Consider the following 109,802-nt stretch of genomic DNA (forward strand, 5'->3'; position numbering starts at 1 on the left):
CGTCATCATCACCACAAACCTCAGCTTCAGCGAGTGGGCGAGTGTCTTCGGCGATGCCAAGATGACGACCGCGCTTCTCGACAGGCTGACGCATCATTGCCACATCCTTGAAACCGGAAATGACAGCTTCCGCTTCAAGAACAGCTCTGCCCACGAACCCAAAAAAGCGAAGGAGAAAACCAGAACCTTGACCCTCAACCCCGAACCGAAACATACATGAAAGGCGGGTCAAATCTCGGTGGAAATGCCGGGTCAGTTCTCAGCGAAAATCAACAGACGGCGGTATCACTCCGCTCGACGTGCCCCAGGGTGTCCGCTAGAGCAATTCCAGAAAAAGTGTGAACGGTTTTCCGGGAAAAGCGCGTAGCGCTCTCCCTTGGGAATTGCGTCAAAACAAGGAGTTAGAGCGGGTCCTTAAAACGGTGACCCGCTCTAGGGTGAATGCACTTCGAGTGCTTGCCGGGTATTCGCGCGGCCCGCTTACCCCCGCTTCTCAATCACGGCGTACAGCACGTTGCGGTTCTCACCGAAAAACACCTGCGCTTCAACCGCGTTGCGGTCGACGCTGGCGTTGATGATGTTCCACATGTCGACTTCCGTGCGCAGCAGCAGCACCCAGTCCATGAAGGTTTCGCGGTAGCCGGCGTCGGGCGTGCCTTCGGCGTAGTTGGCAAACAGGAATTTGCCGTTCGGCTTCAGCATCTGCAGGCAGGTCTTGGTCAGCTTCACGGCGACGTTGTGCTGGAGGTAGTCGTAGAGGCCGGAGGCGTAGATGAGGTCGAACTTGCCGAGCTTGTGGCCTCGTGTCAGCACGGTGCGCACCGAGCCGTCGATGGCCTCGACCGCGGTGCCCTGGAAGTCGCGCGCGATCAGTCCCACACTTTGCGGGTCCTGGTCGAGCGCGACCCAGCGCTTGAGGCCGCCTTCGGCCAGCGCGACGGAGCGGTTGGCTTCGCGCAGATGGCCGGCGGCGATTGCCAGCACTTCCGTGTCGGGGCCGTTCTTGGCTGCTGCCTCGTCGACATAGCGGGTCAGGAGATCGCGGCGTTCGCGGGCCGCCACGCAGGACGGAACGTTCTGGGTGTGGCTGTAGAGCGCCTTGCCGATCTCGGAGGCGCTGGCCACGCTCTCGGCCACGTGCGGGTCGCAATAGATGTAGTCGAGCAGCTCGGCGTCGCCCGAATAGCCCCTCGGCTTGGTGAACGACCAGTGGGTCAGCGGATCCTCGAGGAAGTACTTCTGCAGCGGGTGGTTCTGCGCCACCGGTATCAGGGCCTGCCAGACATCGGGGTGAACCTTGTCACGCAGCGCGTTGAGCATCGACAGCAGGCGGCGAACGATCTCGGCGGGGAATTTCTGCTGTTCGACCTGTTGCTGGGTCGCATGCAGGATCAGCGCCAGCTCGGCGCGGGCGATCTCGAACGCTTCGCCATGAGATTCGGGCTTTCGATGGAGGCTGCCGGCGATCATTTCGGCCGTGATCAGACTTTTGCCATCAAAGACAGTTTGCACCACATCGCTCCATAGTTAACAAGCGGTTAACTTATTGCGTAGAATGCACGGTTTGCCAATGCGGGTTCCACTGCAATTTAGCGGTATGATTAATTTCTGGTTAACCATCTCGGCTCATTAGAGATCTTGCAGATAAGATTCGGGGGTCGAGTTAACGCAAACTTGTATTGCGCCATTGCATTTTACTGCGCGGCAAATCGTGCCTTGACCCAAGGAGTCGGCCTGCGTTGGGGGCAGAATCTGGAAAAGAGTTTGAAGCGCAAAATCCCCTGCAGCCGGGGTTCATCGTGAACGGACGCGCGTCATCCAGATTGGCCGACACTGCGCCTGTGGAATCGTTTGATCCGCGCCAGGAATTGGGGGCCGACGAGCTCCGCATCCTTTACCACACGGAAGCCCAGGCAAAGCGAAGGAAAGACGCCAGGCCCGGGCTCTGGATCGCCGTTGCCATCTATGTGCTGTTTTCCGTGTCGGACCTGATGCTGATACCCGACGTGGCGGCCTATACGATCACGGCGCGCTTCGCGGTCGGACTGACCGCATTGCTGGTGCTGGAAGCACAGCTTCGCCGTGGCGCCGCCACCAAATGGCTCGACCTGACCTGTGCCGCGGCCATCATCTTTGGCTATATCGGCTGGTTGTACCCGGCCTCCATGGGCGCGGACAGGGAAAGCGTCGCTTACTACATGGTTTTCGGCACCATCTTCATGATGAGCGCCAATCTCTTTTTCACGTTCAGTTTCAAAGTGTCGATCATTACGTCGACGATCATCCTGTGCATCCTGTATGTCGTGAATTATTTCGTGCCGGCGTCGATGACGTACAAGATGGTGTTTGGCACGTTCTACGTTTCATGCTTCACCTTCACCTCCTATGTGAACTGGAAGCTGAACGAAGAGCGCTACAACGTCTTCCTCAACGCGCTCGAAGCCAAGATCCAGCACAAGGAGGCCACCGAACGCGGCAAGGCCCTTTTGAGACTGTCGCGCACGGATCCGCTGACAGGCCTGGAGAACAGGCGCGCGATCGACGAGAAGCTGCGCGATTACTGGAGCGACTGGCAAAAGCTGGGCAACGGTTTCGCGGCGATCCTCATCGACGTGGATTTCTTCAAGAAGTTCAACGACTGCTACGGACATCAGGAAGGCGACCGTTGCCTGATCCATGTCGCCAATGCGCTGAGCGACCTGATCAAGAACTACAATGGCTCGATCGGGCGCTATGGCGGTGAAGAGTTCATCGTGCTGGCGCGTATGGACAAGAAGGACCAGGTCGCGGAGCTCGCCGAAGCCATTTGCCGCACGGTGGAGAACCTGGCGCTGACGCACGAGCTGCGACGCGACGGTATCTCGATCGTGACGGCGAGCGTCGGCGCCGCATTCACCAGGAAGCAGACCGGCGCAAAGCTGGAGAAGATCATCCACGAGGCCGACCGCGCGCTCTATCTGGCCAAGGCCAGCGGCCGCAATTGCGCCCGCCTGTTCGATCCGACCGATCCGCAGAGCAGCGACGAGAGCGAGAACCTTGCAGCCTTGCTGAAGATCGCCATCGCGCAGGACCTGGTTTCACTCGTCTATCAGCCGATCCAAGATGTCGCCTCGGGCCGATTCGAGGCCGTGGAGGCGCTGATGCGCCTCAAGATGCTGGACGGCACACTGGTTCCGCCGAGCCTGTTCATTCCCGTCGCGGAACGAACCGGCGCGATCCTGGAGCTCGGGCGCTGGGCCATACGCACCGTGTGCGCCGAGCTCTTGGTGGACGATCACGTCCGTACCGTCAGCGTCAACGTCTCGCCGATCCAGCTCAAGACGCCGGGCTTCGCGGCATCGGTCGCCACCATTCTGGGCGAGACCGGCGTGACCGGCAACCGGCTGGCCTTCGAAATCACCGAAGGCCTGGAGATGGAGATGCACTCGGACATTCTGCGCTGCATCAGCGACCTGAAGCTTTTAGGCATCAGGATATGGCTCGACGATTTCGGCACCGGCTTTGCCGGCCTGTCGTGGCTGCGCCTGATCGATTTCGATACGGTGAAGATCGACCGCTCGTTCCTGCACGATTGCGGCACCCCGAAGGGGATGGCAATGCTGCAGGACATCATTGCGCTGGTGCGCAATCGCGGCCACAAGATCCTGGTCGAAGGGGTGGAAACCGACGAGCAGATCGCGCTCATGCGCACCTTTGGCATCGACAAGATCCAGGGCTTTCGCGTCGGCCGTCCGGTTCCCGCCGCGAATTACCAGGCCAAACGGGGCGTGCAAAAGCGCCCCTTCCTCAGATCCGTGGGCTGACGCGGTTTCGGGGTGCGAGGCAGCCTCCGGCGGCCGGCGAATTCACCCCAGCAGATTGCGTGCCGTGCGCATGAAGATCTTCGAGCCGATCGGGATCAGATCGTCGGGAAAATCATAGTCCGGATTGTGCAGCGCTGGGTGCCGCTCGCCAGCACCGAGGAAGAACATCGCCGACTTCGCACTGTGGCCGAACAGGCCGAAATCTTCCGAGGCGCGCATCGGCAAGGCTTCCTCGCCATGCACGACGCCTTCTTCCTCCAGCGCACGCTGCAGATGCTCCACCGCATCCGGCGCGTTGACGCTGGCGACGAAGATCTCGTGGTAGTCCCAGCGGGCGGAGAGGCGATGCCGGCCGGCAATCTCGGTGACGAGTGCTTCGGCCCGAGCGCAGAGATCGGCCATGTTCTCGTCACGGCGCGTGCGCAGCGTCGCCCAGACTTGCGCATGCGCGGGCGCGATGCCGAACACGGCCTCGCCCATTTCGGCATGGGTGACGGTGACCATGGAAAAATCGTCATCGGCGAAGGTGGCGCGGCCGAGCGCGGGCAAAGCCGGCATCAGCTCTGAGATCGCCAGCATTGGCGAGACGCCGGTCTCGGGCATGGAGGAATGGGCGGTCTTGCCCTCCAGCACGATGCGCAGGCCACGCGAGGCGCAGTTGACGACGCCGGGCTTGAGCCGCACCTCGCCGAACGGCACGCCGGGCAGATTGTGCAGCGAGAAGGCGAAATCCGGCGCGATCTCGCCAAAGCGCGGATCGGCGACAACGCCGGCCGCGCCATTGCCGGTTTCTTCCGCCGGCTGGAACATCAGCACGACGCGGCCGCTGGCCGGCCGCTCGCGGCCAAGCTGGCGGCCAAGAGCGGCCAGGATCGCGGTGTGCCCGTCATGGCCGCACATATGCGACTTGCCCGGCACTTGCGAGGCATGCGGCACGCCTGACAGTTCCTCGATCGGCAGCGCATCGAGTTCGGAGCGGAACAGCACGGTCGGTCCGGCCTTGCCGCTGTCGTAGATGGCCGCGACGCCATGCCCGCCGAGGCCGGTCAGCACTCTGTCCGGGCCGGTGTCGGCGAGGAAGGAGACGACTTCTCCAGCCGTCTTCTCCTCCTCATTGGAGATTTCCGGCTGCCGGTGCAGCTTGCGCCGCCATTCGGTGATCTCGACGATATCCCGGTTGGTGAGGGTCACGCGTTTGCGTCTCCGTTGCTCCGATCGTTGCAGTGTCGCAAACGCTTCTAGCGTACGCGATTGGGGCAGAGCGCTTTGAACTGGTCCAGCGTCACATCGTATGACGAGGCGCCGGAACCATCGAGCACGATTTTCTCATCGGTATCGGTAATCAGATAGTCGGTCGTTACATCCGTGCCCTTGTTGCGGCCCTGGAACAGCATGTTGGCGCCATAGAAATTGGTGAATGTGCCGGTCTTGCAGTTGGCCCTGATCTCGAAATGCAGCGGCGCCTTCATTTCCGCGTCAATGCACGCCTGCGAGAAATCATGGCCATATTCGCGGCAGTAGATCCTCGCCTTCTGCCTGTCGTGTTTGGCCAGGATGCTGGCGTGGGTGGAGCCGATGCCGGTCTTTTTGACGATGGTCAGTTCCATTCCCACCTTGTTGCCGTAGTAGATGGTCTTGGCGCCGGCCGGCGAGACCATCATCAAAGTGGAAAGCGCAATCAGCAAACGTCGCATGGAACTTCTCCCTTTGGCCGGACGAGGATTCACGCGCGGCGTTGCCCAGTCAAGCGTCCCGCTGCTGGACCAGCGTGCGCGCAGCATCTTTGCCGGCCTCGAGGATGCGATCCGATAATTCCGTTCCGTTCACCGCGCGGGCCAGCTGAAGCGCGCCGATGAGCGTCGCAAAGACACCCATGGCAACGCCTTCCGGATCCCTGCCCGGAGGAAGCGCCGCGGACAACTGGTGCACCAAAACCAGCAAGCGCTCAGTGTAGACTTCGCGCGTTTCGGGCGGCTGACGCGCGAGTTCAGGCAGCAGCGCGGCGTTGGCGCAGCCCGTTCCCGGATTATCCCGGTGCTCTGCCGACAGATACGTCGCTATACCCATCTCCGGGCCACCAGCGGCCAATACCTCCTGCAGTTGCTGCGCCTGGTTCTCCAAGGCCGCCACCAGGCTTTCACGCACGAGCTCCGCCTTGGATTCGAAATGCGGATAGAAGGCTCCGTTCGTCAGCCCGGCGTCGCTCATGATTTTTGCAAGCCCGGACGCGGCAATTCCGTCGGTTCGAAAGCGGTCGGCGGCGACTTCCATGATCCGGCCTCGCGAGGCGTCCTTCCGGCCCTTTTCGTAGCGCATGGCTGCCATTCCCTTTCGTCATTGCATTATGGTCATAATTTGATATTATATATGTAATTCAACGGGCGCAAAAAAGCCAGCCCTCATGATTTTGGAGCACGAAATGAAGATGAATTCCACCAAGACCGCTGTCGTAACCGGTGCTTCCGGGGGCATCGGCCGCGCCAGCGCCGAGGCGCTGGCGCGGGCAGGGTTCACCGTCTTCGGCACGAGCCGCAAGGCCAGCAACGGGCCGGACGGAGTGACCATGCTGGTCTGCGACGTGACCGACGGTGAGGCCGTCGCCGCATTGGTTTCGACGGTGCTCTCAAAGACCGGCCGGATCGATCTCCTGGTCAACAATGCCGGCATCGGCATGCTCGGGGGCGCCGAGGAGTTCTCGATGGCACAGGTGCAGGCCCTGTTCGACGTCAATCTGTTTGGCGTCATCCGCATGACCAATGCGGTGCTGCCGTCAATGCGGCAGCAAGGCGAAGGGCGCATTGTCAACATCGGCTCGATTCTGGGATTGGTACCGGCGCCATACTCAGCCCATTACTCGGCGGTCAAGCACGCGCTCGAGGGCTATTCGGAATCGCTCGATCACGAGGTTCGTGCCTTCAACATTCGCGTCTCGGTCATCGAGCCGGGATTTGTGCGTACAGTCTTCGACCAGAACGGCATCGAGCCGGATTCTCTGTTGAAGGAGTACGATCAGGCGCGAGCCGGGTTCAAGGCGCTGCTTGCCGATGTGATGCCCAAGGCCGATCGGCCGGAAATGGTGGCGGATGCGGTCGTCAAGGCGGCGACCGATGCTCGTCCGCGACGGCGCTATACCGTCGGCAAGGCAGCGCGCCAGGTCAGCCTGCTGCGCCGCTTCGCCCCCGCGGAGCTATTCGACAAGACCTTGCGCAAGCAGTTTCGCCTGCCGGTCTGAACAACGATGAGGAGATTTCACGCTCATGCGATACATCAAAATCACTTTTGGAAAGACACGGCCATGAAGGCATTCGTCGTCGACAAATACAACAAGAAGGGCGTTCTGCGGCTGGCCGAGATGCCTGTGCCGGAGCTGGGCGACAGCGATGTCCTGGTCGAGGTCCATGCAGCAGGGGTGAACCTGCTCGATTCCAAGGTCAGGACCGGAGAGTTCAAGCTCATCTTGCCCTATCGCCGGCCCTTCATCCTGGGTCACGACGTGGCCGGGACGGTTGTCCGCGTCGGACCGAAGGTCCGCAAGTTCAAACCCGGCGACGATGTATATGCGCGGCCGCGTGACGGTCGGATCGGGGCGTTCGCGGAATTCATCGCCATGGATGAAGCCGACGTGGCCCCGAAGCCCAAAAACCTCAGCATGGAAGAAGCGGCTTCCATTCCCCTGGTCGGTCTGACCGCCTGGCAAGCGCTTATCGAGGGGGCGAACCTGAAGAAGGGCCAAAAAGTCTTCATCCAGGCCGGCTCCGGTGGGGTGGGGACATTCGCCATCCAGCTGGCAAAGCACGTCGGTGCGACCGTTGCGACAACGGTGAGCGCGGCGAGTGCCGATCTGGTCAGGGGACTCGGCGCCGATGTCGTCGTCGACTACAGGAAAGACGATTTCGAGAAAGTCCTGTCCGGCTACGACGTCGTCTTGAACAGCCAGGACGCCAAGACACTTGAGAAATCCCTGAAAGTGCTGAAGCCGGGCGGCAAGCTCATCTCCATCTCCGGGCCGCCGGATCCCGAGTTTGCCAGGGAAAAAGGGCTGAACCCGATGCTGAGGCTGGTTCTGCGCTTCTTGAGCCGCGCCATTCGGGCCAAAGCCAGGCGCCGTGGCGTGAGCTTCTCGTTCCTTTTCATGTGGGCGCAAGGTGATCAGCTGAGCAAGATCACCTCGCTTGTCGAAGCCGGAACGATCCGGCCGGTTGTCGATCGGGTCTTTCCCTTCGAAGCGACCAACGAGGCCCTGGCTTATGTCGAAACAGGGCGCGCCAAGGGCAAGGTCGTCATCAAGGTCAGATAGCGGTTCTGTCTTGGGGTAGGGCGCCTATTGATTGATCTCGGGCTCGACGAGCTTTGCCAGGTTCCGGAGCGATTCCTGCCAGCCGAGATAGCAGGCCTCGACCGGGATGGCGTCCGGAATGCCGGCCTGGGTGATGTCGATTTCGGTGCCGACCAGGACTTTTTTCAAGATCACCGTCACCTGGATCTCGCCGGGCAGATTGGGGTCGTCGAACCTGTCGGTGTAGCGCAGGCGCTCGCCGGGCACGAGTTCGAGATATTCGCCGCCGAAGGCATGGCTGCCGCCGGTGGTGAAGTTGCGGAACGACATCTTGAAGGTGCCGCCGACCTTGGCCTCGAACTGATGGACCGTGCAGGTAAAGCCGTTCGGCGGCAGCCACTTGGCCAGCGCATCGGCTTCGACGAAGGCGCGATAGGCTTTTTCCGGGCTGGTGGTGAGAACGCGGTGCAGACGTACGGTGCCGGGCATGTTCTGTATCCTCTCAAAATGCCTGTTCGATGTTCCAAGGACGAACGGGGTTTGGCCAGTCCGACATGGGCTCGCGAATTTTTTGAGAACCCGGCCGGCTGGCCCCCCGCTGACGTAACCCGCTTCAACTTGTTTTGGGACTCGATTTTTTGCTGCTGGCCCAATCGCCTCGGCCCAGCAAGCGGGTGGCCTTTATGAGGTGATTGTTTATAACGGTCGGCGAAATCGCTACGACCTAAAGGGGAGACGATGCGTTACATACGTCCGCTTTCAATCGAAGATGCCGTTGGCCAACTGGCCGGATCGGCCGGCATATCAGCCATTCTGGCCGGAGGCAGTGACCTGCTGGTGAGGATGAAGGGTGGCTTCATCGAACCCGACCTGATCATCGACATCAAGTCGATCGCCGGTCTGAGCGAAATCCGCGAAACAGCTGACGGCTTCAGCATTGGTGCTGCCGTGCCTTGCGCGGTGCTGGGCGAGCAGGCGGCGCTGAAGAAGGCATGGCCTGGGGTCGTCGAGGCGGCGAAGCTGATCGGCTCGAAGCAGGTGCAGGGACGCTGCACCATTGTGGGCAATCTCTGCAATGCTTCGCCTGCGGCGGACAGCGTGCCGGCGCTGGTCGCTGCAGGCGCCAGGGCGGTGATTGCCGGGCCGGCGGGCAAGCGCACTGTTGCCGTCGAGGCCGTGCCGATCGCGCCGGGCAAGACGTCCTTGGCCAAGGGCGAGATCATCGAGGCGATCCTGCTCGACAGCCAGGCGCCGCGTTCGGGCGATGCCTATCTGCGGTTTATTCCACGCACAGAGATGGACATTGCGGTGGTCAGCGCCGGCGTGAACCTGACGATCGACGCGCATGGTGTCGTCACAGCGGCCCGCGTGGCGCTGGGCGCGGCGGCACCGACGGTGCTGCTGGTCGAAGAAGCGGCCGAGGCGCTCATCGGCAGGAAGCTGGATGAAGCCGCACTCGAGCGGCTGGCCAAGGTCTGCGCGGGCGCGTGCCGCCCCATCGACGACAAGCGCGGTACGATCGATTTCAGACGCAAGGTTGCGGGTGTGCTGGCCAGGCGTGCCGCATTGACCGCCTACGCACGTGCAGGAGGCAAATGATGGCCGGTATAGCGGTTTCAACCACAATCAACGGCGACCATGTCGAGTATCTCTGCCAGCCCGACGAGCCGTTGCTCGACGTGCTGCGCGACCGGCTCGGCCTGACCGGCGCCAAGGAAGGCTGCGGCACCGGCGATTGCGGCGCCTGCTCGATCATCCTCGACGACCGGCTGGTCTGCTCGTGCCTGGTGCTGGGCGCCGAAGCCGAGGGACGGCGCATCGAGACCATCGAAGGCATGGCGCATGGCGACCAGTTGCATCCGCTGCAGCAGAAATTCCTCGAGCATGCAGCTCTCCAATGCGGCATCTGCACGCCGGGTTTCCTGATCGCGGCCAAGGACCTTTTGGCGAAAAACCCCGACCCGACCGAGGAGGAAATCCGCTTCGGCCTCGCCGGGAATCTGTGCCGCTGCACCGGCTATGACAAGATCGTGCGCGCCGTCCAGGACGCCGTACATGTGATGAAGGGAGCCTGAAGATGAATTTCGATCCGCGTTTTTCCGGGCGTAAATTCACATCCGTCGGCACACGCCCCGTCCGTCCCGACGGCGTCGACAAGGTGACCGGCCGCGCCCGCTACGGCGCCGACTTCAACATGGCCGGCCAGTTGGTCGGCCGCGTGCTGCGCAGCCCGCACGCGCACGCCATCATCAGGAAGATCGACACCTCGAAGGCGGAAAAGCTGCCGGGCGTGAAGGCGGTGATCACGGCGAAAGACTTGCCCGATCTCACCGATGGCGATGCAGGGATGTACGACATCCTCGACAATTGCATGGCGCGCACCAAGGCGCTCTATGACGGCCATGCTGTGGCCGCTGTCGCGGCTGTCGATGCCCGCACGGCCAGGCAGGCGCTGAAGCTGATCGAGGTCGACTACGAGATCCTGCCGCATGTCACCGATGTCGACCTGGCGATGGAGCATCGCGCGCCGCTGATCAACGACGCCATCTTCACCGAGGGCCTCGAGGAAAAGCCGGTAAAGCCCTCCAACGTCACCAAGCGCAGCCAGTTTGGCCATGGCGATGTCCATCAGGGCTTTGGCCACGCCGACTTCATCGTCGAGCGCTCGTTCAAGACCGAGCAGACGCATCAGGGCTATATTGAACCGCATGCCTGCGTGGCAAACGTCTCGTCCGACGGCACCGCCGACCTCTGGGTCTGCACGCAGGGCCATTTCGTCTACCGCCAGCATTGCGCGCAATTGCTGGGCATGGAAGCCTCGAAGCTGCGCGTCACCTCGTCGGAGATCGGCGGCGGTTTCGGCGGCAAGACCCATGTCTGGGCCGAGCCGGTGGCGCTGGCCCTGTCACGCAAGGCCGGACGCCCGGTGAAGCTGGTGATGACCCGCGACGAGGTGTTCCGCGCCTCGGGCCCGACCAGCGCCACCTCGATCGACGTCAAGATCGGCGCCCGCAAGGACGGCACGATCACCGCCGCGCAAGCGACGCTGCGCTACAGCGCCGGCCCCTATGCCGGCTCCTGGGCCGAGATCGGCGCGATGACGGCGTTCGCCTGCTACAAGCTCGATAATGTCGAGACGGTCGGCTACGAAGTGCTGGTCAACCGGCCGAAGACCGCGGCCTATCGCGCGCCCTCGGCACCGATGGCGGCGTTCGCGGTGGAAAGTGCCGTCGACGAACTCGCCAAGCAGATCGGCATCGACCCGGTCGATTTCCGCATCAAGAACGCCGCGCAGGAAGGCACGCGCTCGTCCTACGGCCCGGTCTATGGCCCGATCGGCATCGGCCCGACGCTGGAGGCGGCGAAGAACCATCCGCACATGAAGGCCAAGCTCGGCAAGAACCAGGGCAGGGGCATGGCCTGCGGCTTCTGGTTCAACTTCGGCGGCCAGACCTGCGTGGACCTCAACATCGGCATGGACGGCTCGGTGTCGCTGGCCGTCGGCACGGTGGACGTGGGCGGTTCCCGCGCCTCGCTGTCGCTGGTGGCGGCGGAGGAGCTCGGCATCGACTATTCCCAGCTCAAGGCCATCGTCGCCGACACGTCCAGCCTCGGCTACAACGACATGACCGACGGCAGCCGTGGCACCTTCTCCTCCTCCATGGCGACCATCTCGGCCGCCCGCAACGCGATCAAGATCCTGCGCGAGCGCGCAGCGCAGATGTGGGACATTGCTGTTGACGACGTGGTCTGGGAACAGGGCCACGCGGTCGCCAAGGGCGATAAGCACGGCAATCTGGGCAAGCTGTCGCTGAAGGAGATCGCGCTGCAGTCCGGCAAGACCGGCGGGCCGATCGCCGGACACAGCGAGCTGGTCGCCGACGGCGCCGGCGTCTCCTTCGCCACCCATATCTGCGACATCGAGGTCGACCCCGAGACCGGCTCGACCCGGGTGATCCGCTACACGGTGGTGCAGGATGCCGGCAAGGCGGTGCACCCGACCTATGTCGAGGGCCAATACCAGGGCGGTGCCGCGCAAGGCATCGGCTGGGCGCTCAACGAGGAGTATATCTACGGCAAGGATGGCCGGCTGCAGAACGCCGGCTTCCTCGACTACCGCATCCCGGTCTGCTCCGACCTGCCGATGATCGACACGCAGATCCTCGAAATCCCCAACCCCAACCACCCCTATGGCGTGCGCGGCGTTGGCGAAACCTCGATCGTGCCGCCGCTGGCGGCGATCGCCAACGCGGTGTCGAACGCGGCTGGCGTGCGCATGACCCACATCCCGATGTCGCCACCACGCATCCTGGCGGCGATCGAGGCGGAACGGGGAGAGTAGGTCTGGTCGAAGTCACCCTCTGGGGCGCGCTCGGCCAGCTCGCCGGCGGCAAGAGCAAGGTCGAGGTCGAAGCCAAGGACATCAGGGAGCTGTTCAGGAAACTGGCTGAACAGTATCCCGCCTTCGAGCCATGGGTCGAGAAGGGCATCGCTGTGGCGATCGACGGGACGATTTATCGCGATACGTGGTCGAAGGAGTTGCCGCAAGGGGCGGAGATTTTTCTGCTGCCGCGGCTGGCTGGGGGGTGAGGGGGCAAGCACCTCGCTGCTATCGGTTGGCATCAGGGTCTCGAATGTCCTGGTAGGGGCCGATAGCAGACCGTAAGGTTCTGGAACCAACTAGCCGGAAAACGTGCCAATCCGTCGGCCGAACCGCCTCTGGGCCGTCGCAAGTCTTGAATAGATTAGAGAAGTCTGGGCGCGCTTGGCGTTGAGCCAGAAAAGGAAGCGCACCAGTCGTGCGGACCTTCCACTGTCAGCGTACTGACAGGTCGCCTGATGCAGTCAGGCTGTCTCGCTGTCAGACGGGGACCCTGCGCTTATGGCGGGGGGACTTCTTCATCGCCGCAGATGGAACAAAAATCTCGATGACTGGAACGTACGAATGAATCCCAACTATGCCAGTTCCCAGAAAGCTATTCACTGGGTCGTCTTTTTGCTGGTCATCGGCCTTTATGGACTTACTTACGTCGCCGACATCTTCCCCCACGGTGATCCCGGTCGCGCCTTCGTCTGGTGGCTTCACATTTCATTTGGGCTGCTGCTGTTCACACTGGTTGTCATTCGCATCGGCCTTCGGCTGGCGCTTGGAACGCCGGGCCTGCCAGTGGAAATGTCACGGCTTGAAAGAGCGGTCGCCAAGGTCGCGCATCTTCTGCTCTACGCACTGCTCGTGGCTATACCCGTTCTCGGCATCATACTGACCTGGTATCGGGGCGACGCCTTGAGCTTCTTCGGGCTTTTCACCATTCCGTCTCCAGTTTCCGCCGACCGCGCCACGGCCGGTTTTATCAGGGAACTGCACAGCCTCTGCGCCAATCTCATCCTTATCCTAGCAGGATTGCATGCGGCTGCCGCGCTTTGGCATCATTATGTCTGGAAGGACGACGTGCTCAAGCGAATGCTTCCGGGGAGAAGTGGTTCCTGATCGCGGTTCGGACTAAACCAGTCAAATGCTAGCTGCCTTACGCTCTAGCCTTGGAATATATGGCCCCTGGATGAAATCGACCCTGAAGTGTCTGGCGATGGCGGCTCTGTACGGGCTCGCTCTTGCCGGCGCGTCCGCAGCGCGCGCGCAGGTCGATGATGACGGCGATCATGATCGGGCGCGCGATCTTTACGAACGTGGAGAAATAAAAGGACTGTCCAGTATCCTGGGCGTGGTTCATGCCGCTGCTCCCGGCGACATTGTGGCCGTGGATTTCATCCGGCTCGCCAACCGGTGGATCTATCGGTTCCAGGTCGTTGCCGCCGACGGGCACCGCAGGATCGTCGATGTGGATGCGGGTGCCGGAGTCCTGGTGCGAGGAAGGGGAGGCGACTGATGAAGGTTCTCCTCGCCGAGGATGAGCCCCGTATCGCCGGCGACATCGCTGCCGTGCTCAAGGCGGCAGGAATGGCTGTCGACATTGTTCGCGACGGCGAAGCCGCCTGGTTCGCGGGCGACGTGGAAAACTACGACGCCGCGATCCTGGATCTGGGGTTGCCCAAACTCGACGGCCTGACTGTGCTGAAGCGCTGGCGGGCCAATGGACGCCGCTTTCCGGTCCTGATCCTGACGGCGCGAGGTCTCTGGACCGAACGCGTCGAGGGCATCAATGCAGGCGCCGACGACTATCTACCCAAGCCATTCGAGATGGAAGAATTGCTGGCGCGGTTGCGCGCGATCTTGCGCCGCTCGACGGGTCAGGCGGCGCCAGTGCTGAAATCCGGACCCTTGGTGCTGGACACGCGCCAGATGCGCATTTCGGTGCGCGGCATTCCTGTCGCGTTGTCGCCGCTGGAATACCGGCTGATGGCGTTCCTGATGCACCATGCCGGTCGCGTGGTCGCGCCGACCGAGCTTGCCGAACATCTGTATGATTCCGGCAATGATCGCGATCCCAATGCAATCGAGGTCATCGTCGGGCGCCTGCGCCGCAAGCTTGGCAACGATGCCATCGAGACGCGGCGCGGATTCGGATACTTCGTGCCGGACGGGCCGTCATAATGGGCAACTCCATCCGGTTCAGGCTATGGTCGGCCGCAACCATCTCGATCCTGATCGCCCTTGCCGTCGCCGGCGTCGGGCTGCGCTATTTGTTCGAACTGAATGTCGAGCGCCGCATCGTCGGCGAACTGACTGTCGATCTCAACGAAATGATCGCCGCAACCAGCTTCGCGGCCGACGGCCGGCTTTCCGTCACAGCGGAACTGACCGACCCCCGCTTCACCGATCCGCTCTCGGGCCACTATTGGCAGGTGGAAGATATGGCCAGCCACAGTCTGGTCCGTTCGCGTTCATTGTGGGACGGGACGCTGACATTGCCGGAGCTGGTTGACAGCGGCGAATTGAGAAAGATTGAGGAGCTCAAAGGTCCGGGTGGCGAACGCACCATTGCCGTCGAACGAATCATCACCGATGCCGATGGCCGGTCCTTTCGCGCCATCGTGGCTGAAGATCATCGCAGCGTGGAACTGTCGGTGAATGAATATGTCCGCGATCTCACGCCGGCGCTTATCTTGCTCGCCGCTGTGCTCATGGCGGCTTTCTTCATCCAGATCACCGTTGGCCTGGCGCCGCTGGAAAACCTAAGGATCGCCGTCCGGCACGTGATCGCGCAGCGGGCGGCGCGGCTTGACGTGGCGGCCCCGAGCGAGGTGCAGCCGCTCGCCGACGAAATAAACCGCCTGCTCGATGCACAGGAAAAGGCCCTCGCACGAGCAAGATCGCGTGCCACCGATCTGGCGCATGGCCTGAAGACGCCGTTGCAGGTGCTGTCGGCCGACATCCGCGCTCTACGCAAGAAGGGCGAAGCCCAGCTCGCCGACGAGATCGAGAAAAGTGTGGGGGCGATCCGTCGTCACGTCGAGCGGGAACTGGCCCGGGCTCGTCTGGCGCCCGGCGTATCCAGCAAGGCATCGTGCCGGGTCAGGGAAGCCGCCGCGGGCGTCATCTCCGTCGTCAAACGCACCCCAGCCGGCAAACAGCTCGCATTCGTCATCGACGTTGCGGACGATTTCCTGGCGCCTGTCGATGAGGGCGATCTATCCGAGATCCTGGGCAATCTGCTGGAGAACGCGGCCCGCTTCGCAAGATTCTCGGTTCGGGTCAATGCGTGGGCAACAGACGGCGCGGTATCCATCGCCGTCACCGATGATGGGCCGGGCATTCAGGATGCGGATCGGGAAGCTGTATTATCGCGCGGCGTGCAACTGGACAGCAACGGGGGCAGCAGCGGGCTCGGCCTCGCCATCGTTTCAGACATTGTCGAGGCCTATGGCGGACGCCTGACAATCACCAGTGCCGATCCTGGCCTGGTCGTGACCATAGCCTTGCCCCGGCACGGCTAGAGCGTTTCACCGTTTCACGGAAACGGCGAACCACTCTATCTCTTTGTTTTTACGCAATTCCTGGCGGAAAACCGCCCACACTTTTCCTGGAATTGCTATATAAGCCGCGCTCAGGCAAATCCCGGAAAATAATCCACCTTTATCTTCGAGCGGTGTACGCCCATCGCCAGCAGCTTGCCACGCAGTGCCTTGACCATGGCTTGTGGGCCGGAAATGTAGAACATCCGCTCCAGGTAATCCGGGATGGCGAGCCGCACGAGACGCGCGTCGATGTAGCCAGGATACTGGCCGCGTTCGGCGCCATTGGCAACGGCGAGGACAGTCTTCACGCCAAGTTCTCTTTTTGCCCTGTCGAGGACGTCGCGATAGGCAATATCTTGTTGGGTCTCGACCCCGTAAAGGACGGTGATCGGCCGCTTTTCGTGGATATCGACCAGATATTGCAGCATCGAGCGAAACGGGGTGATGCCAATGCCGCCAGCCAGGAAAGCGATCTTGGTCTCGGGATCGGCCGGCAGGGTGAACTCGCCAGCGAGCTGTGAGGCATGAATAGTGCTGCCCGGCTTCATAGCGCCCAGCGTCTGCTTGAAGGCACTCGATCTCGGATAGAATTTGACGCCAAGCCGTACAGATTGCTCCGTGGGGGCCGATGCGACCGTGAAATAGCGACGGTTGCCGCGATTGTCCGATCGGTCGAGACCAAGTGTCCATTCAAGATACTGGCCTGCCTCGAAGGCGACCTTCCTCGGTGAGCTGAAGACAAAGTCGTAGCTATCGACGGCCGATTGTTCGATGCGTTCCAGCGTTAGCACCAGGCGCCCCTTCGGGCTCACGACGTATGCAAAGAGATTGCCCACCAGAAGCGCCAGTTCAGGCGTGAAGTAGAACGACCCGACATGGATGTTGGGCGCAAAAAGGAAACCGACGATCGCGGCGAATGCGATGCGCGACAGGCGCATCGTCGGCGCCGTCAGCGGCTCGGTCAGCATCACGAAGGCGAAAAAGAACAGCGGCGACGAGCCTAGTGTTTCAATCAGTGCTGTTGAATATTGCGACGGCTCGGTTGTCGACAGGGTTACTGCCAGCGCAACGATGATGAAGGTGGCGACGAGATCAAGCCGGCGCAGCTTGCGCACGATGAGCAGGCCGCCAGCAAGCACGACAGGAAGCAATGGCAAATTGCCTCCGACCCACCAGGTGGCCGGATGGTCGAGCAGCAAGGCACTCAGCGCCACGCCCAATGCCGCCGGATTGAACAGGTGCTTCCTGCCAATGGCGAGGATGAACTTGGAGGACATCGCCCAGACGCAGGCGCACACCACGGCGCCGATGCCCTTGAGGTCCGAGATCGCCACCGGGTCGAGAATAAGCGCCAGGATGAGGGCGGTGATGTAGACGGACTCGCTGTTGGCCGGGACCTGAAACACAACGGCGAAGGCCTTGTTCGTGATCCAGCAGGCAACCAGCATCAAGCCCGTGGTGAAGGCGAGCGCCACCGGATCATGCGGCGCGAGCTTGAAGAAGCCGAGCACAAGGGCCGTGCCGAGCAATGCGATCAGATAGTAGAGGACCAGCCGGTACATGGTTTGGTGGTCGAGAAATCGGTCGAGGGTACTGATCATGGCTGGCAAAAGGCTCCGAAACCGCTTGTCGGCGTGGCGCGCCCGTTGCTGCCGACAACGTAGCCCTCCAGGCCTGGTGTCTGCTCGAGAAAGACAATGCCATCCCGGCCCATGGCAAAGGCGGCGGTGGCGAAGCGGTCGGCTTCGAGCACATCCGACCCGATGACGGTCAGACTGACGATGTCGATGATCGGATCGTCGGACCCAAGTGGATTGTAAATGTGTTGCCCGCGCACATAGGTGCCGGAGGTGGCGACGCCATGCCCGCGCGGATAGACGATCTTGATGATCTCGTCGGCATTGAAAGGGTTGCGGATGCCGACCTTCCAGTCGGTGCCCGACGAATTCCTGCCACAGGACTGGATGTCGCCGCCTGCCTCGATGAAGAAGTCGCCGACGCCTGACCGCCTCACGATCCCGGCGGCATTGCGGATTGCCCAACCCTTGACGATGCCGGACGGGTCCAGCGAACCGTCGGGCTTGCGGATGTCGAAATATCCATCCGTTTCGTTCTTTGTCTGTGCGGCGAGTGCCATCACTTCCATCATCTCCGCGCTCCAGTCGCGGACAGGAAGATCGCCACGGTTGATGGCCGAGATCTCGCTGTCGGCCCTGTAAGTGCTGAAGCGTCGGTCGATGTGTTCGAAGTAATCGAAGACCGTGTCGACAAGTGCCCCACCGGAGGCGCCGCCGATGTCAACGGTGATGGGCATGCCCATCAAGATCCTTGTGTCTTGCATGAAACTAGGACGATGCCTGCTTCAATGCGCCAGCGAGCGATTGCCGGAAGGCCCTGCTGGTCAATGTCGCGCCCGAGATGATGTCGACATTGGCATTCTGCGCGGCAATCGCTTCGTCACGCAGCATTGGCAGCGCCTGCCGATTGATTCTGACCGAGGTGCTGCGGTCATTCGGGTATCTCAGCACTTTCAGGGACGTGAGACGGCCGCCCTGGATGGAGGCCTGAATCTGGACGAGACCGTAATAGGCATCCGTGACTGGACCAACATAGGTGCCATCGGCAAAAGCGTGCCCGGCGGCCTTCGAATTCAAGGACGGCTTCATGCCGACCTTGATGACGCGGGCCGGGGTTTCCGGATAATCCGGCCTCGGCTGGGGAATTGGGATGTAGACCGCAGGGGTTACAGCAAACGATGCCGACTGAGGCGCGGCGTCTGCGATGAACTCAGTCGGGAGCCGGTTCGCCGGTGGAGGAGGCGCCAGCGAGGCCCGCGGCTGGCCCAACGCAAGGGGCGACTTTTCGGTTGCCGTCGCCTTTGCAGCTTGCTCCCCAGAGGCGGGTGCGGAGATCGCGGATGTGGTTTCATTGCCCAGCGTGGCCGGTGGCGTCTCTGGCGCCTCGATCCGCACGCTCTGATGGTCAGTCGTCGGCGCCAGCAGGGGATGTGGTGCGACGGCGGTGGCCGGAGCAAGCGTCATACCGGCCGGCTCCTGCACACTCTTCTGAGCGGCGGAAGGATCCGCTGTATCCAAGATGTCGAGGGTGGGGGCCGTGGCCGCCTGATCCCAGACATACGCGCCCGACGACGCGAGCACGAAAAATGACAAGGCAATTTTTTTCATCGAGATCTGAAGTCCGCGTTGAAGACCGCGAGCATGAAGGCGCCGCAGGCCGTTTCAAACGCAATATCTCATGACGAAGCTGACAACTGGCTGTCATTCCGTGGGCTTCCTTGATTCTGGAACCTGGTGTGCGGAATTGGCAATGGGATAGGCTACTGCTTTCCTGACTTGGGGGCCGTCTGAAATTCTGCTGCAGGAGATTGAGATTGGATCCGCATTACTGGCGCATCCGATGCGGCTGGTGCTGGTCTGTTCTATATAGGACTATCGGCCAGCTCGCCGGCGGTAAGAGCAAGGTCGAGGTCAAGGCTAGGGATATCAGGGAGCTGTTCAGGAAGCTGGCTGAACGGTATCCGGCTTCGAGCCGTGGATCGAGAACGGGATTGCTGTGGCGATCGACGGGGTGATTTATCGGGATACCTGACCCACATCCCGATACCGCCGCCGCGGATTGACGCGGCGATCGAGGCGCAATGGGGAGGCTGCAACTCGCGAATGATTGAGGTCACGAATCGGGAGGCGACTCCGTCGCCCTCCCTCGCTGAGCTGGGCAAGGCCTCGGGGCTTGAGGTTGGTTGCGCATTTTCAGGCTGCGTCGATACGCGTTATCGATGTTTGATTGCTCATCATTGCCGGTTGGTCGTGCCGGAATGGCAACTGAAACCACGATTTCTGCGACCGCGCCGAAACTCGGCCTACAATTTCGAACCCTGCGATGCGATCGCAGGCTTTGCAGCTTCGAACGGCATGGCATTCCACGGTCATACGCTGTTCTGGCACGAGGACCCAATTCCCTGGGCGCAAGGCAAAAGCTTTGAGCGTGTGAAGCGCGACTATGGAGGCTTCATAAGTGATGTCATGAACCATTATCCACAGGCCGCGTCCTGGGATGTGTTCAACGAGATCGTCGGAGAAGCCGAGCCATTGCGAGACGAATTCCTGATCCGGAACTTCGGACTGCAGTTCGTCGACTACTGCTTGCACCTCGCCAGGGAGAATGCGCCCTCGGCGCGTCTCGTCATCAACGACTATAATCTGGAATGCGGCACCGACTGGTCACTGGCCAAGCAAGATCACATGCTGCGGCTGCTTGATGGACTGCGGGCGATGGGCAGCCCGCTCGATTCTATCGGGATCCAGGGCCATCTCTCGTCGGTGCATAAGGCCTCCCCCAAGTCCACGATCCGCTTCATCGACCGGCTGGCCGATCTCGGCTTCGACGTCTTCATTTCAGAGCTCGACGTGAACGATTCAACCATGCCTGCCAACATTGCGGTTCGCGATCGTGAAGTTGCTGCCTATTATGAGGAATTCCTGACGGCCGTTTTGGACCGGCGATCGGTCAAGCGGATCGTGTTCTGGGGCATCTCGGACTTCGACAATTGGATCGTCCGCCGCCAGACTCGCGAAAAGCGACGGTCAGGAAAGGCGCGTCCTGCCCTTTTTGACGATCAGCTTCAGCCGAAACCGGCCTTCGACGCGGTGGTGCGGACACTGGAAAGTGCCCCGCCGCGCTGAATGCATTTCACGCTTTGACCACCCGGTCGCAGACAATGCCATTGCGCTGCATTGCATTGCGCGTGTCGATGATGAGCCGGGAATGGTTGGCCAGCAGACCGTAATCGATGTCGTCATGGTCGGTCACGATGACGATGGCATCGTAGGCGCCGATCGAATCGCGGCTGAGCTTTATGCAGTCCTTGCCCGCAAGCGTGGGGTGCTTGCGCGTCTTGGGAATGCGCGCCACGTGCGGATCGTGATAAGCGATGTCGGCAGCTCGCGTTTCCAGCAATTCGATGAGCTTCAGGGCGGGGCTTTCGCGGACGTCGGAAACGTTCTTCTTATAGGCGACGCCGACTATGAGAATTGAAGCCTGACTAAGCGGCAGGCCCAATTGTGTGTCGAGCGCTTCAGACAGTTTCGACATGACATAATGCGGCATCGAAACGTTGATCTCGCCGGCAAGCTCGATGAATTTCGTCGACACCTCGAACTCGCGTGATTTCCACGTGAGATAGAACGGGTCGATCGGAATGCAGTGGCCGCCAAGTCCGGGACCCGGATAAAAAGGCATATAGCCGAAGGGTTTGGTCTTGGCTGCCTCGATCACTTCCCAGATATCGATGCCCATGGCGGCGTAAATGACCTTGAGCTCGTTGACCAGCGCGATGTTCACCGCGCGGAAAATGTTCTCGGTGAGCTTGACCACCTCCGCGACCTTGATGCTCGAAACAGGGACAACCTTATCCACGATCGACCCATAGAACCGTGCGACAAGCCTGGCCGCGACCGCGCCATCGCCTGCCACGACCTTGGGGATTGTCGCGGTGTCGAAGCCGGCGCTGCCGGGATCTTCGCGCTCGGGTGAGTAACCAAGGAAAAAGTCGCGCCCGGAGCGCAAGCCGCCGGCTTCCAGGATGGGTTTCATCACCTCGTCGGTGGTGCCGGGATAGGTCGTTGATTCCAGCACAATCAACTGGTCCCTGCGCAGATAGGCAGCGATGGCGCGCGTTGTATTCTCGACAAAGGAAAGGTCGGGCTCGCGTTGCTTGGTAAGCGGCGTCGGAACGCATATTGAAATGACATCACACTCGGCAAAACGGGCGAAGTCAGATGTCGGCATGAAAGATCCCGCCGACACGATCGCCTGAAGCGCTTCGTCGCTGACCGCATCGATGTAGGATCGACCAGTCTTCAATTTCTCGACCTTGCTGCGGTCCACATCGAATCCGATCACCCTGAAGCCGGCATGCGCCGTGGCGGCGACCAGCGGCAGGCCGACATAGCCAAGGCCGACGACCCCGATTGTGGCCGATCGATTTTCCAGCCTTGAAAGAAGCAACGCGCCGCGCGTCTGGTCCGTGTGAACGTTCACTATGCGCCTCCCGCGATGCAGACGAGGCCATTCTCGCTGCAAACACAACAACTTGAGAGCAGCAGAATCGCCTCTCCCACGCTGAGACATCCGCAAATTTTGTGCCAGTTCGGATTTGCCCGGCAAATTCCGCACTGAACCGCAGGGAAGGTGCGAAATACCGGATTCCGGCTGCTATGGCCGGATAGAGATGTCAAGCAAAGGAAATGTGCCAAAATCATACAGCTTTGTTGCGCTATGGCTCATATAACAAATGACATACGAAAAAAATCAATGATTACAACGCAGTAATTAACCACCCCCGTTAGCCATATCGTTAACGAACAGTTGCTTTGGCTGTGGAAAAGCTATTTTCAATCGGTGAAGCGCACTGAGGGGGTGCGGCTTTCCTCGTACTCAATGCAGGATTGTCGCTTTATGTTTACACACTCTAGGAAGCTCAGATACCTGATTGCAGGGGGGGCCGGGTTCGTTGGAACGAACCTTGCACGCCGGCTGCTTGAAACTGGTGCCATGGTGGATTGCGTCGACAATCTGTCGACGGGTCGCAAGGCCAATGTCGCGGATCTCGCTCGATATCCGAATTTCAACTTCATCAAACTCGACATCGCGGATACGGCATCTTGCAACCGCTTGCTGCGCCGACGCTACAGCCACATCTACAACCTTGCCTGCCCGACCGGCGTTCCCAACATTGCGTTGCTCGGTGAGGAAATGCTCATGGTGTCGTCGGTCGGTACGCTGAACCTGCTCAAGGTCGCACGTCGTTCAAAGGCCAGCTACCTCTTCGCCAGCACCGCGGAAGTATATGGCGACCCCGAAGTCTTTCCCCAGCCGGAGAGCTATGTCGGCAAGGTCGACCCGGTCGGCCCGCGCAGCCCCTATGAGGAGGGTAAGCGCTTCGGCGAAGCGCTTACCCGTTTCTGGGGCCGCAAGCACAATGTCGATGTTCGCATCGTGCGCATTTTCAACACCTACGGCCCGGCCATGTCCCCTGACGATCAGCGTGTCATCCCCCAGATGTTGTCGCGGCTGATTGCCGGCAAGCCGGTGCCGATCTATGGCGATGGTGCTCAGACCCGCACCTTCCTCCATGTCGACGATCTGGTCGATGGCCTGATGACCGTCATGGAAAACGGCGCGAATGCCGAGGTCTACAACATCGGCGGCGACACGCAGATCAGCATCTGCGAATTGTTTGATCTGGCGAAGATGGCAACCGGCCTTGCAGGCAGGGCCGAGTTCGCCAACCACTTCATTGCCGATCATCGGGGCCGCTGCCCCGACACGACCAAGGTTAGGGAGTTGGGGTGGCGTCCATGCGTGTCGCTGGTAGACGGCATTCGCCAAAGCCATAGAGATCTGGTGGCATCGATCCAGGCGCGTGCAATGGCCGCTAGCGGCAGACCAGCCAAGCGGCTTGCAGAACCACATCATGCCTCAAAAAGCCGCGCCGCTGAAGGGTTCCCGGCTCTGACATGAACGAGATCGCCGTGGTCAACGTCGTCATGGTCGTGCTCAGCGCATCACTTGGCGTCAACATCCTGTTCTGGTGCGCCGTGGGCATCATCAGGTTTGTGAGCGAAATCGGATCACGAGAAGCGTCGGGTGGACCGTCCGCTATACGCCTGGCTGATGTTGCGGTGGTCATCCCTGCGCATAACGAGGCCGTCGCCTTGCCGAAATGCATCGCGGCATTGAAAGAGATCATTCCAGCCAGGCAAATCTATGTTGCCAGCGATGGATCGCGAGACGCCACGGTCGCCATTGCCCGGGCGGCGGGCTGCAGGGCGCTCGATATCCAGCCCAATGGCGGCAAGGCGAAAGCCATCGATCGCGCGATACGGCATTACCGCCTTTGCGATCGATACAAGGCCGTGCTTATCCAGGACGCGGATTCGGAGATAGACCGGCATTATTTCCGGCACGCGCTGCCATTGTTCGACGACCCATCGGTTGCCGCGGTTGCGGGCCACGTCCTGTCACGCTGGCGCAAACAACGCTGGCTGAATCCCGATATGATTTTTGCTGCGTACCGGACGCGGCTCTACAGGATTCTGCAGACGGCCTTCCAATATGGGCAGTCCTGGAAATGGGCGAATGTGAGCTACATCGCGCCCGGCTTTGCCAGCATTTACCGCACCAGCGCCTTGCGCCTTATCGACATCACCGCGCCCGGCCTGGTCATCGAAGATTTCAACATGACCTTCGAGGTCCAGCGCAAGCAACTGGGCCGGGTCGCGTACTCACCCAAGGCGCGGTGCTCGTCCGAAGATCCATTCAATCTCAACGATTATCGCAAGCAGGTTCAGCGCTGGTACCTTGGGTTCTGGCAAACGGTGCGACGCCACGGCGTCTGGCCGGGCCGGTTCTGGCTATCGCTGGGCGGGTTGCTGACAGAGTTGATGCTCATCTCGCTGTTTGCGCTGGCGCTGCCGTTCGCTGCCATCCTTTACCTCGCAACCGGTATCCAGACACCAGCCATATCGCTTGGCGAACTGGCAGTGCATCCGGTCTCTCCGCTTGGGCTGCTGGTTTTGTTTCTCGCTGTCGACTACGCGCTTACGTTCATCGTCGCCATCATCGAGTGCCGCCCAAGCCTGCTGGTCTATGGGCTGGCATTTCCATTCATCCGGCTTCTCGACGCCGCTCTTTTCTTGCGTGCGCTCGTGAAATCGTTCTCGGCAAAATCCGACGGTCGCTGGATCAGTCCTGAAAGATATGCGGCTGTCGTTGCTGACGGGAGGCAAATATGAACATTACCCGGCGCACCGCGCTTCTCGGTGGCCTGGCGATGCCCCTGGTCGTGCTTGCGAGCAAAGGCATTTCCGATGCGTCCGCCGCTGCCAAATTGCCTAACCCCTTGGTGCTGGTCATCAGTGGCGTCGACAACAGCGCAACATCGGCAAGGCTCACCGCGCTGACAGATCCATTCGTCAGTCGTAAACTGCCGTTTCTGGTCTCGATTGCACCGATCGATGGCGTCGGCAAGAAACTGGACTATGGTTCAGATCTCGCTGTCTGGCTGCGCAAAACACTTTTGCAAAACCCCGAAGACATCGAATTCGGCGCTCATACCAACACAATTGCGTCGCCAGACCCGTATTTCCAGGCCAGACAGGCCAGCGAGATCCAAGCGGCGTTCAGCTACATCGCCAACGAATACCAGAGATACAAGTCGACTGCCGTCATCATGGCACTGACGCTGACGACAAATTCGCCGCTCGCTTCGCACCAGGACGCATCGGCGATGCGAAGCGCCGGTGTCAGGTCGATTCTTCGACTGCGGGGCGGCGTTGAAGACGATATCCGCCTGCAACCCGATGAAGGTGGCTACTGGAGCACGGACACCAGCCTGGTGAACGTCTTTGCTTCGCCGCTCACCGCGGTCAAACCGAAGTCGGCCGGCGCCAGACCGATGGATGCCGTCGAGCTTGCCTCCAACATTTCGGGCCTCGCTGCCGCCGACAATCCGATCCTTGTCGATATCCCCTACGCGGCCCTCGCAGCCCTTGGTGACAGCGAACTGGCCAGCTATGCGGCCATCGTCGCCCAAGCTTTGCAAGGCGTCATCTCGACCGGCAAGGTTCGAGGGATTTTGCCCAAGAAGCTCTATGCGCAGAGCAAGCAGACCAATCGCCTGATCGTCGTTCGCGTCGACGACCTCAGGATCGACAGCGACACCGATCCGAACCACATGGCTTTCATCTATGGATTGATCGAAGCCGGTTATCCCGTCACCGACGCCATCATCCCGGCGACCCACAGCGGCCTCCTGTCCGACGACGACAAGGTCAAGGCTTTTCTACGCGCGATGTTGGCAGAGAAGCACTACGACATCGCCACGCATGGCTGGAATCATACCCCGCAGGAACTGCTCGGCAACTCGCCGCAAAAGGACTTTGAATTGCTCAGGTCGGGCATAAGCGAGGTCTATCGGTCGACCGGAAAATTCCCGACTTCCTACATCCCGCCCAACGATGCCTTCGACGACAACACGCTGGATGCGCTGGTAGCGACAGGCACGCCCGTATTCAGCGCGGAGAAAGGCAACATGCGGTGGTTCACCGGCATCGACAGGCGCGGTATATTGCATGTTTCGAATACGATGAAATTCGAGAAGGACTGGTCTGGCGACATTCCCTATTTCACCAAGCAGCAGGTGCTGGACTATTTCGGAACCGAGAATGATGCGGTGTTCTGCATTCATCCCGACACGGCCAAAACGCCCGAAAAGCGCGCGCTGGTGCTCGACATGCTCGCCCATCTCTCAAGTCAGCGTGGCACCAAGCTCGTCAACTTTGCAGAATACTACCGGTCGGTCGCCCCACCGCTGCCGAAGGCTGACCTGATCCAAAGTGCCCGGGCCGATGTTTCCGTGCGCGATTGGAAATCGCCCGCGCGATATCCGCTGGATGACGGCAAGCTCAAGGCGGATGCGGAATTGGCCTGGACCTATTTCGATTGGGGCGCGAAAAACTTCAACGGCATGGTTCCGGGCACCTCCTGGATGGAATACGGCAAGCAGGCAGGCTACCCGTTCACGACGATGTGGGATGTGGGTACGCACATTCTGGCGACCTTGTCGGCACAGCGTCTCGGCATCATTGAGCAGCCGGAATTCGAAACGACCATCAGCCGCATCATAAGTTTCCTTGGCCAGACGAGCTTCCGCTATGCTGGCGCGCTGTTGCCGCACGCCCAGCGAGCCCTAAGGGAGCAAGGCGACGAGCGTGACGGGTTCGACAGCGCTGACACGGGGCGTCTGCTGGTGGCGCTCAAAATACTGGATAACGCGACCTCGGGCGCCTTCCCGATTTTCGACCTGGTGTCCAAATGGTCTTTCAAGCCAGTCCTGAAAGACGGCGAAATGCATGTTGTGAGCGAGAAAGGCCTGATCTCGTCAGCGCATACCACCAGCTACGCCGGCTATGCCGGCCGTGGCTACAGCCTGTGGGGCGAACAGATCAAGCCGGTCTTTGCCACTGTTGATCCGGAAAAAAGCATGGACGATGCGATCCCCGCGCTGGCCGAAATCCAGCGTCGCGGGCGCATCGCAACCGAACCCCATGTCACGGAAGAAATCGAATTGGGCGGTTCGCCGCATGGGCGCCTCGTGGCCGACATTCTCTTTGCCGCCCAGCTCAAACGCTACCGTGAAACCGGCATTCCCACATGCGTCTCGGAATGCGCCATGGCCGGCCCACCATATTTCACCTACCAGGGGTATCAACTGACCGACGAAGGCGGCGATTTCGCTGTCGACACACTCAAAACGTCAGCACCGGAGAAGGCAGCCAAGTTGGCCAGCTCACTGCGCCTGGTCAGCGCCAAGGGCGCCTATCTATGGCTTGCCTCTCGCCCCGGCGATTACTCGAATATGCTCGTAGACCTTGTCAGGGACAAAGCCATGATGCCTGGCATGGGTTTCTCCTCAGGCGTTTCGGAAAAGACAGGCAAGCAGATCGCGGTCACCGACGTGAACACCAACGGTGTTATCCTGGAGTCCGTCGCCTATATTCTCGGAGGCCGAAAGCCACTGATGGATTCCGGAGAGGCGTGAGACGGGATTCTTGCCCGACAACATGACCTCGATGTCGCCGCCGCGGAAGTGACCTTCCGGGGCGCGCTCGGCCAGCTCGCCGGTGGCAAGAGCAAGGTCGAAGCCAGGGACATCAGGGAGCTGTTCAGGAAACTGGCTGAACAGTATCCCGGCTTCGAGCCGTGGATCGAGAAGGGGATCGCGGTGGCGATCGACGGGGTGATCTATCGCGATACCTGGGGGAAGAAGCTGCCGGAAGGGGCGGAGATTTTTTTGCTGCGGTTGGCTGGGGGGTGAGGGAGCGCGCTGCGCGCCGCCTCGCGTCGCATCAAGGTATTGAACGTTTTGCCGTTCGTAGACCGTCTGCTTTCGGAAACAAGGTTAGGGATTTGGATATGCCTTGGGTCGCCAAAATCGAAAACGCTAGGATTTATTCTTCTGGGCGGCAACACTTATTAGCTAAAAAATCTGGCAGGATCATAGAACAAGTCTTGTTACGATTGCTTGGGCCGTGCATAGTTCTCACGGGGTAGGATTGGCGGTAAGCCAGCCGAGGGAACACATGTACGAAAAGTTCAAGTATGAGCGGGTCGCATTGTCGCTGATTCGCTTGGACGATCGCAATCCACGCATTGTTAGCCAGGAGAAGCTGGGCTCGGAAGACGCTATATTAAATTACCTGTTTGAACACGAGGATCTCGCATCATTTTTGAAGGTCATCGCTATCGAGGGGCGCAATCCTGGAGCTGAACGGCCTTATGTCGTAAAGGAAGGCAAGGGTTATGTCGTAATCGAAGGCAACACCCGGGTCGCGACTTACAAACTCTTAACGGGCCAACTGATAGCACCAGCTCAGTTCGCGGCTTCAGTACCCTTGGTCCCCCAGTCCGTCCGGGACGAGCTAGTCAGCGTTGATGTGACCATCGCTCCCAATCGTGATGCCCTTATGACTATCATGGCGCGAGCACATTTTGGTCGTGGCGACAAAACGCGATGGGGTTATCTTGGCAGCCGCAAGGCGGTTTATGACGATTGGGATGGCGGAAAGAGCATAAGTCAGTTGTCGAGCGTATTTGGTCGACCGCAAGGTATCATCCGGGACCTTTTGCTCGAGTATATGCTTTACCTCGAATCCCTGAAGCTGGACTGGACACTCGGTGAAAAGGATGTGCTCCTAAAGCCGTCAATCGAGTTCAACCCTCCGGTTCGCTTTCTTCAATCAACCGGCCACAAACAAATGATTGGAATCGAACTCGACAAGGTGAACCTAGAGATCAAGTTCACGGCGACCGATGGCAAGGCCAAACTGAAGCATCTGGTTAAGCGGACGGTGATCGATGATAACGGTCCGAGTGCCATTGCCTCTTATGGCGAGGTCTTTGCAGGCTATAGCGCCCCCGGTAGCCAAGCCGGCGGACAAGCAGGCGCCGGGACCGATAAAAGCAGTAGTGGAGCCGGCGGAGCGGGAGCGGCCGGTACCGGGGCATCCGGCGACCAAGGCAACGCTTCAGGCGGGACTAACGCAAGCAATACAGATACGAATGAGGCTGGTAGTGGCCTAAAGACCAATGCGCTATTTGCCTATCCTGTGAAACGCCATGATCTCACGCTGGCCCAATTGATGAAAGAGGCGAAGGGGCTTAATACGAAGAACTACCCAGCTGCTGGTTCGGCGCTGTTACGGAGCATAATCGAGGTCCTTTTGAAGCTTATCATCGAGGAGAAAGCCCTCAATCAGCAAGGCAAACTTCTAGATCTGGAAGGTGCCCTGAATGTGGTGATCGGCAACGGTAAGCTGAGTCAGGATGACGTAAAGGTGCTTCAGGAATTCAAGAAAACTCATCTATCTTATATGAATCTAAGCACCCATGCGACCGTTGTGCCAAATTTTAATAAATTGATGATGGCGCGCGATACTATTGACGCGTTCATCAAGCGTAATATCTGATGCTTGCGTCACCGCTCCGATATCCAGGAGGAAAGGCTAAGCTTTTCAATTTATTTGCGAATCTACTTCAACACAATAGGATTGTAGATTGTCACTATTGTGAACCATATGCCGGCGGTGCTGGCTTGGCACTCAAGTTGCTATCGACCGGCCTGGTTGAACGCATTTCTCTGAACGATGTGGATGATTCCATCTGGGCATTCTGGGTCAGTGCACTTACATATAATCGAGAGATGTGCCGCCTAACCGAGACGGCAACATTGACCATCGATGAATGGCATCGCCAACGTGAGATATGGCGCACTAAGGATACGAGCGATCCTCTCGCCCTGGGGTTTGCCACCTTCTACCTTAATCGAACAAATCGATCGGGCATTATTGAAGGGGCTGGTCCTGTTGGCGGATATGCTCAAGCGGGCATTTGGCGGTTGGACGCGCGATTCGACCGCGACAAACAATCGGCCTCGATTCGCGCTTTAGCGCCATTTCAATCTCGGATCGCTGTGAGCCGGCTCGATGCGCTTGACTTCCTGGCAACTTCGCTCACTGATCCTGCCGCACTCACGTACCTTGACCCTCCCTACTATGTTAAGGGCAGCAAACTCTATCGTAATGCTTATGTGCATAACGATCATGTGGCGGTGAAGAATGCTGTCGATAATTATAGGGAAAGTCGGTGGATTGTTTCGTATGATGCGGTGACGCCTATTCTCGATATCTATTCGGGGTTCGAGCCGATTTTTTATTCGTTGCACTACAGTGCCGGATCGGTAGGGGTCGGCAAGGAAGTGATTTATCTGAGTGACTCCCTTTCGATGCCCGTGGTCGCAGGTTTTACCCGTCGCGCGGCCTGAACCGCTTCATCAGATGCTGCTACAGTTTAGTTATTGGTCGAACGGGCAAGCGACCTGAGCGGCGGGCGGTAGGGCGTGGGAGTGTTAAATGAGCCGCGCTGAGAAGATAGACATTGCGGTGGCGCTGGTGTTCACAGTGACCGTCGTCGGGGTCAGTTAGGCATCTAATATAAGGGGCGAGCTGATGGAAGCCCTCATAGGCGTAGTGTTCATCGTCGCCATCACCCGTGTTGTGTCTGGTACATTCTGAACAAGCAACTGTAACCGTCCAAGCATTGCAGCCCGTAGGACAGACTGATACTTCATTGTCTGGGGGATTTCATATGAGTGGCTGGGTCATTTTTTTGTTGGCAATAACGGCCTTTGTCGCTCTCATGTGGGCAAATACTCGAGGCGCTCAACGATGGCCGGGCTTCGACTGGTTTGAAGGGATCATTGCTCCGAAGCTCGGTGATTCCGCCCACGGCTTCTACAAAGTCCTCGTCGTCTCGGTGCTTATCGTCGCCGGGGTTTTTATTTTCGGCTATGCCAAGGTGGACAAAGCGGAATCCTTAGCATGGTTCGGCGACTTCGTCGGCGGCGTCATCGGTCCCGTTCTCACCTTTCTGACGTTCGTTGGCCTGCTGGTCACCATCATCCTTCAGCAGAATGCAAACAGAGAAGCGAGAACTGAAGCGGCGAAGGCAGAGTTGGCGTTCGAGAAGCAGCTTTCATCGCAGAAACGCGAAAGCTTTGAATCGACGTTTTTCCAGATGCTCACCCTACACAATACCATCGTTAATTCGATGGATATCCGCCGCTTCAAAAGAAGCGACGGCACGACTCCAGGTACGATCACAGGCAGGGATTGTTTCAAGTTCTTTTGGGACGATCTGAAAAAAAACTACGACTTTTTGTACAGCCGCCCGCCAGAATTACGAATCTCAATGGCCTATGAGGCCTTCTGGGTCGAGTGGAAGCAGGATCTCGGGCATTATTTCCGTTACCTCTACAACGTTGTGCGGTTCATCGACGACAGCAATGTCGGGCATAATCGATACATGAAGTTGCTGCGCGCCCAGCTGTCAGATTACGAGTTGGCGATGTTGTTTTACAATTGCCTTACGATCAAGGGCGAGAAATTCAAGCATTACGTCGAGTCTTATTCGCTACTTGACAATCTGCCGACCGAGCTGCTGTTCGATCCCAGCCATGAGGCATTGTTCGCCGCGTCGGCCCGCTCGGACAAGCTTTCGAAGATGGCGGTGGGAGATACTGTGTCCAGCACCGCCACCATAGGCCCGGCAGTCAGGGACTGAAGATTGGCAAAGAGAACATTTTCGCCAGCGGAGCGATGGGCCGTTTATTCGGCTCACGGCGAGCGCTGCTATCTTTGCACACGCCCGATTGACCTGAAGTCAATGCAGGTGGATCACATCATTCCTGAGGACATGCTGTCGAAACCGGTAGAATTCGCCAAGCTTCGCGAGTTGTGCGGGCTGGCGTAGATACGAAGCACCTGGGCTGGCTCAGCTGTCCGCTTTGGGTGGCTCTGGGACTGGTTCCATCTAGCTGAGCGTCCGCCCCTAAGCCCCATCGTCGGCTCCGTATTCACCTCCAGCGCATCTTCCTCCTCGTCCTCCTCGCCCAGCACCTTGCCGTGCATGCCCAGCGGGCGGCCCATCGAGATCGGGTCGACCAGATGGTCGCGCTTGGGGTTGGTGGTGTTGGGTGGATGAGGATGCTTAAGCATCTCCTCCTCTACGGCGCGGAAATATCTGTTGCCAACGAAGTGAATGACTTGAATCAGCGAACCGTAAAATCCTAGTGTGAGGCATATAAGGGGCGAGAGGCAATGGCACGCGAGAAAATGAAAATCAGGAGCGGGAAGACTTTTGAACAACGGTTCTTAGACGAGTTGGCTCGACAATGTGCGGGGAACGACGTCGCAATTTTAAATAGGACACTGCGTGAACAGCTCGGATGGATGGACGAACGGTTTGATAAAGTACGGGCAGGTTTAATAAAAAAGGGAACCATAAAGGCGGCGCCCGGCCATGGTGGAAAAACTAAATTTTCCGACTTCCATTTTCAAAAGCCGACAAGAAATTCATTAAAGGCATTTGTCTCATATTGCCATTCTGATGAGGCGCTCAAAAACTCTTTCCTGCAGCATCTGAAGCCACTCGAGCGGCTTGGCCTGATCGATAGCTGGCATGATCGAATGATAAAGCCGGGCGAATCATTTGCTAACGTTATAACAAACGAACTTGACGGCGCTGATCTGATATTCCTGCTGGTTAGTATTGATTTCGTCAACTCGAAGTACTGCTATGAGATAGAACTGACAAAGGCAATCGAAAGAAACAACAAGGGCGAAGCAAAAGTGATTCCGATCATACTTCGAAACTGCCTTTGGACCCACTCGCCCTTCGGAGGATTGCTGGCTCTTCCCCAGGATGGGAAGGCCATTACGTCATGGCCCGATCGGGACGAAGCGTTCACTAGCATTGCGAAAGCTGTTCACGAACTGGCAACTGACCTACTGGCTGCGGCTTAGCGATGTCGCGCACCGCGATCTCGTTGCCGTTGCCTATCCGAGCGGCTTAACCTCAAAGTAAAAACGTCTGCCGCTTCCGCAACGTCGCCGTGATCGCGTCAATCCCCACCTCGATTTCGCGCCTGCCCGTCACCATCGCATCCCCCGTCACACCTTCCAGCATCGAGCGCAACAGCTCCGCCTGGCCGACCAGCACCGCATCCTTCTCCGCCAAGGCCACGAGCGTGCGTGCTTCTAGGCGTAGCGTTGGGCCATGCGGTCATTTTCCGGCTGGTGGCGGATCAGCCGGTCCCGACCTTAGCTACGCCCCAAACACCCCCGCCGCCTGCGCGCGCATATACGCCAGCCCGGCCACCGCGAGATCCCCCACAGCCATGCCCCGAAACACGAACGCCACGGCCTCGCCTGGGTCCTGCCGCCCCGCAAAATCGCCGCAGACCAGGCCCGTCAGGTCGCCGGCGACCAGCGTTGCGTTGACCATGGGTTTGGGCATCTGCTTTTCCTGCTCCAGATCGTCGATGACGATGCGATCGAAGCGGCGCATCGTTGCGGGCAGCCAGGGCAGTGCGAGGTCGGTGATGGCGGTGAAGCTGCCCGGTTTCAGCCAGTTGGCGTCGAGGAACGGTTCGGGTTCGGGCACCAGTGTCACGGTCGTCACCACGATGTCGGCGCCCTCGACGGCGGCTCGTGCAGTGTCGCAGGGGATGGCTTGGAGGCCACGCGACCGTGCCATCTCGCAAAGCGCGTCGCGATTGGTTTGGCCGCGCCCGAAGGCGCGGATTTCGCGCAAGGGAAAGAGGTCGGCGAAGGCTTCGAGGTGGCCGCGTGCTTGCACCCCGCAGCCGATGAAGGCGACGGAGGACGTGTCGCCCCGCGCCATGCGCCTGGCGGCGACGGCGCTCAAGCCCGCCGTGCGCTTGGCCGTCACCCAATTGCCGTCGATCAGGGCCAGCGGCAGGCCCGTCTCGGCGTCGAGCAGGGTGATCAGCGAATTGATTGTGGCCAGTCCGCGCTGGGCGTTGCGCGGGTTCACCACCAGCGACTTGGTGGCCAGCACGGATGGCACCGAGGCGACGCCGAGCGTCGCCATGAAGTAGCGGTCGTCGCCCGGCCACACGGCGGCCTTTGGCGCGCACCAGACTTCGCCCCGCCGCTGGCCGACGATCTGGCGTTCGATCTCGTCGACGATGTCAGGCGTGGAGATCGCCAGGCGATCGAGAACCGCCGACGACAGATAGGGCAGGGTCTCGACGGCAGGGGACTGGGTGTTCATCTTGTCACGTTCCCTAAGAGGCGGTCAGACTACACGATGTACGCCGGGCCGGAAGCCTGGGCGATGCCGGCGAGTGGATCGGCGAAACGGCTCGTCCTGGCGGGCCGTCGAATTGTTGCAGCTTTATCGTCGCCCATGGGTTATCCCCTGACCAACACCATTCGACACGGAGTTGCGACCATTGAGCGTAGCCTTTGCCAAGGAGGAAAGTGCGGAGGCGGCATCGGAAACCATCCTGCCGGCTCGGCCTATCTCCGATCGGATCAACCTCGTCACCGAGGTGGGTCTCGAGATGCTGCACGATGAATTGGCGCGCGCCCGGCAGGCGCTCGAGGCCGCCAGCGTGCTGGAGGATGTCAACGAGAGGCGGCGGCAGTCGGCGGTTCCGGTTCGCGATGTCAGCTATTATGCCGAACGCGTCCGCACGGCTCAGCTCATGTCGGTGCCGACGTCTCATGACGTGATCGCCTTCGGGCACACCGTTACCTTCGCGCGTGATGATGGCCGCACCCAGACCTTCCGCATCGTCGGGGAGGATGAGGCCAACCCGGCGCAAGCGTCCATATCGCATGGTTCACCGGTAGCCATCGCGCTGATCGGCAAAAGCGTTGGCGATGTTGTCCGGCTGGGGCCGCGCGAACTCGAGATTCTGTCCATTTCCTAGCGGAGGATCGGTGTCAGTGAGCCGCGCTACCTGACGTCAAAACCCGGAACAGGCCGGGTCTTTCCGCTCAATCGAGCGCCAAGCGTCAAGGCCGCCGGGAAAGTCCTGATCACGGCGCGCATCACCGCCCTGCTGCCGGGCCGGAGCGCTATGCGGGCAATCAAGGCCGAGGCACGCAAACGGGTCGCGAATTGCCGGCGCCATTGCCTTTCGTAGCGGCGTCCGGCCTCGTCGTGGCCCTCGGGGCCTTTACCCGATGCGATCAGTTCCCGCGCAAGCAGCCAGCCGGATTGCAGCGCCATCGAAATCCCTTCGGCGATGACGGGATGCGACTCGCCCGCGATGTTGCCGACGCGGAAGATGCCCTGGTCATAGCCAGATCGAATGCCGGGATGGATCGGTCCGGCGGCGAGCCACGGGCCATCCAGTTCGGCACCGGCCAGCACCGTTGCCACGCCTCGGCACGAGGCCAGGACGTGGCGCGACACTGCATCGGCGGCCGCGATATTTCCCCAGCGCTGGCGCAGTCCGGACAGAACATCCCGGCGGATGCAGCAGGAGATGGAAACCCGGCCACGGTCCGCCGTCACCATCCCACCATAGCCGCCCGGGAATACCAGCAGCGGCATCAGGTCGGGCGCTAGTGCCGCGCCGGTAAAATGCGCCTTGAAACCGAAGAGGTCGGAAGGTTGGCTCGCTCTTTCAAGCTGGCTTGGCAGTTTGCCGGCTTCCCAGGATCCGTGCGCGGCAATGATGACAGGTGCGCTCAAAACCTGTTGTTGTTGGCCCGCCTCCACGGTCACGGACTGCAAATCACCCTGCCGGCGAATGGCGACAGCCTTGCAAGGCTGGAGAATTTCTACACCGGCGCGTTCGGCGGCCTGCAATAGGACGGTGTCCAGACGATCGCGGCCGAGAGCGCGGCCGAGACCCGTCCCGGCGCTCGGCATTGGCGCCTGCGCCGAGACATCGCCCGAAAAGAACCCGACGCGCCGTATTTCGGGGCCGGCTTCCGCGCGCCAAATCTCGCCGACGCCCAACCGGTCCAGCAAGGCAAGACTGGTGCCCGACATGAATTCGCCGCAGACCTTTCGGCGCGGAAAAGCGACCTTCTCAACCATCGCAACCGACCAGCCATGCTGGGCCAGCGCAATGGCGGTGGAACTGCCGGCGGGGCCGGCACCGATGATGATTGCGTCGTGCGTCATCTGGCGCCGGGCATGCTTGCGCCAACGAAACCTTGCGTAAACAGGCCTTTGCGGGCCTCCATCACCGGCGTTCCCCCTGACGCTTGCCATAATTGCGAGAGTTCCGTGCCGCGAAAACCGGAGCGGACACTTTGCGTCGCGTCGTTCAGCGTCACCGCCCCGGCGCCGATCACTCGCAGGCACCGGGTCGCGACAAGTGGCCCCCTGGCCCTGAGCGGCTCGGTCGCGACAAGAAGCGGGGCCATCGTCATGATCCTGGCAAACAGCTCCTTGAGGCGCGTGTCGTCGAAGTGATGGAGGATCAGGTTGGCGCAGACCAGATCGAAGGGCCTGTCTGTCGTCCAGTCGAATATATCGGCGGTCACGGGTTGCGCCCGCCAACCCAATTCAGCGAAAGCGTTGCACACATCCTTGCCGATCAGGCCGATCCTGTCGACCATGACGATCTCCACATCGGGCCAGCGCCGCGCCATCAGCCGCGCCACTCCCAGCATGAACTTTCCGTCACCGGCGCCCAGTTCGAGGATGCGCAGCGGCGGCGTTTGCAAATTGGCTCGCATCAGCGAGGCCATGAACCTGGCCTGGAACATCAAGGCATTGATCCAGACGAGATCACGACGGGATGCGATCGCACCGGGATCATCGGCCGGGAGGCCGTCGAGGAGCTCTGGCTCCAGATGCCGGATGTTCATGTCGGTCATGCGATGGATCGGAATTTTGGGGCTTCAGCCGGCAATCCGGCACATGGAATTCGGTCGTACCTTATGGCCGCGCGCTGTTCATTTGGGAATTCGCCGTGTGAACTCGATCCGGATGGCGAAGCCGAATTTCGGTCCCTTTCATACAGGATCGGAGGCTGGTATCACAGTTTGCTATTAAGAAATATCGGCGCCACGCAATAAAATACTCTATGTCGGCGTTTGCCTTAGGAAACGCTTCCCAATTCCTAGACCTCTTGTGAGACCCGATTGGGCTCATTGTCGGAGCAATTTTGTCCCCACAAGCGTATCTGAACCGCATCGCTACGTGTGTCCCCGAACACGACGTGCATCAGTTCTACCTCCGCTATGGAGCTTTGCTGCTTGAAGACGATGCCCAGCGCCTTCCCCTCTTCGAGCGAATGGTCGCTCTTGCCGGGATCGAACATCGCTATTCCTGCTTTGCGCCTGCCGACGATCCGCGCGGCGGGGCAATCGACCGCGACGGCACCTCGGTCAAGGGTTCGTTCGCCAGCACCGCGATCCGCATGGAGATGTACGAAGCCGCGGCACCTGAACTCGCGCAACAAACGGTCGACAAGCTTCTGGCCGGCGAAGACCGCTCTGCGATCACGCATTTGATCGTGACGAGTTGCACCGGCTTTTCGGCGCCCGGCATCGACCTCGAGCTGGTGGCGCGATGCGGCCTGCCAAATTCGGTCGAGCGCACCATCGTCGGCTTCATGGGATGCTACGCCGCCATCAACGCCTTGAAGCTGGCACGCCATATCGTGCGCTCCGATCCGAAAGCCCGCGTGCTGACCGTCAACATCGAATTGTGCACGCTGCATTTCAGGGAAGCCGCCGAACTCGAGAAGCTGATCTCGTTTTGCCTGTGGGGAGACGGTTGCGCGGCCTCGCTGGTAACGGCCGAACCGCACGGCATCCTGCTCGAAAGCTTCCACGCCATTGTCGCCGCGGAGCGCAAGGAGCTGATGAGCTGGCATATCCGCGACGACGGCTTCGAGATGGTGCTGTCCGGCCAGGTTCCCGGCGCGGTCCGCGAGACGCTGCGCAACGAGCATGCGGCCATCCTCGGCGGCAGGCCCGCAAGCGAGATCGATTTGTGGGCGGTCCATCCCGGCGGCCGCTCCGTGCTCGACGCGGTCGAGCGGGCCCTCAAACTGGAGCCGAGCGCGCTCGCCGTATCGCGTGAAGTGCTGCGGCAATACGGCAACATGTCATCGGCAACCGTGATGTTCGTGATGGCCGAAATGCTGAAGGAGCCGCCGGGCTTGCTCGGCTGCGGCATGGCGTTCGGGCCGGGATTGACCACCGAGACCATGATGTTCCGGACTGCCTGATGAAGGCCCTGCACGAAAACATCTCGCTCGCGGCCCGTCGGCTGGCGCCCTATCTGCCGTATCCGCACTTCATGAGCGTGGCGCCTCTCGACGCCGTGCTGCGGGTCCTGTGGCGCGCGCAAGGCGATATCCCGCCTGCCTACTGGCCGCGCCTGGTGCTCCTGCTGCTACTTTCGCTGATCAACACGGTCGCCTCCCTGCCGGAGCGCTTGATCGTTGCGGCATGGCTGCGGCAGCGACCGCCCCGGATGGGACGCGACAACGCCCCCGTGTTCGTCCTCGGCTACTTCCGATCTGGAACGACGTTTTTGCAGAACCTGCTGGCAGCCGACCCGGACCTGAGATCGCCGAGTTGGCCGCAGGTTCTGGCCCCTCAGGCATTCGTCCCTGGCTGGTTTCTGCTGCGCTATTTTTTCGTGCCCTTGCTGCCGTTGACGCGCCTCGGCGCGGTCGTGCCGGTGGGCGCCACGCTGCCGGGCGAGGACGACTTCGCCTTGAACAATCTGGGCGGGATGTCCGTGCTTGCAGGACGCGCCATACTTCCCCGCCGGCAAGCCTTCTTCAATCGATTTCACGATCTCGACGCGCTTTCGAAGGCGGAGTTGAGCCGCTGGCGCTCGCATCAGCTGGGTTTCGTGCAGAAGCTTGCTCTCGTTGCGGGCGGGCGGCGGCTTCTGCTCAAATCGCCGAGCCATACGGCGCGCGTGCGCTACCTCCAGGAAATGTTTCCGGGCGCCAAGTTTGTCCACATCTCCCGTTCGCCGGAAGTCGTGTTCCGGTCCAACCTGCTTCTGGCGCGCGAATTGCAACGTGCATTCGCCCTGCAGCCGCCATTGCCCGAGGATGAGCAGGAGGAGATCATCACCCGCGAATATCTCGCGACAGAGATGCACTATCTGGCCGATAGAGCCCGGATTCCAGCTGGCGATCTCGCCGAAGTGCGGCTGCAGGATCTCACCGCCGACCCCGTGGGCGAGATGAAGCGGATCTACAGTGAACTGGGCCTGCCATTTTCGCGCGACGGCGAAGGGCGGGTGCTGCAGGTCGCCGCGACGTTCGGCAAACAGGTGCGCAGCAACCATCCCGACCTGAGCGAAAGGCAGAAGGCGCGGGTCGCTCGCCTCGAACCGCTGGCCGCCGCTTTTGGGCATGCGCCTCCACAGGCTCCCAGGACGCTCGATGTTGACAGCCAACAGCGCATTGGATGACATAGGATCATGACAGCACGCCTATGGTCGCACGCACGCTGGGCAGCCTTGGCCCGGCTGTTGCTTGTCCCTGTGCTGCTCGCGATCTGCGCCCCATCGCTTCCGGCGGCGGCCGATGAGCAGAGTGACGCGGTCAAGCTGGTTGAGACCGTGCGACAGGCGGCGATTACGCTTGGGCACGGTGGATCCACCGAGGGGCAGCTCCGCTCGATCTCCGCGGCATTCGACGGCAGGGGGATCGCGCAAGCCGTGCTCGGGACGTATTGGCGCCGGGCGAGCGCGGACGACCGCGCCTCGGTGGTCGATGCGCTGCTCTATGCGATTGCACACAGGCTGGCCGACAGACTAGAGCGGACGCAGGACAAGACTTTCACCGTGCTCGGAACGAAGGCTCTGGCCAATGGCGACATCCTGGTGCGCAGCGAATTCCGCCGGCCGCTCCACGGCCCGACATCCGTGGACTGGCGTGTCCGCCACTGCCGCGGACAACTCTGCATCGGCGATGTCCTTGTCGACGGCGGCTCCGTGACCGTGCAGCAGCGGGACCGCGTTGCCCAGCTGCTCGCCGGCAATGGCGGCTCGATCCCGGCACTTGTCGCCGATCTCAGGAAAGGCCGGGTATGACGCCTCGCTTGTGCTCATGTCCCTCCTCGTCGAATTGAGCAATGTCGGTCGCGACTTTGACGGCGGCCGCATTGTCGCCGTCGACGGTGTGTCGCTGGCGATCGAGGATGATGAGACCGTCGCCATTGTCGGCCGCAGCGGGAGCGGCAAGTCCACGATCCTGAACCTGGTCTGTGGGCTCGACCGGCCGACGCGCGGCGAAGTTCGGTTCGAAGGAAGGGCCGTCAACGGGAGGGCCGCATGGGCAGCCGTGCGGGCCAGCAGGATCGGTATCGTTTTCCAGAACTTCTTCCTGCTGCAGTCCTTGTCGGCGCGCGAGAACATCGAGGTGGCTTTGCTGGGAAACCTTGGCGGAGCACGGCAGCGTCGCGTTCGCGCGCTCGAACTTCTGGCCCATTTCGGTCTTGCCGAACGCGCTACGCTCTTGCCGGCGGAGCTTTCGGGCGGCGAACGCCAGCGGCTTGCCATTGCGCGCGCGCTTGCCAACCGTCCGAAGCTTCTCGTTGCGGACGAGCCGACAGGAAGTCTCGACGTGCAGACGAGCCAGTCCGTGATGGGCATCATTGGCAACGCGCATCGCGAGTTTGGTACGGCGGTGATCGTGGTCACCCATGACGAGGACGTGGCCGCGCTGTGTGGCCGGCGCGTCGAGATCTCCGACGGCCGCATCCGTTCGGACAGCCGGACGGCGGCGATGCCGAAGCCATCCGCTAACCCATGACAGAGCTGACCCTTCCCTTGCGCGGTCTCCTTGCGCGTCCGCTTCGCACCCTGCTCACGGTTCTCGGCATCGCGCTGGCGGTCGCGGGGTTTGTGGCGCTTACCGGCCTGACCGCCGGTGTTCAGCACTCGTTTGCGTCGGGAATCGATGAGAACGGTGCGGATCTGGTGGTGAGCCAGCGTGCCGCATTCAACCTGGTGAGCAGCACCGTGCCCAAGGCCCTGGGCTCCGGGCTTTCCGCCGTGCCAAACGTCGAGGCCGTGTCGGGCGTTCTCCTGAACATCACTACGGCCGACGACAACGCAAACATTGTCATGGCCGGCTGGCCGAGCGACAGCTTCCTGTGGAAAGACATGCACCTTGTGGCGGGGCGGATCCCTGCGCCGGGGGACCAGTGGCCCGTGATCCTCGGCGAGTCGATCGCCACCGCATTGGACAAGCGGGTCGGCGATACCGTCGAGCTACAGTTCCAGCCCTACCAGATTGTCGGCATCGCGTCGTTCTCGTCCGTGCTGAACCAGAACAGTGCGATCGTTCCGCTCGAAGGGCTGCAGCAACTCCTGTCGCGCGAGGACGTGTTTACCTTGTATGAGGTGAGGTTGAAGCGCCCGCTCGAGAAGAACGACATCGCTGTTGCCCGAACCCGGCTCATTGCCGCCGCACCGGGATTCGCGGTGGGCGACACCGAGCAGTTTGCCAACAGCATCCGCATCTTCGATCTGCTGAAGGCGATTGCCCAGACCATTTCACTGGTTGTCATGGCGATGGCCTCCGTCGCCGTTGCCAACACACTCCTGATGGCCGTCAACGAACGGACGTTCGAGATTGGCGTTCTCGCGGCACTTGGCTGGTCACCGCGGCGGATCCTTCGGCTCATTCTCATCGAAGGCGTGATCATGAGCGCAGCCGGCGGGGTTATCGGGATTGTTCTCGGCGTCCTCACGATGCAGATGGCGGCGAAGACAAACTTCGCGGCGGGCTTGATCGTGCCTTATCTGTCAGGCTGGTCGATCGCGCAGGCGCTGATCTTCGTCTTCATTGCTGGGCCGCTTGGCGCGCTCTACCCGGCCTGGCGCGCCACCCGCCTTCTGCCCGCTGACGCGCTCCGCAGGATCTGACGCCGGCTCGCTGGGGCGCCTCACAACAAGAACGTTTGCCGCTCCCGCAACGTCGCCGTGATAGCGGCAATCCCCACCTCGATCTCGCGCTTGGCCGACAGCATTGCATCCCCCGCGACGCCTTCGAGCATCGAGCGCAGCAGCTCCGCCTGGCCGACCAGAACCGCGTCCTTTTCGGCCAGGGCGGCCAGCGTGCCCGCTTCCTGCCGATAGCGTTGGGTCATGCGGTCGTTTTCCGGCACCGGCTGGTGGCGGATCTGGCCTTCCAGCGCGCCGACCTCGCGGCCCAGGCGCTCGAGCGCCTGGGCGTTGGCGACGATTGCCGCGTCGGGGAAGGGGTTGGCCCGCGTCGGCGGCTGGATGTTGTCGCGGCGGTAGCGGGCCTCGGCCTCGTCGATGCCAGCCCGGGCGCGGGCGAGCAGCGAGCAGGCCATCTGGCGCACGCGCTGGTCGTCGGCGCGCAGCTGGTTTTCCTGGCGGTAGAAATTGTAGCCGTAGCCGTAGAACAGGTTGATCCCGACCTTGGCGAGCGGCCCGGCCTCGTAGAAGCGGCTCATCTTGTCGCGCCCACCTCATCGCCCAGCGGATAGAAGCCTGTCGGCTGGCCGCCAATGTTGAAGGGCAGGCCGGCGGCTGCGTTGGGCGCCGAAACCAGGCCCTTGTCGGCCATGCGCAGCGCCAGATAATAGCGAACCGCCTCGATGGGGCTCAGCCCAATCGCCTGCAGCGAGATCAGTTCGCGCATGCGCTCGTCGCGCGGCGTGATCAGCACCTTGAGGTCGTTCAGCATGATGCCGTAGACCTTGAGGAAATCGGTGAGGTGCAGCTTCACCGCCTCGCGCACATCGCTGATGCGCTCGTTGATGTTTTCCATCTTGGTGACCTGAATGATCTGGTTGATCGCCTGCTCGATGGCCGGTCCGGCATAGTCGGCGATTTCCTTGGTGTCGATCACGGCACCCGCGAACGGCATGTGGGTGATGAGATCGAGCGCCTCTTCCTTGCTGTCGATGTGGATGTAGTAGTCGACGACATAGGACATCTCGGCCATCTCGGCCGAGGTGGCGATGCCCTCATTGCGCACCAGAAGCTTGGAACGATTGATATAGATGACCTCGTAGACCCAGGGCGAGGATCCGCCGAAGAAGCCCTGGACGATCGACCCGACCAGCGGCTTGTCCGGCGTCTGCAGCGCGTATTGACCGGTCTCGTAGACGTTGAGCACCGCGCCGCGCGACTTCAGGATGCAGAAATGGTTGCTTTCCACCGTCAGCAGCGAGCCCGAGACGATGCTCTCGTCGACGATCTTCATCGCCACGGTCCTGGTGCCGAGCGCGTCCGTGCCGTCGCGCTGCAGCGACGTGATGACCTGTCTGGTGATTGCCATTTCGAATTCCCCTCCTGATGGTGCGGCACGCCCAGCGCGTGCCATTCCTGTTTGAACTGCTGCCGAGCAGAGCTGGTTGGCTCCGGCTCAGCGATTTGTTTGCCGCGCTTTCGCGGGCGCTGAATGCCGTGGTGAACAGAGGCCCTTGCCGCCGAATTGTTGCTGCAGCCGGGCGGTGCGGTCGGTGCGCTGTCGGTAGCCGGCGTCGCCGTCGAGCAAATATCTTGCCCGCTGCTTTTCGCGCGGCCGCGATCGCTTCGCCTGGATTGCTTGCTCGATAGGCTCTATCGCCACGGCGAGCCTGCGGCCGGCTCCGGTCCTGGACTCGTCGATGGCCCGGTTGACAGCCTGCTTGATCAAATCCCCGCTGTTCTGGCCGAGGAAGTTCGAGACCAGCCCGGCGACATCGGCGGCGATGTCTTCGACCTTGTCGTCGTCGGTGAATGCGGCCAGCGGCGAAGCGGGCCGACCGGCGTCTGATTGGACAATTGTTGCAGGGCGGCGGTTCTTGCCCAGCCGCTGCCAGAGAATGAATGCGAAGATCAGTGCAAAGACAAAAAACGACATTCGACCAGCCCCGTTCAGTGGTCCGCGTTGATTGCAGGATGTGATGGAAGCTCTCGTCCTCGGGCACAAATGGCCACCGCTGCTCGGCGGATCAATGGCGGCCGGAGTATCTGTGGACCCCCCAATTCCCTCCCGGTTAACACGTCAGACACAGTCTTGCCGGACGGGGCTGTCCGGGGCAAAAGCTGCGTTGTTGATAGGGGATGTCCGGGGTGGCGGCCATACACAATGTCGAGAGCTGTTGCGGCGGGCGGATTCTTCCCGGCAGCGGACACGAACCGTCCAAGGCGGGAAGGTGACCTTGCTTAAAACCGCGTTCTTGGGCTCAATGGCTGGATAGTCGCCACGCTGCGGGGAGAGGGCATCGAGATGAGCGAAGACAATCCAAGGCCGCTGGCGGAGATCGCCAGCTATCACGCTCACATCTACTTCGACGGGCAAACGCAGCGGCAGCATGCCGAATGGCTGCGGCTTCGTATCGGCGAGCGTTTCCGCGTGCGCCTGGGCAATTGGCACGACCGGCAAGTCGGCCCGCATGACCAGCCCATGTACCAGGTCTCCTTCGCCAACGAGATTTTCGGCGCGCTCGTGCCGTGGCTGATGCTGAACCATCGTGGCCTGAGCATCCTCATCCATCCGAACACGACCAACCCCAAGCGCGACCATCTGGTCGATCCGGTCTGGATCGGCCGGCCGCTTGATGTGCACGGCGACACGCTTCCGGACGATGATGAGGCGGAAGAGGCGCTGGAGATCAATACCGAGCCGACGCTGCCGGCGTAGCGGCCCTCTAATGCACTACGGCCCTTAACCGCTCGCGCAGTTCCCTTGGCGCCACATCATACCGGCTCTTGAAGGCGCGGGAGAAATGCGCGCTGGAATTGAAGCCGCAGGCGAAGGCGATTTCGGAGATCGAGGCCGAGGCGCGGGTGGGGGAGAGTAGTTCCTCCTTGCTGCGCTCCAGCCGGCGGTCCCAGACGAAGCGTTCGAGTGTCGCGCCTTCGCCTTCGAAGGCGCGGTGCAGATAGCGGCGCGAGCAGCCCATGTGGCGGGCAATGTCTTGCGCCGACAGGCGGCTGCGCGCAAGGTTGGCGTCGATATAGGCGACGATGCGCTCGCGCAGCGCCTCCAGCGGCGAGCGGCGGAATTCGGGCGCCATGGGCTTGGCCTGGATAAGGCCGTTGACCAGCTGGACCAGGCTGTCGCCGACGCGCCGGCTGCCGGCCTCGTCGAGCTTGTGTGCCTCGCCGATCGCCATCTGCATCAGGCCCGAGACGATGTGGGTCAGGCTGTCACCGTTGCCGGGCAGCGGCAGGGGTGCGGAGAGGCGGGCGAGCGTGTCGTCGCCGAAGGTCGAGCGCGGCACCTGCAGGATCAACTGGTCGACGTCACTGAGGTTCTGCAGGGAGTAGCTGCGCACGGGATCATAGATGATCGCCGATTGCGGGCCGAGGTCGACGGCCACCTGCTGCTGCTCGAAACGGCTGCGGCCTGAAAGCTGCATCAGGATTTTGATCGCGTCGGGGTCGAAGCTGCGCCAGAACAGCCGGTCGTTGAGCACCAGATGCGAATTGGCCTTGATCTCGGACAGCCGGCAGGCGCCGAGATTGACCGACACGAGCTGCGGGATCGACGGCACCGTGCCACGCGGGAAGCGTTGGGTGATCGGGCCGAACAAAAGGCGTGATGTCGACAGGAAAGCCTCGCCGTCGGCGATGCTGACATGGTGGGCGGCAGCGTGCATGTGTTTCCTCCTCCAAAGAAACCTCCCGTCTTGTCGCGGGCTTGCGGCTGACAGGAACTTAACATGATAATTATCTCTGCCGCAACGGCAGAGAAGTATGCCATTGTTCGCCGGTGAGGTGGGCTGAAATCTTCGCACCTGCCTCGCGCGCGGCCTCTCCCTGGCGCTCGGCAATGGCGTCGTCGATGCGCGATAGCGGCGAGGCCACGGCCAGCGTGCCGACAGGAAAACCGTCCGAACCGAGGATGGGAGCGGCGACCGAGTGCACGCCTTCCTCATAGCCTTGGGCGCTGCGCGAATAGCCGCGTGCCGCCGCCAGCCGCACCGCCCCCATCACCGCGTCGCGGCTGGTCACGGTGTGGGCGTTGAAGGCGGTGAGCGGCTTGCCGAAATACGCCTCGATGGTTTCCGGGCGCGAGAAGGCGAGGAAGGCGATGCCCGACGCGGTGCCATGCAGCGGCAGGATCTGGCCGACATCGACGCTGACGCGATTGGCCCTTGCCGAGAGCTCGACATGCACGGTGAGCAGCGCGCCGGCGCTGAACTCGGAGAGATGCACGGTCTCGCCGGTCTCCAGCGCCAGCTCGCGCACGATGGGAGCCGCAACGCGCACGAAAGGCAGATGCGCGTCGCGCATGCGGGCCAGCCGCGACAGGCCGGCGCCGAGGCGGTAGCGGCGGCTCAGCGGCTCCTGCTCGATCAGCCGGCGCTCGGCCAGCGCCACCAGCAGGCGGCGGGCAGTGGCTTTGTCGAGGCCCGACTTGCGGGCAATGTCGGAGAGGCCGATTTCCGGCTCCTTCAAGGTGAAAAGCTCGAGCAGCGAAACCGCCTTGCCGACCGTGCTCATTGCAGAAATCTCCGAGATACTTAGCGTGTGAATTAACTTGACAGCGGCCGTCGTGGCTTGCAGTCTGTCTATAACATACAAAACGTCGGTTCATATGATGAACCGATATGGGAACGTAAAAAACAAGGGCAAAAGCGGTTTCGCGGCAGCGCCAGAGGCGGTGCAGCACGCAATGCCGAAATAGCTGGAGCGGCCCACGCGGCACGCAACCGGCGGTGAGGAGAGAGACGAAATGCCTGACGCCGACCTGGTTCTGACCAATGGCCGCATCTACACGCTTGATCGCAAGCGGCCATGGGCGTCGTCGGTGGCCGTCAAAAGCGGGCGCATCGTGGCGGTCGGTGAGGCGGATGCCGTCGCTGATCTGAGCGGACCAGACACACGCGTCGTCGACCTCGGTGGCGCCATGCTGATGCCGGGCATTGTCGACGTGCACGCGCATCTGATGATGGGCGGCCAGGCCGAACTGTTCGAACTGCGCTTTGCGCCGACCTCGAGCTTCGAGACGCTGATCGCGCGTGTTGCCGAGGCGGCGGCCAAGGCGCCGGAGGGATCCTGGATCATCGGCGGCCAGTGGGGCAGCGATCTCCTGCCGAAGCTGAACACGCTTGCAGCGCTGGCCGCACTCGACAAAGCCAGCCAGGGCCGGCCGGTGATGCTGCGCGACGACACCTACCACAACAGGTGGATCAACTCGCAAGCGCTGCGCCTGGCGGGCGTATCCGCCGCGACGCCGGACCCGGAAAAGGGCTCGATCGGCCGTGACCCGGCCTCGGGCGCGCCGACCGGCATGATGATCGAATCCGCCGCCGGCATTGTCGAAAGCACGATAGCCCGGTCGGGCCACTACACCGAAGAGATGGACCGCGCGGCGATGGCGCAATCGATCGCCACGCTCAACTCCTACGGCGTCACCGCTTTCCTCGACGCCGCCGCCATGCAGCCGATCCTGGCGGCGCTGAAAGGCCTCGATGATCGCGGCGAACTCACCGCTTGGTCGGTGTCGGCCATGCCCGCGGTCGAGCCGTCCTTCATGTTCGGCATTGCCGGCGACGAGCTGATCGCGCTGCGCGAGAATTATCGCGGCGTTCATGCGAGGCCCGACTTCGTCAAGGTGTTCCTCGACGGCGTGCCGGGCGCGCGCACCGCCGCCTTCCACGAGCCCTATACGGATGACCCGATCCTCGGCTGCTGCTTTCGCGGCTCGACCATCGTCACCGTGCCCGACCTGATCCGCTGGGTCGGCAAGTGCGAAAAGCTCGGGCTCGGCGTGAAAATCCATTGCGCCGGTGATGCCGCCGTCAGCCAGGCGCTCGACGCCATCGATGTCGTGCGTTCCTTCAACGGCCCGACCAAGCTGATCCATCACATCGCGCATGCCAGCTACATCGCGCCTGATGATATTGCCCGCTTCGCCGCGCTTGGTGTGGCCGCCGACCTGTCGCCCTTCCTGTGGTATCCGACCAGCTTCCTCGAAGGCCACAAGCAGACGATGGGCGAGGCGCGGGCCCAACGCTTCTGGCCGAACAAGGATCTGTTGGAGGCCGGTGCGCTGCTCGCCGGCGGGTCCGACTGGCCAGTCATGCCCAACCCCGATCCGTGGGACGGCATCGAAGGGCTAGTGACGCGGCGCAACCCGAGCGGCGACTTCAAGGGCGCGGCCCTGTGGCCGGAGCAGGCGCTAGATGTCGCCACCGCGCTCGAGATATTCACCATCAACTCGGCCCGCGCCATCGGCCTCGCGGATACGGTCGGTTCGATCGAGATCGGCAAGTCGGCCGACTTCATCAAGCTCGACCGCAACGTGCTGGACATACCGGCCGACGAGATCGCCGGCACCAAGGTGCTGACCACCTGGTTCGAGGGGAGGGTCGTCTATGAGCGGAGCTGACCGCCCCATCCCGGTGACGGTGCTGACCGGCTTCCTCGGTTCGGGCAAGACCACGGTGCTGAACCGCCTCCTGCGCCGGCCGTCGTTGGCTGGGGCTGCCGTCATCATCAACGAGTTCGGCGCCATCGGGCTGGATCATCTGCTGATCGAGGCGAGCGAAGAACAGTTCACGCTGCTCGACAATGGCTGCGTCTGCTGCACGGTCCGCGGCGACCTGGTGGCGACGCTGAAGGCGCTCGACCAGCGCAGCCGTGCCGGCGAGGTGCCTGAGCTGACCCATGTCATCATCGAGACGACGGGGCTCGCCGATCCCGCACCGATCCTGCACACGCTGATGGCCGAGCCGGAACTCGCCGGCCGCTATGTCATCGCCGGCGTGGTCACCACGGTCGATGCGGTCAATGGCTTGATGACGCTCGACCGTCATGCCGAAGCAGCCAAGCAGGTCGCGGTCGCCGACCAGCTGCTGGTGACCAAGACCGATCTGGTTTCAGCGGAAGCGCTGAGCGAGTTGCAGCGCCGGCTGAAGGCCTTGGCGCCGACGGCGCGGCAAAGCCTGGCGCACGATGGCGAGGCCGATTTCGACATACTGGATAGTCAGCATCTTGGCGCCGCTGGTGACCTTGACCGCATTGCTGCCTGGCTGGAGATGGCCGAGCCCGATTGTGGCCCCGACTGCGCGCACGATCATGCGCATCACAATGGCCACGCGCACCACGGCATCCAGTCCTACAGTTTCGTCATCGACGAGCCTGTCGAGTGGGCAGCCTTCGCGCGCTGGCTCGACTACGTGGCGGCGCTGAAGGGCGAGGATCTGCTGCGGCTCAAGGGCCTCGTGCACGTCACCGAGCAGCCGGAGCGGCCGCTGGTGCTGCACGGCGTGCAGCATGTCTTCCACCCGCCGGTGCGGCTCGATGCCTGGCCGTCGGCCGACCGGCGCACGCGGCTGGTATTCATCGTGCGCGACATCCCACGCGAAACCATCGCACGCACGCTGACCAAATTCGCCGCCATCGATGCCGCCAGCATCAGGGCGCCGGATCGCACTGCTGCTTGATCAGAAAATGAATCAGAAAAAACAGGGGAGTGACTGACATGCAATGGAAATCCAGCCTGGTGGCAGTGGCCTTCGCCGGCCTCGGCTTTGCCGCAACAGCTGCTACGGCATCCGCCGCCGGCCCGACCTGCAAGGACGGCACGATCAAGGTCGGCGCGGTGTCGACCATCACCGGTCCGGCCGATTTCAGCGAGGTGCCCAAGGCGACGCAGGCGGCATTCGATGCCGTCAACGCCGCCGGCGGCATCAATGGCTGCAAGATCGATTACACTATCGCCGACGACAAGGCGGATCCCGCAGTCGCAGCCCAGGCCGCGCGCGACTTGATCGACAACAAGGAAGCGGTGGCGCTGGTCGGCTCGGGCAGCCTGCTCGATTGCGCGGTCAATTCCGCCACCTATAGCCGCAAGAAGATCCTGTCCGTGCAAGGCCTCGGCGTCGATGCCGCCTGCTTCTCCTCGCCCAATGTGGCGCCGGTGAATGTCGGGCCCTACACGCTCTCCACCGCGATGGCGTACTACGCCACCAACCAGCTGAAGAGCGAGAAACTGTGCGCCTTCTTCATCATCATCGGCGGCACCCAGGAAGCCTACAAGAAGGCGATCGAGAACTGGGAAAAGATCTCGGGCAAGACAATCCATCTCATCGACCTGACGCTACCGTTCCAGGGCGACCTCACGCCCTATGTCATCAAGGCGCGCGATGCCGGCTGCGACGCGGTGCTGACCAACCAGGTCGAGCCGCAAGTGGTGCAGCTGATCAAGACCGTCGATGCGCAGAAGATCACGGGCATCAACTGGCTGTTCCTGGCGCCCGGCTACACCGAGCAAGTCGCCTCGGCATTGGCCGACACCAAGCAGCCGATCTATGTCGGCACCGAATGGGAGCCCTTCACCGAGAAGAGCTCGCCCGCCAACGCGCAATGGGCGGCCGACATGCAGAAGGCCGGCCGGCCGCTGACCGCCTTCTCGCAAGGCGGCTATCTCGCCGCCCAGATGTTCGTGAAAGTCGTGTCGTCGATCGATGGCGAGGTGACGCGCGAGAGCGTGACCAAGGCGCTGCACGAGATGCAGCCGATCACCAATCCGCTTTCCGGCAGCCCCTACGTCTTCGGCACCGCCAAGGTCCATTCGCCAATGCAGGCGACCAAGGTCATGAAGCTGGAAAAGGGCGCCTGGACGGTCGAGACGCCGGACTGGGTCGTGCTGCCGCAGGCCAAGTAAGTCCTCCCGGGGCGTTGGCGCCGCTCCTCATTTGCCTGCCGGCATTCAGCTCTTTCTCCCCGTTCACGGGGAGAAATGTCCGGCAGGACAATGAGGGGCGGCGCCGACCTCGGGCAAGAGTTCGGGCCAAGGCCCGCGCACGTCTCCGAATTGGGAATCCGATGAACGCATTGCTTACATCCGCCGTGGCGGGACTGACAGCCGGAGGCACCTATGCCTTGCTCGGCGTATGTGCCGTCTTCACCTACCGGCTGGTCGCCGTGGTCAATTTCACCGGCGCGGCGATCGGCACGGCGGGGACCTTCGTGCTGATCGCGCTTTATGAAGCCGGTTTCCCGCTCTGGCCCTCGGTGCTGGCCGGCATCGCGGCCGGCACGGTGGTGGGCGTCGCCATCGGCTTTATCATGACGCGGTGGTTCGGCGAGGCCAGCGCCTCGACCAAGGCTGCGGTCACCGTGGCGCTGCTGGTCGGCATCATTGCCATCGGGCTGCGGCTCACCGGCGGCCAGCATCCGCACAACATGCCGGAGCTGTTTCCCGGTTCCGCCTTCCGCATGGCCGGTGTCGAGGTGACGATCGCCTCGGTGCTGACCATTGGGCTGGCGGCTCTGTTCACCATCCTCGCCGATCTGTTCCTCAACAACACCAAGGTCGGGCTCAATCTGCGCGCGCTGGCCGACCGGCCGATGGCCGCCGAACTGCTCGGCATCCGGGTGCAGATGCTCTCGCTGCTGGTCTGGGGCATGACCGGCGCCTTCACCACCTTCGCGTTGATGATCATCGCGCCGCAGCGCTCGCCGAATTTCATGACGCTCAGCCTGCTGGTCGTGCCGGCCCTTGCGGCAGCCCTTGTCGGCCTGTTCCGCAGCTTCTGGCGCACGCTGGCCGGCGGCATCGGGCTTGGCCTGGTCGAAGGCATGGCAAGCTCGGTCGACAGCGTCAGCCAGTATCGCAGCGCCATCCCGTTCCTGGTCGTGCTTGCCGTTCTCTTGTGGTCGCAGCGGGAGGCCCGTTGGGATGAAGCGCGCTAGTCTGAAAGCCTCGCTGGTCGTCGTCATCGCGGCGATCGTCCTTGGCGGGGTCATTGCCGGCCTGCTGCCGTCCTATTGGGTGTTTTTGTCCACTTCGGTGCTGATCACCGGCGTCGCGTTGCAGAGCCTCGGCCTCGTCGCCGGGCGCACCGGCATGATCGCGCTTTGCCAGATGTCGTTTGCCGGCGTCGGCGCCTGGACGGTCGGCTATCTCAACCTCGCCGAGGCGCCGGGTGGCCTGGCCGTGTGGATCCTCATCGGCGGGCTGGCGGCGGTGCCGCTCGGCGTCGCCATCGGCCTGCCGGCGCTAAGACTGCGCGGCATCAACCTTGCCATCGTCACGCTGTCCTTCGCCACCGCCTTCGACACCATCCTGGCGACCATGACCTATCCCGGCCAGACCGATTTCCTGCAGGTGCCGCGGCCGGAACTGTTCGACAGCGACGAGGGCTATTTTGTCTTTGTGCTGCTGTTCTATGTCGTGATCGCGGTCGCGCTCGAAGTGCTCAGCCGTTCGCGGCTCGGCGCGTCCTGGCTGGCGGTGCGCCATTCCGAACGCGCGGCGGCAGCGCATGGCGTCAGCATCGCTACCGCCAAGCTGTCGGCCTTCGCCATCTCGGCGTTCGTCGCGGGCATTTCGGGCGGCCTGCTTGCCGGCTATCTCGGCACGCTGGTGTCGGAGAATTTCAGCATGATGCAGTCGTTGTCGCTCTACGCGGTGGCGGTCATGACCGGCGCGCATTTCGCCGAGGGCGCGATCATCGGCGGGTTGCTGGTGGTGATGTTCCCGGAAATCCTGCGCCGGCTCGACCTACCGCAGGATATCGGCAATGTGCTGTTCGCCATCGGCGCCACCCAGGCGCTGTCGACGGGCGAGACGATGAGCGAGACCTTTCGCCGGCAAGTGCGCAAGCTGATGCCGGCCCGTGTGAAGGCGGCTGCATCGGCACTGGCAAGCGATCTACCGGCTCCCGTCAGCCGCGCCGCTGGCCCCGCGCTCAGCATCGAAAACCTCACCGTGCGCTATGGCAGCGTGGTGGCGCTCGATGGCGTCAGCCTCACGGTTGCGGCCGGCACTGTCGCCGGGCTGATCGGCCCCAATGGCGCCGGCAAATCGACCTTCATCGACGCCGTCGCCGGCTTCCTGTCGAGTTACGAGGGCAGCATCAGCTTGGGCGGCAAGCCGCTCGAAGGCATGCCGGCGCATCAGCGCGCCCGCGCCGGTTTGCGCCGCACCTGGCAGACCAACCGCATCGCGCCGGAGCTGACCGTCGGCGGCTATCTGGCGCTTGCCGCCAAGGGCCTGTCGGCGAGCGAAACCAAGGCGATCCTCGGCTGGCTCGATTGTCCCGATCCAGACACGCTGGTGGTCTCGGTCGATGCCGGTACAAGGCGACTGCTCGATGTTGCCGGCGTGGTGGCGGCGCGGCCGGCGGTGGTGCTGCTCGATGAGCCTGCCGCCGGCCAGTCACATGAGGAGAGCGTGCGGTTGGGGCAGCGCATCGCGGAAATCCCAAAACTGTTCGGCTCGGCGGTGCTGCTGGTGGAGCACGACATGGACCTGGTGCGGGCGGTCTGCTCGGAGGTCACCGTGCTCGATTTCGGTCGTGTCATTGCCTCCGGGCCGCCGGCCAAGGTGCTCGACCAGGGATCGGTGAAGAAGGCCTATCTCGGCATCGAGGAAGAGAGCGTGGCGGCATGAGCAAGCTCGTCGTTTCGAACCTGTCGATCAACCGCGCCGAATTGCCTGTGGTGTCGTCGCTCGACATAGCGGTCGAGAGCGGCGCCATCAGCGTTGTGCTTGGTTCCAATGGTGCGGGCAAGACGACGCTGCTCGAAGGCCTGTCGGGCATCATTCCGGTCGCCAGCGGCTCGATCGCCATCGATGGCCGCGAGATCCAGAAGGCGCGACCGGGCGTGCGCTCGCGCGAAGGCCTTGCCCATGTCGAGCAAGGCCGCACCGTTTTCCGCCAGCTCACCACCGAGGAGAACCTTCGGGTGAGCCTGCATTCGGGCTCCGATTTGGCCGAGGCGTATGCACTGTTTCCCGAACTGGTGCAGCGCCGCACGGTGAAGGCCAGCCTGCTGTCAGGTGGCGAGCAGCAGATGCTGGTCATTGCGCGCGCTCTGCTGACGCGGCCCAAGGTGCTTTTGATTGACGAAATGTCGGCGGGCCTGGCGCCGGTCATCGTGACACGTCTGATGAGCGCGGTGCGCAAGCTCGCCGACAATGGCCTGGCGGTGCTGCTGGTCGAGCAGTTCGCCGCACTCGCGCTCTCGATCGGCAACCGCGCCTATGTCATGCGGCGCGGCCGCGTCGTCCATGATGGCGACTGCATGAAGCTGTTGAAATCGCCCGACGAGCTGCACCGGCTTTATCTCGGGGGATAGGCACTGGATGGCGACGCTCGGCCTCGGCATCCAGCCGCCATCGGCCGACTAGGGTCTGGCGATCGCCGACGGCTAGGGCTTCCTCACCGGCGGCAAATGGTGGGTGGTGGTGTTCAATTCCGCCGCGATCATCTCGCTGGTCATGGCCACCAACCTCATCGCGCAAGGCATCGGCGCGTTTGAGAACAGCGACACAAGGGGCCAGGCCGAGATCTAGCCGAGCAGCCCCTGGATCGTCGCCGCCACCGCTTCCGGGGCATACGGCTTGGGCAGGAAGACGCCGCCGCTTGGCATCGCGTCCGCCGCCGGTTGGCGCTTGCCCGAGGTGATTATGATCTTGACCGGTGGCCACCGGTCGCGCACGGCGGCCGACAGGCGCAATCCATCCATCGAACCCGGCATGTCGATGTCGGTGAACAGGATGCTGATGTCCTGACGGGTCTCCAGAATACGGATCGCCTGGTCGGCATTGCTGGCCTCCAACACGTCGTATCCCGCCTCGCGCAGTTCGTCGGCGATGGCGAACAGCAGAAAGGCTTCGTCTTCGACGACAAGGACGGTGGCGAGACTCTGATTGTTCATGGCACGCCCTATGTAGTCAGTACGGTGCTGTCGGCAATTGGGGTGCCGGTGCGTTCAACAAACACTCAACGCCGTCGGGGTGGTAATCGATCCGGACCGTGCCGCCGAAATCGGTGCCGAGCACGCGTTCGATCAGGAAGCGGCCGAAGCCGCGCCTGGTAGGCGGGCTGACCGGCGGGCCGCCGCTTTCGCGCCAGCGCCAGGTCAGCCGCTTTTCGCCCGGTGCCTCGGCCGATGGCTGCAGCGACCATTCGATCGATACCTTGCCCTCAGGGGTCGACAGCGCGCCGTATTTCAGCGCGTTGGTTGCCAGTTCATTGACGGCGAGCGCCAGCGTCAGCGCCATCTTCGGGTTGATCGGCAGCGCCGGGCCGGAAATCGAAATCTGCTCGAGCGGGAAGGTGGCGATGGTGTTGTCGACCACCTCGCGGATCGAGGCGCTGGTCCAGCGTGTCTTGTTGAGGATGTCATGCGCGTTGGCGAGCGCCCGCAGACGCTCGTTGAAGGTGGCGCTCGCGGTGGCGATGTCGGTGTTGCGCAGCGTCTGCGAAGCGATGGCCGCGACCATCGCCAGGATGTTCTTGATGCGGTGCTCGAGCTCGTGGGTGAGCAGTTCCTGCCGCGCCTGTGCCTCGCGCCGGTCGGTGACATCCTGCATGACGCCGAACATCTTGACCGGCTTGCCGGTCTCGTCATGGACGAAGTCGATGTGGCGCGACAGCCAGCGCAACTCGCCGGTGTCGGGCCGCCGGATGCGGTATTCCACGGCGGGCACGGCGGTGCCTTGCGCACGCGTTTGCGGGTTGGAGCGGACGTCCTTGTCATCGGGAATGACGATGTTTTCCAGCACGGAGATGTGAACGCTGTCGCGCGGCGACAGGCCCCAGAGACCCCAAAAGCCTTCGGAGCCGACCACGATTCCCGTGGCGATGTCGAGTTCGAGGGCGGCAATGCCGGCCGCATTCTGCGACAGCTGCAAGCGGCGCTCGCTCTGCAGCAGGGCCTGTGCGACCTGCTTGTGGTCGTCGATATCTGTGTTGGTGCCGATCCAGCGCAGGATGGCGCCGTCGCTGTCGCGGATCGGAACCGCACGCGCGATGAACCAGCGGTAGATGCCGTCATGCCGGCGCAGGCGGAACTCGGTCTCGTAGAAGGTGCCGGCGGCCAGCACCTCTTGCCATTTTCCCACGGCCGCATCGATGTCGTCGGGGTGCACGATTGCACCCCATGCCTGGCCGTCGAGCGCGCCCGGCTTCGCACCCGAATAGTCGTAGACGCGCGGGTTGAACCAGTCGAGCAGCCCCTCCGGCGTCGCCGTCCAGACGTGGTTTGGCATCGCCTCGGCGAAGGTGCGGAACTGCATCTCGCTTTGGCGCAGCGCCTGTTCGGCGATCAACCGGTCGGTGACGTCGATGCCTTGCACGAAGATGCCGATCACCTCGCCTGAGGGATTGCGCACCGGCTGATAGACGAGGTCGATGAAGTGGTCTTCGGTCGCGGCACCGGGCGTGCGCTGCAGCTCGGCCTTCAAGGCGTAGCCGATGAACGCCTCGCCGGAGGTGAACACCTGATCGAGCAGTTCGAAGAAGCCTTGACCTTCGACCTCGGGCAAGGCCTGGCGGACGGGCAGGCCGATCACGTCGCGGTGGCCGACCAGTTGCATGTAGGCGGCATTGGTCAGTTCAAACACATGTTGAGGGCCCGACAGCATGGCCATGAAGCCGGGCGCCTGTTCGAACATCTGGCGCTGGCGATCGCGCTCGCTTGTGCGCCAGCGCTCGGCGGCGACCTTGGCGGTGGTTTCGATCACAATGGCGATCACGCCGGCCGGTTCACCGCTCTCGTCGAGCACCGGCGAATAGTCGAGATCGAGCCAGACCTGTTCCGGCTTGCCGGTGCGGTTGAGCGTCAGCACCTGCTCGCGGTAGGCGAGCGTTCCGCCGCCCAGGCACACCTTCATGATGTTGTCGTTGAAGTCGGCCACTTCAGGCCAGCCTTCGCGGACCTTGGAGCCGAGCAATTGCGGATGGCGGCCGCCGGCGAATTCCGAATAGCCGTCATTGTAGATCATGACGCCGTCCTGCCCCCACAGCATGACGATGGGCACATTCGAGCGCAGGATCAGCGACACCGCCGTCTTCAGGCTCTGCGGCCAGTCCTCGATCGGCCCGATCGAGGTCGAGGCCCAGTCGAACGTGGCGATCAGGCAGCCGAGCTCGCCGCCGCCCGACAGGAATGCAAGGTGACGGTTGTCTGCGGTCATGGTGCTGGTTTGCGGCATGGAGTCTCGCGGATCGGTCGGCATCTGTTCGGGAGTCGATTGGTGCTGGCTAACATGTCAGCCTTGGGTCGCGAGCGATTGATGTAGAACCGCCCGGCATCGCGGGCGTGACTGTGTGCGATGACAGATTGCCGTGTTGCCGGCTTGTTGACGATACGGTGACCAAGCATTGCTCCCCCGAGCGGCTCAACACCGGACAAGCCATTCGGTTCCCGGCGCCTGCCGATTTTCCTTCGGTGCAGTATCGTACTGAGACTGTGGAAGTCGGCTATTCGATCGAATTTCTTTGCAAACCGTTAATGCGGCCATGTTGTAAATCAGCGAGCGCTAATTAAGTGATCGACCAGGGGTGAGCATGACCAAGAATCTCGGCAATGCACGCTACGTGCCGCCAAAGGACACAACAACTTCCTTCTTCAGCAAGGCGGCACCGGCGTTGTTCCCGCTGGTCGTGGCGGCGCTGGGCTACATGATCGGACGGCAGTTCTTCGGTATCTAGGTGCGCTGAGGAATCTCTGCGCCGCGCGGCGGTGCAAGACGTTCAAGCCGGAGGGACAACATCCCCTCTGTCCTGCCGGACATCTCCCCTCAAAGGGGGGAGATTGGCTGTCGCACCTGCCTTCGCCAATCGCAAGCGTTGAGAAGAATTCGGCGGCGTTGCCGTTGCTAATCCCCCTCAACGGGGAGATGGCCGGCAGGCCAGATGGGGGTGCCGTCCCGCCAAAGTCCCGCAAGGTTCCGCACCGTACCGCCGCTTAAAGTCTCGGCGGCGCCTTGGAACTCCGCGACATCCCTTGGCTCCTTGCTACGTTGCGCTTACGGCGATGCCTTCACGGTGACCGGCGTGCCGATCGCCAGGGATGCGCTGGCGCTGCAGGCCGGCGTCGATCTCGCCATCGGCCAGGCAAGCCGGCTCGGCTTCACCTATGATGGCCAGTTCGCCTCGGGCGCCATGGGAACGCGTTCAAGGCAAGCTTCTCGACGCGGTTTTGAGGGTGAAAAGATATTGCCTCGGGTGGCGACAGGCGGCGCCGTTTGCTTGGCGGGAGACCGGCTATTCGTCTCGGAAGGCAGTTCAGCAAGATTCCCCTCCGGTTCTATTCCAGTGGAATTTTCCGCCGGCCAAGTCAAAGCGGCGATTTTACTATCTCAACTTGCGCGCCGCCTCTGGTTGTTGGATAGTGAGCCAACGAACTGGGGGGTTCGAATGAAAATCATGGATCGTCAGGAGCCTGCTGGCCCTGACTGCCAGGGCCATCGTCGTTTGCCTCGGTTGCAGCGCCTCATGTCGCCGTCCACATGCATTCGATCGGCCGGGCAGCACGCGCGCAGAACCTTTGTTGCCCTTTGCAGGATCAGGGATGAGTTGTGCCGGCCGGCACTGCGCCGGCTGGGGATTCAATGATGCGGTAAGCAGGAGCGGCGCGTAGCGGCGCGCCGTGATGAACAAGGCAGGAGTGGTACGCGGCGAAGGCTGTTGAGAGGAGGAGGACATGGGCAGGAACATCGTTGTCTTTGCCGACGGCACCGGCAACAGCGCGGCCAAGGCGTTCAAGACCAACGTGTGGCGCCTCTACCAGGCACTGGACCTGACCGGCGGCGACCAGCTTGCGGTGTTCAGCGACGGTGTAGGCACCTCACAGTTCAAGCCTTTCGAGATCATCGGCCTGGCGCTCGGCTTCGGCGTCAAGCGCCGCGTGCTGGCGCTCTACAAGTTTCTCTGTCTCAATTATGAGAAGGATGACAAAATCTTCGCCTTCGGCTTCAGCCGCGGCGCCTTCACCATCCGCGTGCTGGTCGGCATGATCGCCAGGGAAGGATTGGTCGACTTCAAGTCGGAAGAGGACCTCGACCGCAATGCGCGCGCCGCCTACCGGGCGTATCGGCCAAAGGCCTTTCCAGCACGGCGGCTGCCCTGGGTCGTGTTGGCGCGCTACGTCGCCGCGCAATGGTTTGCGCTATGGAACCAGATAACCGGGAGCCGCGACTACAACAAGGTCAAACCACGCACGCCCGATCCCCGGTCAGCCCATGATATCCGGATCGCCTTCGTCGGCGTCTGGGATACGGTCGCCGCCTACGGCCTGCCTGTCGATGAGTTGACCAGAGCGGTCGACAAATGGGTCTGGCCGATCACCTTCGAGAGGCCGGTCCTGCTTGAACCCGTTCAATGCGCAAGGCAGGCCTTCAGCATCGACGACGAACGGCGCACGTTTTTCCCGATCCCTTGGGAAGAGATGATCCCGGCAAAGAAAGCTGATGTCGAGGGCGGCGATGAGCCAGTGGCCGCCGGAGTTAAAAAAGTCCGCGATCCCCGCGTGAAGCAGGTCTGGTTCGCCGGCAGCCATTCCAATGTCGGCGGCGGCTATGCGGATGACAGGCTTGCTCACATTCCGCTGTGCTGGATGATCGGCGAGGCGGCCGAACAGGGCCTGAATTTCAAGAAAGAGGTCGTCGCCGACTATTGGGATTATGCCACGGAGGCCGGACGCATCTACGATTCCCGTTCCGGTTTCAACGTCTTCTACCGCTACCATCCGCGTGACGCCCAGGATCTGATGCGGGGCAAAGGGCGGAACAAGAGTCCGGGCGTTAAGCCGCTGGTCGATGCCAGCGTCATCGCTCGCATTGCAAAGGGCAGTGACGACTATGCTCCGATCTCGCTGCCGGAAGACTTCGATGTCCTGACGCCGCTCGGTTTCAAGGTGCCCTTGGCCACGCTGCTGGGCGGCGGGCCGGTGCCGACGGATCCTGATATCGTCGACAAACTGCCGCTTCCAGATGAGCGCCGGCGCGACCTTGCCGACATCAACACCAAATTCGATCGGGCGCTTGGGGCGTTTAGTCCGCAAAGCGCCAAGAGCCGCACGGAACGCTTTCAACTGATGGAGGATACGGTCTGGTGGCGGCGCGGGCTCTATTACGTGCTGCTGTCGATTGCCGTGCTGTTCGCGGCGTTTCCGCTGCTTGCCGGATATGTAACGCTCGATGCCACTGGCCAGCTGGAACAGGCCGCGGGCGGTCTCATCGGGCCGGTCATCGGTCTGATAAGCGGCTTCCTGCCCGGTATCGCCGCGCCTTGGGTGGATGCGGTGACAAAACATTCCGCGCCGGCCGCGATCCTCATCGTGGCGCTTGGCATCCTGCTGTGGGTCAACGGCGTCTTGCGCACACGCATAGACGACCGGGCGCGGTTGGCCTGGAATGTTGACAGGGGGCAAGGTGCAAGGGTGCCGCTGTCGGACAGAAACGATGCGCACAGGCGCAGTGCATTGATCGGCGCGGTCATCCTTGGCTTCTGTGCCCTGGCAGCAGGACGACCTTGGGAGCACCACTTCCTATTCGATTGGAAAAGCATTGCGGACACAGACTGGATAGCCTGGGTGGGCTTGGGTCTCGCCATTGCGTCGCTTGGCTGCCTGGCTACGTACCTCTTCCTGTGCGCGCGCGGGCCTCGTGCGGCGTCGACACCTGTTTCCCTGGTTTTCGCCCGCACCATTCGTAACAACCACGGCGCCCAGCAGCTCTACAAACTGCTCCGGGAGAAATGGCTTCCGGCGGCCTTTCTGGCTCTGTCCGCCTATCTTGTCGGGAGCGCTCTCAACAAGACGGCGTTCGAAGTTGCCGATTCAATGGGTGCTTTCTGCGAGGATCCCAAGCTTGAAAATTCAACGGGGGTTGAAAGGCTGAGGGCAACCCCCTCCGGGTTCAAGACGAACGAAATGTGCAATGACACCGGCAATTGGCTGCAGGAAGGGGTTCGCTATGAAGTCATTGTCACTATTGATCCCAAGGACCCCTGGATCGACGGAGTCAAAGACCCGGACAAAATCCGAGACAGGGGCTGTGCCGATACGCTGGGCGTCGCTGATGGCAGCTTCCGCCGCTACCTGACCACGCTGGCCAAGCGCTGGTGGGCCGAGCCTTACTTCAAGCCGATCGCGCGCGTCGGCCGGTTCGGCAATGATGAATACGCGCTCGATCCCGTCGGACCGACAACCCTCGGAAAATGTCTCAACATGAGGCTGACCGCCGAAATCAAGCCCAAGGCGTCGGGCGAACTCTATTTCTACGTCAATGATGCCGTGATCGCCCTGCCTGGCGTCTCCAACTTTTTCTATTGGCACGACAACCTCGGATCGGCGGAGGTGAGTGTCAAGAAGGTGAACGTCTTCCCTTGAGCCGGCTGGCCGTTATTGCGGCCCGCCGATCCAGTCGACCAGCAAGGCGGCGACGCCAAAGACTGCGCCGATGGCGCAGACATAAGGCCAGCCGCCCCAGGTCCAGGCAACACCGGCCAGCAATGAGCCGATGGCGCCGCCGATGAAGAAGATGCCGACGAACAGGCCGTTGAGGCGGCCGCGTGCCTCGGGCTGCAAGAGGTTGACGGCACGGCGGCCGAGCGTCTGGTCGCCGGTGACGCAGATGTCGAGCAGCACGGCGCTTAAGCCCATCAGCACCAGCGGCAGCCATGACGCTCCTGTGTGAAAGGAACCGGCCCAGGCGGTGAGCGCCATGGCGCCGATCAGCACGACATGGCAGAAGATGGTGACGGACCGTGTCCAGCCATGGTCGCCGGCGCGGCCGAACAATGGCGTGACCATGGCGCCACCGGCGCCGACCAGCGCGAACAGCGCGATGCCACGCTGGCCAAGGCTGAAAGGCGGCTCCGCGAGGCGCAAGGCCACCGCTGTCCAGAACAGGCTGAACGCCGCCATCACCATCGCCGCCGTCAGCGCGCGACGCCGCAGCACGGACTCGTCGCGCAGCAGGCCGAACAAGGAGGCGATCAGCGCGCCGTAAGACGATTTCGCCTCCGGCCGCCGCCGCGGCAAGGTGAAGCCGAGAACGCAGGCAAGCAGGATGAGGGTTGCGGCGCTGAGGCCGTAGAAGGCGCGCCAGCCCCAGGCGTCGGCGATAAAGCTGGCCAGAGGCCGGGCGAGCAGGATGCCGATCATCAGCCCGCTCATCACATCGCCAATGACGCGGCCGGCCTCACCGGGCGGCGCCATCGAGGCGGCGATCGGCACCAGGATCTGGATCGCCGAACAGGCAGCACCCAGGACGAACAGGACGATCAGCAGCGAGGCGATTGTGGGCGCGAAGGTCGCGACGCCAGCCGCAAGGGCGGCCGTCAGCAGCATGCGCAGGATCAAGGCGCGGTTTTCGGCAAGGTCGGCCATCGGCACCAGGAAGAACAGGCCGGCGGCATAGCCGAGCAGCGTGGCCATGGCGACCAGGCCGACGCTGGCAGTGCCGGCGCCGAGCGATGGGCCGATCAGCCCGACCAGCGTCTGCGGCGCGAACAGATTGGTGACGATGATGCCGGTGGAGGTAGCAAACAGCAGCGTCTGCGGGCCGGTGATGGTTGCAGCCGGCAGCCGCTCGCACAATTGACCGTCATTGGTATCGGGCATGGAATCCTCAAGATATCGCATATTGTGTGGTGACTTTATGCCAAACTTGTATCATGCTACAATTCAATCTATTCAATAATGATTATGCGAGGTACGCATGAACATCCATGATCTCGAAGCCTTCATCGCCGTGGTGGAAACCGGCTCGATCGTCGGCGCCTCGGCCAGGCTCAACCTGACCCAGCCGGGCGTCACGCGCCGCATCCAGAACCTTGAGGATGGGCTGGCGACGGCACTTCTCGATCGCCAGTCGAAGCCGCTGAAGCCGACCGCTTCGGGCCGCGAGGCCTATGAGCATGGCAGGCGCGTGCTGCGCTCGCTGGAGGATTTGAAGGCCGGCGTGTCGCCGCAAGGCGAGGTCAAGGGCGAATTCCGGCTCGGCATAATGCCCTATCTCTCCGACGCCGCACTGGCGCTGCCGCTCGACAGCCTGCGCGCCACCTTTCCGCAGCTGACGCTGCGCATCACCTCCGGCTGGTCGCCAAGGCTGGTCGAGCAGGTGGCGCGCAGCGAGCTCGACGCGGTGGCGGTGTGCCTTGCCGAAGGCCTGGCGCCGCCGGACGAACTGATCTGTGACGACCTCGGCGCGCAATCGGTGCTGCTGGTCGCGTCGCCCAGCCTCGGCGTGCCGAGGCAAGCTGATCTAGCCTCGCTGTCGCGCTTTGCCTGGGTGATGAACGAGAACGGCTGTGGGTTCCGCGCCTTCATCCGCCAGAGTTTCGAGGCGGCAAGGCTGCCCTTCCAGGTGGGCGTGGAGGCGCTCAGCGTCGACCTCAGAATGTCGCTGGTGGCGCGCGGCCATGGCATCGGCATCGTCACGCCGGGCGCCTTCGCCGACAGCCGCTGGCGCGACGCGGTGGAGGTGATCGACTGCCCCGATTTCAAGCCGCAAGTCCGCGCCTGGCTGCTGCACCGCCCGCCGGCCGGACGGCTTAGCCAGCCGATCGCGCTGTTTCGCGATGCGCTGATCGATGGGCTGAAGGTGCCGATGCCGCTGGTGTCGTGATTTTGGCGGCCCGGATGAACGAGCGGAGTTGGTACACAGTACAGTTCAGGCCAAGTCGGAAGGCCGTAAGCGACCGCCGCAGTTTTGCTTAATCAAATCAGGCGGTTGGCCGCTGTAATTCCCGTTACGAAAGTTAAATTTTAGGAAAACATCGGGAAAATTATCAGCTTATCCTGGAAATCGAAACGCATAGCGTCCAATGGTTCCTTGCTCGATTCATTCAACGTGATACCGAATCAATTCTTGACATCGGGCCATATCAAAGAGCTATGATGAATTTCGATCGCAATTCTTTGCGCGGAGGGAATCTGTACATGGATTTCATCGAGAGGTGGTTTGGTATTTCACCTGACGGCGGCGACGGATCGACCGAGACTCTCTATCTGCTTGCCGTTGTCGCAATATTGGCGCTCGTGTTCCACAAGCGCATCATACAGTTCGCGCGGGGCTTTTTCGCGCGGAAGTAGCCAGACAGGGTTCCAGCGGCGCCGGTTGTCGATCAGTCCAGGGCGCTGTTGCCGCGCGAATCCTATGTTAATCAGGTCCTCGCCTGCGTTAGCTTCAGAGGGGGAGTCGATGCGCGGATTAGTGGCAATCCTGCAAGCACTGTTCTCCGCCTGGATTCCGGCGCTGATCGAGATGGCTCAGCGTTTCTGCCGCCGCTGGCGGTTGGGTGGCGACCGCCGGGTCGACCAGAAAGGTTCCCGGGCGCATTGCGTGCCGATCGACCACCCTGCATTCTGCCGGCCCGACCCGCTGATCTACGACCAGTACTATCTGATCGGCCTTGGCCTCGCCGTCACCTGGGACAATCCCGACATCGAAGTGCTCAGGGGTGGCGTGCCCGTGCCCGCCGGCAAGTTGCAGGCGGACACCGACTACGAGGTGCGCGTCCGCGTCTGGAATGCCTCCATGGATGCCGTCGTCGTCAAGATGCCGGTTCACCTGTCCTATCTGTCGTTCGGCATGGGAACCGTATCGCATCCGATCGACACTAGGCCGGTCTCGGTCGGGGTGATCGGATCCGCCAGCCAGCCCGGGTTCGTCTCCTTCGACTGGCATACGCCTCAGGAAGCAGGCCACTATTGCCTGCAGGCTTTGCTCGATCCGGCCGACGATGCCAACTTCGCCAACAATCTCGGGCAGAAGAACACCGATGTCGGGCTGGCGCAGTCGCCGGCGACATTCCAGTTCGAACTGCGCAACGCGACCCGCCGGCCGCATCGGTATCGGTTCACCGTCGACGCTTACACCATTCCGCCGCTCAGCCCCTGCCGCGACGAGCGGCGACCGACCGAGGAGGCCGCCAAGGCGGAGCAAAAGCGGCGGCTTTCCGCGCATTTGCCGGCCGCGCATCCGCTGCCGCCGGGCTGGACGATGGCGATTTCGCCTGACCAGCCGTCGCTGACACCGGGCGAACAGGTGACGATCACGGCGATCGCCACGCCGCCGGCCGGCTGGACCGGCCGGCAAGCTCTCAATCTGAATGCGTTCGACGAGGGTGATCACGTCAGCGGCGGCGTCACCCTGACCGTCATAAGCAGCGTGGAGGCGTGATGGCCACCGACGACAAATCCTGGACCAAATGTACGACCGCGGACAAGGTCATCTCGGTCAACCAGTATATCAGCGCGGCGATCACCAGCGGTATATTCGCGGCCGTGATGGTCGTGGTGGTGGTCGCCATGGGCGAGCCATGGTGCCTGCCGATCGCCCTGGTGGTGACCGGGATCGTCTGGATCCTCGCCTATTGCGACTGGTGGCTTAACAACCGGCTGGTGTGTCTCGGCGACCAGAGCCCGGTTAGCATCGTCGGCATGGTCATCAGCATCGAGCCCCCTTCGGAAAAGACCTGGCCCGGAAGCCTGGACTCCGACTACAGCCTAAACCTCTTGCTGCCGCACAACTCGGTGGGCGTCAGCCAGGCCGATGCGGACGCCAGCGCTCCGTTCGGCTACCTCATGGCCGAAACCACCACCACCTCCTCGAAAGGGTTGCTGTTCACCGGCAACCAGGCGGTGGACAAGACGACCGGGGTAAAGTCCGAGGCACTGCATGTGGAATTCGAGGGCGCGTCGATCCACGACCTGCAGACTGTCAACATCCTCGCGCTGATCGCGGCGCTGGCGGCACTGGCGATATGCATGTCGGGCGTCGGCGTGGTCGTTGCCTACATCCTGGCATTTCTGGCCTTGCTTGCGGCGCTGTTTGGCGCGGCTTTCAGCAGTTCGGACACGGCCAGTCCGAGCGACGCCGGACTGCCCAGCATCGAAACCAACAAGGGCGATGGAACCGGAGCGACGATCCTGGGCGTGACCGGCCGCTGGGTTTATGATGCTGGCCATATCCACGACAGTTTCAATGAAGCCCACAACGAACTGCATCCTGTCCAGCAGGCGCAGATTCTGGGAGGGCCGTGGGACGGCGACTGGCCTCCCGATATCGATGGGATCATTCGCGGCTATCAGGACGGCTACGCGCAATCCCAGGATCCGCTCACCAAGGAGCAGCAGGCCAAGCCCGGTTCCCGGTGGTCGGTTCACCCTTATATCGACGGCTGCGACGACGCGGTCTGGCGTCCTCCGCACTAGGACGTCAGGAAGACGAATTCGGGTCGAAATATCGATGACGATGCCGTCCGGGTGGCGAACGGTCATATTGCGGCCGATGGGCTGAAGGTGCCGATGCCGCTGGTGTCGTGATTGGTGGTGTCGGCCAGACTGCAGCATGGCCGTAAAAATGCCGCGCCTTCAGTTCGATGAAAACGCCTTGTGCGCTGGCGTGGGATCGCTGAGATTGCCGCGGGGTTTTGGAGCGGCATATGCGGACGGCGGCAGGGCAGGACTTTCTCGAATTTTGCGCGGCGACAAGCGACGTCAGCAAGGTCATCGAGCGCTTCATCGCGGCGATCGGGGTTTTCGGCTTCACGGCCAGTGCCGGCGGTGCCTGGGCGGGCGCCGGCGGCTCGCGGTCCTATCGCTTCTATTTCAACGATTGGCCAAAGGACTGGTTCGAGTCCTACATGGCGAACGGGTACATGGAGATCGACCCCATGATCCTTGAGGCGCGCCGTCGCATGATGCCGTTTCTGTGGACCGAAATGGGGGATGCACGAACGTTTACGGTCGAAGGTGCGGCGGTCACCGCAGGCGCCATAGAATATGGCTGGGCCGAGGTCATGGCCATACCGATCCATGGCCCTTCCAGCTACCAGGGGCTGGTCTCGGTCGCCGCCTTGAAGCCGGTGACGATGAATGCGGTGGAGAGAGCCACCATACGCTCCATGGCGCTCGCGGTGCACGACAAGGCCTATGAAGCGGTGGGGTTCGGTTTCAGCAACCGCGCGCCGATCCTGCTGACGCCCCGGGAAGCGGATTGCATGCGTTGGGTCGCGGCGGGCAAGACCGATGCGGAAATCGCCATCATCCTGGGCATCTCGCCGGCGACGGTCCATTACCATATCGAGAATGTGAAAAAGAAGGCCGGCACGCGCAGCCGCAGCGAAGCCGTGGCGCTGCTGGTGCTGGCCGGAGCCGTCTAGGCGCTCAAGCCTTTGTTATGATTTGTTCCTGATGCGCGGCGAGCGGCCGTGACCGCGCTGGCGCGCGCCACGCATCCCTCTCCGCTTTTCAGCTAGGATGCGCCCGCATTCGAACTGCCTTAGTCATTCCCACATCAGCACATGAATCGCAGGGATGCCTGCGTTGGCGGGAAGCGGGGCGGTCGTCGATGGACGAAAGCAGGACTGTTTTTGTCTGTCGCAATGCGGCGGCGGGCGGCTGGCCATGGGTGCCGGCTGGGCCGCGAGCCGCCGACATCTCCAGCGATATCAGCACCCGGGCCATGCTCCAGGAGCCGTGCGTAACCAAACCTGCACTGGGGGAGCCAGTGTTTTTGTCGGGAGCCTTGCAATGAAAATCTTCTATGCCGTTGTCATAGCAGCGGCCGCGCTTGTGAGTTCAAACGAGGCGTTCGCCCGCTACACCACCACGAAGGGTCCTTGCGCGGTGGATGCCAATCGCTTCTGCGGCGGCGGCGTCTTGACGACGGGCGCCGCGCCCAAGTGCCTGGCCGAACACAAGGACCAGCTGTCGGCATCGTGCAAGGCACGCCTGTTCAAGCACAAGAAGTAACCGGCCGGTCGGCTACGATAGCGGAATGTGCGCCTTCAGGTGGGGCCGGGCGCTGCTTCATGGACGGTTCGTCGGGTCTCGATACCACCGGTCGGCGCATGTGGCGCCGATCCCCGAGCGGGGGATCGGCGCTCTCTTGTTGACGCAGTGCCTCAACAGACGCAACATCAAATTGGGACGGGGGTTCAGCATGACATCGTTTTTGACCGGGTTGCGCCTTTGCGCTTGCGCCCTTGCTGGCATGGCGGCGAGCGGACTGTTCGTCACTTCAGCCCTTGCCCAATCCGCGCCGGCGCCGGTCGGCGTATGGTACAGCGATGCGGGCGAGACGATGGTTATCGGGCAGACCTGCCAGATCGAGGCCAACGGCACCGTTGGCGCGATCGGACAATGCAGCTGGGAGCCGTCGTCCAATGGCGGCATCCTGACCATCATGAACGTCAACGCCTACCAGCCGGCGCCGGTCTATTTCAACATAGTCTGGATCGACGATTCCAGCTTCTCGATCTCTGGCGATGTTTTTCATCGCAGGGGGTGATGTCCCGTTGACAACCGGCTCAGGGGCTCAGCACCATTAGCGGATGCATTTGACCTGGCCTGAAATTGTCTACTCCATTCGCGACAAGCGTTTGGCTGATGCAAACGACCCGTTTGCCTCCGCATTTGCCAGCGTTGAAGAACTGGCGTCTTTCATCGCGGCCGGACCTTTGAACCCGGTTCTGTTCGGATGGACGTCGATGTTCGACCTGTGCGTTCAGCAGACCGCCGTCGAGCCCGGTTCAGGACCCTATCTACGGGTCGGCCCGCTTCATTCCGGACAGGTCGGATTCCGCTATGTCGACACCCTCATACCCGCGAAGCAGTGGCAAAGGGAGGTGGCGCCGGATGCCGTTGTGGAGCGGCTTATGCGCTTCATGGATCAACTTGGATGGGCGCGATCTTGAAAAGGACGTCATCCAGCGTTTCAGCGCGCGCCATCCGCAAGGCGCCGATGGCGCTGACCGAGGCGCTGGTGGCGCGCACCATGCGTGTGGTCGCGGACGCCGGGCCGGTGCCGGGCATGGTTGCCATGACCGATGCCGACTATGCGGGCGTCCGTGATGAGTTGCTGGCCAGCGCTTCGCCCGGGCCGCTGAAGCTGTTCGCCTATGGTTCGCTGTTATGGAATCCGGTTGGCGAAGTCCATGGCGGCCAAAGAGCGGTGGCGCGAGGTTGGCACCGGTCTTTCTGCTTCACCGTCAAGCGCTTTCGCGGCACGCTAGATCAGCCCGGCCTGATGATGGCGCTCGACCGCGGCGGCCAATGCCAGGGCATGGTGTTCGAGATCGCCGAGCCGGTTGGCGAAAATCTGGAAGCGCTGCTGCGCCGCGAGATGACCATCTTGCCCGCCGTCAACGTGCCGCGCTGGCTGCAGGTGAGGACCGAAGGCGCAGTAAGCCAGGCGCTCGGCTTCGTCGTCGATCCCGCCAATCCGCGCTATGCCGGCAAGCTCGACAAGCCAGCGGTGGCGGCGACGCTCGCCAGGGCCGTCGGCCATTGGGGCTCAGGCGCGCAATATCTGTTCGAGACGATCCGCCATCTCGACGCCTGCGGCATCCGCGACCGTAATCTGTGGCAATTGCAGGAACTGGTGGCGCAGGAGATCGGGCGCACCCATCCCGCCATCTAGTCGTCCGAAGGCCTTCCGGGGATCGTACGAACCAGGAAATCTCGAAAGCTTTCCGGCTGCTTATCCGTAAGCGCGGTGAAATCGCTGGAGGTCGAGGCATAACGGCCCTCGGTGATCGAGGCGCACAGAGTGGTGAAGGCCTGTGGCCAGGGATCGTCGAGACGCGCCGTGGCCGAGGCCAGATAGTCGCCGAGCGAAGAGGGACGATAGCGTAGGGGCTGTGCTGTCGTCTTAGCATAGCAGGCGACGATCTCGTCGAAGTCCAGCGGCCGGTTTCCGGTGATCGTGTAGAGGGCGCCGGATGTGTCGGCCCTCGCTGCCGCCGCGGCGACTGCCACTGCCACGTCGTCGCGCGAGACTGGTGTCATCATCCCCTGTCCGGCAGGCAAAGCGAGTTCTCCCGAGGCAGGCGCAAGCCAGGTGTCGAGGATGAAGTCGCTGTAGAGGCCGCAGCGCAGGATGGTCGAAGGCACGCCGCAGGCGGCCAGCCGGCGCTCCGCGTCGCGGTAGACAGATGCATAGTAGAAGGGTGAGGATTCGCCGATGTCGACAATGCTGGTGAAGGTGATATGGCCGACACCGGCCGCCGTTGCGGCCTCGATGGCGTTGGCATGATGGCGCATGACCGCATCTGCATCGCCATCGCTTGAGATCAGCACCAGCCTGTCGATGCCAGCGAAGGCGGCCTTCAGCGCGGGTATATCCTCGTAGTCACCGACGCGCAGCGCTGTTTCCCGGGGCAGGCGCTTTTGCGCGGCCTCAGGCCTGTGGACCAGTGCTGCCACCTCATGGCCTGATGACACCAGCCTCGAGACGACCGCGTTCCCGACTTGGCCGGTGGCTCCGGTGACGAGGATCATCAGCACGCGCTCCAATCTTCCGCTTGACGAACATATATCCCTGTGGTTATACGTCAACCAATAGCCAGCGGGTTATCGATCTGACATGCAAGACGCCCACGACATGCTCTTCAGGACGCTCGCCGACCCGACCAGGCGGGCGATCTTCGAACGGTTGTGCCGGCAGGGGGAGCAGACGGTTGGGGCGCTGACGAGCCAGTCCGGCGTCTCGCAGCCGGCGGTGTCGAAGCATCTCGGACTGCTCAAGCAGGCCGGGCTGGTGCGCGACCGCCACGAAGGCCGCCAGACGCATTACAGCGCGCAGCTCGGCGCGCTGGCGCCGCTGATGGACTGGACACGCGAGATGGCGGGGTTTTGGGAGGCCCGGTTCGATGATCTCGAGGATTTACTCAAGAGGATGGACCAGTGAACGATAGTGCCCAGCAGAACCGCACTGTCGTCGTCGAGCGGCAGATTTCCCATCCGCCGGAAAAACTCTGGCGCGCGCTGACGCAACCGCATCTGATGCAGGAGTGGCTGATGAAGAACGATTTCGCTCCTGTTATCGGCCACCGCTTCAACATCAGCGCCGATTGGGGCGGCGTGCTCGACTGCGAGGTGCTGGCCGTCGAGCCCAACAAGACGCTGTCCTACACGTGGAACCTAGCGCACCAGGATCCGGCCTTCGATCTCAGGAGCGTGGTGACCTTCACGCTGACCCCGACATCGACCGGAACGCATCTGCGCATGGAGCAATCCGGCTTCCGGCCTGATCAGAGGCGGGCCTATGGCGGCGCCAAGATGGGTTGGCCGCAATTCCTGGAGAAGCTGGAAGAGCTTCTGGCGCGAACGGACTGAAGTCCGCCGGCCGATAGAACCCAACACCTAACTTCACCCGAGCGGCTTGCCGCCAGCAAAACCTATGGAGAAAGACGATGAAGATCAAACTGACCACCATCCATGTCGATGACCAGGACAAGGCGCTTGCCTTCTACACCGATGTGCTCGGCCTGACCAAGAAAGCCGATTTCAGCAACGGGCCCTTCCGCTGGCTGACGGTCGCTTCGCCTGATGAGCCCGAGGGCACAGAGCTGCAGCTGGCACTCAACAACATGCCGGCGGCCAGGGCCTACCAGCAGGCGATGTTCGCGCAGGGCCAGCCGGCGGTGATGTTCTTCACCGACGACGTCAAGGGCGACCATCAGCGCATCACGGCCAATGGCGGCACGTTCACCATGGCGCCGACCGAGGTGACCGGCTCGACCATCGCCAAGCTCAACGATGGCTGCGGCAATCTCATCCAGATCACACAGCTGGCGCGCTGGTAGCAGCGCCCGGTTTCACGCGTTTTTCACGGGAGGTCATCTTGGACTGGAGCAAATGGATCAGGCAGGCGCATCGCTGGCTATCGATCGTCTTCACGGCAACCGTCGTCGCCAATTTCGCCACCATGGCCTTCGGGCAGCCGCCTGCCTGGGTGGTCTATTCGCCACTGCCGCCACTTTTCCTGCTATTGTTCAGCGGCCTTTACATGTTCGTATTGCCCTACGTCGCGAAGAAGGAAACAGCATGACGACCACCGGATCGCAGGAGAGCAAATCTCCCTCGGAACTGATCGACGGCAGGATCAAGGAACTCGGCGACTGGCGCGGCGAGATGCTCGGCCGGTTGCGCGCGCTTATTCATCAAGCCGATCCCGACGTGGTCGAAACCTGGAAGTGGCGCGGGGTTCCGGTGTGGGAACATGACGGCATGATCTGCACGGGCGAAACCTACAAGAGCGTCGTCAAGCTGACCTTCGCCAAGGGGGCGGCACTGCCCGATCCCTCGAAGCTGTTCAACTCCAGCCTCGAAGGCAATACGCGGCGGGCGATCGATTTTCAGCAGGGGGTTGAGGTGAACGAGGCGGCATTGAAGGAACTGGTGCGCGCTGCGGTGGCTTTGAATAAGTCGAAGGGCCGAAAGTAGTTGCGTCATGGCCTGTTATCTAATGGTCAAAGTCTGCGCTGCCCCTCACTGTCCTGCCGGACATCTCTCCCCGTAAACGGGGCGAGAGGGGCTGGCGGCGCCGTCGGCGCCTTTCTTGCAACGCTGGAGATTGGCGAAAGCGGCGACGATAGCACCGTTCGCCCCGTTTACGGGGAGAAGATGCCGGCAGGCAGATGAGGGGCAGCGCTGACGGCAGAAGGTTGCCAATGGCCTCGACACGCAAGTCAGCAGCCATAGCGACCCGCAGCCTTTGCCACCCCACAACGACACCCGCGTTTACGATCTGGGAAGCTTGATGGTGCTAAATATCGCCGGATGATGGCTGGCCACCTTGGCCGGCTCCGGATGGATTTGCCATGAACAGCCCGATGCGCATGCCGTGGGTGGACACGGCCAAAGGTCTCTCGATCATCCTCGTGGTCATGATGTACTCGGCCTACAACACCGGCGAGTACACGGGCGGCGTCGGTTTTCTCCACTATGTCATCGGCTTCGCGACACCGTTCCGCATGCCGGAATTCTTCCTGATCTCGGGCCTGTTCCTGTCGCAGGTGATCGACCGGCCGTGGCGGCGCTATATCGACCGCCGCGTCGTCCACTATCTCTATTTCTACGTGCTGTGGGCGATCATCTCGATCGGGCTGAAGATCGGCATCTTCAGCCGGGATCCCGGCGGCATGCTGCACGATCTCGCAATGGCCGTCGTGCAGCCCTATGGCGTGCTGTGGTTCATCTACATGCTGGCGGTGTTCGGCCTTGCCGCCAAGCTTTTGCGGCAGTTCCGCGTGCCCGCCTGGATCGTCATTGCGCCCGCTGCGGCCCTGCAGATGTGGGCGCCGCATCCCGACAGTTATGCGCTTGAACAATTCGCAGCCTATTTCGTGTTCTTCTATCTCGGCTTCGTGCTGGCGCCGTTGATTTTCCGGCTCGTCGAATGGACGCAACCCCGCCCGATGCTGGCCGTCGCCGGCCTGGCTTTGTGGGCTGTGGTCAACGGCCTGCTCGTCTATTCGCCGGGCTATGCCATGCATCCGGTCGGCATGCAGATGGGCCTGGCGGCATGGCCGCCGCTGCATCTCACCTTGGCCGTCGCAGGCGCGGTAGCGCTTTGCGTGCTTGGCGGCTTCCTGTCGGCATTCCCTGTCATGGAATGGCTGCGCTGGCTCGGCGAACATTCGCTGGTCGTCTATGTCGCCTTCACCATCCCGATGTCGCTGTTCCGTGGTGCTGCGCTGGCAAGCGGCCTGCTGACCGACACCGGCATGCTCAGCCTGGCGGTGCTGCTGGTCTCGACCATCAGCCCTGTTGTGCTCTACCTCATCATCCAACGCGTGGGCTTCGGCATGTTCCTGTTCGAGCGGCCGGCCTGGGCGCATATCGACAACAGCGCGCCGCAAGTGGCACCGAGCGCGGCGCTGCAATCAAGCCGGACATAGTCGAGCCGCAAGGCCCGAAGTCGAGCGGCCAGCATCAGCCGTCCCGCAGCCACACCAGCATCTCGCCGGGCTCGCGATTGTCCCAGGCGAAATAGGGGATGGCGGTCAGGCGCGTCTCGACGCTGGCCGGCGGCTCGGAGCGGTAGAGCCCGTCCTGCCAGCCGTCGCCGGCATCGGCCCGCGCCGTGGCCGACAACGTCACCACGCCGCCCAGCAGTTCCGGCTCGTCATGCGCCTCTATGCCCGCCGTGCGCGGCAGTGTCAGCCGATGCAGCCGGCTGTCATTGTCCGATGCCTCGACGCAGTAGATCAGCGGACCGCGCGACAGCGCGACGCGGCCGGCATCCTGCCGGACCTCGGGGTTGGCGTAGAGCCGCTCGATCGGCATTTCGAGGTCGAGCCGGACACGGTCGCCTTTCTGCCAGAGGCGCCGGATCGCGGCATAGCCGTCGCTGGTCACGTCATCGAGGTCGACCGCTTCGCCGTTGATTTCCAGCTTGGCACCGGAACTCCAGCCCGGGATGCGCAGATGCAGCGTGAAGTCCACCGGCGCCTGTGGTTCGACCGTGATCTCGACGGCGCCATCCCAGGGATAGTGGCTCGCTTGAGAAAGGCTGACGGCGGTGCCGCCAATATCGAAGCGGGCGGTGGAGTCGCCGTAGAGGTGAACGGCCAGCGCATCGTCCGCCAGGCTGTAGAAATAGCTGCCGATGGAGGCAACCATGCGCCCGACATTGGGGGGGCAGCAGGGGCAGCGGTGCCATTTCCATCTGTTGTGCCGGCCCCGGCTTTCCAAGGGGTTTTCATAGAAAAACAGCGAGCCGTCGAGCGACAGTCCGGAGATCGAGCCATTGTAGAGCGCGCGCTCCATCATGTCGGCATAGCGGGCGTTCGGCCCCATGCCGAGCATGCGGCTCGCCCAGAACACCAGGCCGACGGCGGCACAGGTCTCGGCATAGGCGCTCTCATTGGGCAGGTCGTAGTCGCTGGTGAAGCCCTCATTGTGCGCCGACGGCCCAAGCCCGCCGGTGATGTAGAGGTTTTTCGTGGTGAGATCGTCCCACAGCCGGTCGAGCGCGACGCGCAGCGTGTCGTCGCCATATTCGGTGGCGATGTCGGCCATGCCTGAATAGAGATACATGGCCCGCACCGCATGGCCGACGACCTTGTCATGCTCGCGCACCGGCCTGTGCGACTGATTGTATTCGTAGGTCTTGAAATGATAGGCCTTCGGGTCGGCGCCACGGGCGCGCGCTTCCTCGTCGAAATAATGTGGTTGTTGGCCGCGCTGGTCGATAAAGTATTTCGCCAGCTCCATGTATTTCGTCTCGCCGGTCACTCGCGCCAGCTTGACCAGCGCCAGCTCGATCTCCTCATGGCCGCAATAGCCCTTCTTCTTGCCGGGCTCGGGCCCCAGCACCGAGGCGATGTGGTCGGCATAGCGGCACATGATATCCAGCAGCTTGCGCTTGCCCGTCGCCTGGTAGTAGGCAACCGCGCCTTCGATCAGGTGGCCGGCGCAATAGAGCTCGTGGCAGTCGCGCAGATTGGTCCAGCGCTTGCCGGGCTGGATGCGCTGGTACCAGCTGGACAGATAGCCGTCTTCCTGCTGGAGCTTGCCGTACATGTCGATGACGGCGTCGATCTTCTTCTCCAGTTCCGGGTTCTTGCGCCGATAGAGCGAATAGGCCGCGGTCTCGATCGTCTTGCCGAGATCGGAATCCCAGAACATCTGCGTCGTCACCGTCGAGCCGGTGAATTCCGCGCCCTGGCGGTCGGCTTCGTCGGGCGAGGGCGAGTGGAAGGGAATGACAACGCCGGGCGAGGGGCAGTCCGGGTCGATCTGCTCCAGCATGCGTGCCTCGACGCAGCGCTCGTAGAGGATGTCGGCGGTGCGCGTGGCGACCGCGTCGGCGCGGTCGCCCCAGAAGCCGTGCACGTCGACCTGCGGCACCGGCAGCGGCCGGAAGGCGAGCTTGGGTTTTCCGGGTTTTGCGGATGCGGTCATGAACTTACTCCATTTGGTCGATTACTTGACGGCCCCGGCCATCAGGCCGCGGATGTAGAAGCGCTGCAAAGCCAGGAACAGGATCAGGCACGGCACCATCATCACTGTGACGCCTGCCTGCACGGCGCCCCAGTCGATGGCGCCGAAGCGGCCTGACTGAAGTGCCGTCATCATCACCGGCAGCGTGAATTTCGACTGGTCGGTCATCAGCACGAGGGCGGCGAGGAACTCGTTCCAGGCGCCGAGGAAGGCAAACAGCGCAATTGTGACGACGCCCGGCCAGACCAGCGGCAGCATCACCTTCAAAAGCATGGTGAGATTGCTGGCGCCGTCCATGCGGGCGGCCTCCTCGATCTCGCGCGGCACCGCGTCGAAGGCGTTGCGCATCATGAAGATCGAGAACGGCAATTGCAGCGTCACATAGACGCCAACCAGGCCGGTCAGCGTGTTGTGCAGGCCAAGCTTGGTCAGCACCAGGAAGATCGGCGTCAGGATCGACTGGAACGGGATCATGATCGTCGACAGGATGAGGACGAAGAACAGGTCCTTGAACGGAAACCGGAACCGCGAGAAGCCATAGCCGGCCAGCACGCTGACGATGACCGACAGAATGACGGTCATCACCGAGACATAGATGCTGTTTTGCGCCGAGGCCCACAGCCCGTCGCCGAAGGAGTTGAGCGTGGCATAGTTTTCGAGCGAGAACCCCGTCGTCGGCCATGGCGGCAGCGGCGGCAGGCGTGCTTCGGCAGCCGGCTTGAAGGCCGACAGCACCGTCCACACGATCGGCGCCACGAACAATATCGAGGCGATTATGCCGGTGGAGTGCCTGGCGAAGCGGGCGGCGAGCTTGCCTCTGGCTGATATCGCCTGCGCCATCAGTCGACGCCCTCGGGCTTGCGCAGCAGCCATAGCTGGACGAGGCTGAGCGCCACCAGGATGACCAGCAGCACCATCGAGAGTGCCGCGCCATAGCCGAGCTTGAACGACACGAAGGACTGGTTGAAGATCCAGTAGACCGCCGTCAGCGTCTGGTTGCGTGGGCCGCCGCGCAGGATGATGTAGAACTGGTCGAAGGCGAGGATCGAGCCGGCCACCGACAGGATCAGTGCCAGCGCCAGCGTGCGGCGCATCAGCGGCAGCGTGATCGCCCGGAAGCGCGCCAACGGCCCGGCGCCGTCGATGACGGCGGCCTCCTGCAAATCCTGCGGGATCGATTGCAGGCCGGTCATAAGGATGATCATGGTGAAGCCGGCGACCTTCCACACCACCATGGCGATGATCGACCAGAAGGCCGGCTGGAAGGTGGCGAGCAGGTTGAACTTCTTGTCGATCAGGCCAAGCTCGTAGGCGGCCGGGCTGAACAGGCCGGAATCGACGTTCAAGAGCCATGACCAGAGCAGGCTGGCCGAGGCGAAGCCGACCACCGCCGGCATGAAGAAGAAGGTGCGGTAAAGGTTGGTCAGCGGACGCGGTTTTTCGATGAAGATCGCCAGGGGGAAGGCGACGGCGAAGATCGCGATGGTGACGATCACGGTGTAGTAGCCGGTGAATTTGAGCGCGTTCCAGAACCTGGTGTCACGCAGGATGGCGACGTAATTGTCGAAGCCGATATAGAAGTGCTCGCCCATCAGCGGCCAGTTGTGCAGCGACATCCACGCCGTCATGCCGAGCGGGATGACGAAGAACACAATGACCAGCGCCACCGCCGGCGCGACATAGAGCAGGCCGATCCACTGCCGGCGCCCGGCGCCGACCAGTCTTCTGGCGCGGGGTGGGGCGGTGGTGGTTGCGATGGTGGTCATGGCTGGATGGCCGATGCTGTTGGGGCGTTGGCCAAGCACCCCCTCACCCGGATTGCCAACCGAATTGCGAAGGGCAATTCGGGGCAATCCGGCCTCTCCCCGAGGGGAGAGGAGGGAGCCGGCACGAGCGCCAGTCTCTTCTCCCCAGCGGGGAGAAGGTGTCCGCGTGGCGGCCGGATGAGGGGGTCTTGTGTCAACGCGATAGCCCTGCCGTTGGCGATGCGAATTTCCGGCCACCCGCCCAGGGAGACGGGCGGGCGGCCGGCAGGCGGCCGCTTATTTCTGCGGCGCCTGGTCGATGATCGACTGCATGGTCTCCTGCGCGTTGGCGATGGCGCCATCGACGTCGTCGCCGAAGAAGACCTCGTTGATCATCTGCGTCCACGGGCCGTTGGCGGAGTTGATCAGGTCGTTGAACACCACCGAATAGGGCGTCTTGCCCTTGGCCATGGCCTCGGCGGCGATCTGGTAGCGCGGGTCGAGGTCCTTCAGCGCGTCCTTGGCGATGTCGCCGCGCACCGGCAGGCTGCCGTATTTGGCGAGGATCGTCTGGCCTTCGAGCGAATAGGCGAAATCGAGAAATTCCTTCACCACGGCGAGCTTCTTGGTGCCCTTGGTGACGACGAAATTGTCGCCGCCGGCAAAGGACGACCAGCCGCCATCCTTGCCTGGCAGGAAGGTGACGCCGTAGTCGATATTGGGATACTGGGTGTTGAGCGCGCCGATGGCGAAGGCGCCGGACGGCGAGATGCCGATGTTGCCGGCGGCAAACGCGGCAAAGAAGTTGGCGCCGGTGTCGGTCTGGGCGCCTGCCGGCACCAGATCCTTCTTGACCATCGAGCGGTAGAGATCGATGGCGCCGCGCAGTTGCGGGCTGTCCAGCGTCGCCTTCGAGCCATCCGCGCTCAGGATGTCGCCGCCCGAGGCCCAGATCAGCGGCGTGAAGGTGAAGATGTTGCAGCCGCCGCAATTGCCGGAGAAGTAGAAGCCCTTGATGTTGCCGCCGAGCGCGTTGACCTTTTCGGCGTCGGCGGCGATCTCGGCCCAGTTGGTGGGGCCTTTTTCAGGGTCGAGGCCGGCCTGCTTGAACAGCTTCTTGTTCCAGATCAGCACCGAGGCGTCCGCCGAGAAGGGCAGGCCATAGATGTGGTCCTTGTAGGTGCCGGTCTTGACATGCGCCGGCGACAGGCTGGCGAAATAGGGCAGGGACTTCGCCCAGTCGGTGATGTCCTCCAACTGGCCAGAGGCGGCGAAGGACGGCGTGTAGATCAGGTCGAGCGACAGCGCGTCGGGCGCCGTGCCGCCGGCGGCGGCCGCGCCATATTTCGGGATGATCTCGGCATTGGGGATGATGTCGAGCTTGATCTGGTCCTTGTGCGCCTTGTTGTAGGCGTCGACGATCCTCGGCATGAAATTCGAGCCGTCGGCGCGCACCCAGATGTTGGCGGTGTCGGCGGCGGCCGCACCCAGACCGCTGCCCAGCACGGCAGCGGTCAGGGCCAGTTTGGCAATCAGGTTCCTCATCTTCTCCTCCTCCAGGGTTGGCCGCTATTCGCGGCTTGGCGCCGATCACGCGGCGCTTTCGTTTCAGCCATCCAGCGGATGGCCGCAGGAATGCCGCACCACCAGCCGGCACGGCAGTTTTCGAATGCCTGGCGCGGCGGGCTGGCCACCGACCAGTGAAAGCAGGGTCAGGCCTGCCTCGCGCCCGAGGGCGACAAGGTTCATGTCGACCGAGGTCAGTGGTGGGCGCGTCGCTTCGGCGACAATCTCCCAATTGTCGAAGCCGATAACGCCGACATCACCGGGAACGCTCAAACCGCGCTCGCGCAACGCGTCGATGACGCCGCGCGCGATCTGGTCGTTGCCGCAGAAGACAGCGTCCGGCCTTTCGCTTTTCCCATCGAAAAGGATCGTCACCGCCTCATGGCCCCAGGCTTCCGACCAGGAGCCGAGCAGCGGCTCGGTGACCGGCAGGCCGTTTTCCGCGAGCACGTCGCGATAAGCCTGGGCGCGGGCATGAACCACGGCAAAGCTCGCCGGTCCGCTGACATGGGCGATGCGCCGCCGGCCAAGCCGGCAGAAATGTTCGACCGCCAGGCGCGCGCCGCCGGCATCGTCGGAGACGAAGGCGACGGCGTCGGGATCGGGCTGGGTGAAGGCATAGATCACCGGGATGCGCAGATTGGCGAGATCGACCGGCAGATGGCGGTCGATGCGCTTGCCGGTGGCGATGATGCCGTCGACGCGCTTGTCGAGCATGGCCTCGACATGCAACTGGCCGAGACGCGGGTCCTCCTCGACATTGCACAGGAACACCGAGACGCCATTGTCGACCAGCGCGTCCGAAATACCCGACATCAGCGGCAGCGAGAAGCGGCCATAGGTATCGTTGGTGAGCAGGCCGACGGTGAAGGAGCGGCTCCTGAGCAGGCTCTGCGCCAGGCTGTTGGGGCGGAAGCCGAGGCTGCGCGCCGTCTCGCGGATGCGCTCGCGGGTCTCGGCGGTCATGCGCCCCTGGTCGTTGAGCGCCTTCGAGGCGGTGGCCACGCTGACGCCGGCCTGCGCCGCCACGTCACGCAAGGTGACGGGCTTGGGGAAAACCGAAACAGGCTGATCGTCCGATGCCATCGCGCCGAGGAATCCTGAGTTGGGAAAAGGTTTTCTCTTAGCGGCCGGAATAAGGCCCGGCCATTGGCCGAACCCGATCGAAACTGTTTGGAAAAACCTTTTCTCAACTCAAGGCTAGGCCAGATCAGGCGAGTGTTCAAGGGGAAAGTGGCAGTGGTCCCGTCGGTGGGAAGAGAAAGGGCCGAGGCTCGCGCCGCTGGATCGTCGCTTCGATCCATGCGGTGACCGCCGCGATGCGAGCGAGGTGGCGCAGGTCGGGATGCGTCAGCAGCCATAGTTCGCGCGCGGGGAATGGATGGCCGTCCTCCGGCATACGCGCAAGTCCCGCGATACGGTCGGCAACAATGCAGGGCAGCAGCGAGCGGCCAAGGCCTGCGAGGATCGCCTGCAGCAGCGGTTCGGCATCGTTGACGACGAGCTGGGCATAACGATCCTTGCGGGCGACGCCGGCAATCCAGCGCGGCTGCGGCAGAGACGCCATGCCGTCCTCATAGGTCAGCCAGGGCAGATCCGTGATCTGCCGGGGCAAATCGGGCGCCGACAGGTGGCTCGCGGCATAGGCGGCATAGGCGAGCGTGCCGATGCGCCGGGCGATGATCCGGCTGCCGGTTTCGGGTCCGGGCCGAGCGAGCCGCAGCGCGATATCAGCCTCGCGGCGGGTCAGGCTGACATCATGGGGGTCGGCGACCAGTTCCAGCCGCAATCCCGGATGGCGCACGACAAGATCGGCAACAGCGGGGATCAGCACCCGGTTGATCAGGACGGGCACGGCGGTGACCCGCACCGTGCCGCTGATCTCGCTGTCGGCGCCCTTGACCGCGAGCGTCAGGCCACCGATCTCGGCCTCCACGGCTTCCGCACGGTCTGCAGCGATCTCGCCGGCCTGCGTCGGTCGCATCTCGCCCGCTGCAGCGCGCTCGAACAGCCGCGCGCCGAGCGTGCGTTCGATCGCCCGCAGGCGCCGTGCCACCGTCGTTGGATCAAGGCCGAGCCGGCGGCCGGCCGCGGCGAAGGAGCCGTCGCGCTTCAGTGCCAGGACGTAGCGCAGGTCGTTCCAGTCAATGTCGTGCATTTTTGCAGCTCTATCAGGTGATCTTTCAGCATGAAGCTGCGAGAATGCTGCGCTAAGGTTGCCGTGTCCATCGCTGGAGAGACACCGTGATCCATGCCGAAGACCTCGCCCCTGAATTCCATCTCAGGACCGCGCCGAAGAACCCAGCCGGCACCGGCCGGATATGAGCATGGCCGATCTGTCGATCGCCGGCCACTCCGGCGGCGAGGTGCTGTTCCTGCTGGCTGCCGCCTTCATCGCCGGCTTCGCCCGCGGCTTTTCCGGTTTCGGCGCGGCGCTGATCTTCATGCCGCTGGCAAGCTCGGTCATCGGGCCGCAATCGTCAGCGCCGCTGCTGCTGATCATCGATGCGGTCGCCGCGCTCGGACTGCTGCCGCGTGGCTGGCTGCTGGCGGACCGGCCCAGCGTCGGCACGATGACGCTGGGCGCGCTGGTCGGCGTGCCGCTCGGCACCTATGCGCTGGCGCGGATGGATCCATTGACGCTGCGCTGGAGTATCGTGCTGTTGGTGGTGCTGCTGCTTGGCCTTTTGATGTCGGGCTGGCGTTACCATGGTCGTCCCGCCACGCCGCTGACGATCGGCGTCGGTGGGCTTGCCGGCTTCTTCTCCGGCGCCGCCCAGGTCGGCGGCCCGCCGGTGGTGGCGTATTGGCTTGGCGGGGGTGGCAATGGCGTGGTGGTGCGCGCCAACATCGTGCTCTATTTCGCCATATCGAGTGCGCTGACCGGGGCAAGCTATCTGGCGGGAGGATTGATCACCCGGCCGGTTCTTGTCCTGGCGCTGGTGACGGGCCCGTTCTACGGGTTCGGCCTCTATCTCGGCTCGCTTGTGTTTGGCCAGACAAGTGAGCGCGGTTATCGCTGGGCCTGCTATGGCCTCATTGCCATGGCGTCGATCGTCAGCCTCCCCGTGCTGGATCCGATCCTGGGTCGGTGAGTGGCGCCTGCCGAAAAAGCGATGCCGCAACGATGCTCACAGCATTTTTCAACGTGCCGACAGAACCCGCTTTGCGTTTAACTTTTCCGCAAGCATTTGCCCGTTAGGTCGACGGCAATGGCCTCGTGGCGGAGCGGCTACGCTGGAGACTGCAAATCTCTGAAGCCTCGGTTCGATCCCGAGGCGAGGCCTCCAAAAATACCATAGCGAAGAAGCCGCGCCGGGTGCGTGAAAGCTGCCTTACTTGCATTTGGCATGCAGGGCGCCCGCGAAAAGAGTGCTATGGAAAGGGGCGTGAGCACGCTCGCTCCGACTTTCCCCGACATTCGAGGTCATTTTCGTGCGTGAACCGTCGCTGCTGCCCGTCTTTGGAAAACTTGGCGCCAAGGCACGCGCTGCCGTCGCGGTGGCACAGGTCCGGCCGGTGGGCATTGCCTTGCGCCTGCGGGGGCTTCTCACCGCGCATGGCGGCATGGCGCTGAAAATTTCGGTTGTCGCCTGGACGGTGTCGGTCCTTGGCGTGGTCTTCTTCATGATGCAGGGCTGAGACGCATGGCCAACCGCTACGCACTGCGCATGGATCTGCCCCAGAGCTTTGCCATCATCGATGTCTTCACCGGCCAGCCAGCGGTGGTCCGGCAAAAAGTGATGGTCGGCATGAGCCCGCGCGAAGCCAATGCCATGCTCGATCAGATGAATGTCCGCGACGTCAGGCGCCGGGAGAGGGCGGAGCGCAAGGATTGAAACGCTGCGGCTGTCAGTTCAAAGGGGGGCCAAGACCCCGCCGAACCAAAACCGGAGAATTCCTGTGAGAGCGAGCCTGAGGCGAAAGATACTGGAGGTCTGCGACCGCAAGATCTCCGAGAAGGGGCCTACCGTCGGCGTGTCGTTCTACGCGTTTTTCGCCAACAGGAATGACGACCCCGAACTGCTGATGGAAGCAGCGGAATGGTGGATCAGAACCCACCGCCTCGATCATTTCGAAAAGGCCGCGAAGATACGGACGATGGTCGAGAACATGGACCTCGGCTGATCAGCCGAAGTCGGCGGCCGTTAGCACATACATGCTCTTGCGGGTGCGGTCATAGGCCTTGGACGCCACGTCGCGGATGGCGCTGCTCTGCGTGTCGAATGTGGCGAGGTAGCCTGCCTCATTGGCAGCGGTTGCGGGCTGCATCCTGGTCATGGCATCGGCGGCAACCGAGAAGGAAATCTGGAACATGCCGTCATGGCCGACGAAACGGATGCGCTTGCCGGCTTCGTCATAGCTGCGGCTGCGGTTGGGGAAGGTCAGGCTCATGTCTTGGCCCCCGTCTTGGCCTCTGTCGCGGCAGCCTTCTTGGTCACCCGCTTCTTCTTCGGCGTCGGGTTCAGGGCTTCAGCGATACGGTCGGCCTCTTCCTTGGCCAGCCGCAAACCCCTGAGCTTTGCCGTCTTGATCTCCCTTGCCTTCGCCTCGGACATGTATTCGGCGGTTGCCTTGTTTTTCTCCGCTGTCTTTTTCTGCTTGTCGACAAAGCGGGCTTCAGCTTTTTCCATGATCGTCTGATTGCCTTCGGCCATCGAACAAATCTCCCTTGGGTTTGAAATCGTGAAAGTGAACTTGTCCGATAAATAGGCACTCGACCGGCAAAATTCAATTTTTTGAATTATTTAGTCCCATGGCGATATCACGAAACCGCCGCCCGAAATAATACTTTTGAATATTTAACGGCCTGCCTGAATAATTTTTGGCACTCCTATCTATCGAGTGCCAATGCGCCTATATGGTGGGCATGGGCCGCCTATGCTGGCCCCAGAAGGAAGTTCCCATGAAGTTTCGGCCACTCCACGACCGCGTCGTCATCCGGCGCGCCGAAGGCGACACCAAATCCAAGGGCGGCATCATCATACCCGACAATGCCAAGGAAAAGCCGCAAGAAGGCGAAGTCATCGCTGTCGGCCCCGGCGCACGCGACGAAAGCGGCGCGCTTGTTCCGCTCGACGTCAAGGCAGGCGACTTCATCCTGTTCGGCAAATGGTCGGGCACCGAGGTCAAGATCGACGGCGAGGACCTTCTGATCATGAAGGAAGCCGACATTATGGGCGTGGTCGATAAGAGCGAGACGGCCGCCACCGAGAGGACCGGTGCTGCCAAGACCGTGCCCGCCAAGAAGGCCGCCTGATCAGTGCATCGCGTGTCCTTCGGGACGCTGCAAGACTTAGAGACGACAGCGCTGCGCGTTCCGCGTGGCGACTGATCCACTCCAAATACGAACTGGATAAAAATCATGTCTGCCAAGGAAATCAAATTCGCCACCGATGCGCGTGACCGCATGCTGCGCGGCGTCGAGATCCTCACCAATGCGGTGAAGGTCACGCTCGGCCCCAAGGGCCGCAACGTCATCATCGACAAGGCCTATGGCGCGCCGCGCATCACCAAGGACGGCGTCACCGTCGCCAAGGAAATCGAGCTCGCCGACAAGTTCGAGAACATGGGCGCGCAGATGGTGCGCGAAGTCGCCTCGAAGACCAACGACCTCGCCGGTGACGGCACCACCACGGCAACCGTGCTGGCCGCCTCGATCCTGCGCGAAGGCGCCAAGCTGGTTGCCGCCGGCATGAACCCGATGGACCTCAAGCGCGGCATCGACCAGGCCGTCGCTGCCGTCGTCGTCGACATCAAGGCGAAGGCCAAGAAGGTCAAGTCGTCGGCAGAGATTGCCCAGGTCGGCACCATCGCCGCCAATGGCGACGCCACCGTCGGCGAGATGATCGCCAAGGCGATGGACAAGGTCGGCAATGACGGCGTCATCACCGTCGAGGAAGCCAAGACCGCCGAAACCGAACTCGACGTCGTCGAAGGCATGCAGTTCGACCGCGGCTATCTCTCACCCTATTTCGTCACCAACGCCGACAAGATGCGCGTCGAGTTGGAAGAGCCCTACATCCTCATCCACGAGAAGAAGCTCGGCAATCTGCAGGCGATGCTGCCGATCCTCGAAGCGGTGGTGCAGGGCGGCCGGCCGCTGCTGATCATCTCCGAGGACGTCGAAGGCGAGGCTCTGGCGACGCTGGTCGTCAACAAGCTGCGCGGCGGCCTCAAGGTCGCGGCCGTCAAGGCGCCAGGCTTCGGCGATCGCCGCAAGGCGATGCTGGAAGACATCGCGGTGCTGACATCGGGCCAGATGATATCAGAGGATCTCGGCATCAAGCTCGAGAACGTCACCATCGAGATGCTTGGCCGCGCCAAGCGCGTGCTGATCGAGAAGGACACCACGACGATCATCGACGGCGCTGGCACCAAGGCGACCATCCAGGCGCGCGTTGCCCAGATCAAGGGCCAGATCGAGGAGACGACTTCCGACTACGACAAGGAAAAGCTGCAGGAGCGGCTGGCCAAGCTGTCGGGCGGCGTTGCCGTCATTCGTGTCGGCGGCGTCACCGAGTCGGAAGTGAAGGAAAAGAAGGACCGGATCGACGACGCGCTGAACGCAACGCGCGCGGCGGTTGAAGAAGGCATCGTGCCCGGCGGCGGCGTCGCTCTGCTGCGTGCCCGCTCCGTGCTTGCCGGCCTGACCGGCGCCAATGCCGATGTCACCGCCGGCATCTCCATCGTGCTTCGCGCGCTGGAAGCGCCGATCCGCCAGATCGCCGAGAATTCCGGCGTCGAAGGCTCGATCGTTGTCGGCAAGCTCACCGACAGCAAGGACCACAATCAAGGCTTCGACGCCCAGAACGAGGTCTATGTCGACATGATCAAGGCCGGCATCGTCGACCCGGCGAAAGTGGTGCGCACCGCGCTGCAGGACGCCGGCTCGATCGCTGCCTTGCTGATCACCGCTGAAGCGATGATCACCGACATCCCGGCCAAGGATGCGGCACCGGCTGGTGGTGGCGGCGGCGGCATGGGCGGCTATTAACGATTCAGGTGAGGCCGGCCTGCAAACGGCGGTTTCCTGCGCTTCCAGTGCTCACGTACCCAAAGTACGCTCCGCTCCGGTTCTCGGAAACCACCGTTTTCGACTCGGCCTGACCTGAATCCTCTACGCCGGCTCTAAGTGCCGGGACTACCGCCGGGGGATTCTCTCCCGGCGCGCAAGGCCTCTAGCCCAGGAGACGGATCCATGATCACGTTCGTGCGGAAGCCAGAGACGGTCGTCACGACCGAAAAGACCGAGGAAAGCCGCTTCGACCGCATCCGCAGGATTGCCGCCGACAAGCACAAGAAATCCGATTCCGACACGGCAACGCCACCAAAGGGCGAGCCCAAGCGCCCGATGTAAGACGCGGCAGCACTGCGATCAGAGCGCGACTTGCGATCGCCGGAAGCAGCCGGCCGCGTGGTCGTTGACGATGCCGACTGCCTGGATCCACCCTGATCCCGTCACCCGATACTGTGGCGAACCGGCGCCACGGTCCAGTCCACACCGCGCTGGTCGATCATGGCATGCACCGGCGAATGGTCCATCTCGGTCATGATGCCGCCTGCCGCCGTGCGGCCGGCCTCGGCGCGCCGGATCGAATCAGTCAGAAGATGCCATTCAGCACGCGCCGGTCATCGACACGCGGCACGGACGGTGCGCCTGCAGGAGGCCGCTGGCGGGCACTGGTTGATCCCACGTCGAACCGCAAGATCGGTCGAGCGTGTCATGCATGGGAGCGCCTATCTGGTGTTGCCACGGAGGAAGAGACGTTTGAAGGCGGCACTTGAGAACTATCATGCCCGGATGCAACGGGTGCTGGACCACATAGACCGGCACCTGGATGGCGATCTGGATCTGGAAGCATTGAGCGGCGTCGCGGCGTTCTCGAAATATCATTTCCACCGGCAGTTCACCTCAACCTTCGGGGTGTCCGTGCATCGCTATGTCCAGCTCGCCCGCATGAAGCGGGCTTCATACAGGCTTGCTGGAAGCGACGCCGAAAGCGTCACCGACATAGCGATGGACGCCGGTTACGACGCACCGGATGCCTTTGCCCGCGCCTTCCGGCAACGGTTTGGGCAATCGCCTTCGTCGTTCCGGAAATCTCCCGACTGGGGGGCGTGGCTCATGGCCTTCGGGCCCTTCGACAAAGCAAGGAACACGCTCATGCAGATAATCTTCGAACCAGGCGACGTGATGATCCGCGATGTGGCGCCAACGCCGGTGGCTGTCATGGAGCATCGCGGCGACCGGTCGACGCTCCAGGACACCATCCAGCGGTTCATCGCCTGGCGTAAGGCCCACGGCCTGTCGCCCCAGACAAGCCCGACCTTCAACATCTTCCGTTCCGAAAGGGAGCCGGCGATCGCGGCCGACTACAGCATGGACATTTGCGTCGGCACCGACCAGCCCATCGAGGCGAATGACGGGCAGATGAAGGCCGGCGTCATTCCCGGCGGACGCTGCGCGGTGCTGCGCTATCCCGGCAACACCAACAATCTCGAGCCCGCGGCACTCTACCTTTATCGTGAATGGCTGCCGGCCAGCGGCGAGGAAGTGCGCGACTTCCCGGTCTATTGCCAACGACACCTGTCCCTCGTCGCGGAAGGGCCGCTGCACGAAGTGGTCGTTGAGCTCTTTCTGCCTCTGAAATAGCGCCGACAATAGCGGCTTGTCGCTAAGTGTGCGGCAATCCTGATCTTGCGGCTTTCGCCGGGGATGGAATTCACGCTAGTGTCATCCCGTGGTCGTTTGGTGCGGAGCTTGCCGGATTGGCAGCGTGTCGAAGCAACCGCGTTCTCAGTTCGGAGACAAGCCATGTTTGCGGCCAAGGCCATCGACACCTCTGACAAGGCGGCGTTCTACCGCGACCTCGCCACGCAGTTGAAGGCGCTGCTCGACGGCGAAAGCGACTCGATCGCCAATGCCGCCAACACCGCCGCACTCATTTTCCAGATGGTGCCCGACCTCAACTGGGCCGGCTTCTATTTCCTGGCCTCCGACGAGGAAATGGTGCTCGGGCCCTTCCAGGGCAAGCCGGCCTGCGTGCGCATCGCCGTCGGCAAGGGCGTGTGCGGAACGGCGGTCGAACTCGGCACCTCGATGCTGATCAAGGACGTGCATGATTTTCCCGGCCACATCGCCTGTGATGCCGACTCGCGCTCGGAACTGGTCGTGCTGCTCGAAGACGATGAAGGCGTCTTCGGCGTGCTCGATCTCGACAGCCCGCTTCCCGGCCGCTTCGACAAGGCCGACCAGGCCGGCATCGAAAAGCTGGCGGCGATCTATGCCGCGTCGAGCTCGTTCGAGGATTGAGGGATGGGGTGGCCTGCTGAAGGCCACTTTTCGCGCTTGCGGTGCTCACGTCCTCGAGTGCGCTCGCTCGTCGCAAGGCGGATCTCTTTACCGGCTCGTCCTGACCTCGATCTCAAGATGCATCGTCTTGTCTTGACTAGGCGAACTTCACCAGCATCAGGCTGAAGCCGCCGATGAACAGGAAGGCGCAGAAGGCCAGCGCCAGCGGGCGCAGGCCGCGCGAGCGCAGCTGTGAAATGTCGGCCTGCAAGCCCATGGCGGCGAGCCCCATGGTCAGCATTGTGGTGGTGGCGAGCACTATTGCCGACTTCACTTCGGCGGGTACGGTGACCAGGCTGTTCAGCGCCACGACGGCGACGAAAGCGGCGACGAACCACGGCATGGGCGGACGCGCCGCCGACTGGTCGCCTTTGCTCCCGCGGCGCGCCATCAGGCCGAGCGCGATGACCATCGGCGCCAGCATGGCAACGCGCGTCAGCTTGGCCACGGCGGCGATCTCGCCGGACTGGGTGCCGTTCTGGAAGCCGGCACCGATGACCTGCGCCACCTCATGGATCGAAGCGCCGGCCCACAGGCCGAAAGCGTGCTGGTCGAGGCCGAGCACCGGCGCCAGCAGGGGGAAGCCTAGCATGGCGACGGTGCCGAACAGCGTGATCGAGGCAACGGCATAGGTGACGTCCTCGTCGCGCGCATCGGTGACGATGTTGGTGGCGACGATGGCCGAGGCGCCGCAGATCGACGTGCCGGCGGCGATCAGTTGCGCCAGCTTGGCGTCGACGCCGATCAGGCGGCCGAGCGTGATGGTGAAGACGAAGGTCGAGCCCAGCGTCAGCGCGACGATGCCGACGCCGCCGGCGCCGATCGAGACGACCTGACCGAGCGTCAGCTGGAAGCCGAGCAGAACGATGGCGAAGCGCAGCAGGCGCTTTTGCGAAAAGGCGATGCCGGCCTTGGCGTGCGCCGGGGTGCCGAGCACGTTGGAATAGACCATGCCGGCGACGACGGCCAGGATCATCGGGCTGAACAGGGCAAAGCCGGAGACATTGTGCGCCGAGAACGCGACGGCCGTGATCATCGCCACCAGCACGATGCCGGGAATGACGCCATTCCACACCGAATCGAGCCGCTTGCGGCCCGCGGCCAGATCGGCGGAGATCGTGCTCTTCGGAATATCGTTCGCGATGTGCGTGAGGGACGACAATGCAATTCTCCAGGCGAGTACCCCTGGAGAATGCCATTCCTGAACCGATCTTTCCAACGAATTGTTCTGGTTAGAATGATCGATTTTTGCGAACGATCGAGGTCAAAGGCCGTACAAACCCTTCGACTACATCAATTCCTGCCACTGACGTGCGCCATGAACGACGCGCACGATTTCCGCGCCGTCGTCGATCTGACGATAGAGGATCAGGTAATTTCCTACAGGAAACGTGCGCAACCCTGGCCTTATATGGGGACGGGCGACGCCCATTCCCGGCATGTCTGCGATGCGCTGGCAATAGGAATGGATCTCTTCGTACCAACGCAATGCCGCGGACGGATTGTCCTCAGCGATGTAGAGTGCGATAGCCTCGATATCCGCTTCAGCTTCCGGCCGTAGGCGCAGAGTCATCGCGACCCGCGCTCGGCGATCCTCGCGTCGAGTTTGTTTTTGATGCGGGCGAATGCCTCTCGTCCATCGACAGCGTTACCGCTTGCCATGCCTTCGTCCCAAAGCCGGCCCAACTCGTCGACAGCCTTATCGCGCTGCGTCCGGCGAAACTTCCACTCGCGCAGCGCCTCACGCATGACTTCGCTGGCCGAGGCATATTCGCCTGCCGCGACAGCCTCGCGCATCATGCTTGCCATTTCAGGCGTTAGCGCAACGCTTACCTTCTCGACATTTGCCATCTGAAAGATTCTCCTGCACGCAAGGTAGGCAAGTTTACCACCGGCCGCAAGGAGGCCATAAATCGTATGCCCTCAAAGCTGCGCTGCGACCGCCGCCTTGTCGATCACCGACCAGACATTCCGGATCCGGTCGTCGAGAAACTCATAAAACACATTCTCGCAGAAAGAGACCTTCTTGCCGTTGATCGGCAGGTCGAAGAAGGTTGCCCTTGGCGTGCAGTGGAACTGGATGCGGCTGGCGATGAGGGGCGGCTCGGAGATCAGCAGTTGCACATCGAAATAGAGGTCCGGAATTTCGCGGAAATCCCGCTCCAGCATTTCGCGGTAGCCTGACAGGCCGATGCGCTCACTGTTGTAGTGCACCTCGTCATGAACGAAGCGATGCAGTCGCGCCCAATCCTGGTTGTTGAGGCAGTCGATGTAGCCTCGATAGAGGTCGGTCACGGTCACGGCGATGCTCCGGTTTGGAAAAGATCACGGTTGATCGCGAAGATAGAACGACTGTGGGCGCAGTCCAGATGGATCAACCGCGATAGCGCAGCGCATCGACCAGCAGCGAGAAGGCCGGCGTCGCCTGGCGGCGGCTGGGGTAGTAGAGGTGGTAGCCGGGGAAGGGCGGGCACCAGTCGGCCAGCACCCGCACCAGTTCGCCGCTGGCAAGCGGCGCGCGCACCTGGTCCTGCGGCAGGTAGGCAAGACCGAGGCCAGCGAGCACGGCATTCATGCGCAAGCCGGCCGTGTTGAAGATCAGCTGGCCCTCGACGCGCACCTTCAGCTCACGCCCGGCCTTTTCGAATTCCCAGGCATAGAGCCCGCCATAGGTGGGCAGGCGCAGATTGATGCAATTGTGGGTGGTCAGGTCCTGCGGCGTACGCGGCTTTGGCTGCCTGGAGAAATAGGCCGGCGATCCAACCACGGCCATGCGTTGGTCGGGGCCGATGCGCACCGCGATCATGTCGTGCGCCACCTGTTCGCCCAGCCGCACGCCAGCGTCGTAGCGCTCGGCGACGATGTCGGTCAGGCCGTAGTCGACGATGATCTCGACCCTGATGTCGGGATAGTCGGGCAGCAGCCTTGATATCGCCGGCCACAGCACGGCGTCGGCGGCATGCTCGCCGGCGGTGATGCGGATGGTGCCGGCGGGTTTCTCACGCAATGCGCTTATCGCGACGAGTTCGGCCTCGATCTCGTCGAGCCTTGGTCCGACGGAGCGCACCAGGCGCTCGCCAGCCTCGGTGGGCGAAACGCTGCGCGTGGTGCGGGTGAGCAGCCGCACGCCCAGCCGCTCCTCCAGCGCGCGCACCGTGTGGCTGAGCGCCGATTGCGAAACGCCGAGCTGAGCTGCGGCCCTGGTGAAGCTTTTTTCGCGCGCGACCGCGAGGAAGGCGGTCAGCTCGTTCAGATTGTCTCGCGGCATTGATGAGCTTCTCTCATAAGTACATGCCGGATATAGCACCTAATCCAGGCCAATCGCAGGCGCTAAATAGAGGCCATCACAATTGGCTGCCCGAAATCGGCGGCCGTGAAGTTCGTGGCGGTGATCTGCCCGGCGCCGGGAAAAGGAAAAACCATGGATATCAAGCGAAGCGGCTCGCAAGCCTCGGCGAAAGGCCCTGCGGAGTATTTCACCGGCACGGTGCGCATCGACGCGCCCTTCAAGGGCAGCGAACCCGCTCGCGTCGGCGGTGCCACCGTGACCTTCGAGCCCGGCGCGCGCACCGCCTGGCACACCCATCCGCTCGGCCAGACGCTGATCGTCCTATCAGGCGCCGGGCTTGTCCAGCGCGAGGGTGGGCCGATCGAACCGATCCGCCCCGGCGACATCGTCTGGTTCGCGCCCGGCGAAAAGCACTGGCATGGCGCGGCACCAACCACGGCAATGAGCCATATCGCCATTGCCGAAGCGCTCGACGGCAAGGTCGTCGACTGGATGGAGAAGGTCAGCGACGACCAATACGGGGTTTGACGCGGCGGTTCCCGGCTCCATGTCCGATACATCCCTCAACGAAGGAAGCTCTCATGACCGACAAAAGCCCGTTCTCCGATATCGCGCCCGCGCTCGGCAAATACACCGACGAGGTGCTGTTCGGCGACGTCTGGAAGCGCCCCGGCCTTTCGCCGCGCGATCGCAGCCTCGTCACCGTCACCAGCCTGGTCTCGAACTACCGGATCAACGAGATGCCCTTCCACATGAAGCGGGCGCTCGACAATGGCGTCACCCGTGACGAACTCATCGAAACCATCACGCATCTCGCCTTCTACGCCGGATGGCCGGCGGCCAGCACCGCGATCGGCATTGCACGGAAAGTCTTCGAGCAGGCCGACGCCGAGAAGAAGGGGTGAAGCCATGCCCTGGTCGAGGGACGAACTCGCAAGGATCGCGGCAACCGACGATCTGCATATTTCGCCGTTGCGCGATAACGGCGTGACCCTGGGGACGCCGACATGGATCTGGTCGGTCGTTACCGGCGGCGCGCTTTACGTGCGCGGCTACAATGGCCTGCAGTCACGCTGGTATCAGGCTGCGATCAAGCAGAAGGCCGGGCGTATCACCGCTGCCGACATGGCCAGGGATGTCGGCTTCGAGGCGGTCGAGGGAACCGTCAACGACCGCATCGATGATGCCTACAGAGCGAAATACGCAGCCAGCCCCTATCTCGCGCCGATGATTGCGGCGCGCGCCCGCGCCGCCACGGTGCGGATCACACCGAAGGAGAATTGACATGCAAAAGCGCACACTTGGAAACAGTGGCCTCGAAGTCTCGGCCATTGGGCTCGGCTGCATGGGCATCAGCCAGTCCTATGGGGCACCGATGGAGACGGCCGATGCGGTCCGCCTGATCCGCTCGGCGTTCGAGCGCGGCATCACCTTCTTCGACACAGCCGAGGTCTATGGACCGTTCACGAACGAGGAGGTCGTCGGCGAGGCGCTGCAGCCGATCCGCGACCAGGTGGTGATCGCCACCAAATTCGGCATCGACATTGCCGGCACGGCCGGACATGAGGGCATGGACAGCCGGCCGCAGCATATCCGCGACGTCGTCGAGGCCTCGCTGAAGCGGCTGAGGACCGACCGCATCGACCTTCTCTACCAGCACCGCGTCGATCCGGTGGTGCCGATCGAAGAGGTGGCGGGCGCGGTGAAGGATTTGATCAGGCAGGGCAAGGTGAAGCATTTCGGCCTCTCCGAAGCCGGGGTGCGCACCATAAGGAGCGCGCATGCGGTCCAGCCGGTCGCGGCGCTGCAAAGCGAGTATTCGCTCTGGTGGCGTGAGCCCGAGGAAGCGATTATGCCGGTGCTTGAGGAACTGGGCATCGGCTTCGTGCCCTTTAGCCCGCTGGGCAAGGGTTTCCTGACCGGTGCCATAAACGCCAGCACGACGTTCGACAGCAGCGACTTCCGCAACACCGTGCCACGTTTTGCAGAAGAGGCCCGCAAGGCGAACCAGGCGCTGGTCGATGCGATCATCTCGATCGCGGCGCGGAAGAAAGTGACCCCAGCGCAGGTCGCGCTCGCCTGGCTGCTGGCGCAAAAACCCTGGATCGTCCCGATCCCCGGCACGACGAAGCTCAACCGCCTCGAGGAGAACATCGGATCGTCGGCCGTTGCGCTGACGGCGGACGATCTTGCCGACATCGAGAGCGCGGTCTCGGCGATTGCCGTGCAAGGCGAGCGCTATTCCCCGCAACAGGCGGCACGGATCGATCGCTGAAGCGGAAAGAGCCTGATGTCGCCGAGTGCGTGCGCGCGCTCGGCGACCGGGTGGCCATCCCGGCGGATTCCTTCGCCAGGACGGTGGTGTTCGCCATGAGCCAGCCGGACGAGGTCGACATAGACGAGATATTGTTTCGGCCGACGGCGTAGGAGTATTAGGCCGCTGGCGGAAGCGTTGGCCCCGAACTGTTTAACGTGCAATCGCCTGAAGCCACTCGCCGGCAATTCGCTTGTCCTCGGCGGTGATCGAGTGGCCGACCGGCAGCACATGATGGGTCACCGACGCCCCGGCACGGACCAGCCGCTCAGCCAGTCGCAGGCCGTCGCCCGGCGATCTGCGGTTGTCGCTGTCTCCATCAAGGATCAGCGCGGGCGTCCCGTCCAGATGGGTCGGGAGATCGCCGGTGAACGGGGAGAAGGGACGAAACAGGACCGCCCCCGCCAACAGGCCGGGATGGGTCAGCAGCAGCGCTGCCGCGATGATGGCACCGTTGGAAAAGCCGATGGCTATGGGGCGTCCGTTCAAGCCGTAGTGGCCGCAGGCCGCTTCGATGAATTCCGCCAGCACAGGCGCCCTGGCGGCAATATCCGCTTCGTCCACCCGGCGATCTGGAAAACGATGGAAGAAAGCGTGCCCGCCGTCGATGGTAACCGTGCCGCGGACGCCGAGCCTTGCCGCCTCAGGCGCCAGTTCACCAGCTAAGGGCAGCAGTTCGAATTCGTTGCCGCCCGAACCATGCAGCAGAACGAGCGGCGCCCGGATCGTCTCGGTGCCAGGAACGAAGCAGTGAGCGTGTGTCGGGTCGGGCATCTGCAAGGCCATTGGTTTTGTGAGCGACAATTGACCTTATAGCTCCCAGATCAAGCGGGCGGTTTCCAAAATCGGCATTTCACGGGACCGCTGCATGGCCGCAAGTGGGCGACGAAGCTCTGGGCCAATCCCGAAATCTTGACGCGCCGCGCTTCCTGCGCCAGCTTGGCGCCATGTTCGCCCTCGCGCCCACCAACACCAAGCGACGCCGCCCAGTGCGGAGCGGCAAGCTGAGTGCGCGACGACAAAGGCCGGCAGGATAGATCCGGTTCGTTCGTTTCCAGCCCCGCCTGCGACAACGCCGGCGGGGTTTTCATTTTTGGAGCCTTGTGATGACAAATAATTCCATTCGGTTTCGGCCGGCCGAGCCGAGCGACGCTGCGGCCATCAGCGACATCGTGCGCGCTGCCTATGCCAAATGGGTGCCGGTGATCGGCCGCGAGCCGCTGCCGATGCGCGCCGATTACGCCAAGGCCGTTGCCGAGCATCCGTTCGAGCTCGCCGTCGCTGACGGGCGCATTGTCGGGATGATCGAAACCATACTCGCCGACGATCATCTCTGGATCGAGAATGTCTGCGTCGCGCCGGAAGCGCAGGGCAAGGGCATAGGGCGGCTGTTGCTGGAGCGGGCTGAGCAGAAAGCGCTTGAGGCAGGCCGCCGGGAGCTTCGCCTGCTAACCAATGGCGCCTTCGAGGCCAATGTGTTGTTGTACAAAAGGCATGGTTATGTGATTGACCGGGAGGAGCCGTTCATGGGCGGTATGACGGTCTATATGAGCAAGCGGCTGGCGGGCTGACGCGGGCGGCCGTTACCGCTTCGGTCCGTGTTAGAGCGTGAACGGCGCGGAAGTAGCGCTCTACGGCGCCCCCCTCTGTCCTGCCGGACATCTCCCTCACAAGGAGGGAAATTGGCAGCGTTCGCGCCGGCTTTCGTCCTGCAGCGTTGGAGATTGGCGAAGGTTGTGATGACATCCAATCTCCCCCCAAGTGGCGGAGATGTCCGGCAGGACAGAGGGGGGCGCGAAGGAACTCGGCGGTGATTTTTTAGCGCCTCGGATAGTGCAACAGTCCGACAACCGCACACTGCACACGCTGGCTCAATCACTGGGGGCGCTGGCTTAACCACTTCGGGGGTTGCGTTTGACACCGCGGTTTGTGCATCGTTATCTCTAGCCAGATATCACGGCCGGCTCGGCCATATGGCGCCTCCAGGGAGAAAACCATGTCACACAATCTGCAGTTCTACATCGATGGCGCGTGGGTCGATCCTGTTGTGCCCAACACGCTCGATGTCATCGACCCGTCGAACGAGGATGCCTTCGCGCAGATCTCGCTCGGCTCCAAGGCCGATGTCGACAGAGCGGTGGCCGCCGCCAAGCGCGCTTTCAACACATGCGGTTTCACCTTCGTGGAAGAGCGGCTCGATATCCTGAACCGCGTCATCGAGGTCTACAAGAAGCGCTCCAAGGATCTGGCGCTCGCCGTGTCACGCGAAATGGGCGCGCCGCGCCAGATGGCGCTCGACAGCCAGGTCGGCGTCGGGCTGGCGCATCTGCAAAAGATGGCGGAAGTGCTGAAAACGTTCCAGTTCCGCCACGTCAAGGGCAGCGCGCTGATCGTCAAGGAGCCGATCGGCGTCGTCGGCCTGATCACGCCGTGGAACTGGCCGCTGAACCAGATCACCTGCAAGGTCGGTCCCGCCCTTGCCGCCGGCTGCACCATGGTGCTGAAGCCGTCGGAAATCGCGCCGCTCGACGCCATCATCTTCGCCGAGATCATCGACGAGGCCGGCGTGCCGAAGGGTGTGTTCAACCTCGTCAATGGCGATGGCCCCGGCGTCGGTCAGGCGCTGTCCAGCCACCCCGACATCGACATGATGTCGTTTACCGGGTCGACGCGGCCGGCATCCTGGTGGCCAAGGCCGCCGCCGACACGGTCAAGCGCGTGCATCAGGAGCTTGGCGGCAAGTCGGCCAACATCCTGTTCCCGGATGTCGATCTCGAAAAGGCCGTCACCAAGGGTGTCGCCGGCTGCTTCGGCAACTCAGGGCAGTCCTGCAATGCGCCGACCCGCATGTTCGTGCCGCGCGACCGTCATGACGAGGCTGCCGGCTATGCCAAGGCCGCGGCGGCAAAGTTCACCGTCGGCCCGGCCGATGGCGCCAACACCAAGCTTGGCCCGGTCGTCAGCCAGATCCAGTTCGACAAGATCCAGGACCTGATTCAGGCCGGCATCGACGAGGGTGCGACGCTGGTCGCCGGCGGTCCCGGCCGCCCTGCCGAACTCAACCGCGGCTACTATATCAGGCCGACCGTGTTCGCCGACGTCACCCACGACATGCGCATCGCGCGTGAAGAAATCTTCGGACCGGTGCTGGCGATCATGCCTTACGACACGGTCGAACAGGCGGTCGAGCAGGCCAACGACACCGTCTACGGCCTTGCCTCCTACATCCAGGCCAAGGACATCCAGAAGGCCCGCGACGTGGCGGCGCGCATGCGCTCCGGCAATGTCTACATCAACTACCCGACCTGGGACGCCGGTCTGCCCTTCGGCGGCTACAAGCAGTCGGGCAATGGCCGCGAATACGCCGAATATGGGCTTGAGGATTTTCTCGAGATCAAGGGCATCGCGGGCTATGAGGCGGCGGAGTAACTGGCAACAGCGCGCCGTGACGAGCGGCGCGCCATAGGCTGTTTCTGCGTCGCGGCCAGACTTTCGGGGCGTTGGCGCCGCCCTTCATCTGGCTGCCGCCATCTTCTCCCCGTAAACGGGGCGAAGGACGCTGTCATTGCCGCTTTCGCCAATCACCGACGTTGCAAGAAGGGCGCCGACGGTGCGGCAGCTGTCTTCTCCCCGTTTACGGGGAGAAGGTGCCGGCAGGCGGATGAGGGGCGGCGCCGACGCTGGCAATTCATGTTCTAATGAGGAGTTCGAAACGAAGCGACTGCACGTGCTTCTCCCTCTTCTCCTTGCCAATTGGCAAATGCATGCTATATCTCTGCCAATAGCAGAGGTCAGCAAACATGCAACTTCAGTCCATCGTCACCACGCCGGCTACGGTCGGGTCAGCCATTTCAGAAGAAGAGGCGGGTGCGCTCGCGCGCACCACGGTCAATCTGTTCAAGGCGTGGAACCTTACCGATCTGGAGGCCTGCATCTTGCTTGGCGGCATGTCGGCGCGCACCTGGGCACGCTGGAAGGAGGGCGGCATCGGCCGCATCGACCGCGATTTGCGCACCCGCATGGCGCATCTGATGGGTATCCACAAGGGCCTGCGCTATCTCTTCACCGAGCCGGCGCGCGGCTATGCCTGGATCCGCAAGCCCAATGCGACGTTCGGCGGCCAGTCGGCGCTCGACCTGATGCTGCGCGGCGAAATCTCCGATCTTGCCGCCATGCGCGAATGGCTCGATGCAGAGCGCGGTGCATGGTGAGTGGGTTCGCGGTCCGGCGCCGCGCCCACTGGCAGCAGACCTTTCGCATCATCCGCTCCATCCATCCGCCGATCGACCTCTTCGAGGACATTGCCGATCCGCGCGACTGGGAGGCGCTGGCCTCGGTGGAGGAGAAGACCAATCCGCGCATCCGGCTGGAGATCGGCGACCTCGGCAAGGTGGCGGCGGCAAGGCGGGTGTCCGGTCCCGGCGCCAGCTTCGTCATGGCGCCCTTCGTGCATTGTTCGCCGCTGCGCCCCGGCCGTTTCTCAGATGGTAGCTACGGCCTCTATTATGCCGGCGACAGCGAGGATGTGGCGCTGGCCGAGACCATCCACCACCACCAGAATTTCATGCGCGCCACCAATGAGGATCCGGGCTGGACGGCCGACTTTCGCGTGCTGATCGGCGGCGTCGATCGCGACCTCGATGACGTCAACGCCGTGCCCGGCGTGCTCGACCCCGACGACTACACCGCCTCGCAGGCGGAAGGGCGGGCATTGCGGGCGGCCGGCAGCGACGGGCTGGTCTGGAACAGCGTGCGCATGCCCGGGGGCCAATGCATCGGCATCTTCTGGCCCGACGTCATCACTGTTCCGGTACAGGGCCGGCACTACAGCTATCACTGGGACGGCAGCCATGTGGATTTCGTGCGCCAGCACGATACGGGCAAGGTGCTGTCGGTCAGCTGATGGCGGGTCTTCGGGCTTGCCCACAGGCACGGTCAAATGCCGGTCATGAAATGCGTTACGGCACCCGCGGCAGAACTCTGTCATCGCCGTTGCGCTGTAGAAGTTGCCGGAGGCTGGCGGGCCAGCGCCCCCCTCTGTCCTGCCGGACGTTCGTCGTTCGGAAAGCCAAGCAATTGGCTTCCCGTCCGCTTTGCGGACCACTCCTCCACCCCCACAAGGAGGGAGATTGGCTGCCATCGCCGATTTCGCCAATCTCCGGCGTCGAAAGACGGGCTGGATGGCGAAGCTGCCGATCTCCCCCCAAGTGGGGGAGATGTCCGGCAGGACAGAGGGTGGCGCCGTAGAGCGCTGCCTTCGAGATCTTGATGCCTCTCCCGATCTCTGCGGGAACCGCTTTCTCCGATCGCTCAGAAGAATAGCATGGATTTCCTGCCATATCGTCTCCATCCGATCTATATATCTGATGAGACCGATGCAGGATGAAGATGGACAACGACATCATATTGAAGGCGCTGGCGCATCCGTTTCGGCGCGATGTACTGGCGTGGTTGAAGGAGCCTGAACGGCACTTCGCCGAACAGGCGCATCCGCTCGAGATGGGTGTTTGCGCCAGCCAGTTCGATGGTCGCGGCCTGGCGCAGTCCAGTGTTTCGGCACATCTGGCGACGCTGGCGTCCGCCGACCTCGTGACGACGCGGCGGGTCGGCCAATGGGTGTTCTACAAGCGCAATGAAGAAACCATCGCCGCCTTCCAGGCCGCCCTGTCCGGTCTCTGACGATCCTCCCCCAAAATCCCCAAATGCATGAAAAGGCATATCTCATGACAACCCTCTTTGATCCCCTAAAGGCCGGTGACCTGACGCTGGCGAACCGCATCGTCATGGCGCCGCTGACGCGCAACCGCTCGCCCAATGCGGTGCCCGGCGACCTCGCTGTCACCTACTACAGCCAGCGCGCCACCGCCGGTCTGATCGTGACCGAGGCGACCGCCATCAGTCATCAGGGCCAGGGTTATGCCGATGTGCCCGGCCTCTATGGCGCGGATCAGCTTGCCGGCTGGAAGCGCGTCACCGACGCCGTTCACAACGCCGGCGGCAAGATCGTGGTGCAGCTCTGGCATGTCGGGCGCATTTCGCACGACTCCCTGCAGCCCGGCGGCGGCAAGCCGGTATCGGCGTCGGCGATCAGGGCAAAATCCAAGACTTTCCTCGTCAAGCCGGATGGCAGCGGCGAGTTCGTCGAAACCTCCGAGCCCCGCGCACTCGAAACGGCCGAAATCCCCGGCATCGTCGACGATTATCGCCGCGCCGCCAAGGCTGCGATCGAGGTAGCGGGTTTCGACGGCGTCGAGATCCATGGCGCCAATGGTTATCTCATCGACCAGTTCCTGCGCTCGGGCACCAACCACCGCACCGACAATTATGGCGGCTCCATCGAGAACCGGACGCGGCTGTTGTTCGAGGTGGTCGACGCGGTCACCGCTGCGATCGGCGCCGGCAAGACCGGGATCAGACTGTCGCCTGTGACGCCCGCCAACGACACTTCGGATGCCGAACCGCAGCCGCTGTTCAACCATGTGGTGGCGGGCCTTGGCAGCCGCGGCCTGGCCTTTATTCATGTCGTCGAAGGCGCGACCGGCGGCGCGCGTGACTTCCAGCAAGGCGACAAGCCGTTCGACTATGCGGAGCTCAAGGCCACCTATCGCAAGGCAGGCGGGCAAGGCGCGTGGCTGGTGAACAATGGCTATAACAAAGAGCTGGCCGAAAAGGCTGTCGGCGACGGCTATGCCGACCTAGTCGCCTTCGGCAAACTGTTCATCGCCAATCCCGACCTCGTCAGCCGGCTGAAGCAGAATGTCGAGCTGAACGCTCCGGACACGGCTACGTTCTATGGCGGCAAGGCCAAGGGCTATACGGATTACCCCACGGCAGCCTGAGCCGCCCACTGGGACAGGCATTCGCCTGCCCACAACAGAAGAGCAGCCGGCTCCCCATAGGGACCCGGTCGGCTGTCGCGCCGCACCGCGACCGGATTGAACATTCGGCCGAGACGACGTACAGACGCGATGCAAGGCAACGCTATTTTTCGTCTGATATAACGTCTGCCTGGATAAGGCAGAGGTTCAAGAATGGCGCCAGCGAAAAAAGCCGTGGTCATGATCTATGCGGCCGGCAGCCTGCGTCATGTGCTGCCGTCGCTGGTCTCGGCTTTCCAGGCGCTTTCAGGTGTGACGGCCGAGACACGGCTTGGCCCCGCCGGCCTGTTGCGCGAGCGCATCGAGGCCGGCGAACGGCCCGACATTTTCCTCTCGGCGAGCTTTGCCCATCCAGCCCGACTTGCCGAACTGAAGCTGGCGCGGCCAGCGGTGGTCTTTGCCCGCAACACGATGGCCGCCGCCGTGCGCCGCGACGCCGGCTTCACCACGAATAACTTCGTCGACAGGCTGCTCGATCCGGCGATCGGAATCGCGACCTCGACGCCGCTGAAAGATCCCTCCGGCGACTACGCCTGGGCGATCTTCCGCCGCATCGACCAGATCAGGCCCGGCAGCTTCGCACTGCTCGACGCCAAGGCGCAGAAGCTGGTCGGCGGCTCGGAAACATCAAACATTCCGGGCCGCTACGACCCGATCGCGTCGGCACTTGCCGCCGGCACCGCCCATGTCTTCCTGGGTTATCGCACCGGGCTGAAAGGGCTGGCGCAGGAGACCGAGGGCGTCGATATCTTGGAGATACCCGCCGCTGTGAATGTCGTGCCGGAATATGGGCTGGCGACATTGGAGGGATGTTCGCAGGCGGGACAGGCGCTGGCGCTGTTTATTCTGTCGTCGGTCGGGCAAGGAATTTTGCGGGACTTTGGGTTTCTGCCGGTGGCATTGCCGCAAGGGATGTGAGGGCGGTGGGTGACGCGGCCAATCTCCCCCCAGTGGGGGAGATGTCCGGCAGGACAGAAGGGGGGCGCTGTCCCGCCGGCCTCTCAGGGCAAATTGCGCCCATCAGGCAAACTGTCATCCAGTCGCACGGCGTAGGCCGGCGCTCTACGGCGCCCCCCTCTGGCCTGCCGGCCGTTCGTCGGATGGAAAGCCAAGCAATTGGCTTTCCATCCGCTGCGCGGAACACTCCTCAACTCCCACGAGGGGGGAGATTGGCAGTTGCCCCGTTGCCGCACTCTCATCGACGCTATATGCATGTAAACATATCGAATGCCTCTCGGGAGACCTCCAATGAATCTGCGCCTTGCCCGCGTGCTGGCCCTTGCCTTGATATCCTCGCTGCTGGCCCTCGCGCCGGCGATGGCGCGCACGATCACCGACCAGCTCAACCGCACGGTGGCTGTCCCCGACAAGGTCGAACGCATCGTCGTCCTGCAGCACCAGACGCTCGACATACTGGTCGAGCTCGGCGCCGCCGACAAAATCGTCGGCGTGCTGCGCACCTGGCCAAAGCTTATTCCCGGCCTCGACAAATACGCGCCGCAGCTCACCGGCCTGCCCATGCCGGGGGACCTCTCAACCGCCAATGTCGAGGAGGTGCTGAAGCTGAAGCCCGATGTCGTCTTCGTCACCAACTACGCGCCGCCGGCGATGATCGAGCAGCTGTCGCAGGCCGGGCTGCCGGTGGTGGCGATCTCGCTGTCGAAGGGCGAGGGCGTCGAGGCGCCGAAACTCAACCCGACCTTCGCCGATGACGACGTCGCCTATGCGGAAGGCCTGGAGATCGGCGTGCAACTGATCGGCGACATCGTCGGCAAGCGCGAGCGGGCGGACCAGCTGCTCGACTATGCCTTCGCCCAGCGCAGCCGAGTGGAGGAGCGCGTTGCCTCCATTCCCGATGCCGAGAGGGTGAAGCTCTACATGGCCAATCCCGACATGAACACCTACGGCTCGGGCAAATACACCGGCGTCATCATGAAGCGCTCCGGCGGCGTCAATGTTGCTGCCGGCGTGCGTGGCGCCAACAAAGTGTCGATGGAGGATGTGCTGGCCTGGAACCCGCAGGTGATCTTCGTGCAGGACCGCTACGCGCCGGTGGCCGACGAGATCAGGAAGGGTGCCGCCTGGCAGCATGTCGACGCGGTCGAGAACAAGCGCCTCTACATCACGCCGGAATATGTGAAGCCATGGGGCTATCCGCTGCCGGAAGCGCTGGCGCTGGGCGAATTGTGGATGGCGAAAAAGCTGTATCCCGAGCGCTTCGCCGACATCGATATGCAGAAGCAGGCGGATGCTTACTACACGAGGTTCTATGGGCAGCCTTATAGCGGGCCGAATTGAGGTTGCCCCAGGCTGAGATGGGACATGCCTGAGATGGCTGCTTACAAACTGGCCAATTCGGGCTTTGCCGTTGTCGACGACAACAACCCAGGTGCCGCCGCCCCTCATTGCCCTGCCGGGCATTTCTCCCCGTATAGTGACGGGGAGAAAGAAGCTTTCGTTTATGGTTTCGCCAATAACCAACGTTGCAGAAAAGGCGCGGCGGCCGCGATCATCTCCCTTCTCCCCGTCACTATACGGGGAGAAGGTGCCGGTAGGCGGATGAGGGGCGGCGCTGGCGGTTCGAAAAGAATTCGCCGCACATCGCACGCAGGGAACTGAGCAGTGCCCGCACCCCGCAAACCGGCCCGCAGCCTGGCAACCATCCTGCTCATCGCGCTGCCCATCATCCTGTTCCTGCTCTCCTTCCTGCTCGGCCGCTACCCCGTCGAACCGCTCACCGTCATCAAGGTGATATCAGCGCAGTTCCTGCCGATCGCGCAGGACTGGCCGCCGGTGGTCGGCTCGGTGGTGCTCGATGTCCGGCTGCCGCGCGTCATTGCCGCCATGGTGGTCGGCGGCGGGCTGGCGATTGCCGGCGCCTGCTATCAGGGCGTGTTCCGCAACCCGCTGGTGTCGCCGTTCACGCTGGGCGTCTCGGCCGGCGCCGGCTTTGGCGCGGCGGTGGCGATCCTGCTCTTCGGCGAGCGCTATGCGACGCAGGCCTGTGCCTTTGCCTTCGGGCTGCTGGCGGTGGCGATGTGCTTTGCCATGAACCGCTTCTTCCGGCTGAACTCGACCATTGCGCTGGTACTGGGCGGCATCATCGTCGGCTCGCTGTTCACGGCGCTGTTGTCGTTGCTCAAATACGTCGCCGACCCCAACTCCAAACTGCCGGTCATCGAGTTCTGGCTGCTCGGCTCGCTGTCGTCCGTATCGACAGCGGACCTTGTGCCGGTGCTGGTCGTCACCATTCCTTGTGTGCTCGGGCTGCTCGCCTTGCGCTGGCGGCTCAATTTACTGGCGATGGGCGACGAACAGGCCCGCATCATGGGCGTCGAGGTCGCGCGCCTGCGGCTGGTGATGATCCTGCTGTCGACGCTGATCGCGGCTTCGGCCGTGTCGATCAGCGGCATTATCGGCTGGGTCGGGCTGGTCATTCCGCATTTCGCCCGCATCCTGGTCGGGCCGGATTTCCGCCGCCTGCTGCCGGCGACCTTGTCGCTTGGCGCCTGCTATCTCCTCATCATCGACGATGTCGCCCGCACGGTGACGGCGGCCGAGGTGCCGCTCGGCATCCTCACCGCGCTGATCGGCGCGCCGGTGTTCATGCTGCTGCTCGGGCGCGGCAGGCTGGGCTGGGCATGATGGGCCTGCCATGATCCTGGCCGCCGATGCTCTCGGCTTCTCCTATCCCGGCCGCGCCAGTCCGGTGTTTTCCGGTGTCAGCCTCGATGTCGCGGCCGGCGAGGTGGTTTGCGTGCTCGGCCCCAACGGCGTCGGCAAGTCGACGCTGCTGCGCTGTCTGGCCGGGCTCTCAGTGCCGAGCGCCGGCTCTGTACAACTGGAAGGCCAGCCGATTGCCTCGCTGCCGCGCGCGGCGATCGCGCGGCTGCTGGCACTGGTGCCGCAGAGCTATGAGACAGTGTTCGCCTTCTCGGTGCGCACCGTGGTCGAGATGGGCCGGGCGCCGCATCTCGGCCTGTTCGATGCGCCGGGCGATGAGGCCGCGCGGATGACGCGTGACGCGCTGACGACGCTCGGCATTTCCCATCTCATCGACGCCGCCTACAGCGAGATCAGCGGCGGCGAGCGCCAGCTGGTGCAGATTGCACGCGTGCTGGTGCAGGCGCCGAAGCTGATGATCCTGGACGAGCCGACGGCACATCTCGACTTCGCCAACCAGGCCCGCTTCCTGGCGCTGATGCGCAGGCTTTCGGCGAGCGGCCTTGCCGTGATCTTCACCACGCACGCGCCCGACCACGCCTATGCGCTGGCCGACCGCACGCTGGTGATGTCGCCCGGGCATTCGCCGGTGGTGGGGCCGACAGCGGAAATTCTGACCGAGGCAGTGCTGTCGCGCGCGTATGGCGTACCGATCCGGTTGATCCGTTCGGGCAACCACGTCGCCTGTGTGGCCGAGGTGGAAGCCGGCTAGATCAGTCGGTCGGAGAGGCCGCTCATTTCTGCATGAAGGCGGCGAAATCCTCCGCAGTCGTGGCGAAGGCCTCCACATTGTATTGCACCCAGGCCTTGGTCACGCCGCCGACGATCGAGACCCGGTAGTCGCCATAGTATTTGCCGTCGGAATATTTCACCACGCCGACCCAGCCGGCATTGTCGGAATGGAACTTGTCGAGCGCGTCCACGGTCAGCGGGGTCTTGGGCGTCCAGCCGCCAGTTTCGAACAGGATCGACTTGCAGACTTTCTTGTCGTCGCATCCGCCAAGGCTGATGAAGAAATTCTGGCCGCCCGAGGCGCTGGCGATGTAGTCGCCATTGGTGTCCTGCTTGACCTGCGCGCGATAGCCGCCGTTCAGCACGGCGTCCCTGAGATCGTCGAGGGTTACGGTTGCCAGCAAGTCCGAGGTGGGCGCGGCGGATGCACTGGCGGTGGCGGGCGCACTGGCGGTGGCGGGTGCGTTGGCGGCGGGCGTGTTGGTGGCAGGTGGCGCATTGTTCTGCGCCAAGGCGCATGCCGCGCCGGTCAGAGCCAACGGGAAAGCGAAAGCAAGCACACGAGCAAAGCGCGCCATGTCCAACCCCCAAAGTGAACCCACGAAAAATCAACAGCAGGACGTCTTGCGTGTCAACGCACGTCAGCGTGTGCGTGATATCAACCGTTTCAGGCGGTCTCGTGGCCCCGATCGTCATGGATGATTTCTTTGCCGTGCCGACTTGCGGCGATCAGGAATTTGCCTGATCACTTTGGCATAAGGCCAACAACTACCAACTGTAATCCAGATTCGGCTGACATGATGCTTCAAGGATTTCTGCGGTCGAATACAACCGCGCGACGCGGTCTCGCCGGTCTCGCCATGCTGCTGGCGCTCGGCGCTCCCGCCATGGCGGCCGACAGCCGTATGGATGTTTGCGCCAACGACAAGCTTACACCGCCCAACCGGATCGTTGCCTGCACCAATGTGCTGGAGGACAAGGCGACGTCGCCTTCTGACCAGGCCATTGCCTATTTCGATCGCGGCAACGCGTTGGACGCGGCCGGCGAATACGATCGCGCCCTATCGGATTACGACAAGGCAATCGAGCTCGATCCCAAGGACGCCGATGCCCTCAACAATCGTGGCCTGACCTGGAGCCACAAGAAGGACTATGACCGAGCCATCGCCGACTACAGCAGGGCGATAGAGCTCAACCCACAATTTGCCCTTGCCTATGGCAACCGGGGCCTGATCTGGCACACCCAGAAGCGCGACGAAGACCGCGCGATCGCCGATTTCAGCAAGGCGATCAGCCTCGAACCGCAGACCAGCGATGTCTACAACCTTCTTGGCAATGCGTATCTGCGCAAGGGCGACTATGACAGCGCCATCACCAGCTACAGCCAGGCAGTGTTTCTCGATCCTGAGAATCCGGATCAGTACTTCAACCTCGGGCTGGCCTGGACCTCCAAGGGCAATCTGGAGCGTGCCATAGCGGACTACAGCGCGGCGATCAGCCTCGATGCAAGACATGTCGATGCCTATCGCTGGCGCGCCGACGCCTGGGTCAAGCGGGGCGACACCGATCGCGCCATAGCAGACTACGACGAGGCCATCAGGATCGATCCGAGCGACGCCGAGACCTTCCGCAACCGTGGCGATCTGTGGTTCGGCAAGAAGGACTATGATCGTGCCATCGCCGATTACGGGCAGGCCATCGGTGTCGATCCCGCAGATGCGGTAGCCTATAATGATCGCGGCTGGACGTGGTCGCAGAAGAACGACGCCGACCGCGCCATAGCGGATTTCGACAGGGCGATCAGCATCGATCCGACCTACGCCAAGGCCTACAACAATCGCGGCCTGGCGTGGTCCGACAAGGGCGATCTCGACCGAGCCATATCGGACTACGACCAGGCGATCGCCATCGATCCCAAATACGCGCAGCCTTATGACAACCGCGGCCTGGCGCTGATGTCTGGATCTACGAGGCGCAATACAACCGCGCCATATCCGATTGCAGTCAGGCGATCCACCTCGATGGCTTCTACACCCCCGCCTATGAAACGCGCGGCCTCGCCAACATCTACAAGACCGCCTACAGCGACGCTTTCGTCGACTACGATGAAGGAGTGCGCCTCAATCCGACATCCGCGGGCGTCTATCAGGGCCGGGGCATCGCACGGTTCTACCTTGGGTCGCCGGCAGGCGCGCAGGCCGACCTCGAGCAGGGTGCCCAGATCCTGCCGGAGGATGCCTATTATGCGATCTGGGCGGACCTTGCGCGGCAGCGCAACGGACAGCCGAGCGTCTTGCGCGACGCCAAGCTCGACATGACGAAATGGCCGGCGCCGCTGGTGCGCATGCTGCTGGGCGAACAAACGCCGGAGGCGGTGCTCGCCTTGGCCGACAATCCGGACGCGACGAAGAAAAGCGAGCAGGTCTGCGAGGCGAATTTCTACATTGCCGAGTTCCAGCGGATGCAGCACCACGACGAGGAGGCCTTACGGCTCTACCGGTTGGCCCTGAGCGGCTGTCCCCATGATTTCATCGAGTACACCGCCGCCACCAACGCGCTGCGCGTCATGGGCAAGGCGCCGTGAGAGATCGTTTCATGGACACGCACCGCGCTGTGGCATCTGGCCGAGGAAACACACCTGGTCCCGTCGGCCGGGCCGGTGAAACAATGACAGATAGCCTTGTTGGCGACTGGAAAGTTCGCCGCACCATGATCGATTTCCTAACCGGCGCGACCTACCGCTTCGCCGGCGACGCCGTGGTCACGGCTGATGCCTTCAGCGAGCATGGCCTCATGCGGATCGGCTCCCAAGAAATGCCGGCAAGCCGGCGCTACCGGCTCGAGCCGGGCGAGGGTTCGATGTGCATCCTGCATGCCGACGGCCGCGACTTCATCGCGCTTGGGCCGAAGGCAGCGCAGACCGTCCACCACCTCTGCGGCGCCGATCTTTATGTCGGGCGCTTCTTCGTTCGCGGGCCGGACGAATGGGCCGAGGCGTGGCGGGTCAAAGGCCCGCGCAAGAATTATACGAGCCTTGGCCGGTTTTACCGACCGCAGGATACATCTTCTCGCTTGCGCTTCGGGCATGAGGACGAAGTCCGCGCGTTGGAGAACGCTCTCATTGCCGGCGAAGACTCTGAGGCACCCATTGCTTTTGACAGCACTGCATTACTGAGCAAGATGCGGACCAAGCATGCCAGTTGAGCGCCGCTAGTATCGATCCGATGGCGCCGGAGGGAAAACCCTAAGTCGCTGGCTTCAATGCCTGAGAATCTTGCTCAGGAACGCCCGACTGCGGTCGGTCCTGGGGTGCGAGAAGAATTCGTCGGGGGTGCCGCTTTCGACGATGGCGCCGGCGTCCATGAACACCACGCGCTGGGCGACCTTGCGGGCAAAGCCCATCTCATGCGTCACCACCATCATGGTCATGCCTTCCTCGGCGACCGCCACCATGACGTCGAGCACTTCCGAAATCATCTCGGGATCGAGTGCGGAGGTCGGCTCGTCGAACAGCATGATTTTCGGCCGCATGCCAAGGCAGCGCGCGATGGCCACGCGTTGCTGCTGGCCGCCGGAGAGCTGTGCCGGATAGGCGTTGACCTTGTCGGCGAGGCCGACCTTGGCCAGCAATTCGCGGCCGGCCTTTTCAGCTTCGGCGCGCGGGATCTTGCGGACATGGATGGGAGCGAGCGTGACGTTTTCCAGTGCCGTCTTGTGCGGGTAGAGGTTGAATGACTGGAAGACGAAGCCGATCTCGGTGCGCAGGCTAGTCATGTTGGTGGCGGGGTCGCCAACACGCTGGCCGTCGACAATGAGATTGCCGTCCTTGATCGTCTCCAGGCCGTTGACGCAGCGGATCAGCGTGCTCTTGCCCGACCCGCTCGGGCCGCAGACGACAACCACTTCGCGCGGCTCGACGCTGAGCGTGATGTCCTTCAGGACGTTCAGCGCGCCGAACCATTTGTTGACGCCGCGAAAGTCGATCATGCCCGTTTTGGTCATATCGGTTGGGCCTTTGGGGTTCGATGTCACAACTGCACCTCGCCATGGGCTGCGCCTATGCGGCGTTCGAGCCGGCGGGCCAGCATGATCAAGGGATAGCAGACGATGAAGTAGCCGACGCCGACGAGGAAGAAGACCAGCAGGCCGTTGGGCACGCGCTGCACCACCAGCCAGCCGACGCGGGTGAGGTCGGTTAGCCCGATCGCCGAGACGACCGAGGAATCCTTGATCAGCAGCACATACTGCCCGACCAGCGGCGGCAGCACGATGCGCATCGCCTGCGGCAGCACCACCTGGCGCATGCGCTGCCAGCGCGACAGGCCGGACGCCAGCGCTGCCTCGACCTGGCCTGTCGGCACCGAACGGATGCCGGCGGTGAAGGCGTCGAGCTCGATGCCGAACTCGGGCAGGATGAAGAAGATCAGGAAGATCTGCACCAGGAACGGGGTTCCCCGGATCAGGTCGACCCAGGCGCCGATGATGATGCTGATCAGCCGATTGCCGCCGGTGCGCAGGATGCCGAGGCCGAAGCCGAGCAGCGTGCCAAGCACCAGGCTGATCAGCGACAGCACCACGGTCATGCCGAGGCCGCGCAAGGCGAGGGGATAGGAGCCGGCGAGGCTGAGGAATTGGTGCCAGATCATGCGCGCGCCCCCGCTGTGCCGAGCCAGCGGCTGGAGAGAACGGCCAGTCCCTTGATGCAGTAATAGAGCAGCAGATAAAAGGCGGCGATGGTCAGAAAGCCTTCCGCCGGCATGAAGCGGTCGGAGGCGAGCAACTGGCCGGCGCGGGTCAGCTCGGCAACCGAGATCAGCGACAGCAGCGCGGAATCCTTGACCAGCACGAT

The 109,802-nt window shown here is 62.6% G+C and carries 118 protein-coding genes, 1 tRNA gene and 2 pseudogenes (1 of these 121 running past the window's edge); 80 read left to right on the plus strand and 41 right to left on the minus strand.

What is annotated here, in order from left to right; genetic code table 11:
* The coding region (locus A3A9_RS38910; protein ID WP_033838605.1) for an ATP-binding protein at positions 1 to 220 on the plus strand (220 nt) is incomplete at its 5' end.
* Positions 221 to 480: 260 nt separating this feature from the next.
* Here the strand turns inward: A3A9_RS38910 and A3A9_RS0116115 are convergent.
* The gene (locus tag A3A9_RS0116115; RefSeq protein ID WP_027059705.1) at positions 481 to 1,512 is read right to left on the minus strand and encodes a class I SAM-dependent methyltransferase; all 1,032 of its coding nucleotides are present in this window, start codon (positions 1,510 to 1,512) and stop codon (positions 481 to 483) included.
* Positions 1,513 to 1,799: 287 nt separating this feature from the next.
* Between A3A9_RS0116115 and A3A9_RS0116120 the strand changes: the two genes are divergently transcribed.
* On the plus strand, positions 1,800 to 3,803 hold the full coding sequence (locus A3A9_RS0116120; protein WP_082222112.1) for an EAL domain-containing protein: 2,004 nt from the start codon (positions 1,800 to 1,802) through the stop codon (positions 3,801 to 3,803).
* Positions 3,804 to 3,845: 42 nt separating this feature from the next.
* On the opposite strand, the gene A3A9_RS0116125 is transcribed toward A3A9_RS0116120, so the two are convergent.
* From A3A9_RS0116125 to A3A9_RS0116135, 3 genes are read right to left on the minus strand one after another with little or no spacing between them, the layout of a single operon-like run.
* Positions 3,846 to 4,994 carry an amidohydrolase gene (locus tag A3A9_RS0116125; protein WP_027059707.1) on the minus strand — a complete coding sequence of 383 codons (1,149 nt, stop codon included), beginning with the start codon at positions 4,992 to 4,994 and terminating at the stop codon, positions 3,846 to 3,848.
* A 47-nt stretch (positions 4,995 to 5,041) separates the two neighbouring features.
* Positions 5,042 to 5,497 (minus strand): hypothetical protein, encoded by a 456-nt coding sequence (locus A3A9_RS0116130; RefSeq protein ID WP_027059708.1) that lies wholly within the window; start codon positions 5,495 to 5,497, stop codon positions 5,042 to 5,044.
* 49 nt (positions 5,498 to 5,546) lie between these two features.
* A complete protein-coding gene (locus A3A9_RS0116135; protein ID WP_027059709.1) occupies positions 5,547 to 6,119 on the minus strand; it encodes a TetR/AcrR family transcriptional regulator in 573 nt (190 codons plus the stop codon).
* Positions 6,120 to 6,222: 103 nt separating this feature from the next.
* Between A3A9_RS0116135 and A3A9_RS0116140 the strand changes: the two genes are divergently transcribed.
* A complete protein-coding gene (locus A3A9_RS0116140) occupies positions 6,223 to 7,035 on the plus strand; it encodes an oxidoreductase (RefSeq protein ID WP_027059710.1) in 813 nt (270 codons plus the stop codon).
* 63 nt (positions 7,036 to 7,098) lie between these two features.
* A complete protein-coding gene (locus tag A3A9_RS0116145) occupies positions 7,099 to 8,100 on the plus strand; it encodes an NADP-dependent oxidoreductase (RefSeq protein WP_027059711.1) in 1,002 nt (333 codons plus the stop codon).
* A gap of 24 nt (positions 8,101 to 8,124) precedes the next feature.
* Here A3A9_RS0116145 and A3A9_RS0116150 read toward each other — a convergent pair whose 3' ends face one another.
* The gene (locus tag A3A9_RS0116150) at positions 8,125 to 8,568 is read right to left on the minus strand and encodes an SRPBCC family protein (RefSeq protein ID WP_027059712.1); all 444 of its coding nucleotides are present in this window, start codon (positions 8,566 to 8,568) and stop codon (positions 8,125 to 8,127) included.
* Between the two features lie 249 nt (positions 8,569 to 8,817).
* Between A3A9_RS0116150 and A3A9_RS0116155 the strand changes: the two genes are divergently transcribed.
* From A3A9_RS0116155 to A3A9_RS0116185, 8 genes are all read left to right on the plus strand, one after another.
* A complete protein-coding gene (locus tag A3A9_RS0116155) occupies positions 8,818 to 9,678 on the plus strand; it encodes an FAD binding domain-containing protein (RefSeq protein WP_027059713.1) in 861 nt (286 codons plus the stop codon).
* On the plus strand, positions 9,678 to 10,154 hold the full coding sequence (locus A3A9_RS0116160) for a (2Fe-2S)-binding protein (protein ID WP_027059714.1): 477 nt from the start codon (positions 9,678 to 9,680) through the stop codon (positions 10,152 to 10,154). The genes A3A9_RS0116155 and A3A9_RS0116160 overlap by 1 nt, the downstream gene beginning before the upstream one ends.
* Positions 10,155 to 10,156: 2 nt before the next feature.
* Positions 10,157 to 12,421 (plus strand): xanthine dehydrogenase family protein molybdopterin-binding subunit, encoded by a 2,265-nt coding sequence (locus A3A9_RS0116165; protein ID WP_027059715.1) that lies wholly within the window; start codon positions 10,157 to 10,159, stop codon positions 12,419 to 12,421.
* Positions 12,422 to 12,423: 2 nt separating this feature from the next.
* A complete protein-coding gene (locus A3A9_RS42615; RefSeq protein WP_082222113.1) occupies positions 12,424 to 12,669 on the plus strand; it encodes a MoaD/ThiS family protein in 246 nt (81 codons plus the stop codon).
* Between the two features lie 292 nt (positions 12,670 to 12,961).
* The gene (locus A3A9_RS0116170) at positions 12,962 to 13,567 is read left to right on the plus strand and encodes a cytochrome b (RefSeq protein WP_245279049.1); all 606 of its coding nucleotides are present in this window, start codon (positions 12,962 to 12,964) and stop codon (positions 13,565 to 13,567) included.
* 70 nt (positions 13,568 to 13,637) lie between these two features.
* On the plus strand, positions 13,638 to 13,964 hold the full coding sequence (locus A3A9_RS0116175; protein ID WP_027059717.1) for a PepSY domain-containing protein: 327 nt from the start codon (positions 13,638 to 13,640) through the stop codon (positions 13,962 to 13,964).
* Positions 13,964 to 14,629 (plus strand): response regulator transcription factor, encoded by a 666-nt coding sequence (locus A3A9_RS0116180; RefSeq protein WP_027059718.1) that lies wholly within the window; start codon positions 13,964 to 13,966, stop codon positions 14,627 to 14,629. The genes A3A9_RS0116175 and A3A9_RS0116180 overlap by 1 nt, the downstream gene beginning before the upstream one ends.
* A gap of 89 nt (positions 14,630 to 14,718) precedes the next feature.
* The gene (locus tag A3A9_RS0116185) at positions 14,719 to 15,972 is read left to right on the plus strand and encodes a sensor histidine kinase (protein ID WP_245279050.1); all 1,254 of its coding nucleotides are present in this window, start codon (positions 14,719 to 14,721) and stop codon (positions 15,970 to 15,972) included.
* A 110-nt stretch (positions 15,973 to 16,082) separates the two neighbouring features.
* Here the strand turns inward: A3A9_RS0116185 and A3A9_RS0116190 are convergent, their stop codons facing one another.
* Genes A3A9_RS0116190 through A3A9_RS38915 form a run of 3 tightly spaced genes read right to left on the minus strand, consistent with a single transcriptional unit; the run spans position 16,083 to position 19,178 of the window.
* The gene (locus tag A3A9_RS0116190) at positions 16,083 to 17,594 is read right to left on the minus strand and encodes an RnfABCDGE type electron transport complex subunit D (RefSeq protein ID WP_027059720.1); all 1,512 of its coding nucleotides are present in this window, start codon (positions 17,592 to 17,594) and stop codon (positions 16,083 to 16,085) included.
* A complete protein-coding gene (locus tag A3A9_RS0116195) occupies positions 17,591 to 18,307 on the minus strand; it encodes an FAD:protein FMN transferase (RefSeq protein ID WP_245279051.1) in 717 nt (238 codons plus the stop codon). The genes A3A9_RS0116190 and A3A9_RS0116195 overlap by 4 nt, the downstream gene beginning before the upstream one ends.
* A 31-nt stretch (positions 18,308 to 18,338) precedes the next feature.
* Complete coding sequence (locus A3A9_RS38915) at positions 18,339 to 19,178, minus strand: FMN-binding protein (RefSeq protein WP_033838607.1); 840 nt, start codon at positions 19,176 to 19,178, stop codon at positions 18,339 to 18,341.
* Positions 19,179 to 19,673: 495 nt separating this feature from the next.
* On the opposite strand from A3A9_RS38915, the gene A3A9_RS0116205 reads away from it, so the two are divergent.
* On the plus strand, positions 19,674 to 20,696 hold the full coding sequence (locus tag A3A9_RS0116205; RefSeq protein ID WP_082222114.1) for an endo-1,4-beta-xylanase: 1,023 nt from the start codon (positions 19,674 to 19,676) through the stop codon (positions 20,694 to 20,696).
* 7 nt (positions 20,697 to 20,703) lie between these two features.
* Here the strand turns inward: A3A9_RS0116205 and A3A9_RS0116210 are convergent, their stop codons facing one another.
* Positions 20,704 to 22,053, minus strand: coding sequence for a nucleotide sugar dehydrogenase (locus A3A9_RS0116210; RefSeq protein WP_245279052.1), 1,350 nt, complete (start codon positions 22,051 to 22,053; stop codon positions 20,704 to 20,706).
* 327 nt (positions 22,054 to 22,380) lie between these two features.
* Between A3A9_RS0116210 and A3A9_RS38920 the strand changes: the two genes are divergently transcribed.
* From A3A9_RS38920 to A3A9_RS38930, 7 genes are all read left to right on the plus strand, one after another.
* A complete protein-coding gene (locus tag A3A9_RS38920) occupies positions 22,381 to 23,535 on the plus strand; it encodes an NAD-dependent epimerase/dehydratase family protein (protein WP_152536111.1) in 1,155 nt (384 codons plus the stop codon).
* A complete protein-coding gene (locus A3A9_RS38925) occupies positions 23,532 to 24,809 on the plus strand; it encodes a glycosyltransferase family 2 protein (RefSeq protein ID WP_051370963.1) in 1,278 nt (425 codons plus the stop codon). The genes A3A9_RS38920 and A3A9_RS38925 overlap by 4 nt, the downstream gene beginning before the upstream one ends.
* Positions 24,806 to 27,616 (plus strand): DUF3131 domain-containing protein, encoded by a 2,811-nt coding sequence (locus A3A9_RS0116225; RefSeq protein ID WP_027059724.1) that lies wholly within the window; start codon positions 24,806 to 24,808, stop codon positions 27,614 to 27,616. The genes A3A9_RS38925 and A3A9_RS0116225 overlap by 4 nt, the downstream gene beginning before the upstream one ends.
* A 48-nt stretch (positions 27,617 to 27,664) precedes the next feature.
* Positions 27,665 to 27,892, plus strand: a complete 228-nt coding sequence (locus A3A9_RS0116230) for a MoaD/ThiS family protein (protein WP_027059725.1) — start codon at positions 27,665 to 27,667, stop codon at positions 27,890 to 27,892.
* A 265-nt stretch (positions 27,893 to 28,157) separates the two neighbouring features.
* Entirely contained in the window at positions 28,158 to 29,543 is a 1,386-nt protein-coding gene (locus A3A9_RS44820) for a hypothetical protein (protein ID WP_027059726.1), read from the plus strand.
* Entirely contained in the window at positions 29,543 to 30,397 is an 855-nt protein-coding gene (locus A3A9_RS0116240; protein ID WP_082222116.1) for a DNA adenine methylase, read from the plus strand. The genes A3A9_RS44820 and A3A9_RS0116240 overlap by 1 nt, the downstream gene beginning before the upstream one ends.
* 323 nt (positions 30,398 to 30,720) lie before the next feature.
* Entirely contained in the window at positions 30,721 to 31,695 is a 975-nt protein-coding gene (locus A3A9_RS38930; RefSeq protein WP_051370968.1) for a putative phage abortive infection protein, read from the plus strand.
* Between the two features lie 113 nt (positions 31,696 to 31,808).
* On the opposite strand, the gene A3A9_RS45755 is transcribed toward A3A9_RS38930, so the two are convergent.
* A complete protein-coding gene (locus tag A3A9_RS45755; RefSeq protein WP_027059728.1) occupies positions 31,809 to 32,129 on the minus strand; it encodes a hypothetical protein in 321 nt (106 codons plus the stop codon).
* Between the two features lie 102 nt (positions 32,130 to 32,231).
* Here A3A9_RS45755 and A3A9_RS41785 point away from each other — a divergent pair, with 102 nt between their 5' ends.
* A complete protein-coding gene (locus A3A9_RS41785; RefSeq protein WP_051370970.1) occupies positions 32,232 to 32,936 on the plus strand; it encodes a toll/interleukin-1 receptor domain-containing protein in 705 nt (234 codons plus the stop codon).
* Positions 32,937 to 32,988: 52 nt separating this feature from the next.
* Here A3A9_RS41785 and A3A9_RS44825 read toward each other — a convergent pair whose 3' ends face one another.
* Positions 32,989 to 33,150 (minus strand): hypothetical protein, encoded by a 162-nt coding sequence (locus tag A3A9_RS44825; protein WP_161634503.1) that lies wholly within the window; start codon positions 33,148 to 33,150, stop codon positions 32,989 to 32,991.
* Between the two features lie 87 nt (positions 33,151 to 33,237).
* Positions 33,238 to 34,209 (minus strand): ornithine cyclodeaminase family protein, encoded by a 972-nt coding sequence (locus A3A9_RS0116265; RefSeq protein ID WP_027059729.1) that lies wholly within the window; start codon positions 34,207 to 34,209, stop codon positions 33,238 to 33,240.
* Between the two features lie 181 nt (positions 34,210 to 34,390).
* Between A3A9_RS0116265 and greA the strand changes: the two genes are divergently transcribed.
* Positions 34,391 to 34,873: a transcription elongation factor GreA gene (gene greA / locus A3A9_RS0116270; RefSeq protein ID WP_027059730.1), complete on the plus strand. Its 483-nt coding sequence runs from the start codon at positions 34,391 to 34,393 to the stop codon at positions 34,871 to 34,873.
* A 26-nt stretch (positions 34,874 to 34,899) separates the two neighbouring features.
* Here the strand turns inward: greA and A3A9_RS0116275 are convergent, their stop codons facing one another.
* Positions 34,900 to 36,081 (minus strand): NAD(P)/FAD-dependent oxidoreductase, encoded by a 1,182-nt coding sequence (locus A3A9_RS0116275; RefSeq protein WP_027059731.1) that lies wholly within the window; start codon positions 36,079 to 36,081, stop codon positions 34,900 to 34,902.
* A complete protein-coding gene (locus A3A9_RS0116280; protein WP_027059732.1) occupies positions 36,078 to 36,782 on the minus strand; it encodes a class I SAM-dependent methyltransferase in 705 nt (234 codons plus the stop codon). Before A3A9_RS0116280 ends, A3A9_RS0116275 begins: the two co-directional genes overlap by 4 nt.
* 290 nt (positions 36,783 to 37,072) lie before the next feature.
* On the opposite strand from A3A9_RS0116280, the gene A3A9_RS0116285 reads away from it, so the two are divergent.
* From A3A9_RS0116285 to A3A9_RS0116305, 5 genes are read left to right on the plus strand one after another with little or no spacing between them, the layout of a single operon-like run.
* On the plus strand, positions 37,073 to 38,143 hold the full coding sequence (locus tag A3A9_RS0116285; protein WP_027059733.1) for a type III polyketide synthase: 1,071 nt from the start codon (positions 37,073 to 37,075) through the stop codon (positions 38,141 to 38,143).
* Positions 38,143 to 39,351 (plus strand): sulfotransferase family protein, encoded by a 1,209-nt coding sequence (locus A3A9_RS0116290; protein ID WP_027059734.1) that lies wholly within the window; start codon positions 38,143 to 38,145, stop codon positions 39,349 to 39,351. The genes A3A9_RS0116285 and A3A9_RS0116290 overlap by 1 nt, the downstream gene beginning before the upstream one ends.
* Positions 39,352 to 39,360: 9 nt before the next feature.
* Complete coding sequence (locus A3A9_RS0116295) at positions 39,361 to 39,975, plus strand: ABC transporter substrate-binding protein (protein ID WP_033838608.1); 615 nt, start codon at positions 39,361 to 39,363, stop codon at positions 39,973 to 39,975.
* 16 nt (positions 39,976 to 39,991) lie between these two features.
* Positions 39,992 to 40,696 carry an ABC transporter ATP-binding protein gene (locus A3A9_RS38945; RefSeq protein WP_033838609.1) on the plus strand — a complete coding sequence of 235 codons (705 nt, stop codon included), beginning with the start codon at positions 39,992 to 39,994 and terminating at the stop codon, positions 40,694 to 40,696.
* Positions 40,693 to 41,814 (plus strand): ABC transporter permease, encoded by a 1,122-nt coding sequence (locus A3A9_RS0116305; RefSeq protein ID WP_027059736.1) that lies wholly within the window; start codon positions 40,693 to 40,695, stop codon positions 41,812 to 41,814. Before A3A9_RS38945 ends, A3A9_RS0116305 begins: the two co-directional genes overlap by 4 nt.
* A 20-nt stretch (positions 41,815 to 41,834) precedes the next feature.
* Here A3A9_RS0116305 and A3A9_RS0116310 read toward each other — a convergent pair whose 3' ends face one another.
* The 3 genes from A3A9_RS0116310 to A3A9_RS0116320 form a co-directional block, all read right to left on the minus strand.
* Positions 41,835 to 42,371 carry a hypothetical protein gene (locus tag A3A9_RS0116310; RefSeq protein ID WP_027059737.1) on the minus strand — a complete coding sequence of 179 codons (537 nt, stop codon included), beginning with the start codon at positions 42,369 to 42,371 and terminating at the stop codon, positions 41,835 to 41,837.
* Entirely contained in the window at positions 42,368 to 43,201 is an 834-nt protein-coding gene (locus tag A3A9_RS0116315; RefSeq protein ID WP_027059738.1) for an SPFH domain-containing protein, read from the minus strand. The genes A3A9_RS0116310 and A3A9_RS0116315 overlap by 4 nt, the downstream gene beginning before the upstream one ends.
* 87 nt (positions 43,202 to 43,288) lie before the next feature.
* Positions 43,289 to 43,768, minus strand: coding sequence for a hypothetical protein (locus A3A9_RS0116320; RefSeq protein ID WP_027059739.1), 480 nt, complete (start codon positions 43,766 to 43,768; stop codon positions 43,289 to 43,291).
* Between the two features lie 369 nt (positions 43,769 to 44,137).
* Between A3A9_RS0116320 and A3A9_RS0116325 the strand changes: the two genes are divergently transcribed.
* Positions 44,138 to 44,551, plus strand: coding sequence for a DOPA 4,5-dioxygenase family protein (locus tag A3A9_RS0116325; protein WP_027059740.1), 414 nt, complete (start codon positions 44,138 to 44,140; stop codon positions 44,549 to 44,551).
* A gap of 7 nt (positions 44,552 to 44,558) precedes the next feature.
* Here A3A9_RS0116325 and A3A9_RS0116330 read toward each other — a convergent pair whose 3' ends face one another.
* Entirely contained in the window at positions 44,559 to 45,512 is a 954-nt protein-coding gene (locus A3A9_RS0116330; protein WP_027059741.1) for a helix-turn-helix domain-containing protein, read from the minus strand.
* A gap of 70 nt (positions 45,513 to 45,582) precedes the next feature.
* A complete protein-coding gene (locus A3A9_RS0116335) occupies positions 45,583 to 46,359 on the minus strand; it encodes an IclR family transcriptional regulator (RefSeq protein ID WP_027059742.1) in 777 nt (258 codons plus the stop codon).
* A gap of 232 nt (positions 46,360 to 46,591) precedes the next feature.
* Here A3A9_RS0116335 and A3A9_RS0116340 point away from each other — a divergent pair, with 232 nt between their 5' ends.
* The 6 genes from A3A9_RS0116340 (at position 46,592) to A3A9_RS0116365 (ending at position 53,952) form a co-directional block, all read left to right on the plus strand.
* Positions 46,592 to 48,250 carry an amidohydrolase gene (locus A3A9_RS0116340; RefSeq protein ID WP_027059743.1) on the plus strand — a complete coding sequence of 553 codons (1,659 nt, stop codon included), beginning with the start codon at positions 46,592 to 46,594 and terminating at the stop codon, positions 48,248 to 48,250.
* Entirely contained in the window at positions 48,237 to 49,307 is a 1,071-nt protein-coding gene (locus tag A3A9_RS0116345; protein ID WP_027059744.1) for a CobW family GTP-binding protein, read from the plus strand. Before A3A9_RS0116340 ends, A3A9_RS0116345 begins: the two co-directional genes overlap by 14 nt.
* A gap of 38 nt (positions 49,308 to 49,345) precedes the next feature.
* The gene (locus A3A9_RS0116350; protein ID WP_027059745.1) at positions 49,346 to 50,530 is read left to right on the plus strand and encodes an ABC transporter substrate-binding protein; all 1,185 of its coding nucleotides are present in this window, start codon (positions 49,346 to 49,348) and stop codon (positions 50,528 to 50,530) included.
* A 161-nt stretch (positions 50,531 to 50,691) separates the two neighbouring features.
* Entirely contained in the window at positions 50,692 to 51,561 is an 870-nt protein-coding gene (locus A3A9_RS0116355; protein ID WP_027059746.1) for a branched-chain amino acid ABC transporter permease, read from the plus strand.
* Positions 51,548 to 53,263: an ABC transporter permease subunit gene (locus tag A3A9_RS0116360; protein ID WP_027059747.1), complete on the plus strand. Its 1,716-nt coding sequence runs from the start codon at positions 51,548 to 51,550 to the stop codon at positions 53,261 to 53,263. Before A3A9_RS0116355 ends, A3A9_RS0116360 begins: the two co-directional genes overlap by 14 nt.
* Positions 53,260 to 53,952: an ABC transporter ATP-binding protein gene (locus A3A9_RS0116365; protein ID WP_027059748.1), complete on the plus strand. Its 693-nt coding sequence runs from the start codon at positions 53,260 to 53,262 to the stop codon at positions 53,950 to 53,952. Before A3A9_RS0116360 ends, A3A9_RS0116365 begins: the two co-directional genes overlap by 4 nt.
* Positions 53,953 to 54,165: 213 nt before the next feature.
* On the opposite strand, the gene A3A9_RS0116375 is transcribed toward A3A9_RS0116365, so the two are convergent.
* A complete protein-coding gene (locus A3A9_RS0116375; RefSeq protein WP_027059749.1) occupies positions 54,166 to 54,534 on the minus strand; it encodes a response regulator in 369 nt (122 codons plus the stop codon).
* 16 nt (positions 54,535 to 54,550) lie between these two features.
* Complete coding sequence (locus tag A3A9_RS41790) at positions 54,551 to 56,815, minus strand: PAS domain S-box protein (RefSeq protein WP_210163694.1); 2,265 nt, start codon at positions 56,813 to 56,815, stop codon at positions 54,551 to 54,553.
* 355 nt (positions 56,816 to 57,170) lie between these two features.
* Between A3A9_RS41790 and A3A9_RS45205 the strand changes: the two genes are divergently transcribed.
* The 3 genes from A3A9_RS45205 to A3A9_RS0116395 all read left to right on the plus strand — a co-directional run bounded on the left by A3A9_RS45205 (position 57,171) and on the right by A3A9_RS0116395 (position 60,996).
* The gene (locus tag A3A9_RS45205; RefSeq protein ID WP_082222117.1) at positions 57,171 to 57,314 is read left to right on the plus strand and encodes a hypothetical protein; all 144 of its coding nucleotides are present in this window, start codon (positions 57,171 to 57,173) and stop codon (positions 57,312 to 57,314) included.
* A gap of 336 nt (positions 57,315 to 57,650) precedes the next feature.
* Positions 57,651 to 58,220: a hypothetical protein gene (locus tag A3A9_RS44005; protein ID WP_152536113.1), complete on the plus strand. Its 570-nt coding sequence runs from the start codon at positions 57,651 to 57,653 to the stop codon at positions 58,218 to 58,220.
* 88 nt (positions 58,221 to 58,308) lie between these two features.
* On the plus strand, positions 58,309 to 60,996 hold the full coding sequence (locus A3A9_RS0116395) for a DUF2235 domain-containing protein (protein ID WP_027059750.1): 2,688 nt from the start codon (positions 58,309 to 58,311) through the stop codon (positions 60,994 to 60,996).
* 12 nt (positions 60,997 to 61,008) lie between these two features.
* Here A3A9_RS0116395 and A3A9_RS0116400 read toward each other — a convergent pair whose 3' ends face one another.
* Positions 61,009 to 62,232 (minus strand): MFS transporter, encoded by a 1,224-nt coding sequence (locus A3A9_RS0116400; RefSeq protein WP_027059751.1) that lies wholly within the window; start codon positions 62,230 to 62,232, stop codon positions 61,009 to 61,011.
* Between the two features lie 97 nt (positions 62,233 to 62,329).
* Here A3A9_RS0116400 and A3A9_RS0116405 point away from each other — a divergent pair, with 97 nt between their 5' ends.
* The 9 genes from A3A9_RS0116405 to A3A9_RS0116445 all read left to right on the plus strand — a co-directional run bounded on the left by A3A9_RS0116405 (position 62,330) and on the right by A3A9_RS0116445 (position 69,040).
* On the plus strand, positions 62,330 to 63,238 hold the full coding sequence (locus A3A9_RS0116405; protein ID WP_027059752.1) for a LysR family transcriptional regulator: 909 nt from the start codon (positions 62,330 to 62,332) through the stop codon (positions 63,236 to 63,238).
* Between the two features lie 314 nt (positions 63,239 to 63,552).
* Entirely contained in the window at positions 63,553 to 63,705 is a 153-nt protein-coding gene (locus A3A9_RS44830) for a hypothetical protein (protein WP_161634505.1), read from the plus strand.
* Positions 63,706 to 63,814: 109 nt separating this feature from the next.
* Positions 63,815 to 64,795: a hypothetical protein gene (locus tag A3A9_RS0116415; RefSeq protein ID WP_152536114.1), complete on the plus strand. Its 981-nt coding sequence runs from the start codon at positions 63,815 to 63,817 to the stop codon at positions 64,793 to 64,795.
* Positions 64,795 to 65,829: a hypothetical protein gene (locus A3A9_RS0116420; protein ID WP_027059755.1), complete on the plus strand. Its 1,035-nt coding sequence runs from the start codon at positions 64,795 to 64,797 to the stop codon at positions 65,827 to 65,829. Before A3A9_RS0116415 ends, A3A9_RS0116420 begins: the two co-directional genes overlap by 1 nt.
* A 230-nt stretch (positions 65,830 to 66,059) precedes the next feature.
* Positions 66,060 to 66,779, plus strand: a complete 720-nt coding sequence (locus A3A9_RS0116425) for a helix-turn-helix transcriptional regulator (protein ID WP_027059756.1) — start codon at positions 66,060 to 66,062, stop codon at positions 66,777 to 66,779.
* A gap of 370 nt (positions 66,780 to 67,149) precedes the next feature.
* Positions 67,150 to 67,371 (plus strand): hypothetical protein, encoded by a 222-nt coding sequence (locus tag A3A9_RS38955; RefSeq protein WP_033838610.1) that lies wholly within the window; start codon positions 67,150 to 67,152, stop codon positions 67,369 to 67,371.
* 190 nt (positions 67,372 to 67,561) lie between these two features.
* A complete protein-coding gene (locus A3A9_RS0116435; RefSeq protein WP_152536115.1) occupies positions 67,562 to 67,909 on the plus strand; it encodes a hypothetical protein in 348 nt (115 codons plus the stop codon).
* A gap of 43 nt (positions 67,910 to 67,952) precedes the next feature.
* The gene (locus A3A9_RS0116440; RefSeq protein ID WP_027059758.1) at positions 67,953 to 68,315 is read left to right on the plus strand and encodes a hypothetical protein; all 363 of its coding nucleotides are present in this window, start codon (positions 67,953 to 67,955) and stop codon (positions 68,313 to 68,315) included.
* A gap of 47 nt (positions 68,316 to 68,362) precedes the next feature.
* Positions 68,363 to 69,040, plus strand: a complete 678-nt coding sequence (locus A3A9_RS0116445; RefSeq protein WP_245279064.1) for a gamma-glutamylcyclotransferase — start codon at positions 68,363 to 68,365, stop codon at positions 69,038 to 69,040.
* Here A3A9_RS0116445 and A3A9_RS0116450 read toward each other — a convergent pair.
* Positions 69,037 to 69,900 carry an NAD(P)H-binding protein gene (locus A3A9_RS0116450; RefSeq protein WP_027059760.1) on the minus strand — a complete coding sequence of 288 codons (864 nt, stop codon included), beginning with the start codon at positions 69,898 to 69,900 and terminating at the stop codon, positions 69,037 to 69,039. The two genes, A3A9_RS0116445 and A3A9_RS0116450, sit on opposite strands and share 4 nt — an antisense overlap.
* Before the next feature lie 85 nt (positions 69,901 to 69,985).
* On the opposite strand from A3A9_RS0116450, the gene A3A9_RS0116455 reads away from it, so the two are divergent.
* From A3A9_RS0116455 to A3A9_RS0116480, 6 genes are all read left to right on the plus strand, one after another.
* Positions 69,986 to 70,309, plus strand: a complete 324-nt coding sequence (locus A3A9_RS0116455; RefSeq protein WP_027059761.1) for an ArsR/SmtB family transcription factor — start codon at positions 69,986 to 69,988, stop codon at positions 70,307 to 70,309.
* On the plus strand, positions 70,306 to 70,737 hold the full coding sequence (locus tag A3A9_RS0116460; protein ID WP_027059762.1) for an SRPBCC family protein: 432 nt from the start codon (positions 70,306 to 70,308) through the stop codon (positions 70,735 to 70,737). The genes A3A9_RS0116455 and A3A9_RS0116460 overlap by 4 nt, the downstream gene beginning before the upstream one ends.
* Before the next feature lie 77 nt (positions 70,738 to 70,814).
* On the plus strand, positions 70,815 to 71,207 hold the full coding sequence (locus A3A9_RS0116465) for a VOC family protein (RefSeq protein WP_027059763.1): 393 nt from the start codon (positions 70,815 to 70,817) through the stop codon (positions 71,205 to 71,207).
* 38 nt (positions 71,208 to 71,245) lie between these two features.
* A complete protein-coding gene (locus A3A9_RS0116470; protein ID WP_027059764.1) occupies positions 71,246 to 71,452 on the plus strand; it encodes a hypothetical protein in 207 nt (68 codons plus the stop codon).
* Complete coding sequence (locus A3A9_RS0116475; RefSeq protein WP_027059765.1) at positions 71,449 to 71,847, plus strand: DUF1801 domain-containing protein; 399 nt, start codon at positions 71,449 to 71,451, stop codon at positions 71,845 to 71,847. The genes A3A9_RS0116470 and A3A9_RS0116475 overlap by 4 nt, the downstream gene beginning before the upstream one ends.
* Positions 71,848 to 72,224: 377 nt before the next feature.
* Complete coding sequence (locus tag A3A9_RS0116480) at positions 72,225 to 73,304, plus strand: acyltransferase family protein (RefSeq protein WP_033838611.1); 1,080 nt, start codon at positions 72,225 to 72,227, stop codon at positions 73,302 to 73,304.
* Positions 73,305 to 73,338: 34 nt separating this feature from the next.
* Here the strand turns inward: A3A9_RS0116480 and A3A9_RS0116485 are convergent, their stop codons facing one another.
* From A3A9_RS0116485 to A3A9_RS38960, 6 genes are all read right to left on the minus strand, one after another.
* Positions 73,339 to 75,312, minus strand: coding sequence for a glycoside hydrolase family 127 protein (locus tag A3A9_RS0116485; RefSeq protein WP_027059767.1), 1,974 nt, complete (start codon positions 75,310 to 75,312; stop codon positions 73,339 to 73,341).
* A gap of 21 nt (positions 75,313 to 75,333) precedes the next feature.
* Positions 75,334 to 76,191, minus strand: coding sequence for a carbohydrate ABC transporter permease (locus A3A9_RS0116490; RefSeq protein WP_027059768.1), 858 nt, complete (start codon positions 76,189 to 76,191; stop codon positions 75,334 to 75,336).
* Positions 76,191 to 77,117, minus strand: coding sequence for a carbohydrate ABC transporter permease (locus A3A9_RS0116495; protein WP_027059769.1), 927 nt, complete (start codon positions 77,115 to 77,117; stop codon positions 76,191 to 76,193). Before A3A9_RS0116495 ends, A3A9_RS0116490 begins: the two co-directional genes overlap by 1 nt.
* Before the next feature lie 276 nt (positions 77,118 to 77,393).
* Positions 77,394 to 78,641: an ABC transporter substrate-binding protein gene (locus A3A9_RS0116500; RefSeq protein ID WP_027059770.1), complete on the minus strand. Its 1,248-nt coding sequence runs from the start codon at positions 78,639 to 78,641 to the stop codon at positions 77,394 to 77,396.
* A 63-nt stretch (positions 78,642 to 78,704) separates the two neighbouring features.
* The gene (locus tag A3A9_RS0116505) at positions 78,705 to 79,748 is read right to left on the minus strand and encodes a LacI family DNA-binding transcriptional regulator (protein ID WP_027059771.1); all 1,044 of its coding nucleotides are present in this window, start codon (positions 79,746 to 79,748) and stop codon (positions 78,705 to 78,707) included.
* A gap of 136 nt (positions 79,749 to 79,884) precedes the next feature.
* Positions 79,885 to 80,820, minus strand: coding sequence for a LysR family transcriptional regulator (locus A3A9_RS38960; protein WP_063827781.1), 936 nt, complete (start codon positions 80,818 to 80,820; stop codon positions 79,885 to 79,887).
* Between the two features lie 163 nt (positions 80,821 to 80,983).
* Between A3A9_RS38960 and A3A9_RS0116515 the strand changes: the two genes are divergently transcribed.
* The 5 genes from A3A9_RS0116515 (at position 80,984) to A3A9_RS0116535 (ending at position 82,790) form a co-directional block, all read left to right on the plus strand.
* Entirely contained in the window at positions 80,984 to 81,757 is a 774-nt protein-coding gene (locus tag A3A9_RS0116515; protein ID WP_027059772.1) for a sulfite exporter TauE/SafE family protein, read from the plus strand.
* Positions 81,758 to 81,876: 119 nt separating this feature from the next.
* Positions 81,877 to 81,952 (plus strand) — tRNA-Cys (locus A3A9_RS0116520).
* A gap of 145 nt (positions 81,953 to 82,097) precedes the next feature.
* On the plus strand, positions 82,098 to 82,304 hold the full coding sequence (locus A3A9_RS0116525) for a hypothetical protein (RefSeq protein WP_027059773.1): 207 nt from the start codon (positions 82,098 to 82,100) through the stop codon (positions 82,302 to 82,304).
* A gap of 5 nt (positions 82,305 to 82,309) precedes the next feature.
* Positions 82,310 to 82,501, plus strand: a complete 192-nt coding sequence (locus tag A3A9_RS0116530; RefSeq protein WP_027059774.1) for a hypothetical protein — start codon at positions 82,310 to 82,312, stop codon at positions 82,499 to 82,501.
* Positions 82,502 to 82,565: 64 nt separating this feature from the next.
* Entirely contained in the window at positions 82,566 to 82,790 is a 225-nt protein-coding gene (locus tag A3A9_RS0116535) for a DUF6500 family protein (protein ID WP_027059775.1), read from the plus strand.
* Here A3A9_RS0116535 and A3A9_RS0116540 read toward each other — a convergent pair whose 3' ends face one another.
* Positions 82,791 to 83,057: a DUF1488 domain-containing protein gene (locus tag A3A9_RS0116540; protein ID WP_027059776.1), complete on the minus strand. Its 267-nt coding sequence runs from the start codon at positions 83,055 to 83,057 to the stop codon at positions 82,791 to 82,793. It lies immediately after the preceding gene.
* Positions 83,054 to 83,320, minus strand: a complete 267-nt coding sequence (locus tag A3A9_RS0116545) for a hypothetical protein (RefSeq protein ID WP_027059777.1) — start codon at positions 83,318 to 83,320, stop codon at positions 83,054 to 83,056. The genes A3A9_RS0116540 and A3A9_RS0116545 overlap by 4 nt, the downstream gene beginning before the upstream one ends.
* A 248-nt stretch (positions 83,321 to 83,568) precedes the next feature.
* On the opposite strand from A3A9_RS0116545, the gene A3A9_RS0116550 reads away from it, so the two are divergent.
* The 5 genes from A3A9_RS0116550 to A3A9_RS0116575 all read left to right on the plus strand — a co-directional run bounded on the left by A3A9_RS0116550 (position 83,569) and on the right by A3A9_RS0116575 (position 87,978).
* Complete coding sequence (locus A3A9_RS0116550; protein WP_027059778.1) at positions 83,569 to 83,922, plus strand: co-chaperone GroES; 354 nt, start codon at positions 83,569 to 83,571, stop codon at positions 83,920 to 83,922.
* Positions 83,923 to 84,027: 105 nt separating this feature from the next.
* Positions 84,028 to 85,659 carry a chaperonin GroEL gene (gene groL, locus A3A9_RS0116555; protein WP_027059779.1) on the plus strand — a complete coding sequence of 544 codons (1,632 nt, stop codon included), beginning with the start codon at positions 84,028 to 84,030 and terminating at the stop codon, positions 85,657 to 85,659.
* Positions 85,660 to 85,863: 204 nt separating this feature from the next.
* Positions 85,864 to 86,022, plus strand: coding sequence for a hypothetical protein (locus A3A9_RS45210; protein WP_202596385.1), 159 nt, complete (start codon positions 85,864 to 85,866; stop codon positions 86,020 to 86,022).
* A 411-nt stretch (positions 86,023 to 86,433) separates the two neighbouring features.
* Positions 86,434 to 87,318: an AraC family transcriptional regulator gene (locus A3A9_RS0116570; RefSeq protein WP_027059780.1), complete on the plus strand. Its 885-nt coding sequence runs from the start codon at positions 86,434 to 86,436 to the stop codon at positions 87,316 to 87,318.
* A 162-nt stretch (positions 87,319 to 87,480) separates the two neighbouring features.
* A complete protein-coding gene (locus A3A9_RS0116575; protein ID WP_027059781.1) occupies positions 87,481 to 87,978 on the plus strand; it encodes a GAF domain-containing protein in 498 nt (165 codons plus the stop codon).
* A 136-nt stretch (positions 87,979 to 88,114) separates the two neighbouring features.
* Here the strand turns inward: A3A9_RS0116575 and A3A9_RS0116580 are convergent, their stop codons facing one another.
* From A3A9_RS0116580 to A3A9_RS0116600, 5 genes are all read right to left on the minus strand, one after another.
* Complete coding sequence (locus tag A3A9_RS0116580) at positions 88,115 to 89,179, minus strand: YeiH family protein (RefSeq protein WP_027059782.1); 1,065 nt, start codon at positions 89,177 to 89,179, stop codon at positions 88,115 to 88,117.
* 126 nt (positions 89,180 to 89,305) lie between these two features.
* The gene (locus A3A9_RS0116585) at positions 89,306 to 89,590 is read right to left on the minus strand and encodes a type II toxin-antitoxin system RelE/ParE family toxin (protein WP_027059783.1); all 285 of its coding nucleotides are present in this window, start codon (positions 89,588 to 89,590) and stop codon (positions 89,306 to 89,308) included.
* Positions 89,587 to 89,868 (minus strand): type II toxin-antitoxin system ParD family antitoxin, encoded by a 282-nt coding sequence (locus A3A9_RS0116590; RefSeq protein WP_027059784.1) that lies wholly within the window; start codon positions 89,866 to 89,868, stop codon positions 89,587 to 89,589. The genes A3A9_RS0116585 and A3A9_RS0116590 overlap by 4 nt, the downstream gene beginning before the upstream one ends.
* A gap of 72 nt (positions 89,869 to 89,940) precedes the next feature.
* A complete protein-coding gene (locus A3A9_RS0116595) occupies positions 89,941 to 90,318 on the minus strand; it encodes an ester cyclase (protein WP_027059785.1) in 378 nt (125 codons plus the stop codon).
* A gap of 73 nt (positions 90,319 to 90,391) precedes the next feature.
* Positions 90,392 to 91,285 (minus strand): LysR family transcriptional regulator, encoded by an 894-nt coding sequence (locus A3A9_RS0116600; RefSeq protein WP_027059786.1) that lies wholly within the window; start codon positions 91,283 to 91,285, stop codon positions 90,392 to 90,394.
* 153 nt (positions 91,286 to 91,438) lie between these two features.
* Between A3A9_RS0116600 and A3A9_RS0116610 the strand changes: the two genes are divergently transcribed.
* The 5 genes and pseudogenes from A3A9_RS0116610 to A3A9_RS42635 form a co-directional block, all read left to right on the plus strand.
* Positions 91,439 to 91,834, plus strand: coding sequence for a (R)-mandelonitrile lyase (locus tag A3A9_RS0116610; RefSeq protein WP_027059787.1), 396 nt, complete (start codon positions 91,439 to 91,441; stop codon positions 91,832 to 91,834).
* 53 nt (positions 91,835 to 91,887) lie between these two features.
* On the plus strand, positions 91,888 to 92,211 hold the full coding sequence (locus A3A9_RS0116615; protein ID WP_027059788.1) for a carboxymuconolactone decarboxylase family protein: 324 nt from the start codon (positions 91,888 to 91,890) through the stop codon (positions 92,209 to 92,211).
* A gap of 4 nt (positions 92,212 to 92,215) precedes the next feature.
* Entirely contained in the window at positions 92,216 to 92,590 is a 375-nt protein-coding gene (locus A3A9_RS0116620) for a DUF2255 family protein (RefSeq protein ID WP_027059789.1), read from the plus strand.
* A gap of 1 nt (position 92,591) precedes the next feature.
* Positions 92,592 to 93,581 carry an aldo/keto reductase gene (locus tag A3A9_RS0116625; protein ID WP_027059790.1) on the plus strand — a complete coding sequence of 330 codons (990 nt, stop codon included), beginning with the start codon at positions 92,592 to 92,594 and terminating at the stop codon, positions 93,579 to 93,581.
* Positions 93,582 to 93,628: 47 nt separating this feature from the next.
* Positions 93,629 to 93,733, plus strand: a pseudogene (locus tag A3A9_RS42635) (oxidoreductase); the annotation flags it as partial.
* A 40-nt stretch (positions 93,734 to 93,773) separates the two neighbouring features.
* Here the strand turns inward: A3A9_RS42635 and A3A9_RS0116635 are convergent.
* The gene (locus A3A9_RS0116635; RefSeq protein WP_033838636.1) at positions 93,774 to 94,394 is read right to left on the minus strand and encodes an alpha/beta hydrolase; all 621 of its coding nucleotides are present in this window, start codon (positions 94,392 to 94,394) and stop codon (positions 93,774 to 93,776) included.
* 332 nt (positions 94,395 to 94,726) lie between these two features.
* Here A3A9_RS0116635 and A3A9_RS0116640 point away from each other — a divergent pair, with 332 nt between their 5' ends.
* From A3A9_RS0116640 to A3A9_RS0116685, 10 genes and pseudogenes are all read left to right on the plus strand, one after another.
* Positions 94,727 to 95,191: a GNAT family N-acetyltransferase gene (locus tag A3A9_RS0116640; RefSeq protein ID WP_027059792.1), complete on the plus strand. Its 465-nt coding sequence runs from the start codon at positions 94,727 to 94,729 to the stop codon at positions 95,189 to 95,191.
* 425 nt (positions 95,192 to 95,616) lie between these two features.
* Positions 95,617 to 97,049: pseudogene (locus A3A9_RS41210) on the plus strand (aldehyde dehydrogenase family protein).
* 371 nt (positions 97,050 to 97,420) lie between these two features.
* Positions 97,421 to 97,831 (plus strand): MbcA/ParS/Xre antitoxin family protein, encoded by a 411-nt coding sequence (locus tag A3A9_RS0116650; protein WP_027030275.1) that lies wholly within the window; start codon positions 97,421 to 97,423, stop codon positions 97,829 to 97,831.
* Complete coding sequence (locus A3A9_RS0116655) at positions 97,825 to 98,523, plus strand: RES family NAD+ phosphorylase (protein WP_027059793.1); 699 nt, start codon at positions 97,825 to 97,827, stop codon at positions 98,521 to 98,523. The genes A3A9_RS0116650 and A3A9_RS0116655 overlap by 7 nt, the downstream gene beginning before the upstream one ends.
* Before the next feature lie 485 nt (positions 98,524 to 99,008).
* Positions 99,009 to 99,299, plus strand: a complete 291-nt coding sequence (locus tag A3A9_RS0116660) for an ArsR/SmtB family transcription factor (RefSeq protein WP_027030271.1) — start codon at positions 99,009 to 99,011, stop codon at positions 99,297 to 99,299.
* A gap of 44 nt (positions 99,300 to 99,343) precedes the next feature.
* Positions 99,344 to 100,459, plus strand: a complete 1,116-nt coding sequence (locus A3A9_RS0116665; protein WP_027059794.1) for an alkene reductase — start codon at positions 99,344 to 99,346, stop codon at positions 100,457 to 100,459.
* A 192-nt stretch (positions 100,460 to 100,651) separates the two neighbouring features.
* A complete protein-coding gene (locus tag A3A9_RS0116670) occupies positions 100,652 to 101,416 on the plus strand; it encodes a substrate-binding domain-containing protein (RefSeq protein WP_027059795.1) in 765 nt (254 codons plus the stop codon).
* 330 nt (positions 101,417 to 101,746) lie between these two features.
* Entirely contained in the window at positions 101,747 to 102,796 is a 1,050-nt protein-coding gene (locus A3A9_RS0116675; protein ID WP_027059796.1) for an ABC transporter substrate-binding protein, read from the plus strand.
* Positions 102,797 to 103,120: 324 nt separating this feature from the next.
* Positions 103,121 to 104,143 carry a FecCD family ABC transporter permease gene (locus tag A3A9_RS0116680; RefSeq protein WP_027059797.1) on the plus strand — a complete coding sequence of 341 codons (1,023 nt, stop codon included), beginning with the start codon at positions 103,121 to 103,123 and terminating at the stop codon, positions 104,141 to 104,143.
* 10 nt (positions 104,144 to 104,153) lie between these two features.
* Positions 104,154 to 104,933, plus strand: coding sequence for an ABC transporter ATP-binding protein (locus tag A3A9_RS0116685; RefSeq protein WP_027059798.1), 780 nt, complete (start codon positions 104,154 to 104,156; stop codon positions 104,931 to 104,933).
* 22 nt (positions 104,934 to 104,955) lie between these two features.
* Here the strand turns inward: A3A9_RS0116685 and A3A9_RS0116690 are convergent, their stop codons facing one another.
* Positions 104,956 to 105,531: a YbjN domain-containing protein gene (locus A3A9_RS0116690; protein WP_027059799.1), complete on the minus strand. Its 576-nt coding sequence runs from the start codon at positions 105,529 to 105,531 to the stop codon at positions 104,956 to 104,958.
* 222 nt (positions 105,532 to 105,753) lie between these two features.
* Here A3A9_RS0116690 and A3A9_RS41215 point away from each other — a divergent pair, with 222 nt between their 5' ends.
* The 3 genes from A3A9_RS41215 to A3A9_RS38980 all read left to right on the plus strand — a co-directional run bounded on the left by A3A9_RS41215 (position 105,754) and on the right by A3A9_RS38980 (position 108,157).
* On the plus strand, positions 105,754 to 107,271 hold the full coding sequence (locus A3A9_RS41215) for a tetratricopeptide repeat protein (protein ID WP_161634508.1): 1,518 nt from the start codon (positions 105,754 to 105,756) through the stop codon (positions 107,269 to 107,271).
* On the plus strand, positions 107,247 to 107,537 hold the full coding sequence (locus A3A9_RS41795; RefSeq protein ID WP_051370976.1) for a hypothetical protein: 291 nt from the start codon (positions 107,247 to 107,249) through the stop codon (positions 107,535 to 107,537). Before A3A9_RS41215 ends, A3A9_RS41795 begins: the two co-directional genes overlap by 25 nt.
* 83 nt (positions 107,538 to 107,620) lie before the next feature.
* Complete coding sequence (locus A3A9_RS38980) at positions 107,621 to 108,157, plus strand: DUF6314 family protein (protein ID WP_152536117.1); 537 nt, start codon at positions 107,621 to 107,623, stop codon at positions 108,155 to 108,157.
* A gap of 54 nt (positions 108,158 to 108,211) precedes the next feature.
* Here A3A9_RS38980 and A3A9_RS0116710 read toward each other — a convergent pair whose 3' ends face one another.
* The 3 genes in view from A3A9_RS0116710 to A3A9_RS0116720 are tightly spaced (at most 26 nt apart) and all read right to left on the minus strand, a layout consistent with a single transcriptional unit that may run on beyond the window.
* A complete protein-coding gene (locus tag A3A9_RS0116710; protein WP_082222119.1) occupies positions 108,212 to 108,955 on the minus strand; it encodes an amino acid ABC transporter ATP-binding protein in 744 nt (247 codons plus the stop codon).
* A gap of 26 nt (positions 108,956 to 108,981) precedes the next feature.
* Positions 108,982 to 109,599 carry an amino acid ABC transporter permease gene (locus A3A9_RS0116715; RefSeq protein WP_027059801.1) on the minus strand — a complete coding sequence of 206 codons (618 nt, stop codon included), beginning with the start codon at positions 109,597 to 109,599 and terminating at the stop codon, positions 108,982 to 108,984.
* Positions 109,596 to 109,802, minus strand: partial view of an amino acid ABC transporter permease gene (locus A3A9_RS0116720; protein WP_027059802.1) — the end only. The gene runs 465 nt beyond the window's last position; only the last 207 of its 672 coding nucleotides appear in the window; the start codon falls outside the window, past its right edge; the stop codon is at positions 109,596 to 109,598. The genes A3A9_RS0116715 and A3A9_RS0116720 overlap by 4 nt, the downstream gene beginning before the upstream one ends.

The organism is Mesorhizobium loti CJ3sym, from assembly GCF_000472785.1.
Taxonomy (GTDB): domain Bacteria; phylum Pseudomonadota; class Alphaproteobacteria; order Rhizobiales; family Rhizobiaceae; genus Mesorhizobium; species Mesorhizobium loti_E.

Bases quoted from the DNA above. Each gene is read 5' to 3' on its own strand.
- A3A9_RS0116435 (WP_152536115.1), top strand. From the start codon at position 67,562: ATGACATCGTTTTTGACCGGGTTGCGCCTTTGCGCTTGCGCCCTTGCT.
- A3A9_RS0116305 (WP_027059736.1), top strand. From the start codon at position 40,693: ATGACAGAGCTGACCCTTCCCTTGCGCGGTCTCCTTGCGCGTCCGCTT.
- A3A9_RS0116170 (WP_245279049.1), top strand. From the start codon at position 12,962: ATGGCGGGGGGACTTCTTCATCGCCGCAGATGGAACAAAAATCTCGAT.
- A3A9_RS0116275 (WP_027059731.1), bottom strand. From the start codon at position 36,081: ATGACGCACGACGCAATCATCATCGGTGCCGGCCCCGCCGGCAGTTCC.
- A3A9_RS0116655 (WP_027059793.1), top strand. From the start codon at position 97,825: ATGGTGAGTGGGTTCGCGGTCCGGCGCCGCGCCCACTGGCAGCAGACC.
- A3A9_RS0116445 (WP_245279064.1), top strand. From the start codon at position 68,363: ATGGCGCTGACCGAGGCGCTGGTGGCGCGCACCATGCGTGTGGTCGCG.
- A3A9_RS0116425 (WP_027059756.1), top strand. From the start codon at position 66,060: ATGCGGACGGCGGCAGGGCAGGACTTTCTCGAATTTTGCGCGGCGACA.
- A3A9_RS38980 (WP_152536117.1), top strand. From the start codon at position 107,621: ATGACAGATAGCCTTGTTGGCGACTGGAAAGTTCGCCGCACCATGATC.
- A3A9_RS0116310 (WP_027059737.1), bottom strand. From the start codon at position 42,371: ATGAGCCGCTTCTACGAGGCCGGGCCGCTCGCCAAGGTCGGGATCAAC.
- A3A9_RS44820 (WP_027059726.1), top strand. From the start codon at position 28,158: ATGTACGAAAAGTTCAAGTATGAGCGGGTCGCATTGTCGCTGATTCGC.
- groL (WP_027059779.1), top strand. From the start codon at position 84,028: ATGTCTGCCAAGGAAATCAAATTCGCCACCGATGCGCGTGACCGCATG.
- A3A9_RS0116265 (WP_027059729.1), bottom strand. From the start codon at position 34,209: ATGAACACCCAGTCCCCTGCCGTCGAGACCCTGCCCTATCTGTCGTCG.
- A3A9_RS0116600 (WP_027059786.1), bottom strand. From the start codon at position 91,285: ATGCCGCGAGACAATCTGAACGAGCTGACCGCCTTCCTCGCGGTCGCG.
- A3A9_RS38945 (WP_033838609.1), top strand. From the start codon at position 39,992: ATGTCCCTCCTCGTCGAATTGAGCAATGTCGGTCGCGACTTTGACGGC.
- A3A9_RS41790 (WP_210163694.1), bottom strand. From the start codon at position 56,815: ATGCCGCAAACCAGCACCATGACCGCAGACAACCGTCACCTTGCATTC.
- A3A9_RS0116135 (WP_027059709.1), bottom strand. From the start codon at position 6,119: ATGCGCTACGAAAAGGGCCGGAAGGACGCCTCGCGAGGCCGGATCATG.
- A3A9_RS0116190 (WP_027059720.1), bottom strand. From the start codon at position 17,594: ATGATCAGTACCCTCGACCGATTTCTCGACCACCAAACCATGTACCGG.
- A3A9_RS0116640 (WP_027059792.1), top strand. From the start codon at position 94,727: ATGACAAATAATTCCATTCGGTTTCGGCCGGCCGAGCCGAGCGACGCT.
- A3A9_RS0116590 (WP_027059784.1), bottom strand. From the start codon at position 89,868: ATGGCAAATGTCGAGAAGGTAAGCGTTGCGCTAACGCCTGAAATGGCA.
- A3A9_RS0116670 (WP_027059795.1), top strand. From the start codon at position 100,652: ATGGCGCCAGCGAAAAAAGCCGTGGTCATGATCTATGCGGCCGGCAGC.
- A3A9_RS41215 (WP_161634508.1), top strand. From the start codon at position 105,754: ATGCTTCAAGGATTTCTGCGGTCGAATACAACCGCGCGACGCGGTCTC.
- A3A9_RS0116685 (WP_027059798.1), top strand. From the start codon at position 104,154: ATGATCCTGGCCGCCGATGCTCTCGGCTTCTCCTATCCCGGCCGCGCC.
- A3A9_RS0116360 (WP_027059747.1), top strand. From the start codon at position 51,548: ATGAAGCGCGCTAGTCTGAAAGCCTCGCTGGTCGTCGTCATCGCGGCG.
- A3A9_RS0116465 (WP_027059763.1), top strand. From the start codon at position 70,815: ATGAAGATCAAACTGACCACCATCCATGTCGATGACCAGGACAAGGCG.
- A3A9_RS0116710 (WP_082222119.1), bottom strand. From the start codon at position 108,955: ATGACCAAAACGGGCATGATCGACTTTCGCGGCGTCAACAAATGGTTC.
- A3A9_RS0116375 (WP_027059749.1), bottom strand. From the start codon at position 54,534: ATGAACAATCAGAGTCTCGCCACCGTCCTTGTCGTCGAAGACGAAGCC.
- A3A9_RS0116180 (WP_027059718.1), top strand. From the start codon at position 13,964: ATGAAGGTTCTCCTCGCCGAGGATGAGCCCCGTATCGCCGGCGACATC.
- A3A9_RS0116650 (WP_027030275.1), top strand. From the start codon at position 97,421: ATGCAACTTCAGTCCATCGTCACCACGCCGGCTACGGTCGGGTCAGCC.
- A3A9_RS0116350 (WP_027059745.1), top strand. From the start codon at position 49,346: ATGCAATGGAAATCCAGCCTGGTGGCAGTGGCCTTCGCCGGCCTCGGC.
- A3A9_RS0116675 (WP_027059796.1), top strand. From the start codon at position 101,747: ATGAATCTGCGCCTTGCCCGCGTGCTGGCCCTTGCCTTGATATCCTCG.
- A3A9_RS0116140 (WP_027059710.1), top strand. From the start codon at position 6,223: ATGAAGATGAATTCCACCAAGACCGCTGTCGTAACCGGTGCTTCCGGG.
- A3A9_RS0116165 (WP_027059715.1), top strand. From the start codon at position 10,157: ATGAATTTCGATCCGCGTTTTTCCGGGCGTAAATTCACATCCGTCGGC.
- A3A9_RS0116530 (WP_027059774.1), top strand. From the start codon at position 82,310: ATGGCCAACCGCTACGCACTGCGCATGGATCTGCCCCAGAGCTTTGCC.
- A3A9_RS0116660 (WP_027030271.1), top strand. From the start codon at position 99,009: ATGGACAACGACATCATATTGAAGGCGCTGGCGCATCCGTTTCGGCGC.
- A3A9_RS0116130 (WP_027059708.1), bottom strand. From the start codon at position 5,497: ATGCGACGTTTGCTGATTGCGCTTTCCACTTTGATGATGGTCTCGCCG.
- A3A9_RS0116485 (WP_027059767.1), bottom strand. From the start codon at position 75,312: ATGACCGCATCCGCAAAACCCGGAAAACCCAAGCTCGCCTTCCGGCCG.
- A3A9_RS0116175 (WP_027059717.1), top strand. From the start codon at position 13,638: ATGAAATCGACCCTGAAGTGTCTGGCGATGGCGGCTCTGTACGGGCTC.
- A3A9_RS0116620 (WP_027059789.1), top strand. From the start codon at position 92,216: ATGCCCTGGTCGAGGGACGAACTCGCAAGGATCGCGGCAACCGACGAT.
- A3A9_RS0116615 (WP_027059788.1), top strand. From the start codon at position 91,888: ATGACCGACAAAAGCCCGTTCTCCGATATCGCGCCCGCGCTCGGCAAA.
- A3A9_RS45210 (WP_202596385.1), top strand. From the start codon at position 85,864: ATGATCACGTTCGTGCGGAAGCCAGAGACGGTCGTCACGACCGAAAAG.
- A3A9_RS0116500 (WP_027059770.1), bottom strand. From the start codon at position 78,641: ATGAGGAACCTGATTGCCAAACTGGCCCTGACCGCTGCCGTGCTGGGC.
- A3A9_RS0116585 (WP_027059783.1), bottom strand. From the start codon at position 89,590: ATGACTCTGCGCCTACGGCCGGAAGCTGAAGCGGATATCGAGGCTATC.
- A3A9_RS0116325 (WP_027059740.1), top strand. From the start codon at position 44,138: ATGAGCGAAGACAATCCAAGGCCGCTGGCGGAGATCGCCAGCTATCAC.
- A3A9_RS0116290 (WP_027059734.1), top strand. From the start codon at position 38,143: ATGAAGGCCCTGCACGAAAACATCTCGCTCGCGGCCCGTCGGCTGGCG.
- A3A9_RS0116405 (WP_027059752.1), top strand. From the start codon at position 62,330: ATGAACATCCATGATCTCGAAGCCTTCATCGCCGTGGTGGAAACCGGC.
- A3A9_RS0116340 (WP_027059743.1), top strand. From the start codon at position 46,592: ATGCCTGACGCCGACCTGGTTCTGACCAATGGCCGCATCTACACGCTT.
- A3A9_RS0116625 (WP_027059790.1), top strand. From the start codon at position 92,592: ATGCAAAAGCGCACACTTGGAAACAGTGGCCTCGAAGTCTCGGCCATT.
- A3A9_RS38930 (WP_051370968.1), top strand. From the start codon at position 30,721: ATGAGTGGCTGGGTCATTTTTTTGTTGGCAATAACGGCCTTTGTCGCT.
- A3A9_RS0116515 (WP_027059772.1), top strand. From the start codon at position 80,984: ATGAGCATGGCCGATCTGTCGATCGCCGGCCACTCCGGCGGCGAGGTG.
- A3A9_RS0116395 (WP_027059750.1), top strand. From the start codon at position 58,309: ATGGGCAGGAACATCGTTGTCTTTGCCGACGGCACCGGCAACAGCGCG.
- A3A9_RS0116315 (WP_027059738.1), bottom strand. From the start codon at position 43,201: ATGGCAATCACCAGACAGGTCATCACGTCGCTGCAGCGCGACGGCACG.
- A3A9_RS38925 (WP_051370963.1), top strand. From the start codon at position 23,532: ATGAACGAGATCGCCGTGGTCAACGTCGTCATGGTCGTGCTCAGCGCA.
- A3A9_RS0116240 (WP_082222116.1), top strand. From the start codon at position 29,543: ATGCTTGCGTCACCGCTCCGATATCCAGGAGGAAAGGCTAAGCTTTTC.
- A3A9_RS0116400 (WP_027059751.1), bottom strand. From the start codon at position 62,232: ATGCCCGATACCAATGACGGTCAATTGTGCGAGCGGCTGCCGGCTGCA.
- A3A9_RS0116205 (WP_082222114.1), top strand. From the start codon at position 19,674: ATGATTGAGGTCACGAATCGGGAGGCGACTCCGTCGCCCTCCCTCGCT.
- A3A9_RS0116195 (WP_245279051.1), bottom strand. From the start codon at position 18,307: ATGCCCATCACCGTTGACATCGGCGGCGCCTCCGGTGGGGCACTTGTC.
- A3A9_RS0116490 (WP_027059768.1), bottom strand. From the start codon at position 76,191: ATGGCGCAGGCGATATCAGCCAGAGGCAAGCTCGCCGCCCGCTTCGCC.
- A3A9_RS0116155 (WP_027059713.1), top strand. From the start codon at position 8,818: ATGCGTTACATACGTCCGCTTTCAATCGAAGATGCCGTTGGCCAACTG.
- A3A9_RS0116540 (WP_027059776.1), bottom strand. From the start codon at position 83,057: ATGAGCCTGACCTTCCCCAACCGCAGCCGCAGCTATGACGAAGCCGGC.
- A3A9_RS0116575 (WP_027059781.1), top strand. From the start codon at position 87,481: ATGTTTGCGGCCAAGGCCATCGACACCTCTGACAAGGCGGCGTTCTAC.
- A3A9_RS38960 (WP_063827781.1), bottom strand. From the start codon at position 80,820: ATGCACGACATTGACTGGAACGACCTGCGCTACGTCCTGGCACTGAAG.
- A3A9_RS0116225 (WP_027059724.1), top strand. From the start codon at position 24,806: ATGAACATTACCCGGCGCACCGCGCTTCTCGGTGGCCTGGCGATGCCC.
- A3A9_RS0116635 (WP_033838636.1), bottom strand. From the start codon at position 94,394: ATGCCCGACCCGACACACGCTCACTGCTTCGTTCCTGGCACCGAGACG.
- A3A9_RS38915 (WP_033838607.1), bottom strand. From the start codon at position 19,178: ATGAAAAAAATTGCCTTGTCATTTTTCGTGCTCGCGTCGTCGGGCGCG.
- A3A9_RS0116450 (WP_027059760.1), bottom strand. From the start codon at position 69,900: ATGATCCTCGTCACCGGAGCCACCGGCCAAGTCGGGAACGCGGTCGTC.
- A3A9_RS0116610 (WP_027059787.1), top strand. From the start codon at position 91,439: ATGGATATCAAGCGAAGCGGCTCGCAAGCCTCGGCGAAAGGCCCTGCG.
- A3A9_RS0116550 (WP_027059778.1), top strand. From the start codon at position 83,569: ATGAAGTTTCGGCCACTCCACGACCGCGTCGTCATCCGGCGCGCCGAA.
- A3A9_RS0116335 (WP_027059742.1), bottom strand. From the start codon at position 46,359: ATGAGCACGGTCGGCAAGGCGGTTTCGCTGCTCGAGCTTTTCACCTTG.
- A3A9_RS0116320 (WP_027059739.1), bottom strand. From the start codon at position 43,768: ATGTCGTTTTTTGTCTTTGCACTGATCTTCGCATTCATTCTCTGGCAG.
- A3A9_RS0116665 (WP_027059794.1), top strand. From the start codon at position 99,344: ATGACAACCCTCTTTGATCCCCTAAAGGCCGGTGACCTGACGCTGGCG.
- A3A9_RS0116295 (WP_033838608.1), top strand. From the start codon at position 39,361: ATGACAGCACGCCTATGGTCGCACGCACGCTGGGCAGCCTTGGCCCGG.
- A3A9_RS0116475 (WP_027059765.1), top strand. From the start codon at position 71,449: ATGACGACCACCGGATCGCAGGAGAGCAAATCTCCCTCGGAACTGATC.
- A3A9_RS0116150 (WP_027059712.1), bottom strand. From the start codon at position 8,568: ATGCCCGGCACCGTACGTCTGCACCGCGTTCTCACCACCAGCCCGGAA.
- A3A9_RS38955 (WP_033838610.1), top strand. From the start codon at position 67,150: ATGAAAATCTTCTATGCCGTTGTCATAGCAGCGGCCGCGCTTGTGAGT.
- A3A9_RS0116415 (WP_152536114.1), top strand. From the start codon at position 63,815: ATGCGCGGATTAGTGGCAATCCTGCAAGCACTGTTCTCCGCCTGGATT.
- A3A9_RS0116145 (WP_027059711.1), top strand. From the start codon at position 7,099: ATGAAGGCATTCGTCGTCGACAAATACAACAAGAAGGGCGTTCTGCGG.
- A3A9_RS44830 (WP_161634505.1), top strand. From the start codon at position 63,553: ATGGATTTCATCGAGAGGTGGTTTGGTATTTCACCTGACGGCGGCGAC.
- A3A9_RS0116505 (WP_027059771.1), bottom strand. From the start codon at position 79,748: ATGGCATCGGACGATCAGCCTGTTTCGGTTTTCCCCAAGCCCGTCACC.
- A3A9_RS0116345 (WP_027059744.1), top strand. From the start codon at position 48,237: ATGAGCGGAGCTGACCGCCCCATCCCGGTGACGGTGCTGACCGGCTTC.
- A3A9_RS0116355 (WP_027059746.1), top strand. From the start codon at position 50,692: ATGAACGCATTGCTTACATCCGCCGTGGCGGGACTGACAGCCGGAGGC.
- A3A9_RS0116495 (WP_027059769.1), bottom strand. From the start codon at position 77,117: ATGACCACCATCGCAACCACCACCGCCCCACCCCGCGCCAGAAGACTG.
- A3A9_RS0116365 (WP_027059748.1), top strand. From the start codon at position 53,260: ATGAGCAAGCTCGTCGTTTCGAACCTGTCGATCAACCGCGCCGAATTG.
- A3A9_RS0116690 (WP_027059799.1), bottom strand. From the start codon at position 105,531: ATGGCGCGCTTTGCTCGTGTGCTTGCTTTCGCTTTCCCGTTGGCTCTG.
- A3A9_RS0116715 (WP_027059801.1), bottom strand. From the start codon at position 109,599: ATGATCTGGCACCAATTCCTCAGCCTCGCCGGCTCCTATCCCCTCGCC.
- A3A9_RS0116420 (WP_027059755.1), top strand. From the start codon at position 64,795: ATGGCCACCGACGACAAATCCTGGACCAAATGTACGACCGCGGACAAG.
- A3A9_RS0116545 (WP_027059777.1), bottom strand. From the start codon at position 83,320: ATGGCCGAAGGCAATCAGACGATCATGGAAAAAGCTGAAGCCCGCTTT.
- A3A9_RS45755 (WP_027059728.1), bottom strand. From the start codon at position 32,129: ATGCTTAAGCATCCTCATCCACCCAACACCACCAACCCCAAGCGCGAC.
- A3A9_RS45205 (WP_082222117.1), top strand. From the start codon at position 57,171: ATGACCAAGAATCTCGGCAATGCACGCTACGTGCCGCCAAAGGACACA.
- A3A9_RS41785 (WP_051370970.1), top strand. From the start codon at position 32,232: ATGGCACGCGAGAAAATGAAAATCAGGAGCGGGAAGACTTTTGAACAA.
- A3A9_RS0116455 (WP_027059761.1), top strand. From the start codon at position 69,986: ATGCAAGACGCCCACGACATGCTCTTCAGGACGCTCGCCGACCCGACC.
- A3A9_RS0116280 (WP_027059732.1), bottom strand. From the start codon at position 36,782: ATGACCGACATGAACATCCGGCATCTGGAGCCAGAGCTCCTCGACGGC.
- A3A9_RS0116440 (WP_027059758.1), top strand. From the start codon at position 67,953: ATGCATTTGACCTGGCCTGAAATTGTCTACTCCATTCGCGACAAGCGT.
- A3A9_RS0116330 (WP_027059741.1), bottom strand. From the start codon at position 45,512: ATGCACGCTGCCGCCCACCATGTCAGCATCGCCGACGGCGAGGCTTTC.
- A3A9_RS0116160 (WP_027059714.1), top strand. From the start codon at position 9,678: ATGGCCGGTATAGCGGTTTCAACCACAATCAACGGCGACCATGTCGAG.
- A3A9_RS0116480 (WP_033838611.1), top strand. From the start codon at position 72,225: ATGAACAGCCCGATGCGCATGCCGTGGGTGGACACGGCCAAAGGTCTC.